This window comes from Brevundimonas sp. TWP2-1 (assembly GCF_049897645.1).
Classification (GTDB): Bacteria; Pseudomonadota; Alphaproteobacteria; order Caulobacterales; family Caulobacteraceae; genus Brevundimonas.
In genome coordinates, this window is sequence record NZ_JAFCWR010000002.1 from 994808 (window position 1) to 1106503 (window position 111696).

108 protein-coding genes and 4 pseudogenes (1 of these 112 running past the window's edge) are annotated in these 111696 nt (G+C 63.4%); 47 read left to right on the top strand and 65 right to left on the bottom strand.

Going from position 1 to position 111696, the window contains the following annotated elements; translation table 11 throughout:
* Together atpA and ACP7BH_RS15280 are read right to left on the bottom strand one after the other, a co-directional pair.
* A protein-coding gene (gene atpA / locus ACP7BH_RS15275; RefSeq protein ID WP_135194047.1) for a F0F1 ATP synthase subunit alpha crosses the window boundary here: on the bottom strand, positions 1–1324 show its 5' portion. 209 nt of this gene lie to the left of the window's left edge; only the first 1324 of its 1533 coding nucleotides appear in the window; it begins with the start codon at positions 1322–1324; the stop codon falls past the left edge of the window.
* A 78-nt stretch (positions 1325–1402) separates the two neighbouring features.
* On the bottom strand, positions 1403–1957 hold the full coding sequence (locus tag ACP7BH_RS15280) for a F0F1 ATP synthase subunit delta (RefSeq protein ID WP_425986608.1): 555 nt from the start codon (positions 1955–1957) through the stop codon (positions 1403–1405).
* Positions 1958–2221: 264 nt separating this feature from the next.
* On the opposite strand from ACP7BH_RS15280, the gene ACP7BH_RS15285 reads away from it, so the two are divergent.
* The 3 genes from ACP7BH_RS15285 (at position 2222) to ACP7BH_RS15295 (ending at position 4851) form a co-directional block, all read left to right on the top strand.
* Positions 2222–3142 (top strand): endonuclease/exonuclease/phosphatase family protein, encoded by a 921-nt coding sequence (locus ACP7BH_RS15285; protein ID WP_425986610.1) that lies wholly within the window; start codon positions 2222–2224, stop codon positions 3140–3142.
* 102 nt (positions 3143–3244) lie between these two features.
* Positions 3245–4072 carry a TerC family protein gene (locus ACP7BH_RS15290; protein WP_425986612.1) on the top strand — a complete coding sequence of 276 codons (828 nt, stop codon included), beginning with the start codon at positions 3245–3247 and terminating at the stop codon, positions 4070–4072.
* Between the two features lie 5 nt (positions 4073–4077).
* Positions 4078–4851: a glutaminyl-peptide cyclotransferase gene (locus ACP7BH_RS15295; RefSeq protein WP_425986615.1), complete on the top strand. Its 774-nt coding sequence runs from the start codon at positions 4078–4080 to the stop codon at positions 4849–4851.
* 67 nt (positions 4852–4918) lie between these two features.
* Here the strand turns inward: ACP7BH_RS15295 and katG are convergent, their stop codons facing one another.
* Complete coding sequence (katG, locus tag ACP7BH_RS15300; RefSeq protein ID WP_425986618.1) at positions 4919–7189, bottom strand: catalase/peroxidase HPI; 2271 nt, start codon at positions 7187–7189, stop codon at positions 4919–4921.
* A 144-nt stretch (positions 7190–7333) separates the two neighbouring features.
* Between katG and ACP7BH_RS15305 the strand changes: the two genes are divergently transcribed.
* From ACP7BH_RS15305 to ACP7BH_RS15315, 3 genes are all read left to right on the top strand, one after another.
* Positions 7334–8233: a hydrogen peroxide-inducible genes activator gene (locus tag ACP7BH_RS15305; protein WP_425986620.1), complete on the top strand. Its 900-nt coding sequence runs from the start codon at positions 7334–7336 to the stop codon at positions 8231–8233.
* A 63-nt stretch (positions 8234–8296) separates the two neighbouring features.
* Positions 8297–8548, top strand: coding sequence for a hypothetical protein (locus ACP7BH_RS15310; protein ID WP_135194053.1), 252 nt, complete (start codon positions 8297–8299; stop codon positions 8546–8548).
* Positions 8549–8645: 97 nt separating this feature from the next.
* On the top strand, positions 8646–10019 hold the full coding sequence (locus ACP7BH_RS15315) for an NAD-dependent succinate-semialdehyde dehydrogenase (RefSeq protein ID WP_425986622.1): 1374 nt from the start codon (positions 8646–8648) through the stop codon (positions 10017–10019).
* Positions 10020–10093: 74 nt separating this feature from the next.
* Here ACP7BH_RS15315 and acnA read toward each other — a convergent pair whose 3' ends face one another.
* Complete coding sequence (gene acnA, locus ACP7BH_RS15320) at positions 10094–12820, bottom strand: aconitate hydratase AcnA (protein WP_425986623.1); 2727 nt, start codon at positions 12818–12820, stop codon at positions 10094–10096.
* A 209-nt stretch (positions 12821–13029) separates the two neighbouring features.
* On the opposite strand from acnA, the gene ccmA reads away from it, so the two are divergent.
* Genes ccmA through ACP7BH_RS15350 form a run of 6 tightly spaced genes read left to right on the top strand, consistent with a single transcriptional unit; the run spans position 13030 to position 16272 of the window.
* Positions 13030–13653 carry a heme ABC exporter ATP-binding protein CcmA gene (gene ccmA, locus ACP7BH_RS15325; protein ID WP_425986625.1) on the top strand — a complete coding sequence of 208 codons (624 nt, stop codon included), beginning with the start codon at positions 13030–13032 and terminating at the stop codon, positions 13651–13653.
* Positions 13650–14360 (top strand): heme exporter protein CcmB, encoded by a 711-nt coding sequence (ccmB, locus tag ACP7BH_RS15330; RefSeq protein ID WP_425986627.1) that lies wholly within the window; start codon positions 13650–13652, stop codon positions 14358–14360. The genes ccmA and ccmB overlap by 4 nt, the downstream gene beginning before the upstream one ends.
* Positions 14361–14399: 39 nt before the next feature.
* The gene (locus ACP7BH_RS15335; RefSeq protein ID WP_425986628.1) at positions 14400–15119 is read left to right on the top strand and encodes a heme ABC transporter permease; all 720 of its coding nucleotides are present in this window, start codon (positions 14400–14402) and stop codon (positions 15117–15119) included.
* Between the two features lie 14 nt (positions 15120–15133).
* A complete protein-coding gene (gene ccmD, locus ACP7BH_RS15340) occupies positions 15134–15385 on the top strand; it encodes a heme exporter protein CcmD (protein ID WP_425986630.1) in 252 nt (83 codons plus the stop codon).
* The gene (locus tag ACP7BH_RS15345; RefSeq protein WP_425986632.1) at positions 15382–15954 is read left to right on the top strand and encodes a DsbE family thiol:disulfide interchange protein; all 573 of its coding nucleotides are present in this window, start codon (positions 15382–15384) and stop codon (positions 15952–15954) included. Before ccmD ends, ACP7BH_RS15345 begins: the two co-directional genes overlap by 4 nt.
* A gap of 54 nt (positions 15955–16008) precedes the next feature.
* Positions 16009–16272: a hypothetical protein gene (locus tag ACP7BH_RS15350; RefSeq protein ID WP_425986634.1), complete on the top strand. Its 264-nt coding sequence runs from the start codon at positions 16009–16011 to the stop codon at positions 16270–16272.
* Between the two features lie 3 nt (positions 16273–16275).
* Here the strand turns inward: ACP7BH_RS15350 and ACP7BH_RS15355 are convergent, their stop codons facing one another.
* Positions 16276–17814, bottom strand: coding sequence for a cryptochrome/photolyase family protein (locus ACP7BH_RS15355; RefSeq protein ID WP_425986636.1), 1539 nt, complete (start codon positions 17812–17814; stop codon positions 16276–16278).
* A 3-nt stretch (positions 17815–17817) separates the two neighbouring features.
* Complete coding sequence (locus ACP7BH_RS15360; protein WP_425986637.1) at positions 17818–18171, bottom strand: thiol-disulfide oxidoreductase DCC family protein; 354 nt, start codon at positions 18169–18171, stop codon at positions 17818–17820.
* A gap of 107 nt (positions 18172–18278) precedes the next feature.
* Between ACP7BH_RS15360 and ACP7BH_RS15365 the strand changes: the two genes are divergently transcribed.
* The 4 genes from ACP7BH_RS15365 (at position 18279) to ACP7BH_RS15380 (ending at position 22196) form a co-directional block, all read left to right on the top strand.
* Positions 18279–18734 (top strand): DUF3429 domain-containing protein, encoded by a 456-nt coding sequence (locus ACP7BH_RS15365; RefSeq protein WP_425986639.1) that lies wholly within the window; start codon positions 18279–18281, stop codon positions 18732–18734.
* A gap of 292 nt (positions 18735–19026) precedes the next feature.
* Positions 19027–20316: a tyrosine-type recombinase/integrase gene (locus ACP7BH_RS15370; protein WP_425986641.1), complete on the top strand. Its 1290-nt coding sequence runs from the start codon at positions 19027–19029 to the stop codon at positions 20314–20316.
* A gap of 139 nt (positions 20317–20455) precedes the next feature.
* A complete protein-coding gene (locus ACP7BH_RS15375; RefSeq protein ID WP_425986643.1) occupies positions 20456–21286 on the top strand; it encodes a type IV toxin-antitoxin system AbiEi family antitoxin domain-containing protein in 831 nt (276 codons plus the stop codon).
* Complete coding sequence (locus tag ACP7BH_RS15380) at positions 21273–22196, top strand: nucleotidyl transferase AbiEii/AbiGii toxin family protein (RefSeq protein WP_425986645.1); 924 nt, start codon at positions 21273–21275, stop codon at positions 22194–22196. The genes ACP7BH_RS15375 and ACP7BH_RS15380 overlap by 14 nt, the downstream gene beginning before the upstream one ends.
* 96 nt (positions 22197–22292) lie before the next feature.
* On the opposite strand, the gene ACP7BH_RS15385 is transcribed toward ACP7BH_RS15380, so the two are convergent.
* The 3 genes from ACP7BH_RS15385 to ACP7BH_RS15395 form a co-directional block, all read right to left on the bottom strand.
* Positions 22293–24182 (bottom strand): UvrD-helicase domain-containing protein, encoded by a 1890-nt coding sequence (locus ACP7BH_RS15385; RefSeq protein WP_425986646.1) that lies wholly within the window; start codon positions 24180–24182, stop codon positions 22293–22295.
* Positions 24179–26170 (bottom strand): ATP-dependent nuclease, encoded by a 1992-nt coding sequence (locus tag ACP7BH_RS15390; RefSeq protein ID WP_425986648.1) that lies wholly within the window; start codon positions 26168–26170, stop codon positions 24179–24181. Before ACP7BH_RS15390 ends, ACP7BH_RS15385 begins: the two co-directional genes overlap by 4 nt.
* Before the next feature lie 235 nt (positions 26171–26405).
* On the bottom strand, positions 26406–27158 hold the full coding sequence (locus ACP7BH_RS15395) for a helix-turn-helix domain-containing protein (protein WP_425986649.1): 753 nt from the start codon (positions 27156–27158) through the stop codon (positions 26406–26408).
* Positions 27159–27373: 215 nt separating this feature from the next.
* On the opposite strand from ACP7BH_RS15395, the gene ACP7BH_RS15400 reads away from it, so the two are divergent.
* Positions 27374–28216 carry a hypothetical protein gene (locus ACP7BH_RS15400; RefSeq protein ID WP_425986651.1) on the top strand — a complete coding sequence of 281 codons (843 nt, stop codon included), beginning with the start codon at positions 27374–27376 and terminating at the stop codon, positions 28214–28216.
* A 59-nt stretch (positions 28217–28275) separates the two neighbouring features.
* Positions 28276–29562, top strand: a complete 1287-nt coding sequence (locus ACP7BH_RS15405; RefSeq protein ID WP_425986653.1) for a hypothetical protein — start codon at positions 28276–28278, stop codon at positions 29560–29562.
* A 46-nt stretch (positions 29563–29608) separates the two neighbouring features.
* Here the strand turns inward: ACP7BH_RS15405 and ACP7BH_RS15410 are convergent, their stop codons facing one another.
* The 8 genes from ACP7BH_RS15410 to ACP7BH_RS15445 all read right to left on the bottom strand — a co-directional run bounded on the left by ACP7BH_RS15410 (position 29609) and on the right by ACP7BH_RS15445 (position 38063).
* On the bottom strand, positions 29609–30409 hold the full coding sequence (locus ACP7BH_RS15410; protein ID WP_425986655.1) for a hypothetical protein: 801 nt from the start codon (positions 30407–30409) through the stop codon (positions 29609–29611).
* Between the two features lie 106 nt (positions 30410–30515).
* On the bottom strand, positions 30516–32036 hold the full coding sequence (locus ACP7BH_RS15415; RefSeq protein WP_425986657.1) for an argonaute/piwi family protein: 1521 nt from the start codon (positions 32034–32036) through the stop codon (positions 30516–30518).
* The gene (locus tag ACP7BH_RS15420; protein WP_425986660.1) at positions 32029–33468 is read right to left on the bottom strand and encodes a toll/interleukin-1 receptor domain-containing protein; all 1440 of its coding nucleotides are present in this window, start codon (positions 33466–33468) and stop codon (positions 32029–32031) included. The genes ACP7BH_RS15415 and ACP7BH_RS15420 overlap by 8 nt, the downstream gene beginning before the upstream one ends.
* Before the next feature lie 95 nt (positions 33469–33563).
* Entirely contained in the window at positions 33564–34262 is a 699-nt protein-coding gene (locus tag ACP7BH_RS15425) for a hypothetical protein (protein WP_425986662.1), read from the bottom strand.
* Between the two features lie 50 nt (positions 34263–34312).
* A complete protein-coding gene (locus ACP7BH_RS15430) occupies positions 34313–35248 on the bottom strand; it encodes a hypothetical protein (protein WP_425986664.1) in 936 nt (311 codons plus the stop codon).
* 190 nt (positions 35249–35438) lie between these two features.
* Positions 35439–36962 carry a hypothetical protein gene (locus ACP7BH_RS15435; RefSeq protein WP_425986666.1) on the bottom strand — a complete coding sequence of 508 codons (1524 nt, stop codon included), beginning with the start codon at positions 36960–36962 and terminating at the stop codon, positions 35439–35441.
* Positions 36963–37073: 111 nt separating this feature from the next.
* Entirely contained in the window at positions 37074–37505 is a 432-nt protein-coding gene (locus tag ACP7BH_RS15440) for a hypothetical protein (protein WP_425986668.1), read from the bottom strand.
* 33 nt (positions 37506–37538) lie between these two features.
* Complete coding sequence (locus tag ACP7BH_RS15445; protein ID WP_425986669.1) at positions 37539–38063, bottom strand: hypothetical protein; 525 nt, start codon at positions 38061–38063, stop codon at positions 37539–37541.
* Between the two features lie 48 nt (positions 38064–38111).
* Here ACP7BH_RS15445 and ACP7BH_RS15450 point away from each other — a divergent pair, with 48 nt between their 5' ends.
* A complete protein-coding gene (locus ACP7BH_RS15450; RefSeq protein ID WP_425986671.1) occupies positions 38112–38378 on the top strand; it encodes a DUF7662 domain-containing protein in 267 nt (88 codons plus the stop codon).
* On the opposite strand, the gene ACP7BH_RS15455 is transcribed toward ACP7BH_RS15450, so the two are convergent.
* The 11 genes from ACP7BH_RS15455 to ACP7BH_RS15505 form a co-directional block, all read right to left on the bottom strand.
* On the bottom strand, positions 38375–38779 hold the full coding sequence (locus ACP7BH_RS15455; RefSeq protein ID WP_425986673.1) for a helix-turn-helix transcriptional regulator: 405 nt from the start codon (positions 38777–38779) through the stop codon (positions 38375–38377). The genes ACP7BH_RS15450 and ACP7BH_RS15455 overlap by 4 nt on opposite strands.
* Complete coding sequence (locus ACP7BH_RS15460) at positions 38767–38973, bottom strand: hypothetical protein (RefSeq protein ID WP_425986675.1); 207 nt, start codon at positions 38971–38973, stop codon at positions 38767–38769. Before ACP7BH_RS15460 ends, ACP7BH_RS15455 begins: the two co-directional genes overlap by 13 nt.
* Positions 38966–39247 carry a hypothetical protein gene (locus ACP7BH_RS15465; RefSeq protein ID WP_425986677.1) on the bottom strand — a complete coding sequence of 94 codons (282 nt, stop codon included), beginning with the start codon at positions 39245–39247 and terminating at the stop codon, positions 38966–38968. Before ACP7BH_RS15465 ends, ACP7BH_RS15460 begins: the two co-directional genes overlap by 8 nt.
* Positions 39244–39834, bottom strand: coding sequence for a lytic transglycosylase domain-containing protein (locus ACP7BH_RS15470; protein ID WP_425986679.1), 591 nt, complete (start codon positions 39832–39834; stop codon positions 39244–39246). The genes ACP7BH_RS15465 and ACP7BH_RS15470 overlap by 4 nt, the downstream gene beginning before the upstream one ends.
* Before the next feature lie 8 nt (positions 39835–39842).
* Positions 39843–40358: a S26 family signal peptidase gene (locus ACP7BH_RS15475; RefSeq protein WP_425986681.1), complete on the bottom strand. Its 516-nt coding sequence runs from the start codon at positions 40356–40358 to the stop codon at positions 39843–39845.
* Complete coding sequence (locus ACP7BH_RS15480) at positions 40355–41572, bottom strand: TrbI/VirB10 family protein (protein ID WP_425986683.1); 1218 nt, start codon at positions 41570–41572, stop codon at positions 40355–40357. The genes ACP7BH_RS15475 and ACP7BH_RS15480 overlap by 4 nt, the downstream gene beginning before the upstream one ends.
* Positions 41569–42057, bottom strand: coding sequence for a hypothetical protein (locus ACP7BH_RS15485; RefSeq protein ID WP_425986685.1), 489 nt, complete (start codon positions 42055–42057; stop codon positions 41569–41571). Before ACP7BH_RS15485 ends, ACP7BH_RS15480 begins: the two co-directional genes overlap by 4 nt.
* A gap of 625 nt (positions 42058–42682) precedes the next feature.
* Complete coding sequence (locus ACP7BH_RS15490) at positions 42683–43003, bottom strand: hypothetical protein (protein ID WP_425986687.1); 321 nt, start codon at positions 43001–43003, stop codon at positions 42683–42685.
* A gap of 592 nt (positions 43004–43595) precedes the next feature.
* Positions 43596–44453 (bottom strand): alpha/beta fold hydrolase, encoded by an 858-nt coding sequence (locus ACP7BH_RS15495; RefSeq protein ID WP_040349824.1) that lies wholly within the window; start codon positions 44451–44453, stop codon positions 43596–43598.
* 118 nt (positions 44454–44571) lie between these two features.
* Complete coding sequence (locus tag ACP7BH_RS15500; RefSeq protein ID WP_425986689.1) at positions 44572–45162, bottom strand: TetR/AcrR family transcriptional regulator; 591 nt, start codon at positions 45160–45162, stop codon at positions 44572–44574.
* A gap of 116 nt (positions 45163–45278) precedes the next feature.
* Entirely contained in the window at positions 45279–46469 is a 1191-nt protein-coding gene (locus tag ACP7BH_RS15505; RefSeq protein WP_425986691.1) for an acyl-CoA dehydrogenase family protein, read from the bottom strand.
* Positions 46470–46565: 96 nt separating this feature from the next.
* Here ACP7BH_RS15505 and ACP7BH_RS15510 point away from each other — a divergent pair, with 96 nt between their 5' ends.
* The gene (locus ACP7BH_RS15510; protein ID WP_425986693.1) at positions 46566–47468 is read left to right on the top strand and encodes a CoA transferase; all 903 of its coding nucleotides are present in this window, start codon (positions 46566–46568) and stop codon (positions 47466–47468) included.
* A 1097-nt stretch (positions 47469–48565) separates the two neighbouring features.
* Here the strand turns inward: ACP7BH_RS15510 and ACP7BH_RS15515 are convergent.
* Positions 48566–49144: a hypothetical protein gene (locus ACP7BH_RS15515; protein ID WP_425986695.1), complete on the bottom strand. Its 579-nt coding sequence runs from the start codon at positions 49142–49144 to the stop codon at positions 48566–48568.
* Between the two features lie 17 nt (positions 49145–49161).
* Positions 49162–50364: a patatin-like phospholipase family protein gene (locus ACP7BH_RS15520; RefSeq protein ID WP_425986698.1), complete on the bottom strand. Its 1203-nt coding sequence runs from the start codon at positions 50362–50364 to the stop codon at positions 49162–49164.
* An 87-nt stretch (positions 50365–50451) separates the two neighbouring features.
* Here ACP7BH_RS15520 and ACP7BH_RS15525 point away from each other — a divergent pair, with 87 nt between their 5' ends.
* The gene (locus ACP7BH_RS15525; protein WP_372691464.1) at positions 50452–51126 is read left to right on the top strand and encodes a TetR/AcrR family transcriptional regulator; all 675 of its coding nucleotides are present in this window, start codon (positions 50452–50454) and stop codon (positions 51124–51126) included.
* Between the two features lie 314 nt (positions 51127–51440).
* Here the strand turns inward: ACP7BH_RS15525 and ACP7BH_RS15530 are convergent, their stop codons facing one another.
* Positions 51441–52106, bottom strand: a complete 666-nt coding sequence (locus tag ACP7BH_RS15530) for a DUF4142 domain-containing protein (protein WP_426043347.1) — start codon at positions 52104–52106, stop codon at positions 51441–51443.
* Between the two features lie 91 nt (positions 52107–52197).
* On the opposite strand from ACP7BH_RS15530, the gene ACP7BH_RS15535 reads away from it, so the two are divergent.
* Positions 52198–52731: a hypothetical protein gene (locus ACP7BH_RS15535; RefSeq protein ID WP_425986702.1), complete on the top strand. Its 534-nt coding sequence runs from the start codon at positions 52198–52200 to the stop codon at positions 52729–52731.
* Between the two features lie 7 nt (positions 52732–52738).
* Here the strand turns inward: ACP7BH_RS15535 and ACP7BH_RS15540 are convergent, their stop codons facing one another.
* From ACP7BH_RS15540 to ACP7BH_RS15565, 6 genes are all read right to left on the bottom strand, one after another.
* Positions 52739–53395, bottom strand: a complete 657-nt coding sequence (locus tag ACP7BH_RS15540; RefSeq protein ID WP_425986704.1) for a TetR/AcrR family transcriptional regulator — start codon at positions 53393–53395, stop codon at positions 52739–52741.
* A gap of 702 nt (positions 53396–54097) precedes the next feature.
* Positions 54098–54346, bottom strand: coding sequence for a hypothetical protein (locus tag ACP7BH_RS15545; protein WP_425986706.1), 249 nt, complete (start codon positions 54344–54346; stop codon positions 54098–54100).
* Between the two features lie 49 nt (positions 54347–54395).
* Positions 54396–54596 carry a hypothetical protein gene (locus ACP7BH_RS15550; RefSeq protein WP_425986708.1) on the bottom strand — a complete coding sequence of 67 codons (201 nt, stop codon included), beginning with the start codon at positions 54594–54596 and terminating at the stop codon, positions 54396–54398.
* Positions 54597–54689: 93 nt separating this feature from the next.
* Entirely contained in the window at positions 54690–56357 is a 1668-nt protein-coding gene (locus ACP7BH_RS15555; protein ID WP_425986711.1) for a DHA2 family efflux MFS transporter permease subunit, read from the bottom strand.
* On the bottom strand, positions 56344–57393 hold the full coding sequence (locus ACP7BH_RS15560) for an HlyD family secretion protein (RefSeq protein ID WP_425986713.1): 1050 nt from the start codon (positions 57391–57393) through the stop codon (positions 56344–56346). Before ACP7BH_RS15560 ends, ACP7BH_RS15555 begins: the two co-directional genes overlap by 14 nt.
* Before the next feature lie 71 nt (positions 57394–57464).
* Positions 57465–57893, bottom strand: a complete 429-nt coding sequence (locus tag ACP7BH_RS15565) for a MarR family transcriptional regulator (protein ID WP_425986715.1) — start codon at positions 57891–57893, stop codon at positions 57465–57467.
* A 51-nt stretch (positions 57894–57944) separates the two neighbouring features.
* On the opposite strand from ACP7BH_RS15565, the gene ACP7BH_RS15570 reads away from it, so the two are divergent.
* The 7 genes from ACP7BH_RS15570 (at position 57945) to spt (ending at position 65390) form a co-directional block, all read left to right on the top strand.
* Positions 57945–58283 carry a helix-turn-helix domain-containing protein gene (locus ACP7BH_RS15570; RefSeq protein WP_425986717.1) on the top strand — a complete coding sequence of 113 codons (339 nt, stop codon included), beginning with the start codon at positions 57945–57947 and terminating at the stop codon, positions 58281–58283.
* A 224-nt stretch (positions 58284–58507) separates the two neighbouring features.
* Complete coding sequence (locus ACP7BH_RS15575) at positions 58508–59269, top strand: DUF3313 domain-containing protein (RefSeq protein WP_425986720.1); 762 nt, start codon at positions 58508–58510, stop codon at positions 59267–59269.
* Between the two features lie 544 nt (positions 59270–59813).
* Complete coding sequence (locus ACP7BH_RS15580; RefSeq protein ID WP_425986722.1) at positions 59814–61163, top strand: lipopolysaccharide biosynthesis protein; 1350 nt, start codon at positions 59814–59816, stop codon at positions 61161–61163.
* Entirely contained in the window at positions 61160–62887 is a 1728-nt protein-coding gene (locus ACP7BH_RS15585) for a fatty acyl-AMP ligase (protein WP_425986724.1), read from the top strand. The genes ACP7BH_RS15580 and ACP7BH_RS15585 overlap by 4 nt, the downstream gene beginning before the upstream one ends.
* Positions 62884–63816, top strand: coding sequence for an NAD-dependent epimerase/dehydratase family protein (locus tag ACP7BH_RS15590; RefSeq protein WP_425986726.1), 933 nt, complete (start codon positions 62884–62886; stop codon positions 63814–63816). The genes ACP7BH_RS15585 and ACP7BH_RS15590 overlap by 4 nt, the downstream gene beginning before the upstream one ends.
* A gap of 68 nt (positions 63817–63884) precedes the next feature.
* Positions 63885–64169, top strand: coding sequence for an acyl carrier protein (locus tag ACP7BH_RS15595; protein WP_425987085.1), 285 nt, complete (start codon positions 63885–63887; stop codon positions 64167–64169).
* A 3-nt stretch (positions 64170–64172) separates the two neighbouring features.
* Positions 64173–65390, top strand: a complete 1218-nt coding sequence (spt, locus tag ACP7BH_RS15600) for a serine palmitoyltransferase (RefSeq protein ID WP_425986728.1) — start codon at positions 64173–64175, stop codon at positions 65388–65390.
* On the opposite strand, the gene ACP7BH_RS15605 is transcribed toward spt, so the two are convergent.
* Genes ACP7BH_RS15605 through ACP7BH_RS15615 form a run of 3 tightly spaced genes read right to left on the bottom strand, consistent with a single transcriptional unit; the run spans position 65372 to position 68315 of the window.
* Positions 65372–66304, bottom strand: coding sequence for a hypothetical protein (locus ACP7BH_RS15605; protein WP_425986730.1), 933 nt, complete (start codon positions 66302–66304; stop codon positions 65372–65374). The two genes, spt and ACP7BH_RS15605, sit on opposite strands and share 19 nt — an antisense overlap.
* Positions 66301–67209: a diacylglycerol/lipid kinase family protein gene (locus ACP7BH_RS15610; RefSeq protein WP_425986732.1), complete on the bottom strand. Its 909-nt coding sequence runs from the start codon at positions 67207–67209 to the stop codon at positions 66301–66303. The genes ACP7BH_RS15605 and ACP7BH_RS15610 overlap by 4 nt, the downstream gene beginning before the upstream one ends.
* Complete coding sequence (locus ACP7BH_RS15615) at positions 67209–68315, bottom strand: CDP-alcohol phosphatidyltransferase family protein (RefSeq protein WP_425986734.1); 1107 nt, start codon at positions 68313–68315, stop codon at positions 67209–67211. The genes ACP7BH_RS15610 and ACP7BH_RS15615 overlap by 1 nt, the downstream gene beginning before the upstream one ends.
* Positions 68316–68402: 87 nt before the next feature.
* Here ACP7BH_RS15615 and ACP7BH_RS15620 point away from each other — a divergent pair, with 87 nt between their 5' ends.
* Complete coding sequence (locus ACP7BH_RS15620) at positions 68403–69299, top strand: metallophosphoesterase family protein (RefSeq protein ID WP_425986736.1); 897 nt, start codon at positions 68403–68405, stop codon at positions 69297–69299.
* 92 nt (positions 69300–69391) lie between these two features.
* Here the strand turns inward: ACP7BH_RS15620 and ACP7BH_RS15625 are convergent, their stop codons facing one another.
* Entirely contained in the window at positions 69392–69868 is a 477-nt protein-coding gene (locus ACP7BH_RS15625) for a DUF2141 domain-containing protein (protein WP_425986738.1), read from the bottom strand.
* 56 nt (positions 69869–69924) lie between these two features.
* Here ACP7BH_RS15625 and ACP7BH_RS15630 point away from each other — a divergent pair, with 56 nt between their 5' ends.
* Genes ACP7BH_RS15630 through ACP7BH_RS15650 form a run of 5 tightly spaced genes read left to right on the top strand, consistent with a single transcriptional unit; the run spans position 69925 to position 74522 of the window.
* On the top strand, positions 69925–70377 hold the full coding sequence (locus tag ACP7BH_RS15630; RefSeq protein ID WP_425987086.1) for an HIT family protein: 453 nt from the start codon (positions 69925–69927) through the stop codon (positions 70375–70377).
* Positions 70374–71564: an LptF/LptG family permease gene (locus ACP7BH_RS15635; protein ID WP_425986740.1), complete on the top strand. Its 1191-nt coding sequence runs from the start codon at positions 70374–70376 to the stop codon at positions 71562–71564. Before ACP7BH_RS15630 ends, ACP7BH_RS15635 begins: the two co-directional genes overlap by 4 nt.
* On the top strand, positions 71561–72625 hold the full coding sequence (locus ACP7BH_RS15640) for an LptF/LptG family permease (protein WP_425986742.1): 1065 nt from the start codon (positions 71561–71563) through the stop codon (positions 72623–72625). Before ACP7BH_RS15635 ends, ACP7BH_RS15640 begins: the two co-directional genes overlap by 4 nt.
* On the top strand, positions 72622–73758 hold the full coding sequence (locus ACP7BH_RS15645) for a dATP pyrophosphohydrolase (protein ID WP_425986744.1): 1137 nt from the start codon (positions 72622–72624) through the stop codon (positions 73756–73758). Before ACP7BH_RS15640 ends, ACP7BH_RS15645 begins: the two co-directional genes overlap by 4 nt.
* Entirely contained in the window at positions 73755–74522 is a 768-nt protein-coding gene (locus ACP7BH_RS15650; RefSeq protein ID WP_425986746.1) for a nucleotidyltransferase family protein, read from the top strand. The genes ACP7BH_RS15645 and ACP7BH_RS15650 overlap by 4 nt, the downstream gene beginning before the upstream one ends.
* On the opposite strand, the gene ACP7BH_RS15655 is transcribed toward ACP7BH_RS15650, so the two are convergent.
* Both ACP7BH_RS15655 and ACP7BH_RS15660 read right to left on the bottom strand, forming a co-directional pair.
* Entirely contained in the window at positions 74501–75241 is a 741-nt protein-coding gene (locus ACP7BH_RS15655) for an NTP transferase domain-containing protein (protein WP_425986748.1), read from the bottom strand. The two genes, ACP7BH_RS15650 and ACP7BH_RS15655, sit on opposite strands and share 22 nt — an antisense overlap.
* The gene (locus ACP7BH_RS15660; protein WP_425986750.1) at positions 75238–76113 is read right to left on the bottom strand and encodes a glycerophosphotransferase; all 876 of its coding nucleotides are present in this window, start codon (positions 76111–76113) and stop codon (positions 75238–75240) included. The genes ACP7BH_RS15655 and ACP7BH_RS15660 overlap by 4 nt, the downstream gene beginning before the upstream one ends.
* 671 nt (positions 76114–76784) lie before the next feature.
* Here ACP7BH_RS15660 and ACP7BH_RS15665 point away from each other — a divergent pair.
* A complete protein-coding gene (locus ACP7BH_RS15665; RefSeq protein ID WP_425986752.1) occupies positions 76785–77630 on the top strand; it encodes a universal stress protein in 846 nt (281 codons plus the stop codon).
* Positions 77631–78446: 816 nt separating this feature from the next.
* Here the strand turns inward: ACP7BH_RS15665 and ACP7BH_RS15670 are convergent.
* Positions 78447–79205 (bottom strand): glutaredoxin family protein, encoded by a 759-nt coding sequence (locus ACP7BH_RS15670; RefSeq protein ID WP_292078826.1) that lies wholly within the window; start codon positions 79203–79205, stop codon positions 78447–78449.
* Positions 79206–79399: 194 nt separating this feature from the next.
* Here ACP7BH_RS15670 and ACP7BH_RS15675 point away from each other — a divergent pair.
* Positions 79400–80498, top strand: a pseudogene (locus ACP7BH_RS15675) (IS3 family transposase).
* 426 nt (positions 80499–80924) lie between these two features.
* Here the strand turns inward: ACP7BH_RS15675 and ACP7BH_RS15680 are convergent.
* The 5 genes from ACP7BH_RS15680 to ACP7BH_RS15700 all read right to left on the bottom strand — a co-directional run bounded on the left by ACP7BH_RS15680 (position 80925) and on the right by ACP7BH_RS15700 (position 85681).
* The gene (locus ACP7BH_RS15680) at positions 80925–82376 is read right to left on the bottom strand and encodes an aldehyde dehydrogenase (RefSeq protein WP_425986754.1); all 1452 of its coding nucleotides are present in this window, start codon (positions 82374–82376) and stop codon (positions 80925–80927) included.
* Between the two features lie 107 nt (positions 82377–82483).
* Complete coding sequence (hcaB, locus tag ACP7BH_RS15685; protein WP_425986756.1) at positions 82484–83323, bottom strand: 3-(cis-5,6-dihydroxycyclohexa-1,3-dien-1-yl)propanoate dehydrogenase; 840 nt, start codon at positions 83321–83323, stop codon at positions 82484–82486.
* 33 nt (positions 83324–83356) lie between these two features.
* Positions 83357–83662 (bottom strand): non-heme iron oxygenase ferredoxin subunit, encoded by a 306-nt coding sequence (locus tag ACP7BH_RS15690; protein ID WP_425986758.1) that lies wholly within the window; start codon positions 83660–83662, stop codon positions 83357–83359.
* Positions 83663–83672: 10 nt separating this feature from the next.
* Positions 83673–84230 carry an aromatic-ring-hydroxylating dioxygenase subunit beta gene (locus ACP7BH_RS15695; protein ID WP_425986760.1) on the bottom strand — a complete coding sequence of 186 codons (558 nt, stop codon included), beginning with the start codon at positions 84228–84230 and terminating at the stop codon, positions 83673–83675.
* An 86-nt stretch (positions 84231–84316) separates the two neighbouring features.
* Complete coding sequence (locus tag ACP7BH_RS15700) at positions 84317–85681, bottom strand: aromatic ring-hydroxylating dioxygenase subunit alpha (protein WP_425986762.1); 1365 nt, start codon at positions 85679–85681, stop codon at positions 84317–84319.
* A 502-nt stretch (positions 85682–86183) separates the two neighbouring features.
* Here ACP7BH_RS15700 and ACP7BH_RS15705 point away from each other — a divergent pair.
* The 3 genes from ACP7BH_RS15705 to ACP7BH_RS15715 all read left to right on the top strand — a co-directional run bounded on the left by ACP7BH_RS15705 (position 86184) and on the right by ACP7BH_RS15715 (position 88960).
* The gene (locus ACP7BH_RS15705) at positions 86184–86825 is read left to right on the top strand and encodes a fumarylacetoacetate hydrolase family protein (RefSeq protein ID WP_426029304.1); all 642 of its coding nucleotides are present in this window, start codon (positions 86184–86186) and stop codon (positions 86823–86825) included.
* Positions 86822–87469 (top strand): maleylacetoacetate isomerase, encoded by a 648-nt coding sequence (gene maiA / locus ACP7BH_RS15710; protein WP_425986766.1) that lies wholly within the window; start codon positions 86822–86824, stop codon positions 87467–87469. Before ACP7BH_RS15705 ends, maiA begins: the two co-directional genes overlap by 4 nt.
* A gap of 301 nt (positions 87470–87770) precedes the next feature.
* A protein-coding gene (locus ACP7BH_RS15715; protein ID WP_425986769.1) for an IS3 family transposase occupies positions 87771–88960 on the top strand; the annotation gives its coding sequence in 2 pieces (ribosomal slippage) (positions 87771–88029 and positions 88029–88960; 1191 coding nt in all).
* A 16-nt stretch (positions 88961–88976) separates the two neighbouring features.
* Here the strand turns inward: ACP7BH_RS15715 and ACP7BH_RS15720 are convergent.
* From ACP7BH_RS15720 to ACP7BH_RS15760, 9 genes and pseudogenes are all read right to left on the bottom strand, one after another.
* Positions 88977–89239 (bottom strand): annotated as a pseudogene (locus tag ACP7BH_RS15720) (transposase); the annotation flags it as partial.
* A gap of 510 nt (positions 89240–89749) precedes the next feature.
* Positions 89750–90349, bottom strand: coding sequence for a glutathione S-transferase C-terminal domain-containing protein (locus tag ACP7BH_RS15725; RefSeq protein WP_425986772.1), 600 nt, complete (start codon positions 90347–90349; stop codon positions 89750–89752).
* A 68-nt stretch (positions 90350–90417) separates the two neighbouring features.
* Positions 90418–91080, bottom strand: a complete 663-nt coding sequence (locus tag ACP7BH_RS15730) for an OmpW/AlkL family protein (protein ID WP_425986775.1) — start codon at positions 91078–91080, stop codon at positions 90418–90420.
* A gap of 72 nt (positions 91081–91152) precedes the next feature.
* Positions 91153–92358 carry an NAD(P)/FAD-dependent oxidoreductase gene (locus ACP7BH_RS15735; protein WP_425986777.1) on the bottom strand — a complete coding sequence of 402 codons (1206 nt, stop codon included), beginning with the start codon at positions 92356–92358 and terminating at the stop codon, positions 91153–91155.
* A gap of 96 nt (positions 92359–92454) precedes the next feature.
* Positions 92455–93360 (bottom strand): VOC family protein, encoded by a 906-nt coding sequence (locus tag ACP7BH_RS15740; RefSeq protein ID WP_425986779.1) that lies wholly within the window; start codon positions 93358–93360, stop codon positions 92455–92457.
* Between the two features lie 39 nt (positions 93361–93399).
* Positions 93400–93990 carry a 2-hydroxychromene-2-carboxylate isomerase gene (locus ACP7BH_RS15745; protein WP_425986781.1) on the bottom strand — a complete coding sequence of 197 codons (591 nt, stop codon included), beginning with the start codon at positions 93988–93990 and terminating at the stop codon, positions 93400–93402.
* A complete protein-coding gene (locus tag ACP7BH_RS15750) occupies positions 93987–94982 on the bottom strand; it encodes a dihydrodipicolinate synthase family protein (RefSeq protein ID WP_425986784.1) in 996 nt (331 codons plus the stop codon). The genes ACP7BH_RS15745 and ACP7BH_RS15750 overlap by 4 nt, the downstream gene beginning before the upstream one ends.
* A 77-nt stretch (positions 94983–95059) precedes the next feature.
* The gene (gene gtdA / locus ACP7BH_RS15755) at positions 95060–96124 is read right to left on the bottom strand and encodes a gentisate 1,2-dioxygenase (RefSeq protein ID WP_425986786.1); all 1065 of its coding nucleotides are present in this window, start codon (positions 96122–96124) and stop codon (positions 95060–95062) included.
* Between the two features lie 44 nt (positions 96125–96168).
* Positions 96169–96492, bottom strand: coding sequence for a 2Fe-2S iron-sulfur cluster-binding protein (locus ACP7BH_RS15760; protein WP_425986788.1), 324 nt, complete (start codon positions 96490–96492; stop codon positions 96169–96171).
* A gap of 967 nt (positions 96493–97459) precedes the next feature.
* Here ACP7BH_RS15760 and ACP7BH_RS15765 point away from each other — a divergent pair.
* From ACP7BH_RS15765 to ACP7BH_RS15785, 5 genes and pseudogenes are all read left to right on the top strand, one after another.
* Positions 97460–98698, top strand: a complete 1239-nt coding sequence (locus ACP7BH_RS15765) for a CaiB/BaiF CoA transferase family protein (protein ID WP_425986790.1) — start codon at positions 97460–97462, stop codon at positions 98696–98698.
* Positions 98695–99609 carry a hydroxymethylglutaryl-CoA lyase gene (locus tag ACP7BH_RS15770; RefSeq protein ID WP_425986792.1) on the top strand — a complete coding sequence of 305 codons (915 nt, stop codon included), beginning with the start codon at positions 98695–98697 and terminating at the stop codon, positions 99607–99609. Before ACP7BH_RS15765 ends, ACP7BH_RS15770 begins: the two co-directional genes overlap by 4 nt.
* 17 nt (positions 99610–99626) lie before the next feature.
* On the top strand, positions 99627–101012 hold the full coding sequence (gene leuC, locus ACP7BH_RS15775; RefSeq protein WP_425986794.1) for a 3-isopropylmalate dehydratase large subunit: 1386 nt from the start codon (positions 99627–99629) through the stop codon (positions 101010–101012).
* Complete coding sequence (leuD, locus tag ACP7BH_RS15780) at positions 101012–101665, top strand: 3-isopropylmalate dehydratase small subunit (RefSeq protein WP_425986796.1); 654 nt, start codon at positions 101012–101014, stop codon at positions 101663–101665. The genes leuC and leuD overlap by 1 nt, the downstream gene beginning before the upstream one ends.
* A gap of 480 nt (positions 101666–102145) precedes the next feature.
* Positions 102146–102924: pseudogene (locus ACP7BH_RS15785) on the top strand (IS110 family transposase).
* 230 nt (positions 102925–103154) lie between these two features.
* Here ACP7BH_RS15785 and ACP7BH_RS15790 read toward each other — a convergent pair.
* Positions 103155–103647: pseudogene (locus tag ACP7BH_RS15790) on the bottom strand (integrase core domain-containing protein); the annotation flags it as partial.
* 15 nt (positions 103648–103662) lie between these two features.
* Between ACP7BH_RS15790 and ACP7BH_RS15795 the strand changes: the two are divergent.
* Together ACP7BH_RS15795 and ACP7BH_RS15800 are read left to right on the top strand one after the other, a co-directional pair.
* On the top strand, positions 103663–103959 hold the full coding sequence (locus tag ACP7BH_RS15795) for an integrase core domain-containing protein (RefSeq protein WP_425986798.1): 297 nt from the start codon (positions 103663–103665) through the stop codon (positions 103957–103959).
* Positions 103960–104505: 546 nt separating this feature from the next.
* Positions 104506–105021, top strand: coding sequence for a MarR family winged helix-turn-helix transcriptional regulator (locus tag ACP7BH_RS15800; protein WP_425986800.1), 516 nt, complete (start codon positions 104506–104508; stop codon positions 105019–105021).
* A 71-nt stretch (positions 105022–105092) separates the two neighbouring features.
* Here ACP7BH_RS15800 and ACP7BH_RS15805 read toward each other — a convergent pair whose 3' ends face one another.
* The 6 genes from ACP7BH_RS15805 to ACP7BH_RS15830 form a co-directional block, all read right to left on the bottom strand.
* Positions 105093–105950: a fumarylacetoacetate hydrolase family protein gene (locus ACP7BH_RS15805; protein WP_425986802.1), complete on the bottom strand. Its 858-nt coding sequence runs from the start codon at positions 105948–105950 to the stop codon at positions 105093–105095.
* Positions 105951–106045: 95 nt separating this feature from the next.
* Positions 106046–107290 (bottom strand): cytochrome P450, encoded by a 1245-nt coding sequence (locus ACP7BH_RS15810; protein ID WP_425986804.1) that lies wholly within the window; start codon positions 107288–107290, stop codon positions 106046–106048.
* A 567-nt stretch (positions 107291–107857) separates the two neighbouring features.
* Positions 107858–108982, bottom strand: a complete 1125-nt coding sequence (locus ACP7BH_RS15815; RefSeq protein ID WP_425986806.1) for an ABC transporter permease — start codon at positions 108980–108982, stop codon at positions 107858–107860.
* Positions 108982–109908 carry an ABC transporter ATP-binding protein gene (locus tag ACP7BH_RS15820; RefSeq protein WP_292078822.1) on the bottom strand — a complete coding sequence of 309 codons (927 nt, stop codon included), beginning with the start codon at positions 109906–109908 and terminating at the stop codon, positions 108982–108984. The genes ACP7BH_RS15815 and ACP7BH_RS15820 overlap by 1 nt, the downstream gene beginning before the upstream one ends.
* Positions 109905–110888, bottom strand: a complete 984-nt coding sequence (locus tag ACP7BH_RS15825; RefSeq protein ID WP_425986809.1) for an HlyD family secretion protein — start codon at positions 110886–110888, stop codon at positions 109905–109907. The genes ACP7BH_RS15820 and ACP7BH_RS15825 overlap by 4 nt, the downstream gene beginning before the upstream one ends.
* The gene (locus ACP7BH_RS15830; RefSeq protein ID WP_425986811.1) at positions 110885–111451 is read right to left on the bottom strand and encodes a TetR/AcrR family transcriptional regulator; all 567 of its coding nucleotides are present in this window, start codon (positions 111449–111451) and stop codon (positions 110885–110887) included. Before ACP7BH_RS15830 ends, ACP7BH_RS15825 begins: the two co-directional genes overlap by 4 nt.
* Positions 111452–111696 lie beyond the last annotated feature (245 nt).

Genomic DNA, 111696 nt, shown 5'->3' on the forward strand with positions numbered 1-111696 from the left:
GCTCTTCCATCGCCAGCGGCGAATATTGCGGCTGCTTCAGCAGTTCGGTCAGGCGGGCGCCGCGCGCCAGCAGCTTCTGGGTCGAGGCGTCCAGGTCCGAGCCGAACTTGGCGAAGGCGGCCATCTCGCGATACTGGGCCAGCTCGCCCTTGATGGTGCCTGCGACCTTCTTCATCGCCTTGGTCTGGGCCGATGAGCCTACGCGCGACACCGAGATGCCGACGTTCACGGCCGGGCGGATGCCTTGGTAGAACAGGTCCGATTCCAGGAAGATCTGGCCGTCGGTGATCGAGATGACGTTGGTCGGGATATAGGCCGAAACGTCGTTGGCTTGGGTTTCGATGATCGGCAGGGCGGTCAGCGAGCCCGAGCCGTAGTCTTCGTTCAGCTTGGCCGAACGCTCCAGCAGGCGCGAGTGCAGATAGAAGACGTCGCCCGGATAGGCTTCGCGGCCCGGCGGGCGGCGCAGCAGCAGGGACATCTGGCGATAGGCCACAGCTTGCTTGGACAGGTCGTCGTAGACGATCAGGGCGTGCATGCCGTTGTCGCGGAAGAACTCGCCCATGGCGGTGCCGGCGAACGGGGCCAGGAACTGCAGCGGGGCCGGCTCCGAGGCCGTGGCGGCGACGACGATGGTGTATTCCAGCGCGCCGGCCTCTTCGAGCGTCTTGACGATCTGGGCGACGGTCGAGCGCTTCTGGCCGATGGCGACGTAGATGCAGTAGAGCTTGGCGCTCTCGTCGTCGGTCTTGTTGACGTTCTTCTGGTTCAGGATGGTGTCGACGGCGACGGCGGTCTTGCCGACCTGACGGTCGCCGATGATCAGCTCGCGCTGGCCACGGCCGACGGGGATCAGGGTGTCGATGGCCTTCAGGCCGGTCTGCATCGGCTCGTGGACCGACTTGCGCGGGATGATGCCCGGCGCCTTGACGTCGACGCGGCGACGCTCGGTGAACTCGATCGGGCCCTTGCCGTCGATCGGCTCGCCCAGCGGGTTGACGACGCGGCCCAGCAGGCCGCGACCGACCGGCACGTCCACGATCTCGCCCAGGCGGCGCACGTCGTCGCCCTCGGCGATCTGGGCGTCCGCGCCGAAGATCACGGCGCCGACGTTGTCGCGCTCCAGGTTCAGGGCCATGCCCTTGACGCCGGCCTTGGTGAACTCGACCATTTCGCCAGCCTGGACATTGTCCAGACCATGGATGCGGGCGATGCCGTCGCCGACCGACAGCACGCTGCCGACGTCGGAAACGTCGGCTTCGACGCCGAAGTTGGCGATCTGCGACTTGAGGATGGCCGAGATTTCAGCGGCGCGGATGTCCATGACGGGCTCTCTGTTCTTCAGTCTTTATGCGGGTGCGCCGATCAGGCGCGCTTCATTCTTGTGTGCGGGCAGCAGGCTTTAAGCCCGCTTGAGGGCGAACTTCATCTGGTCGAGCTTGGTCTTCAGCGAGGCGTCGAACAATTTCGAACCGACCTTGATCTTCAGCCCGCCCAGGATCGACGGATCGACGCGTGCGGTCAGTTCCGGCGCCCTGCCCAGGCTCTTGGACAGGGCGGCGGTGATGGCGGCGACCTGTTTGGCGTCCAGCGGCTGGGCCGAGACGACCTCGGCGGCGACGACGCCGGCGTGTTTGGCGTAACGCGCCTCGAAGCCGGCGATCACGCCCGGCAGATCCTTGGCGCGATGGTTCTGGGCCAGCAGACCCAGGAAGTTGGACGTGGTCTGTTCGAACCTGGCCTTGGCGGCGATGGCGACCAGACCCTTGGCCTGATCGTCGGCGGAGATGACGGGCGAGGCGGCCAGACGACGCAGGTCGGCGCTCTCGATCCAGGCCGCCTTCAGCGACTTCAGATCGGCGCGCACGGCGTCCAGGCGGCCGGTTTCCAGCGCCAGGTCAATCAGCGCCTGTGCGTAGCGATCGCCGACTTCCGTCGTTCTGAAATCATCAGCCACTGATTAGGGTCCGAGGTCGTTGTGTCAGGGTCGCAACCGACTGCGAGGCTCGCAACGGTCAAAAGCTTGAAATGCTTACGGAAAGCACGACAGAGGCCGTATCCGTAAATACGCCCCCTTCAAGCCGGGCGCCTGATAGCACGGGGTTTCGCCGCTCGCAACATTGCGTGAAGGGGTGATGAAGCCGCACCCTGTCGCATCAGGCGTCGCATCCTGGTCATCCCGCCGTGAGAAACCAGGCCAGAGCCTTCGACGAGACCCCAGATGAAACTGTCGCCCCTGCTGATCGCCACCGCCTGCGCCTTACTGGCGCCGTGCGTCGTCGCCCCATCGAGCCTCCAGGCCAGGGCCCTGCCTGAGCGGCAGACGCCCCCTGCGGACACCCCGCGCTCGGTGCGGCTGATGAGCTACAACATTCGCTATGACGCGCCCGACGATACGCCGAACTGGGCGCAGCGCCGCCCGCACATGGCGCGCCAGATCGCCTTCTTCGACCCCGACATCCTGGGGGTCCAGGAGGCGTTGATTCCGATGGTCGCCTATCTGGCCGAACAGGCGCCGGCCTACGATCATTACGGCGTCGGCCGCGACGACGGCGCCCAGACGGGCGAGACGACGACCCTGTTCTGGCGTCGCGACCGATTCGAGGCGATCAGCGCCCAGACTCTGTGGTGCTCGCTTACGCCGGACCGACCGTCCAAGGGCTGGGACGCCGCCCTACCCCGCACCATCACCCGCGTCGTCCTGCGTGACCGGATCGACGGCGGCCTGCTGGATGTCCGCAACGCCCATTTCGACCATGTCGGCGTGATCGCCCGCGAAGAATGCGCCGCACTGGCAGCTGACATGGCGCTGGCCTCGGTCGAGGGCGTCACGGCGGCGGTGGTCCTGATGGGGGATTTCAACACCGGCCCGAACAGCGCACCCTATCGCCGGATCCTGGCCTCGGGCCTGAGCGACGCCCGCGCGGTCAGTCCCGTCGTGTTCGGCCCGGCCGGCACCTACAACGCCTTCGACATCACCAACGACAATGACGGCGTCGCTATCGACCATGTCTTCGTCGGCCCCGGCCTGTCGGTCGAACGCTACGCCGTGCCGACCGATTCCTTCGCCGGCCAGGTGATCTCGGACCATTTCCCGGTGGTGGTCGATATCGCCTCGGAAGGGGCCTTGATCGCCAGATGAAGGCCAGGGGTGCGACCATTGCGCCGCACCCTGTCGCTTGATCGGAACCCGCAGCGGCCCTAGCGCTTTCCGCTCAAGCTTTATTCTCCACCAGGAACCCCAATGCTCGACAGCATCACCCCTCTGCTCTCCGATCCGGCCGCCTGGGCCGCATTGGTGACCCTCATCGTGATGGAGGTCGTGCTTGGTATCGACAACCTGATCTTCATCTCCATCCTCTCGAACAAGCTGCCCGAGCATCAGCGCCAGAAGGTCCGTCGCCTCGGCATCGGCCTGGCCCTGATCATGCGCCTGGCGCTGCTGTCGATCATCGCCTGGTTGGTCGGACTGGTTCAGCCCGTCTTCACCGTCATGGGCAACGAATTCTCGTGGAAGGATCTGATCCTGATCGCGGGCGGTCTGTTCCTGGTCTGGAAGGCGACCAAGGAGATCCACCACACCGTCGATCCCACGCCCAGCCATGACGTGATGGACAAGAAGGACGTGATGATCATGAACGCGGGCGCGGCGATCTTCCAGATCATCCTGCTGGACATCGTCTTCTCGATCGACTCGATCCTGACCGCCGTCGGCATGACCGAGCACCTGCCGATCATGGTCGTCGCCGTTCTGGTCGCCGTGACCGTGATGCTGCTGGCCGCCGATCCCCTGGCTGACTTCATCAACAAGAACCCCAGCGTAGTCATGCTGGCCCTCGGCTTCCTGCTGATGATCGGCATGGTGCTGATCGCCGACGGCTTCGGCTATCACGTGCCCAAGGGCTACATCTACGCGGCCATGGCCTTCTCGGCCGGCGTGGAGGCCCTGAACATGATGGGCCGTCGCGGCGCCACCAAGAAGGAAATGGCCGAACAGGCCCGCAGCGACGCGAACGCCGCCGAGGTCCGCGCCCAGAAGGCCGAGGCCGAAGCCGCCGCCGAGCAGGGCTGAGGCTCATGAACCGCCTGTCGTCTCGTCTCGCCGGTCTGATCGCCGGCCTGCTCCTGGCGACAGGCGTTTGCCTTCCCGTCCGCGCCGAGGTTCCGGTCCAGTCCTGGGAGGTCGTGCGGGCCTATCCGCACGACACCGGGGCCTTCACCGAGGGCCTCTTCTTCCACGACGGCGCCCTTTACGAGAGCACCGGCCTGTATCCGTCCTTCATTCGTCAGGTGCGGCTGGAGACGGGCGAAGTGCTGCGCCAGCGCGACCTGCCGACCATCTATTTCGGCGAGGGCATGACCACGCTGAACGGCAAGCTCTACAGCCTGACCTGGCGCAACCACATCGGCTTCATCTGGAAGCTGGACGACTTCTCGCCCTTGGGCGGCTTCTCCTATCCGGGCGAGGGCTGGGCCCTGACCACCGACGGCCGCCGCCTGATCATGAGCGACGGCACAGACCAACTGCGCTTCCTCGATCCCGAGACGCTCGCCGAGACCGGCCGGGTCTCCGTCACTGCCGACGGCAAGCCGCTGGATCAGATCAACGAGCTGGAATGGATCGACGGCGAGGTCTTCGCCAACCTGTGGCAGGACAACCGCATCGCCCGCATCGATCCCGAGACGGGCGTGGTGAAAGCCTTCATCGACCTGACCGCCCTGGTCCCCCAAGGCATCGGCCTGGATCCCAATGACGACGTCCTGAACGGCATCGCCTGGGACGCCGCCGGCAAGCGGCTGTTCGTCACCGGCAAGCGCTGGCCCCAACTGTTCGAGATCAGGCTGCGCTGATCCAAACAACGAAAGGGCCGGACGCTGCGATGGCGTCCGGCCCTTTGCTTTCAGTCCGGTCTCAGGCTCAACCGTGCAGGTCGAACCGGTCCAGCTCCGTCACCTTGGTCCAGGCCGCCACGAAGTCCGACACGAACTTGGCCTCCGCATCCGCCCCGGCATAGACCTCGGCCAGCGCCCGCAGCACGGCATTGGAGCCGAACACCAGATCGACGCGGGTGCCGGTCCACTTGGCTTCGCCCGTGCGACGGTCGCGGCCTTCGAACACATCCTTGACGTCCGAGGTCGCCGTCCACTTCACATCCATGTCCAGCAGGTTGACGAAGACATCGTTGGACAGCACGCCCGGCCGCTCGGTCAGCACGCCGTGCGTCGCCCCGCCGACATTGATGTTGATCGCCCGCAGGCCCCCGATCAGCACCGTCATCTCCGGCGCCGTCAGCGTCAGCCGCTGCGCCTGGTCGATCAGCAGGGCCTCTGCCGGAACCGCATAGCGGGCCTTCTGGAAGTTGCGGAACCCATCGGCGACCGGCTCCAGATAGGCGAAGGATTCGACATCCGTCTGCACCTGGCTGGCGTCCGTCCGACCGGGCGTGAACGGCACGCTGGCCTCGTGGCCCGCCGCCTTGGCCGCCTGTTCGACGCCCGCATTGCCCGCCAGCACGATCAGGTCGGCCAGGGAGACTTTCTTGCCTCCCGTCTGGCCCTGGTTGAACTCGACCTGGATACGCTCCAGCGTCTTCAGCACCCGGTCCAGTTGCTCCGGCTGGTTGGCGGCCCAGTCCTTTTGCGGCGCCAGACGGATGCGCGCGCCGTTCGCCCCGCCCCGCTTGTCCCCGCCCCGGAAGGTCGAGGCCGAGGCCCAGGCCGTCCCGACCAGTTCGGCGGCGCTCAGGCCCGAATCCAGCACCTTGGCTTTCAGAACCGCCGCATCCGTCGCATTGATCAGCGGGTGATCGACCTCCGGCACGGGATCCTGCCAGATCAGCACTTCGCTCGGGACTTCCGGCCCGACGTAGCGCGAGCGCGGTCCCAGATCGCGGTGGGTCAGCTTGAACCAGGCCCGCGCAAACGCCTCGGCGAAGGCCTGCGGATTGTTCAGGAAGCGGCGCGAGATCTTCTCGTATTCCGGGTCGAACCGCATCGACAGATCGGTCGTCAGCATGGTCGGCCGCTTCTTCTTGGCCGGATCGTGGGCGTCGGGGATGATCTCGCCCGCATCCTTGGCCACCCACTGGTGCGCCCCGGCCGGGGACTTCTCCAGTTCCCATTCGAAGCCGAACAGGTTCTCGAAATAGAAGTTGCTCCACTGGGCTGGCGTCTGGGTCCAGGTGACTTCCAGGCCGCTGGTGATGGCGTCGCCGCCCGAGCCCGTGCCGAAGCTGGAGGTCCAGCCCAACCCTTGCGCCTCCAGGCCCTCGCCTTCCGGCTCTGCGCCGACGTGATCGGCCGGGCCGGCGCCGTGGGTCTTGCCGAAGGTGTGGCCCCCCGCGATCAGGGCGACCGTCTCCTCGTCGTTCATCGCCATCCGCGCGAAGGTGTCGCGGATGTCGCGCGCCGCCGCGATCGGATCGGGATTGCCGTCCGGCCCTTCCGGGTTGACGTAGATCAGGCCCATCTGCACGGCGGCCAGCGGGTTCTCCAGATCGCGCGTATGCTCGTCGCCGTCGGCGCGGTCGTCGCTGACCAGCACGGCCTCGTCGCCGGGCTTCACCACCCCGTGCGAACCGTGGGCATAACGTTCGTCGCCGCCCAGCCAGGTCGTCTCACGACCCCAATAGACGTCCTGATCCGGCTCCCACGTATCCTGGCGGCCGCCGGCGAAGCCGAAGGTGCGGAAGCCCATGGTCTCCAGCGCCACGTTCCCGGTCAGGATCATCAGGTCGGCCCAGGAGATGGCCTGGCCGTACTTCTGCTTGATCGGCCACAACAGGCGCCGCGACTTGTCGATGTTGACGTTGTCGGGCCAGGAGTTCAGCGGCGCGAACCGCTGCTGGCCGCGCCCGCCGCCGCCGCGTCCATCGCCGACGCGATAGGTGCCGGCGCTGTGCCAGGCCATGCGGATGAACTGCGGTCCGTAGTGACCGAAGTCCGCCGGCCACCAGTCCTTGGAATCCGTCATCAGGGCGCGCAGGTCGGCCTTCAGCGCCTCATAGTCCAGCTTGGCGAAGGCCTCGCGATAGCTGAAGGTTTCGCCCAGCGGGTCGGACTTCGACGAATGCTGGTTCAGCAGGTCGGTGCGCAGCTGCCCCGGCCACCAGTCGCGGTTCTGCACCCCGCCGCCCGCGACGGACTCGGTTGTTCGGCCGGAGAAGGGGCATTTGGCTTCGTCGGTCATGGTGGCGTTTCCCTGCTGATTTCGCGCGACTTGAGGGCCGCTCTCTATGGCCCTGTAGATGACGAGGTCATTCGACACGGGTCAAACGGATAAAGCCAATCGATTATCCTTGGCGTCGGCATAGGACAGGCCTATCTCACGCCCATGCTTCCCACCCTGCGTCAGCTTCAATATCTCAAGCTCCTGGCCGAACACGGCAGCTTCTCGCGCGCCGCCGAGGCCGCCCACGTCAGCCAGCCGGCTCTCAGCGCCGGGGTGCAGGAGCTGGAGCGTATCCTCGGCGCGCCCGTGGTGGAGCGGGCGCGGGGCGCCGTCATCATGACCGCCGTCGGGGTCGAGGCCGTGCGCCGGGCCGAGGACGTGCTGGCCCGCACCGAGGATCTGGTCGAGGCGGCCAAGAACGCCGGCCGGCTACTGTCGGGCCGCTTCCGCCTGGGCGTCATCCCCACGGTCGCCCCCTTCCTGCTGCCCGCCAAACTGCCGTCTGTGAAGGCCGCCTATCCCAGCCTGAAGCTCTACATCCGCGAAGATCTGACGCCCCGCCTGATCGCCGCCCTGAAGGCGGGCCAGATCGACGCCGCCGTCATCGCCCTGCCTTACGACGCGCCGGGCATCGAACACGCGCGCATCGGCGACGACGAGATCATGGCCGCCGCCCCCCACGACCATGCCCTGGCCGCCCCTGGCCCGATCCGTCCCGGCTCGTTGCGGGCCGAGGATCTGATCCTGCTGGAAGACGGCCATTGCCTGCGCGACCACGCCCTGGCGGCGCTCGACATCGAGGCGCCGCGCGGCGACGACGTCTTCGCCGCCACCAGCCTGCACACCCTTGTCCAGATGGTCGGCTCGGGCCTGGGCGTCTCCTTCCTGCCCAAGATGGCGGTCCAGGCGGGTCTGGCCGACAACCCTTCCGTCGCCATCCGCGCCTTCGAGAACCAGGCCGACGGCGCGCCGCCCCACCGCGAGATCGTCGTCGCCTGGCGTTCCGGCTCCAGCCGCGCCGCCGAGGCCCGGCTTCTGGCCGAGGCCCTGAAGCTGGATTGAAACTGGACTGAAACGGGACTGGCCCTGTTGACCTGAGCGCCGAACAGGCCGCTTGGGAAGCGCATGGCAACCGAAACCGTCTACATCGTCCAGGCCTATGTCCAGGGCCGGGGCAAGGCCCTCCGCGCCGAACAGCAGGTCGGCTGCAAGGACGCCGAGGAGGCGCGCCGCAAGGCCGAACGCCTGGCGCCTCTACGTCTCGGCGTCGTCGCCTTCGCCGTCTCGGCCGACACCGAAATGGGCGATTACGACGAGGAGCCGACGATCATCTTCAAGTCCGGCCAGCTGCCGCCGCCGTTCAGCGACGCGGACTGAGACTGGAGGGGCAACCGCCCCGGCCGCAAGGCGTTCGTTTCCTTAGACAACGGATCGGCGCCGCCCCGGGCGTCCGACCGAAGCTTCAGGACGCCGCATGGCCTATCGCACCCTCAATCCCTTCACCGAACAGATGGTCGAGGAATACGCCGAACACACTGACGAGGCCGTCGAGGCGGCTCTGGCCAAGGCCGACGCCGTCTTCCGTTCCGACTGGTCCCAAGGCGACATCCAGCCACGCCTCGCCGTGCTGAAGTCCCTGTCGGCCCTGCTGACCGAGAACCGCGACAGCTTGGCCCGCACCATCGCCGAGGAGATGGGCAAGCCCCTGGCCCAGGGTCAGGGCGAGATCGACCTGTGCGCAAGCATCGCCGCCTACTATGCCGAAAAGGCCGCCGACTTCCTCAAACCCCAGAAGATCGACAGCGAACTGGGCGAGGCCTGGGTCGAGTTCCATCCCGTCGGCGTGCTGCTGGCGGTCGAGCCTTGGAACTTCCCCATCTATCAGCTGATCCGCGTGGTCGCCCCCGCCATCGCGGTCGGCAATCCGGTGCTCTACAAGCACGCTGGCATCGTCCCCCGCTGCGCCGCGCGGTTCGCCGAACTGGTGCGTGAGGCCGGCGCGCCCGAGGGCTGCGTCGCCAATCTCTACATCTCTTCAGACAAGGTCGCCGAACTGATCGGCGACGACCGCATCCAGGGCGTGGCCTTGACCGGGTCCGAGGGCGCAGGCGCCAAGGTCTCGGCCCGCGCGTCGGAAATGCTGAAGAAGTCCACGCTCGAACTGGGCGGCAGCGACGTCTTCGTCGTGCTGGACGACGCCGACATCGAAAAGGCGGTCGCGGCAGGCGTCGAGGGGCGGCTGTCCAACGCGGGCCAGGTCTGCACCGGCTCCAAACGCTTCATCGTCCAGAAGTCTGTCGCTGACGCCTTCACCACCGGCTTCGTCGAGGGCATGAAGAGCGCCGTCATGGGCGACCCGCTGGACGAGGCCACCGTCCTGGGTCCGCTGTCGTCCGAGGACGCGCTGAAGACATTGACCAAACAGGTCGAGGAGGCCGTCCAGCACGGCGCTAAGGCGGTGATCGGCGGCAAGCCCGCAGACCGCACCGGCTTCTTCTACGAACCCACCGTCCTGACCGACGTGGCCCGCGACAACCCGGCCTTCTATCAGGAGTTCTTCGGCCCCGTGGCCCAGGTCTTCGTGGTCGAGGACGACGATGCGGTCGTGGCCCTGGCCAATGATTCCCGCTTCGGCCTGGGCGGATCGATCTTCTCGGGCGACACGACCCGCGCCCGCAAGCTGGCGTCGCGGATCGAGACCGGCATGGTCTTCATCAACACCACCACCACCTCCATGCCCGAACTGCCGTTCGGCGGGATCAAGCGCTCGGGCTTCGGCCGCGAGCTGGGTGATGTCGGCATCAAGGAGTTCGTGAACCGCAAGCTGGTGGTCGTCGCCGCAGACTGACGCCCCCCTCGCCAAAGCAAAAGGGCCGGCGGATCGCTCCGCCGGCCCTTTCCTTGTCTTCAGCGAACCGCTGCCTATTCGGCGGCGATCGGCGCTTCGGTTTCCGGGCCGCGCGCCAGGTTGCGCAGCACGTAGGGCATCACGCCGCCGGCCAGCAGATAGTCCAACTCGGTCTGGTTATCGATGCGGCAGCGGACCGGGAAGCGGGCCATCTTGCCGTCCGACGGACGGAACAGCTCGACCCACAGGTCCTGGCGAGGCTTCAGCTTGCCGATGTTGGCGTCCGACAGGCCGCGGATCGTGACGATCTCTTCGCCCGTGAGGCCCAGCTTCAACCAGCCGTCCTGTTTGAACTGCAGCGGCACCACGCCCATGCCGACCAGGTTCGAACGGTGGATGCGCTCGAAGCTTTCGGCGATGACGGCGCGAACGCCCAGCAGACGGGTGCCCTTGGCCGCCCAATCGCGCGACGAGCCGGTACCGTATTCCTTGCCGGCGAAGACGACCAGCGGCCGACCTTCCGACTGGTAACGCATGGCCGCGTCATAGATCGACATCGTGTCGTTCGACGGGAAGTGCTTCGTCACGCCGCCTTCGATCTCGGGCGTGATGCGGTTCTTGATGCGGATGTTGGCGAAGGTGCCGCGCATCATGACTTCGTGGTTGCCGCGACGGGCGCCGTAGCTGTTGAACTCGGCCGCCTCGACGCCGTGGTTGGTCAGATAGACGCCGGCGGGCGAGGTCTTCTTGATCGACCCGGCCGGGGAGATGTGGTCGGTGGTGATCGAGTCGCCGAAGATGGCCAGGACGCGGGCCTCGACGATGTCCTGGACCGGGGTCAGGTCCATCGACAGGCCTTCGAAGTACGGCGGGTTGGCGACATAGGTGGAGGCGTCGTCCCACTCATAGGTCTGGCCGCCCGTGACCTTGATCGCCTGCCAGTGCTTGTCGCCCTTGAAGACGTCCTTGTAGCGTTTGGCGAACATGGCCGGGGTGACCGACTTCTTCTGGATCTCGGCGATCTCCTGCGAGGTCGGCCAGACGTCCTTCAGGAAGACGTCATTGCCCTTCTTGTCCTGGCCGATCGGATCCTTGGTGATGTCGATCCGCATCGAGCCAGCGATGGCGTAGGCCACGACCAGCGGCGGCGAGGCCAGGTAGTTGGCCTGGACGTCGGGGTTCACCCGGCCTTCGAAGTTGCGGTTGCCCGACAGGACCGAGGTCGCGACCAGGGCGTTGTCGTTGATCGCCTTGGAGATCGCCGGATCCAGCGGGCCCGAGTTGCCGATGCAGGTGGTGCAGCCGTAGCCGACCAGGTTGAAGCCCAGGGCGTCCAGGTCCTTCTGCAGGCCGGCGTCGGTCAGATAGTCGGTGACGACCTGCGAACCGGGGGCCAGCGAGGTCTTGACCCAGGGCTTGGCCTTCAGGCCCAGCGCATTGGCCTTGCGCGCCACCAGGCCGGCGGCGATCAGGACCGACGGGTTGGAGGTGTTGGTGCACGAGGTGATGGCCGCGATGACCACGTCGCCGTCGCCGACGGTGAACTTCTGGCCATCGACCGACACGCGCTCGGCGTCGGTCGGGCGGCTGAAGACTTCAGTCAGCGCGGTTTCGAAGGCCGGGGCGGCGGTGGTCAGTTCGACGCGGTCTTGCGGACGCTTCGGACCCGCCAGCGACGGCACGACGGTCGAGATGTCCAGTTCCAGCACATCGGTGAAGACCGGATCTTCGCTCGTCTCGTCGATCCACAGGCCCTGGGCCTTGGCGTAGGCCTCGACCAGGGCGACGCGCGCCTTGTCGCGGCCCGTGGCGGTCAGATAGTCGATGGTCGCGCGGCTGACCGGGAAGAAGCCGCAGGTGGCGCCGTATTCGGGAGCCATGTTGGCGATGGTCGCCTGGTCCTCGATGGTCATGTTCGGCAGGGCCGGACCGAAGAACTCCACGAACTTGCCGACGACGCCCTTCTTGCGCAGCATCTGGGTGACGGTCAGCACCAGGTCGGTCGCCGTCGTGCCCTCGGGCATCGCACCCGACAGCTTGAAGCCGATGACTTCGGGGATCAGCATCGGGATCGGCTGGCCCAGCATGGCCGCCTCGGCCTCGATGCCGCCGACGCCCCAGCCCAGGACGGCCAGGCCGTTGATCATGGTGGTGTGGCTGTCGGTGCCGACGACGGTGTCGGGATAGGCGACGGTCTTCTTGCCTTCATCGATGGTCCAGACGGTCTGGGCCAGATTCTCCAGGTTCACCTGGTGGCAGATGCCGGTGCCGGGGGGCACGACGCGGAAGTTGTTGAAGGCCGACGAGCCCCAGCGCAGGAAGTTGTAGCGCTCGATGTTGCGCTCGTATTCGCGCTCGACGTTCTGGCCAAAGGCCTTGGACGTGCCGAAGTTGTCGACCATCACCGAGTGGTCGATGACCAGATCGACCGGGACCAGCGGGTTGATCTTGGCGGCGTCGGCGCCCAGGGCGCTCATGGCGTCGCGCATGGCGGCCAGGTCGACCACGGCGGGCACGCCGGTGAAGTCCTGCATCAGGACGCGGGCCGGACGGAAGGCGATCTCGTGCTCGACCGAGCCCTTGTTCTCGACCCAGGCGGCGACGGCCTTCAGGTCGGCTTCGGTGACGGACACGCCGTCCTCGTTGCGCAGCAGGTTCTCCAGCAGCACCTTCATCGAGCGCGGCAGACGGGAAATCCCGGTCAGACCGGCTTCCTCGGCGGCGGGAAGGCTGTAATAGGCGTATTTCTTACGCCCGACGGAAAGGTCCTGGCGGGTCTTGAAGCTGTCGTTCGACGGCATGGAGTCTTCCTCTGGTCAGCGCCGCCCGACAATCCGGTTGCGCCTTCGCGCGACAGACGCAGCGGCTCACAGGGCCCCTGCGCGCGCGGCGAAAGCCTGCTGCGGCGACCGTGCCTATAGCTCCACGGGATCGCACCGTCCATGTGTCCACACCCTCGACAGGGACATTGAGAAGGGTTCGCAGATTCTGCGGACCTGGCGGGGCATAGATGATCCACACCCTCACCCTCTCCGACCTGACCGTCTCGCGCGGCGACCGGCGGCTGTTTCACAGTCTCGACCTGACCCTGCGCGCCGGCGAGGTCCTGGCCCTGACGGGCGCGAACGGGGCGGGCAAGACCAGCCTGTTGCGCACCATCGCCGGCCTACTGCGACCCGATGTTGGCACGGTCGGTTTCCAGGACGGCGACGGCAATCCGCTGGACGAGCGGCAGGCGCGCGGGCGAGAGACCCATTTCCTCGGCCATCTCGACGGGCTGAAGGGCGGCCGCACGGCGCGCGAGGAGCTGGGGTTCCAGTGCGACTGGCTGGGGCACACCCAGTATGGCCTCGATCACGCCGTTGAAGCCTTCGGCCTGAAGCCCCTGCTGGATCTGGAGGTCCGCCGCCTTTCGGCCGGTCAGCGTCGCCGCCTGGCCATGGGGCGGCTGGTCGGATCGCCGCGCGCCCTGTGGCTGCTGGACGAGCCGATGGCGCCGCTGGACGCCCGCTGGCGCGAGGCCTTCGCCGAACAGATGCAGCGCCATCTCGAAGCCGACGGCCTGATCGTCGCCGCCGTCCATGACCCCTTGCCCCTGTCGACCCGTGCTCTCGATCTGGGGAGCCTGAAATGAGCCGCCGCGACGCCGATCAGGAACCGCGCCCGCCCGGCCTGCGCGGCGCCACCCGCGTCCTGCTGGAGCGCGAACTGGACCTGGCCTGGGGCGGAGGCGGAGGGCCGCTGCTGGCCTGCGGCTTCTTCGCCTGTCTGACCGCCATCCTGCCGCTGGCGGCCGGCAGCGATCCGCGCACGCTCGGCCCCGTCGCGGGCGGGGTCGCCTGGCTAGCCCTGGCCCTGGCGTCCCTGCTGTCGCTGGAGCGGCTGTTCGAGCGGGACATGGAGGACGGCGGCCTGGACCTGCTGGCGCTGGGCCATCTGTCGCTGGAGCAGGTCGTGCTGATCAAGGCCCTGGCCCAGTGGGTCGCCGTCGGGCTTCCTCTGGCCCTGACCGCCCCGGTCGCCGCCATGGCCTTGGGCCTGCCGCCATCATTGGCGCCGCTGACCGCACTGACCGCGCTGATCGGGGGGGCGGGGTTCGCCTTCACCGGCGCCCTTGGCGCCGCCCTGGCGCTCGGCGCCAAGCGCGGCGGCCTGCTGATCGCGGTGGTGGTCCTGCCGCTGTTCATTCCGCCCGTGGTGTTCGGCGCCGGCGCCCTGGAACGCGCCGGATCGGGCCAGCCGGCCGGGCCAGCCCTGGCGTTGCTCTGCGCCTACGTCCTGTTCGCCGCCGTGATCGCGCCCTTCGCCGGCGCCGCCGCCGTTCGGAACGCGCAAGGGTGAGCTTGCCCGTCGCCCCTTCGCCGCGTAAGCGCTGAACCGATGTTCGGCCTGTCCAATCCGCAGCGCTTCATGGCCTTCACCGGCCCGTTGACGCCCGTTCTGTGGGGCCTCGCCGCCGTGCTGCTGGGCGTCGGCGCCTGGCTCAGCTTCTCGGTTCCGGCCGATTATCAGCAGGGCGACACGGTGCGGATCATGTTCGTCCATGTGCCCGCCGCCGTCTGGGGCCTGGGCGCCTATGCGGCCCTGGGCGTGTCCAGCTTCTTCGCCCTGGTGTTTCGTCATGCCCTGGCCGACGCCGCCGCCCGCGCCGCCGCCCTGCCGGGAGCCGCCTTCACGGCCCTCGCCCTGTTCACCGGGTCGCTTTGGGGCCAACCCATGTGGGGGACGTGGTGGGTGTGGGACGCACGCCTGACCAGCGTGCTGGTGCTGTTTCTCTTCTACCTCGGCTATATGGCGCTGAGGGCCTCGATCGACGACGAGCAGAAGGCCGGGCGCGCCGCCGCCGTCCTGGGTCTGGTCGGCCTGATCAACCTGCCGATCGTCAAATTCTCGGTCGACTGGTGGAACACCCTGCACCAACCAGCCAGCTTCCTGACCCCCGGATCGTCAGGCCTGGACCCGGTCTATCTGCCGCCCTTCCTGACCATGCTGGCGGCCTACGGCGTGCTGTTCGCGGCCCTGTGGCTGACCGCCATCCGCACCGAGATCCGCCGCCGCCGCGTCATGACCCTGCGCGCCCGTTTGGCTCAGGAAGCGTAAGGAGCAAGGCCCAGATGCTCGACCTCGACATGACCCCCTACGCCGCCTTCGTCTGGCCCGCCTGGGGCGTCAGCGCCCTGGTCCTGGCCGCCCTGACCGCCCGCGCCGTCATCGCCTCGCGCAAATGGAAGCGGGAACTGGCGCGGCTGGAGACGGACGCGACATTGGAGGCCGCTGAGTCCAACCGCCCTCAAGTCGCGCGAAGCGCGATAGGGCCAAAAGAGCGTCCTCAAGCAGCGCAAGGCGCTGTAGGACCCCAAGAATGAACCGCTGGCTGGCCCTCATCCCGCTGGTCGTCCTCGCGGCGCTGGCGGCCCTGTTCGTCGGCTGGTCGCTGAAGCGCGATCCTGCGTTCAAACCCGACGCCCTGGTCGGCCAGACGATCCCCGAGACCGTGCTGCCGATGCTGTCCGGCGATCAGACGGGGCCGGGCAATCTGGATCTGAAGACCGCCGGCGTCGGTCGGCCCATGCTGGTCAACGTCTTCGCCTCGTGGTGCGCGCCGTGCCGGATCGAACACCCCAAGCTTCTGGCGCTGAAGGCGCGCGGCATCGCCGTCGTCGGCGTCGCCTACAAGGACGAGCCGGTCGCGACCCGCGCCTTCCTGGACGAGCTGGGCGACCCCTATGCGATGGTTCTGGTGGATCGCGAGGGCCGGGCGGGCCTTGATCTGGGCATCTCCGGCGTGCCCGAGACCTTCGCCGTCGACGCTTTGGGCCGCATCACAGCCAAACAGTCCGGCCCGCTGCTGGACGACGCCGACATCGAACGGCTGGTCGCCTCCATGCAGGCCCCGCCCCGTTCAGCACCCAGCCCGGCGCCTCGCCCTCAGTGATCCTCCTGAACGCGCGTTAACCCTTTTTCGAGGGTTTCCGTTAACCATACTGGCATGAGCGCGATTCGCACCGGCCTGCCGCTGAACCTGCCCCCCCAGGGCCTCGACCTGCCGAGCGCGCGCAACGCCCAGGCGGCCTTTTTCCGCGCCGCCATGGATCAGGCCGCCGCTCCCAAAGCCCCCGCGCCCGCCGCCGCCGTCATGTCCTCGATCCGCACGGCCAACCCGGCACGGCCCGCCGAAGCCCCCGTCATGGCGCCTCAGCGTGAAGAGCCCCGCATCATGCGCCCCGGCTCCTACCTCGACATCCGGGTCTGACGCTCAGTCCAGCGGCGTCGCCCCCAGCAGCGTCCGACACGCCTCGGCTTCCGCCGCCAGGGCCGCACGCTTCGCTTCGCCGAACCCGTCCAGCGTCTTGTAGGGCATGGCCAGCCGCACATTGTTCCTCAGCCGGTGGCGATTGCGCTCCAGAAAACCCCAGTACAGCCGGTTGAACGGGCAGGCCGCATCGCCGCTCTTGCTCTTCAAGTCATAGCGACAGGCCCCGCAGTAGTCGCTCATCCGGTCGATATAGGCCCCCGACGCCGCATAGGGTTTGGACCCCACGATCCCGCCGTCCGCGAACAGGGCCATGCCGCGCGTATTGGGCATCTCCACCCATTCATAGGCGTCGGCGTAGACGCACATATACCAGTCATCGACCGCATCGGGATGCACCCCCAGCAACAGCGCCAGGTTGCCCGTCACCATCAGCCGCTGGATGTGATGGGCATAGGCGTTGTCGCGCGTCGTCTTCACCACATCGGCGACGCAGGCCATGTCGGTCTCGCCGGACCAGTAGAACCCCGGCAGTTTGCGGTCCGCATCCAAGAAGTTGCGCGCCCGATATTCCGGCGCCTTTAGCCAATAGATTCCCCGCACGAACTCCCGCCATCCCAGGATCTGGCGGATGAACCCCTCCACCGCGTTCAGCGGCGCGCGACCTGCACGATAGACCGCCTCGGCCTGGCGACAGACGTCCAGCGGGTCGAGCAGACCCAGGTTGATCGAGGTCGAGATCAACCCGTGCCACATCCACGGCTGGTTCTCGGCCATGGCGTCCTGCCAGTCCCCGAACGACGGCAGGGCGTCGCTCAGGAAGTGCGCCAGCGTCGTTTCCGCCTCGTCCGACGTCGTCGCCCAGCCGAACCCGTCCAGCGATCCGAAATGGTCGCCAAACAGCCGCTCCACATCCGCCATCGCCTCGCGCGCCACGGCGTTGGGCGGGATGCGCATCCGACCCGGCGGCGTCACGCCCTTGGCCAACTTCTTTCGGTTCTCGGCGTCATAGTTCCAGCGCCCGCCCTCCGGCTGGGCGCCGTCCATCAAAATGCCCGTCTCGCGCCGCATCTCGCGATAGAAGAACTCCATCCGCAGCTGCGACTTGCCCGAGGCCCAGCGTCGGAAGCGGTCGTGCGAGCTGATGAACCGCCGATCCTCGCGGATTTCGACCGGCAGGCCCGCACCCTCGGCGAAGGCCGCCAAATGCTCGGCCAGCCGCCACTCGCCGCATTCCGTCAGCACCACCGCCTCATAGGCGCCGTCGTCCAGGGCGCGCGCCAGTTCGCCGGTGATCGATCCGCTGTTGTCGGGATCGTCGATCCGCACATATCGCACCCTGACACCCCGCGCCGTCAGCCGCTCGCCATGGTTTCGCATGGCGGCGAACACCAGGGCGAGCTTCTGCTTGTGATGCCGGACATAGGTCGCCTCGTCCCGAACCTCGGCCATCAGGACCGTGTCGATATCGGGGTCCAGCCCCTCCAGCGCCGACAGGTCGTCGGACAGCTGATCGCCCAGCACCAGCCTAAGCACCGACATGCGTCATCCCCACTTACGGACCAGAGACTGAAGACGCGGACGCACGCGAAGAAAGAGCCGGTACGCGCCTTCCAGCGCCGCAAGAACCACCGGAACACGCGCCGCCAGCCCGATGGGCCGCAGCAGGGGAATGGCCCGCCACATGGCCGCAAAGGCCGCCGCGCCGGACAGCAGCCGCCCATTCTCGCTGGCGTGGAACCGGGCGAGCAGGGCGTCGCGATCGATGGGGCAGGTCGCGTCTCCCTTGTCCACATCGACGAACCGGATCGCGCCCCGGCGATCCAGCCGACGCATCAGAGCGATCTCGCGGCGGCACAGGGGACAGCCTCCGTCATACCAGACAAGCAGTTGGGTCATCGACGTCGAGGGCTTTCGTGGACGGAGTGCGCGGTCGCCATGATATACGGGCGTCCTCTATAATCCGGATCGCACGCAGCCCCGACAGGTGTCCGATGGATGACGAAATGACCGACCGACACAGACTGCCGCCGATCGCCCGTGTCCTGGGTTTCGCGGGCCTCCTGCCCCAGGCGGCGGCGGTCGCGGTCCTGATCGGAGGCGGGCCGGACGTGCGGTTCGCGGCCCTCAGCCTGGCCTATGCCTATGCCGCCCTGATCTTCAGCTTCCTGGGCGGGGTGTGGTGGGGCCTGGCCGCCATGGCGCGAGGGGCAGGGCCGCGCTGGGTCTGGATTGCGGCCGTGCTGCCGTCCCTGCTGGCCCTGGCGACGGCCTGGCCCTGGGCGACCGGCCAAACCTGGCCCGGACCGTCCCTGATCGCCTTGGGCGTCCTTATCGCCGCCAGCCTGCTGGTCGATCTGAGGCTCAAGGCCGCAGGACTGACGCCCGAAGGGTGGCTGGCTCTGCGCGCGCCGTTGTCGCTCGGACTGGGGCTGCTGACCCTGATGGCCGGCCTGATCTGACGGACCGCCAGGATTCAGGGCAAAAAATCGGGGCCTGCCGAGAACGACAGGCCCCTGATTTTATCAGTCTCGACTTGGAGCGGGCGAAGAGATTCGAACTCTCGACCCCAACCTTGGCAATGTTGGGGATCAGCATTTCCGGGCTTTTCAGGACGTTCCAAAAATCAGCTTTGTACGTTGTTTTGCATAGAGTTTCTTGTTTATCCGGTTGCGGAGCTTTTCGGCCGGTTTCACTTGAGTTGGTAGCGGAGTGGTAGCGGTGGCTCGGAAATGAGCGTATGTTTCTATCGCCATGACGAAGCAAAAACTCACCAGGCGCGTGGTTGAGAGCGCGCCAGTTCCGGAGACCGGCGAGGGTCGAATCTGGGACAGCGAGATCGCAGGCTTCTGCCTTCGGATCTATCCGGGGACCGAGACCCGACACGGCCATGCCGCCAAGCCGGTCCGAAGAATCTTCGCCATCAAGTACCGGGTCCGCGGGATCCAACGCTGGCTGACGCTTGGCGAGCATGGCGACGGTCCGGACAAGCTCACCGCGGACCGCGCTCGCAAGGAGGCCGCATCGGTGGTGGTCGACGCACGGCGCGGCATCGATCCCGGCGAAGCCCGCAGGCGCATCGAGGGCCTTACCGTCAAAGGCCTGGTTGAGCTCTATCTGGAGAGGGGGCCGGACGACAAACCGACCAAACGGGATTCGTCATGGGCCATGGACCGGACCAACCTCGAGCGCCACGTCGTACCCCTGCTTGGGAAGTTGGCGCTTGATACGGTCACCCGCGACCACATCACCGGGATGATCCGCTCGATCACGGCCGGGAAGACCGCCAAGGATGTGAAGACCAAACTTCGTGGTCGATCCATCGTCAAGGGCGGGGCAGGCATCGCTGACCGCACCTATTCCACCCTGCGGGCGACCTTCAACTGGGCGATCGACAAGGGCCATTTCGCCGGCCCGAACCCCTGCGCCAAGGTCGAACGAAAGCTCCGACCGGCGGTCGAACGCTTCCTGTCAGAGGCCCAGGCCCAGGACCTGATCGCCGCTCTCGACGCCCTGGAGGCGGATGCGACGATCTCCGAACGGCAGGGCGCAGTCTATCGGCTTCTGCTTCTGACGGGCGCGCGGCGAAACGAAATCGCGGGCCTGCGCTGGACGGAGGTCGACTTCGACCGGCGCCGGCTCGTGCTGCCGCCGAGCCGCACCAAGGCCGGCGGTCGCACGGGGGATCGTCGGATCTCGCTCAACGACATGGCCTTCGGAATCCTGCAGCGTCTCTACAAGACCCGCGGTCGAAGCCAGTTCGTCTTCCCGGCCACCAAGGGCGACAACGGATATGCGACCTCCGAGTCCAAGATCTGGCGCGACAAGGTGCTCCCCAAAGCCAAGCTGGAAGGCGTCCGCATCCACGACCTGCGCCACAGTTTCGCAAGCTTCGCCCTGGCCGACGGGGCCAGCCTCCCGATGATCGGAAAGGCTCTGGGACACGCCAACAGTCGCGCCACGGAACGGTATGCCCATCTGAGCGACGATCCGGTTCGCGCGCTTGCGGAGCGGATCGGTGAGCGTTTCAGTCCCAAGGCCTGAACTCGGGTCCACGCGCTGATATCAACCCTGCGCCATAGTTTGTCTATGATCCTAGTAAGACACTCACGGTGTTCCAATATGCCGAATGGCAAACCAATGTGTTTGACAACCTTCATATTAGGACACTAATAGTGTTCAAATGCAGGGAAAGCTAAACAAGCTCGAACGTATCCTCCCGGAAGGCCTTCTGGTCGATTCCGGCTGGATGAACGAGAACGGCTATCCCAACTCGCTAAGGGCCAAATACGTCGCTTCGGGGCGCCTGGAACGCACGGCGCGCCGCGTTTATCGACGTCCGCGCGGAACCCTCGACTGGCCCGTCGCCGTGCTCTCGCTCCAGGCCCTGCTCGACTATTCCATCGTCGTGGGAGGACGCACCGCGCTCGAACTTCAAGGCTACGCCCACTACCTTCTTGCCACCCGCAAGGAGGTTCATCTCTATGGCGACGAAACCCCGCCGACCTGGCTGGCCGACCTGCCTCTGGATGTCGCGTTCAAATATCATTCGTCCCAGAAGTTGTTCCGCAGCGCCCGATACTTCGAGGTCGCCCGGCTCCGCGAGGACTCCAGCGAAACCGGCCTCCTGGCGGACTGGGCCCGCGCCGCAGTAGTGGACACCCCCCTGGGCCACTGGCAATGGCCCTTGCGCCAGTCGACGCCCGAGCGCGCGATCCTCGAACTTCTGGACGAACTCCCCGATCATGAGAGCTTCGACCAGGCGGACCAGCTGATGGGCGCCCTGGCCACCCTCAGCCCGCGACGTCTCCAGCGTCTGCTCGAGGATTGCGTGAGCGTGAAGGTCAAACGCTTGTTCTTCTATTTCGCTGACCGACATGGTCATGCGTGGCTGAAAGCCCTGGACCGCGACGCCATCGATCTGGGCAGCGGCAACCGCGTGCTCGCCAAGGGCGGTCGACTGGACCCGACCTACAAGATCACCGTGCCGAGGTCGCTCGATGCCGGTCAGTGACGTCTACGCCCGGCAGGTCCGCCTCCTCGTCCGAACCCTTCCCCTCGTGTTCCAGGAACCCTGCTTCGCCCTGAAGGGCGGCACGGCGATCAATCTTTTCGTCCGCGACCTGCCGCGGCTGTCGGTCGATATCGACCTGACCTATCTGCCCGTCGAGGATCGAGACACATCGCTCGCCGCAATCGATGCGGCGCTGAGGCGGATCGCTGACGCCATCGAACACGCCCTGCCGGGGTCGGTCGTCGTGCGAGGCAAGGGTGGAGCCCAGCCCGTGATCGACAAGCTGCTCGTCCGGGCGGACGGCGCGGTGATCAAGGTGGAGGTGACGCCGGTCCTGCGCGGCGTGGTGTTCGAGCCCGAAGTCCGTCCGGTTTCAGCAGCGGTGGAAGAGCGCTTCGGTTATGCGGAGGCGCGGATGGTCTCCCACGCCGATCTCTATGCCGGCAAGATCATGGCCGCGCTGGACCGCCAACATCCTCGCGATCTGTTCGACGTCCGCGATCTGCTGGCCAATGAGGGGATCACGCCGGCACTGCGACAGGCCTTTGTGATCTATCTGGCCAGCCACCACCGGCCCATGGCCGAGGTGCTCCGCGCCAATCCCAAGAATCTGGCCCAGGAGTTCGAACGCGGGTTCGATGGGATGACCGAAGACCCGGTGGACCTCCAGGACCTCATCGCGGCGCGCACAGCCCTGATCACCGCCATCGTCGATGACATGCCCGAGGTCCACCGCGCCTTCCTGATCGGGTTCAAGGCCGGCGCGCCTGACTGGGACCTGATCGGCCTGCCCGACGCCGCCGACCTCCCCGCCGTGCGCTGGAAGCAGTTGAACCTCGACCGTCTGGAGCCCGCCCGGCGCACAGACATGGTCGAACGGCTTCGACAGACTTGGCCGCAATCAGTCTGACAATACCACCAGACAGCAACATGCTCACTGACTCCGGAGGTTCGGACGCTATGAGCAACTGACGCAAACGGTCGCTTCGGTGTCTGCCCGATCGGTCTAGATGGAAATTTCCGGAACGCCAGCCTGCCCTAGGAGCGCGTAGAGTTCGGCTACCTTTGATCGTTGGCCACGTTGCTGGCAGAACGCAAAGATGGCCCGCTGCTTCGCTCGGGAGAGGGCGACGAAAAACGCGGCGAGGCCCTCTTTGTCGCCGGGTTTGTGCGCCCACCAAGCTTGGTCGTCGAGACCCATGAAGACGATCGTGTCGTACTCAAGCCCCTTGCTCTTATGCACGGTCATCAGAGGTATCTGATCGAGACCTTCGAAGGCATCCAAGCACTCGGACCAGGTCGATACCCCGGTCGCCGATGCCATCAGGTGCTGCAGCAGCCCTTCAACGACGATCTCGAGAAGATTGCTTGCTCCATATTCAACATAGGTTCTTTGAACGGCCGCGGGATCGAGGAAGGTCAACACGGCCTCTGCGATGTTAACCGCCGCCTCCGCCGAGGGCGCGGTTTCAGTCATGTCTTTCCTAAGCCCGGCCAGAAAACGGGACAGAGTGGCTTCAGCCCGGGCGTCCGCAGCATCGTCGCCGGGCGGGATCGCTCTCAGCGCCGAGACAGCGGCGGATAGATACTGCCAGGCTGCAGGCGAACGCTGGACAGATCCGAGCCTGAGCGCAGCGACGACGAGCCGGCAGAGGCTGTCGGACAGCAGGTCCTGAAGCGGGACTTTGCCGACCAGCGCGCTTTCGTTGCGAATACGCAAGCCGCTCGCGGCCATCGGCGCGCGGAGTTCGGTGTCCACCGCCTCCGCCTTCTGCTTGACGAGGATCGCATAGTCGCGTGGGCGACGTCCTCTCCGCTTCATGTCGCTGGCCAACCACGTCGCGAGATGGCGCGTTTCTTGAGCGCATGTCGGGCTGTTCCAAATCTGGGCCACGTCGCCATCGATAAGTTTGCCTGTCTTGGCCAAGACCTGTGGCGACGATGGGTCGAGGGCGCGTGCGACGACATGCTGGATGGCGACGAGATCCGGTGAAGAACGAAAGTTGAAGAGCAGGGGCACCCGCAGAGCGTGGAAGTCTGCTTCCAATCGGGCGAAGGCGTCTGGTCTCGCGCCGGCCCAGCCCATGATCCTTTGTTTGTCGTCTCCGACGCCGGTGATTACGGCGCTGCTGCCTCTGAAGACCGAATAGAGGAAATCATACTGAGCGAAGGTGGTGTCCTGAAACTCGTCGACGAAGATGAAAGGATAGGTGGCGCGGAGTGCGTTCGCGATCTGAGGATTTGATCTCAGAAGCAACTCGGCCATGCGGTTCAACGTGACGAAGGTCAGGTTGGATGGATTTCCCGCACCCCGTTGCTCTGACCACCACCGTGTGGTCGCAAACTCAGCCCCGGATCGCGGTTCCGGGTGAGGAACGAGCATGCGTCTGGCCCCCACCGTACGACCCTCGAAACTCGAGGGACCGATCTCCTCGATCTCGGCCTTCCATGGACCTGGCGCCGCAAGCCGTGCTTGAGTGAGCCAATAGTTGGTCGACTTGTAATCCCAAAAGGCAATCTCATAGGGCTTCGTCGGACGCCACTCGGCGGGAATTGCAGTGTAGAATCTGTCCACCAGGTTTTTGGTGAAGGCGTCGAACGTGATCGAAGTGAACCGATCCGAAAACTCCGCAGGGCATCGCTGTTTGACGCGGTCCGCCAGATTTCCGGCGGCATCGCCCTTGAAGGAAATGGCCAGGATCTGGAAAGGCGGGCGGCACAGGCCTGTTTCCAGCAGATAGGTCGCCTTCTGCGCCAGGAACTCTGTCTTGCCCGCCCCAGGGCCTGCGACTACTGAGGTCGATCCCGGGTGGCGGAGCGCGGTCCACGCGGCGGGTTCGAGGGCATCGATCCCGCGCGGCCTCCAGTCGTCTGGCGCGGTGAACCGTAACGTCATGATGTTGGCGATACGGTCAGAGCCCCGGGCGCAGCCGGCGGCGGGGGATCGAGCTGGGCCGCGACGGAGCCGAGCAAGGCCTTCAGTTCCTCGGGAGCCGCCGAAGCGAGGGCCGGACTGTCGAGACCGCTCAAAACCCGCACATGCGTGCTTGGCTTGCCTCGCCCCAGAAACAGATAACGATACCAGCGCAGCAGGCTGTCCTGGCTGGAGTCGTAGAGGGCGTGAATGCCGCCGTCGCCCAACACGGCGTCTCGCGGCTCCCCGGCCGGGGACGGTCCGGAACGTCCGGGCTCTGGCGCCGAATAGGCGGCCTGCAATGCCATCAGCATCGAGTAATCCAAATCCAGCGGCTCACAGAAGAAGACGTTGAACCTTCGAAGAGATCGCGCCCACGTCTGAATGTTTGTCCAGTTGGCGGCGGCGAAGGTGTCGAAGGCCGCCAGGTCGGCCGAAGGGCCCGCCGGGCTTGGGGTTTGGAAAAGTTGGTCAGGCCGAACGCCATTTTCCATCAGCTGCGCGCAGGCGGTCTTGATGCGCCCCCAGCCGCCGCCCGCACGACCGTAATCCAGATCCAGAAGAGTCGCGTGCGGAATGTCCAGATCGACAAGCAGCCGCCACAGGTGATTGACGTGGCGGCCCCCAAGGGGAACCACCGCCACGAAAGACCGATCGATGTCCAGGCCAAGGGCCTCGGCGAGGCGCGGGAGCACCACCTCTTCGGAGGCGCCTTCGCCGAGGATCACGAAACGGGCAAAATAGAGTTCGGGGTAGGTTCGCACAGCCTCGCGAACGAACTTCGAAGCCTCGTCCGCGATCGGAGGCAATCGGATCCCTCTCACGCGGCAGGCGCGGGTCTTCGGGTCGAGGCGGAAATGACGGACTTGCTCCGGCTTCACCCGCGCCAGAATGCTTGGCGAATGGCTCGATAGCATAGCTTGAGCCCGTGACCCTGCGGTCAGTTCCTGGATCTGTCGGACGATACGGGAGAGGTAGAACGGCGCGAGGTTGTTTTCTGGCTCTTCGACGGCGATCAGGGTCAAGGCGGGAATGCTGATGCCGCCGGGCTGAAATCCATCAGGGCGGGGATCCGTCGCCAGGTTCGATTCTACGTCGAGCGTCGCCGCGGTCATGGCGAGGTGGAACAGAGATCGCTGGCCGTCACTCAACTCATCGAGACCACGTTCGCGCCCTGCCTCGTCGGGGCGGAACAATACCTCAGCCTTGCGGATGAACTGTTCGAACCGGAGATCGATAGGCCGAAACACCGGCGTGGAGTCCGTGCCTGCGGTGTGGACCTGCTGCCATCGCCTGGTGACTGCTGCGACCACGGCGTCTACCGCCGGCTCGCCGGAGAACGCGTTGTTCAGGGCAGAGCCCGCCGAAGCGAACGTCGTCCGCGTGCCTTCCGACCAGTTGATCGCCCGCCACAAGCGTCCACGCAAAAAGGCCGTCACCTGCGAGATGCCGTCCCGCGAGGCCGGTACATAGATGAGCTGGATTCTGGCTCTATCTTTGGGTTTCAGGTCCGAACACTCAGCGTCCGTGTATGCCCCCATCGTCCGAACGGCGCGATAGGTGTGTTCGATCGCCCCATCGATGGAGCCGTCATCCGTCCAGACCGCCTCCATCCGCAAGCGGCATTTCATCCTTCCGCTGTCGTCCGTCGCCATCTGAGAGAAGAACTCAGGAACGGCAGACGCGTCCGCAAGCGGATCGTCGAGTTCCGGAAAGGCCAAAACCGCCTCTATGGTGAACCGGCGCTCATTAGGCGGATTCACTTCCACAGCCGGGATATGGAAGTCTTGTCGCCGAAGCCGCCGCTGGTCCGGCGTAACGCCGAAGAGCCGCTGAAGCGCAAGCATAACAGCGGTCTTTCCCGCACCATTTACACCGACGAAGGCGGTCAAGCCTTGATCGAGAAGGATCGGGATAGGGTTTGGTCCGAAGCATCGGAAGCCGGAAATTTCAAGTCGTTCGATGTGCAAGACGCCACTCCCCTTGACGCGACACGCTGAGATGCCGCAACCTTTGCTTGCAGCCCGTTCTGACGGCCCTTGTAAGGCTCGACAAGGGGCAACCGTGAACCATTAGCTTGGGCTTTCGGCTCTCGCGCGTCAGCTTCTGATCAACGTCGGCGGCGGATCGCCCAGACGAGTTTGGCCAGCGCCGATGCCAAGGCGGCCGCCGCCAACAAAGCGGCCGGCTCTAACAGCTGAGCCATCACGAGGCCTGCGATCCTTGATCGTCGGCGCCGCTAAAATGACGGCGATCCAGGATCAGAATCTTCCGGGCCCGAACAGCCGGATCGGCGTCCCGGTGTGCGATGCCAACAATCCCGACGCGTCGCGGCGCCTTAGAAGAGGTGTCGGGTTCAACTCCGAAGACGACACCCAAGCCTTCGCGGCGCATCTCATCGAGATGGCTGAAGATCAGATGGTAGAGTTCCCGTAGCCCGCCTACGCTCGATCTCGTCAGCAACGGTCCTGCGGCAAGCCGGAAGGCGAGAACTTCGATCAGCTCGAACAGGCCGCTGACCAGCGATGAAGGCTCCGGATCTCCGCCGAGCGGCGCATGAACGACCAGGTCGCATCCGGCCAAGGATCGGAGCTTGGCCTGGTTGTCGAGCGGCGACACCTTCACGATTGCGATGTGGGGATAGGGGTTGTTTTCCGGCTCTGCCAGCTCATCAGGCGTCAGCGGGCGCCGGGTCGCCGTGTAGTATCCTGGCTCAAAACCGAACGCCGCGCCTATCCGGTCGAGCGCCTCGGGCTGAACCTTCTCCCCGCGTTCGATGCGTTCGAGGGTGGAGAGAGAAATGCCGGCCATATCCGCGAGCGTGGACTGTTTCCACGACCGAAGTCTTCGTGTCACCGACACATTGAACGCGATGATTTCAGGCGGGACCGGAGCATCGATGCTGGGGTCTGGGGCTGGCAGGGCCACAAGGCGGTCGTAGAGGGAGGGGGTCGGCATAATGGTATCCTTTCGCCCCCTTTTCTGGGACCTCGCGTGCCGCGAAAGTAGCCCCATCCGTCCTTCACCACCCGCCGCAAATGGCTGACGCTCGCCGTTCGCATTCGCCATCGGGGTGGGCGGGGCTCATCGGCATAGTAGGGCTAATTGAGATTGCGCTGTCTCGTGCGAATCTCCTGCGTGGTTCGCCAAGTTGGAAATGATGGACTGGAACCATGACCGAGCGGAAAGAGGCAGACCCTCGTGAGGCGATTGTAGATGATGGCCTGCTGTCGCCACAGGTCGAGACGTGGCGACATATCTACATCGACAACTACCGTGACTGGTTCGAGCTCGCGCGCGAGCTGAACCGGTATGCCGTGAGCCTATTCCAGGATCATCAGGACGCCGGCGACGGCGGGCCTGCAAATGCGGCCGCGCCGACCGCCGTTCGCGTCTACGGCCGTGCACTTAACGCCTACACGGCAAGCATCATGCTTGCCGAGCGCGCCATGACGATAGAGGCCGTGGGCGCGGTGCGCCCCATCCACGAAGCCGGGTTCTGGCTCAGTCTTCTGGCGACCAATCCGGAGAAGGCGCTCGAGGAGCTGGACATCGATCACCACAAGCACGCGGTCGATCGTGAACAGCTCCTCCGGGCGGCCTACCCAGGAAACGCCGAGCTCCATTCCGCGTCGGTGCAAAGAGAAGCGGCTCATGCCGCGCTGCTGGGCAAACGCCGGCCGATCTCCATGAAGGCGTTGGCGGCGAGCCTGCCCGGAGATCCCGGCTACCTCCAGTATCGTCTCGCGAGCGGCTTCTACGGGCATCTCTCGCGAAATAGTCTGGACGCCCTGAAGCTGCGGACAGGAGACAAGGGCGTCCGGCCGATACTGGGACCGTTTGAAACCGAGATTCCCAAGGCGCTTTTCTTCGCGATCGACGCCATGGCGCGCACGACGCGCTATTTTGCGGCGCTGGTGAAGGTGCGTGACGCGAACGACATCCTTTCGGCGCTGCGAACGACGCTTACTGATCTCGGCAAGGCCGACGCCGAGGCCGGGCCCCAAGGCGGCTGACGGCCCCGCGACGTTCCGACAAAACGGTTGCCGAAGCGAATCGGCTGCTACGATCCGTCATGGGCAAGAAGATCTCAGACAACCCGACAGCAGCCGAGATGATGCAGGCGGCTGAGGCGGCGCGTCTCATCGCGAGCCTCGGGATCGTGCCGCCGGATGGCCCATTGGCAGACGCCGCCAAAGCGCTGGCGGACGTCGTCGACAAGGCCGGCGTCCTGACCCTGCCCGACCGCTTCAACACCGCCTTCTCGGGCGTGGGTTGGGTCACTTGCGGAAGCATGCCCACAGAGGCGATGGAATCCGCGATCGCACTCAAGACCGCAGGCAGGGCGGTCGATGCGGAGCAGTTGCTGGCCGACATCTTCGATGAGCCGACGCTGAGGTTCCTGATCATGCGCTCCCATCGCTTCCACAAGGTGTACGAGCGCAAGCCCCAGCTTGAAGAGGCCAAGGCGCTGTTCCTTGAGGGCCGCTATCTCGCCGCCACGCCACTCCTGCTTATGGCCTCTGACGGGCTGGCCTACGACGTCGGCGGCTTCAGCGTCTTCTCCGAGCACGCCGATCTCACGGCCTTTGATTCCATCGTCGGTCACCCGACCGGCTTGCCCGCCCTGATCGGTCTCATCAGGGCGCCACGCACCAAAACGACGGGGGACCCGATTTCAATCCCCTACCGGCACGGCATCCTGCATGGTCGTGATAGCGGCTACGGGAACCGGATCGCCTGCGCCAAGGCCTGGCACCTGTTCCAGGCCTTGGTCGATTGGGCTCAAGAGAAGGCCGCCGAGCCGGACCGGATCGCGGTCCAGAAGCGCAAGGCCTCACAGTCATTTGGCGATATTATCGACGAGGCCGTATCAAGCGCGGCGCGTCGAGACGCGGAGAAAAAGGCGCTCGACGCCTGGACGGCCCGAGACCTCCCCGGCCTGCCAGATAGTCTCGAACCCGGCTCGCCAGAGGAAGCGCTTCACGACTATCTAGTCGGCTGGAGCACTAGCAACTTCATGCTGATGGGGAGCCGATCGATCAATGTCGTCGGCAAGAGCGCCGGAAAGCTCGCCTACGAAGCCCGTCGCGACGCGCGCGGGCTTAGGCTGACGGATTTCCGTATCCAACGGTTCGAGGACACGACCCCAAGCAGCTCGCGTGCGGAAACAATGCTTACGTTCGAAACCTCAACGGGGCGAAGGGAGATGCAGCTCTCGATCGGGGTCATGCTCGACCTCGGCAAGGACGGCATTCACCTGCGCGGCCCCATGGCGCGGTGGCAAGTCATGGGCCACGCCTTGCAAGAGGCCCGCAGGCGTTTGGGTGAAGCTGGCGACCAAGAATCAGTGATGCCATGACGTGAGATGCCTGGCGCAGCGAAAGACATCTGGGCGTCGGGCGCGATCAGCCCATGCTGATGCTGGCCCGCTGATCCTGGAGGCGATCGAACGCGTTGCGGATCGCCAGGGAGAGATTGATGCGCAGGCGCGTCACCGCATTGTCGCGGCCATCGAGATAGTCTCGTTCAAGGCGGCGTAACTGGTCGGCGGCCCGCGCATCGCTGAAGACGTCGAGACTGTCGAGTTCCTCGTGAACCGCGACGATCTGCGCGGTCGAGCCCCGGCCGACGATGCGGAAGTCGGGGCTCGCGGGCAGTCCGCCGGAGACGGGCGAGAACACCTTGATCGTTTCCCGCCCCTTGTTCTCCGTGGTGACGAAACTGTGGTCCGCGATGTCGATGATGAAATCGCCGGTCAGCGCGGTCGCAGGCTGATACAGGCCCGACCGGTTCCGGAGCCTTTCATGGAGCCAGTAGTCCTGATCAGTATCGATCGGCGCTTCGCCCGGCTCGTCGTCCCACGGCCTGTAGCCCGACCGCGGATTGAGCGGCGCGTGGATATAGGCCCCAAGGTTTGACGGGAGCTTGCCGTAGCTCACGTCGAACTGGTCCGCGAAGGCGGCGGCCAGCCGGCCGGCGACCAGGAGCTCGAGACCGCTGAGGTGGAGCGCTCCGATCAGCGCGGCGTGCGCCAGCCCGACGCCGTCGTAGACTCGCGCGCCCGCCTTGCCCGAAACGCTGGCCCGCGCTCTGGGCGCGAGTCCCTGATCGTGGAGTAGCGCGAAATTGCGCGGCGTAATATCCGCCGCCAACGCCACTTCGCGCGAGGTCAGTAAGTCCTGTGTCGATCTCGAAGGGCGGCCCATGTAAACTCTCACTCTCTGGAAGTTTTAACTTCCACGAAGTGGGTGTTTAGTCAAGGGCTTGCTTCAACACACGGTGGGACGCCGGAGCCGCGGCTGTTCGTGGCCTTCAGATGTAGTGCTTGAAGGGCAAGGGCGGCAGGTTGGCGATTGGCGCGGCGGTCAGGATTTCGCCGACGTCGTCTGCAAACCTCAAGGTCACCGGCGTGCCATCCCCGTAGATGCAGGCATTGAAGTTCAACTTGGTGAGACCTAGGACGTCCTGCATGACCTGGGTCAGATCCGCGTCGCCCTTGGTCACCTCGATGGACAGTGGGTTGGGCGCTTCGCGACCTGGATAGGTCTGGAGATCGGGCACGAATCCGACGGTCCAGAGATAGCCCTTGCGCGGGCTGACGGTAAGGGCCGTTCCACGCAGAACAGGGCTCCGTCCCTGACGGAAGAGTTTGATCTCGCGCGTCGTCTGGATCCGCACGCCGACAAGCCGTGTGTCAGGTCCCACGGCGCTGGAGAAGCCTCGCCATTCCGCCTCGTTGAAATGCTGCTTGGCGTGGATGAAAAGTTCCTTGGGCGGGCGGCCGTGCTTGGCGATATAGGCCTCGACCACCAGGCCGGCGATCTCCTTCGCCTTCGCCTCATCAAGGTGGAACTCGGACGTCGTCAGCGAATACCAGGGGCCCACTGCGCCCTTGAACACGACGCCGTCTCCGGATCCGAGAAACATCTGGGCGCCGCAACAGGCGTTCCCTGGCGATCCGGCGGTATCGGTCTTCTTGAAGACGAGACCGATGTAGCAGACGTCCTCTCTGACACCCGCTAAAGCCCAAGGACGCCCCCCGGCCTTGAAGAAGGCGGTCGTCGACAAGTTCCAGGCGATATTGGCGGGATCCTGTAGCATCCGCGGCTTGCCGCCGAGCGCATTGACGCCCTCCGGATCGATCGTCGATTCCCGGACGATCTGAAGAACCACTTTCTGATCGAGCAGCCGCGCCTTGAGCTGGTTGTGGAAATCGACCTCGTACCGGTAGGGCTCGGCGGCGGCGTTGTCCTCTGCGAACATCGACGGCACCTGTACGAAGTTCCGCGCCGTACGGGCGGAGAACCGCTGGCTGGTTCGGGTCCGTTCGGGCAAGGGAACGATCGACTTCGGCCGACAGAACCGGTGTACATCATCCGGAATAACGACAAACCAGACCGCCGGCACGCTGTCCTCCTCGCGGAGGAACTTTCGGATAGCCTGGTCGAAGAGATCGACGGTCTTGTACACGCGCTCGTGGCCGTCCGGGATCCGGACTGTGCTCGACAAGGCCGCCGCTGAAATCGAGATGGTCGCGACGGGGTTGGCGGGCCATTTGGTCTTGAAGGCCGCCTCAAAGCCCGGGAAAGCCAGATGGTGCTGCTCCGCCTTGGCGGCCGGAATATATCCCGTGATCTGGGATACCCACTTCTTGTACCGCGCTATTCCCTCGTCCGTGCCGATGACGCCGACCCTCATTTCAGCGGGTTTGCCCTCGTCGATCATGGGGCCGAAAAGGAACAGACCATCCTTCGGATCGGGCAGCATCTGGCCGTGTCCGAACTGGAGTAGCGGCTCCGGCAGGATCTGCAGGCTCTGGAGCGGTTCAGTCATCTGCGGGCTCCGCCATGTCCGCGATCTCGAAGGCCTCGTCCGGCTCCACCGGCGCTTCCGGAGGCGTCTCGTCCTCATCATCCAGGACCACGGCCCGGGATTTCACGGCGGGATCGGCGCAAGAGATCGGCGATTCGAATAGGACTGGCCGCGCATCCACGACGACCTCTGCAAAATCGCCCATCGGCAACCTCAGGCGGCCGTCGTCGTCACCGATCCAGGCCACGTAGGCCAACATCAGATCGCGCCACTGCCCGTTCCACCAGTTCCGGCAGAAGCCGCGCCGGAGCTTGTGCATCTTCTCCACGCTATCGAGCGGCGTCTTGCCGTCGTGCGAGAAGATGACGGCCGCCTTCATGACGAAATGGGGGGTGTCCGTCATGACGGGTTTGGCGATGAAGCCGAGGTGCCAGTAAACTCCCCGCTTCTCGCTCCGGCCCACCATGGCCTTGCGCCTGCGTTTGCCGGTGTGATCGACAAAATAGGCGGTGTCCTTTTCGATCAGGTCCTTGGTGAAGAACCATGCGACCGAATTGTCGGCCATCTCGAACGCGGACAATCCCTTGGCCGCCATGGCGTTGTTCCAGGATTGCCGCAGGAGGTTGACCACCATGCGCCGCGCGTCCGCGCGTTTTACACCGGGCATCGCCGCCGGCATTCCGGCCAACATGTCTTCCAGCGGCAAGGTGTAGCGATGCTCGATGACCTGTTCCGGAAGAGCGAGCTTCAGATCCACCTCCGTGCCGAACGTCCCCACCAGCCTGAAGTATTTGAACCAGGGGAGACGGGTCTCGGCCATGACGCTCGTGACCGCCGTCTCGGCGACGCCGAGCGAGAAGAGGGACACTTGGGGAGGTAGCGAGGCGATTGGGAGCCAGTTCGAGTAGAGCTGCTCGGGCTCAATCCGGGGCATCTGATCGGCGTCGGACCGCCGGAGACACCAGGCTGCGACATCAGCCAGGGCGATTGCACCTTTCGGCACGCCGTCACGCTCAAGAACCTGAAACACTCTGGCCAGGGCGGGAGCCCACCCGGCCTTGAAGTCGATGACATTCTTGCGGGCGATATTGGCTTTGAAGTCCGAAAAGGGGACATCGTCGACCCTGACCGGCAAGAGGAAATTGGCGATCTTGTCGCTGCGCTCCACCGTGACGGCGAGGTGGATTTCGTCTTTCACGCCCTCCTTGTTCAGGGCTGCGGCTGAGACGACCAGGATGAATTTCGCCGTGTGATGGCGAATGGCGTCTTCGATGTCGTCCCAGAACAGCTCCCCGCCGATCAGCTTGGTGACATCCGACCAGACTTCATAGCCGGCGCTGGCGAGTTGAACGCCGAGCCATCGGACGAAATCGTTCTCCTCAGGATTGGCATGGCTGATGAAGACGAGGCGACGGCCGGGTCCGGAGGCCGTTTGAGGCGATGGCGAGGTCACGGATGATGGAATCACTCAGGAACCATAGCGTGATTTCCAAAACTCTTCCTGTTTTGTTCCGCCGCGCTGTCGCACGCTTCGCCGGCGCGATCTCGCTAGAGGTTGTAGACGGCCTTGAGCCGCGCGACGAGTTGCCCCGCGTCAGGCGGCGAGAGTTTCAGCGCCTTCGGATCAAAGGTTTTGTCCGCCTCGACCGCTTCGACAAAGGCCCGCAGATCGGCGGCAATCCCGTCCGGGACCGCCATGGTCATCGTCGGCCCTAACAGCTGAAGGAGCTTGAACACATCGTTGCGATGCTTGGTGACATTCCGGCTATCGACCTGCTGGCCGTCCGCCCGGTCGCGCGCCAGGTTGTTGTAGGCGAACGCCTTGAAGGGAATGAGGGTCTGGACGTCGATGACGGGGACGCCGTCCATCTCTGTCGTTCCGTCCTTGAGCAACGCGTAATAGGCGTCGTCGAGCAGCATGGCTGACAGGCTCTCGACCGTCCCGTCCAGCGGTATGGGCGTGAGGCGCGCGCCCTCCGGCACAGTGATGACATCGGGCAGCCGCGAGAACAGCTCGATCATCGCCGGATAGGTTTTGTCAGAGGGATGGGTGAACCGGAAGAAATTCCTCGCGCCATCGCTGCGTTCGCGGGTCTGGTAGCCGCCGGCGTCGATGAAGGCCCAGAAGGATCGGACGAACTCCGACTTCAGGGCCTCGAGACAGAGGACCAAGTCGAGGTCCTTGGTCGGTCGGAACGGCAGACCGGCGCCGGTCATGTGGATCTCGGCCGCCGCCCCGCCGATCAATGTGTACTGGTCCTCGAAGCCCGCGAAAGCCGCCTTGAACACATCAATACCTACGACCATCCGAAGGGCTCCATGAGGGTGTCGACGGCCTGATCGAGGCGTTCGTCATGACGGTCCTCCAGGCTCAGATACAGGGAGAGGCGATCCACGACGGGTCCGTGATGGCAAATCAGACGGGGATCGTAAGACCAGGTTTCGATGCGGATGGCTTCCGGGTCCCGATCGTCGGCCGGCTGAAGGTCGTGCTGGTAGACCAGCCCCTTCCACTGACGGGCGGATACTGCCCGGGTTTCATGAACGGGAGGACCGAGGAGGGTGTAATCCGACAAAGCGGATTCCCCGGCCAGCGGCAGCGCTTGGACCTCGGGAAACGGCCTGACCAGACGACGGGCACGGACGGGCGACTGAAGCAAATCACGGACCGCCCGCCAGAGGTCGTCGCCCTCCTGCTTGAAAGCGATGCGACGCGCCCGGCCGCGAACATCGATGCTGAGAATGCCGTGCCGCTGCAGTTCATCAACCACCCGCCCGGTGCTCATGGCGGAATATTGAAACCGCTCGGCCAGGGACTTGGGCGTCTGGCCATCGAGGTCCTCACGAAGTAACGAGGCCAGGACCACGACCTGGGCGGCCGGCGTCAACTGTTCCAAGGCCGGCCGGACCTCTGACCGGAAATATTCGCGCAGATCGGCGCCGAGCTCGGGTAGGAACAGCTGATTGCCGGGGACGATGAAGTTGACGCCCTGCTGGATAAGACGCTGGCGATTGGCCGAGCTCAGGGCGTCGGTCAGGAAGACAACCACGAACGCGTCCGATGTCGAGCGGGCGGTCTCGATATGTTTGGCGATTGTCGCCGGGGTTTCCGCGTCCTGGCCGGGCGTGGCGAGAATGAGCAGCTTTCGTCCGAACAGGCTCGTTTCGGCGAGACGATAGCGATCCGTCAGGAAAAACGGCAGGAGGCCGACGTCGGCGTCTTTGAACGTCAATCGGATGTCGAACAGCTGCGTGACGTAGGCCGCCGCATCGTCGAAAAGACGGCCCAGGCTCCCAAAAAATGTCGCGTTCGATAACATTGGACTGCACGATAACATTGGCAATGTTACCATTCAATCTAATGTTATTATTGTTGTCGTGGCGGCGTTTCAGCTACCGGCCCGCGCCTCCAATTCGCCAACGTCAGACTAGGGGCTCCATTGGAAGAAGGTCCGCATCACGTTCGAGGTCTTCGCGCCTGAGCCGACGCCCCTCCAGGAGCAGCCAGTCGAGTCGTTCCCGGAGTTGATCGTCAGAAAAGCCGGGAGCCCAGGCGAGCGGCGTCAGTTCGATGAGCGCCTCCTCCAGGCCCATCCGGAACTCACCCGTCAGGGTGGTTAGTTCGATGGTCAGGCTGATGCTCTGGGACCGATGCCGGTTGTAGTCTTCGATCAGCCCCAGATACTCATAGTTCTCATCTGCGCGCGCTCGCGCGGCAGGGATGTCGACGTCGTGTTTTCGGTTGGGCGCGATATCGGTCACGAGATCACGAAGATCGGAGATGCTCAGCGCATTCTCCGAATACGAGGCGTCGATCGATCGCAGGTCCGTCACGACCTGGCGGCAGTCCTGACAGATGTACACGACCCGATAGGATCGGAACGCCCCCATCCAGCTCTCATCCCCGACGCGCCAGAACAAGGCCTGGGGATCGCGCTCGGCCGTGAAAACCATGTGACGATGCAGGCGTCCCGTCCATTTGCCCTTTCCCGAAAGTCGGAGCGCCTCGCTCCGATCGCGCCGGCAGACCTCGCACCGCCAGTCCGGGACGACCCGCCGCCAGGGTGTCTCGACGCCTTGGGAGGTCCTGAAGGCCGCGAGGTCTTCGAGGCTCGGTCTTCGCGCGGCGGTCCGCTTGAGACGGGGCGAAATTCCAAAGCCGTCGTGACGAACCGAGCGCTCCGAAACGATGCCGGGTATCCGATAAAGGCTTTCTGCGTCTTGGCCCTGCTGCGATGCGAGGCGGGGCACGATCGACGTCAGGACGTGTGGGCTCCAGAACTGCGGTGGATTGCCCTGGATGCGATGGCCTCCCGCTTTCAGACGCCCCGCAAGGATGTCGAGAAAGGCGAGCCGGTCCGCAACGTCGCTCTCGACCTCGTTCCAGACGTCACGGACCGCCTCATCGTCGATCCCATGCATCCGGTTGGGCTTCACCTGGATGAAGCGCATGATCTCGCGGGGCGAGAAGCTGAAATAGCTGGGGATCAGGTCGCCGAGCCGGCCCTTGGCCTTCCCCTCGGCCGTATTGCAGTCGTTGCAGATCAGGGTGGTGAAGAACCGCATGGTGAGGTCTTTGCAGGCGTCGACGCCGCGCCGAAGGTCCCGGGCTTCCGGGGTCCGGTCCTCAATGTTCACGAGCGGGCGAAGCCTCTGTTTGGCGTGATCGCGCAGGTGGTCGTGATGCCATTCCAGCTGGCACAGAAGGACACCGTTATCGCTGACCCGCGCGATATCGGGCTTGCGGCGCTGACAGGCCTCACAGACCCAGTCACGCCGGACCTCGGCCCAGTTGCTGTTCAGATTGAGCTTCTGCGCGCCCAGGCTGAGCATCAGGGCCTTGGATTGCCGGCTCCAGGCGCCGTCTGCCTGGGGCAGCAGGGACTCAAGGTCCTCGTCGGAAACCGCTCTGAGGTCGGGCATGATGAGAGAGAAGGATGCGGTCATCGAGGAATCCGGATGTTCAAGACGAACTGCCTCGAGTGTGCGCCAGATTCGGACGTCCGCTCGCCTTCAACTCTGAGGTCACCAGTTCCGAAGCTCGCGGGTCTGGGGTCGTCAGGCGCGGCCGGCCGGCGCGCCGCCCGACTCCGCCAAGGGCAGGTCCATCGCGTAGCACCAGTAGATCAACAGGGCCGCGGTTAGCGCCTTGTCATCCAGTCCCGACGGAAAGGGTGTTCCTGCGCGCTCACCGGCCATTTCATTGATTTGGATCACTGAAAGCGCCTGCGTCAGGCGAGAGCCCAGCACCCGGCCCGCCTCCGGCGAAACCCGTTTCCAGCGCTTGAGGCGGACGCGATCCTGAATCGCCGCGTCAGCTGCGGGTTCCGATGCCGGGGCATAGGCGACGTCGCGCCACGGAGCGAAATACTGCGCTTCCGGCCAGAGCAGCCGAGACTGGTCGCCCCAAGGGATGACGACCGGCCTGCTTTGTTCCGGTCGCGAGATCCCGCTTTCGCAGAACGTCCTCAGAAGCTCGAACTTGTCCATACCGGTCTCACCAGGCCCTGAAGGACGACGCCGTCATCGCTGTCTGAGGTTCGGCGCCGGAAGGTCGTTGAGCTCACAAATCAGGGCCCGACAGCGATCGAATATGATCGCCGCGAGGTTCGGCGGATAGACGTGCTCGCTTCCGTGGGCGATCTCGTTGCGAATATGGACGAGCAACTGGTGATCGTCGCCCCACTGACTTTTCTGCGGCGGCGATAAAATGTTCCGATCAACCGCATAGCCCAGACGCCTTGCGAGGCCGGGCATCTTCTTGGCGTCAGCGCCCAGCCGAGTCTTCAGGGCGAACTCGAGACTGGCCAGGGCCTGACCGGCGGCGACCACCATCAGTTCGTAGTCGAGCCAGCCATAGATCAAGGCGTTCAGGGCGCGCGCATAAATCCTGGCCACGACGTCCGGTGCACCGGCAGGCAGATCCAGATCGGCGACCATGTCGTAGTGGTCGCGGAAGCTCAACGGGCGCAGGCCGTCGACCGGGTCGTCCGTCATCACGATCCGATATCGGGCGTCGGGCTCCAGGGCCTCTGCGTAGGTTTTCATTTGCGTCTGTCCCTTGGCAACGACGCCGCTGTCCGGCTTTGTAGGTCAATGGGCAAGTATGATCCGCTTCGGGACTATCTCCGCAAACTGAAGACCGATGAACTCGAACTCTCCTTCGCCGAGATGGAGCGAAAGATCGGCTATATGCTACCCAAGAGCGCGGGCCTGCCGCAGTGGTGGGCGAACACAACCGACCCGGCCACAACACACGTTCAACGCAAGGCCTGGGGTGCCGCCGGCTTCGACGCCTTCCTGATCGCCGGCGCCGACCGCGTCCGTTTCAAGCGGGTCCAATCGACCCGGTCCGCCTCCTAGCCTCCGAAGTCGAACGCAGCCTGGTTTTCGGAAACACCAGATTTCCGTTTCCGACGGCTCTTGACGGGCTGATCCGAGCCGCTCTCAGCCTCAGGCGCCGCTGACCTCGGCGGCTCTTCCAGGGTTCTCCTGACTGGCGGTCTAACCGGCGCCGGCCTCTCCACTATGGCCCGGGGCTCCGGCAGGCGCCTCGGCGTCCTCGCCCGTCGCCACGCCAGCAGCTCGCTCTGCCACCACCCGACCCGGTTTTGCGAGACCTGGACGCAGGCCGGGAAATCTCCGGTCTTCTGCATACGCCAGACCGTCGTCCGGCTCAGACCGCAGATCACCTTCACCTGCGACCAGGGGAGAATCCGGTCTTCCAACGCGTCGAACGGAGGCGGCTCGCTCACACTGTCCATGACACCGCCTCGTCCGCCCGGCGCTCCAGAACCTCGGCCAGCAAGCGGGCGTCCCGCGCCGCATCGACCGGATCTCGAACCTCCCAGGTGCGAAGAACGTCCTTCAAAGCGAAGCTGACCGCCGGGTCGACCAGCAGGTCCGCCACGCTGGGCGCCCACTCCGTTCTGAACCCTTCCAATCCCGCCTCAGGCATGACGCCGACCCCTGGCCGCGGGCGGGGCAGACGCGCGAAGGTCGCTGACCTGGTTCAAGGCCCAGGCGCGCAGCACGCCACGCGGATAGTAGGGTCTGTGCCGCACATGCAGACAGGGAGGCCCATTGCCTCCGGTGGACCACAGCCGGGCGAGCGTCTCCGGCTTCATGCGGATGCCGAATTGGATCAGGAAGGCGGACGCTTCCTTTCGGGTCAGCAGATCCTCATCGGCGGCGTCAGTCACCGCCGCCACCGGTTCTGTCGCGGGGATCATCGGCTGGGCTCCGGGGTCCGGCACTCCCGGGAATTGCGGGCGCCCCTCCCGGCCGAGAGCGCGAGGTAACAGTCAACGGCCGCGGCCACATAGGCTTGCGTCTCCGCTATGTTCGGTATGCGCCCGAGCCGGGCGACGCGATCCGGTCCCGAATTATATGCCGCGAACGCCAGCCGGACGTCGCCGAAGCGGAGCAGCTGCCGGGCCAGATAGTCCGCCCCGCCGTTGAGGTTCTCGATCGGATCGAAACGGTCTCTGACCGCGAGATCCGCCGCCGTTCCCGGCATCAACTGCGTCAGGCCGCCGGCCCCGACCGGAGACACGGCATCGACCCGGTATGCGGATTCCACGATCACCAGCGCATGAAGCATCTTGGGGTCAATCCCGTGGCGCTCGGCGGCGACGGCGATCGCGTCCATGAACGGCTGTGAAAGGGTCGGAAGTCGGGGCGTGAGGTCATCGACGCCCGCCACGTCCGACACAGGCTGCGCGGCGGGACGGCCGAACAGATCGCCGCCGGCGTTGCGCCAGTCGACCGTTTGAGCGGATGCGTTGCCCGCTGCGAGCGCCAGGGCCAGAGCGGCCAAAAAGGATCTCACCATGTCAAGGTCTCCCGAAACACCCCCTCCAGGTCTCGGGTCCGGACGGGGCCAAAATAGCGACTGTCGAAACTTCCCGGCGTGTCGCCGAGCAAGAAGAGCTCGTCCGGCGCGAGCCGACGGCAGCCGGTCCAGCCGGGCAGAGCCGCGCCGCGCCGATCACGATCTAGAACGTGAGCCACGCGGCCAGGCATTCGAACCGCAGTTCCCTGCCGGCAGACGGGATCGCCACCGACGGCCGCGACCCGTTTGATCAGAAGCACTTCCGCCGGCATCCCGAGTGCGCCCAGATAACGCCGGGCGATGGGGGGTTGGGGCAGAGCAACCATCGCCCCCCTCTCCGCCGCGCCGCCAGGCTGTCGCAGATAGAGGCCACGCGGGACGCTGGGGCTCTCGTTGACGAGGGCCAGGGCCGGCGTCTGATCGACGATCAGGGCGCCCACGGCCAGGAAGAAGGTGGTGACGCCGAGCACGGCCCAGCGATTTCCAGTATCGAGAGGTGTCCAGGTCATGGGCGGTACGGCTCCAGGATCAGGTCGCGGGTGATCATCACGCGAACCGGCGCGCCGGCGCGTAGACGGATCGACGGCCGGACCTCCAGCTCCCGGTCCACCAACCGGCCCCCGACCTGGGAGCCCTCGATCGCGGCGGCGTCGCCAGCGTCGCCGAGCAGGCCGCCCGATCCCTCGCCTTCGCCGTCACGGGCGACCTGGCCCAGGGTTGTGATGGCCCCGGCGAACAGGGTGCCAACCAGGAGCGGGAACAGCCGTCGATCGACCTGGCCTCGCACGCCGACCGCGCCCTGCGCGTCCACACCGGGCTCGCCGGTGAGGACGAGACTTTTGCCGTTGGGCAGGATCAGCCGGTCCCAGGTCAGGAAGGCGCGTCGGTCGCCATAGGCGCTCTCGCCCTCATGGCGGCCGATAAGCCGGGTCCCCTGGGGCAGGACGAGATGGCGGCCGCTGACGGTGTCATAGACATTCTGCGAGACCGTCGCGACGACCGGCCCGGCGCGCGCGGTGTCCACCCCGGTCAACAGGACCGCAGGAATTATCGCGCCAGCCTTCAGCTCATAGGGTGACAGCGGTGCCGTGAGTGTATGGCCATTATAGGTGGCGCCGATGTCCGCAGCGTCCGCACGAGCGCCGGCCGTCGCTGGACCCGCCCTGGCATGCGCGGCAGGACCAGCCCCGGTTGACGACCCCTCGAAGAACAAGCCCGATCGCGCCGCCTGTGCGCCCGGACTGGGCCCGGTCGCCCGGGTCGTCCGCGATGGCGCATAACCGGCGCTATACCGGGCCGGCGCGGGCGGTGGCGGCGGGACACCCGGCTCAGCCGTCTCGGGCTCGGCCCCATGGCGCGGCTCGGGCAGCCGGTCATAGGTCGCCGGCTGGTCGGTGACCGCTTCGGAGGGCCGAACGGAGCCCCGGGCCTGGTCCTCCCGGCCTTCGACGGCGCGGAGCCGGGCGCTGTCGCGCAATTCCGGCTGGACGACGAAGGCCCAGGCCAGGGAGCCGGAGACGAGTATCACGCCGCCGATCACAATCGTCTGGACGACAGACTTGCGCAGCCGGGTGACCGGCGGACGCCGCGCCCGCATTGACAGGCCAGGCGGCGGCGCCTTGGCCTTGCTGGCCAGGTCGGGTCTGACCTCAGGGTCGACGCCGGACCCTGCCGAAGAAGCAACATCGTCGGGATCGTGGGGGGTATCCTGGAAAGCGGTCATCGGGCGGCTCCCTGGAGACGGCGGATACGAACGATCTGGGGGCGTCGATCGCCGAGCCTGAGCTCGGCGCGATCGAAGACGCGATCGACGATGAACAGACCTAACTGCTCTCTCGGGAGATGGGCCATGGCGGTCCGAACATAGGCCAGGAGAGCGGTCCAGGACGCGATGGCCGGCCGACGACCGGCCTCGATCCGGGTCAGCCGGACGGCCAGCTCGCGCAGAATCTTCAGCTCCCCGAAAACGGCGGGCCCGGCATGAACCGTCCGAATTAGTTCCGACAGGTCCGCTGCGAGAACGGCGCCCAGACTGCCGAAGTGGGTGAGCAGGTCACACGCCAGGCGGTCCGGATCGTCGGCTGACCGGCCCAGCATCAGGCTCAGCAGGGCGCGATCGTCCAGGGTCTCACAAGCGAGCATCGGGTTCGGCGGGGTCGGGCGCGCAGCGTCGCAACGGTCGCGAGCCGGGCTGGGATTCAGGGTCATGGCGGTGTCCTTTGCCGCTCCACCACGGAGCGCCCGCCACCGGCCTTCCTTTCCCCTCCGCCGGGGTTGTCGCCGCCGTGGCGAGACGGCATGGCTGGACCGTTGAAATGGCTTATGATCGCCTCAGCCCTGCTGCTGTACCCGGCGCTTGCACACGCCGATCCGTGCTAAGGTCGGCTGCCCGATCGCGCGGGACAGACCTTCTCCGGCGTCGTCCGCTATGTCGGCGACGGCGACAGCCTGTGTGTGGGTCCCGGCACCGATCCGGCGACCTGGATCGAGGTCAGGCTCTCGGACTTCGATGCGCCAGAACTGCACAGTCCGACGGGCCGTGCCGCTCGCGTGCGTCTGTCAAGTCTCGCCCGAGGTCGCGTTCTGAGTTGCGTTGCTGTGCGCGGGAGGAGCGGCCGGGTCATCGTCCATGATCGGGTCATCGGAGCGTTTCACCTGGAAGGTCTTAGCGTTGGCGACCTCCTGCGTATGGCGGGAGGCCGCGAGGGTGGGAACTAGCCGCCTCGTGCCTGACCCTTCGAGAAGGGGCTTTGTTTCGGGGCAACAGGTGCCCGCGGTCGTCCCCGGATGCGTACGATCGCGAGATCGTCGAGATTGTTCATCGTTGATCGTCTCAGTTATGAACCATGATCCGCTGACAAGAGCCTCCGGCCTGGCTGGACGGCAAATCCCGAGCAAGCAACCAGATCAGCGTTTCAGCAATTGCGTTTACGAGCAGCTCATCCTCGTCCGCGGTCAACAGGCGCCCGCCGACTTCGTTGAACAGTGCGGCATCTGCGGCCAGGGCGCGGATCAGTTTCTGTCGAAGACCAGGCTGTTCTCCAGGATCGTGCGAGGCGGCGCTTGAATCGCTTTCGATCAGCCCGGCCTGGGATTTCAACGACGTATTGAGCTCAACGCCCGCCTCCAGGACTTTGATGGCGGCTAGGGCCAAGCCGTGGTCCTGGAGCGATCTCAGGGTGCGCCTGACGTCGGTCGTGAGACGAGCGTACGTCTTGACGCCAGTCCGAACGGCCGACTCGTGTTCCGCGTTCAGGAAAATGTTCGATGGTTGCGCCAACCAATCGTCCTCCAGCTCTAGGTTGCCATCGCCACCCCAGCAGTCAATTCGTCTAACCAATCTATTTTGGAGTCGGCAGCTAAGGTCAAATGATAGGACAAGCAGCTAGAGAGCGATAAGCTTCGAAAGCGCGACCCGCGCAGCGCGAGCTCGATCGGCCCCTGAACTTGGATTCCGAACCTGCCCCCCGCTGACGCAGCGATCTGGTGCAAGGATGGGTGACCGTCGCCCCTCCGGCAGCTCGACCGTTAAGGCTCAGGTGTCGGCGACGCAGAGGGGGACCCCGTCGCTCAAATTCTACGGTCCCTATGTTCGCGGCATGCTGTGCGAGGCGAGCATATCTTGTAGGCGCGGGGAGGGGCCGTTGCGGCGCGTCCCCGGTCACAAACGCCGCCCGCTCGGTTTGATCGTGGAGAGAGACGTCAGCACGACGAACCCCAGCATGGCATCAGGCATTTGCGTCGGATTACTGAGGGTCTATGCGCTCCAGGAATTCAACCACAGCACTGAGAAAGGCGTCGTTGCGATCACCCGCCACCATGTGTGAAGCCCCGGCGACATCGGTGAACTGTGCGTTCGGAAGCTGGTCGACGAAGGATTCCGCCGCTTCTAAGGATACCAGCTCACTGAGGCGACCGCGGATAAGATGGACCGGCAGTTTCAACCCAGGCAGCCGAGCCCGGAATGCCTCCGCGTCATGCAAGGACTTCCCGCTCTGCATACCGGCGACGACGCCGGGATCCCAATGCCAGCGGTATCGGCCGTCGGCGCCCTTCCTGAGGTTCTTGGCCAACCCGGATTGATCTGAAGGTCTCGGGCGGTGGGGCAGATAGGCAGCAATAATGTCGGCCGCTTCGTCAAGGCTTCCGAAACCTTCCGTTACATTGGCGCTCATGAACTCGATCACCCTGGCGGCTCCGTCCAGGTCCATGCCGGGAACGATATCCACCAATGTGATCGAGTTGAAACTTCCAGGCGCGAGTTCCGCCTCCGCGTACAGTCCGGCGAGACCGCCCAGCGACGCCCCGATCAAGGCCGGACGGTCACCCATCGTCTTCGCAACCTCCACAAGGTCGGCCGCGAACCGCTCGATCGCGTAGCTGCCCGTCGTCGACCAAGCACTGTCGCCGTGGCCGCGAAGATCGAGCGCCACCACTTGCCAACCTCGATCCGCAAGCACCGTCGCCGTCTTGGCCCAGGAATGTCGGGTCTGGCCCCCGCCGTGCGCCATCAGGATCGATCCGCGTCCGGGCCGACCATAGCGGTCGGCCGCCAAATCTAGACCGTCGGTGGTCCTGAACGCTGCTCTGGCCGGTTCTTTCATTCGGAAGTCTCAATCTTTGGTTCGGAGTTTCGCTTCGTTTCTGAACCGGCCGCAGGATCAGCCCAGGCGTTGGAAACCGGCGGAACTTTGCACCACCCCCTCGAATCGCCGGTTTCGATCACGCCCCTGGCCCATCCCCTAGGGGGGAAACCTTGGGTTCCAAGGCATTCACCCACTGGTTCAAATAGGCTTCGAACAACGCTTTCGACGCTCCCAAATGAACGTCAGCGTGCATGCCTCGCATCAACCATTGGCTCAACATGAATGTCCGACCGACAGACAACTCACCGGCGGGGCCGCCAAACCCGGCGGAATCAGCGGGATGAAAATCCTGCACCATCCGATAGAAGCCTGTCCAAAGACGGGTGAGGATTTCCGCGAGTTCCGGAGCCCTGCGGCTGGCGTGGCTGAGTTCCGCCAAAACAACGCCTTCGCGCGCGAGGAAGATGTCTTTCCAGAGCGCCAGTGAAAACTGCCTGATCGGATCAGGGTCTCTCTGAACTCGCTTCCAGATCTCAAGCATCTTCTGGGACACGTCAGCGACGAGAGACGCCGTCGCAGCCTCGACCAGGGCGGCTTTCGATGTGAAGTGATGCAAGGGAGCCCCGCGCGAGACCCCTGCCACGGCCACGACCCGGCCGATCGTTAGTTCGCCATAGCCATGCTCGTGAAGCGTCTCGAGCGTCGCCTCGATCAGCCGCCGTTTCATCGCGGCGGATCGCTCGGTCTGGGTTCGGGGGTGAGGTCGACCGTCATGTGCGAGATGTGTCATGGCCTCTCACGTTTCGGCTGGATTGCACAAGGAACCAAAGGTCACGGGCCAGACTAGAGTGCCCGGGAGATCAGCTCTCGCATGATGTCATTGGTGCCCCCGTAGATCTGGTGGGCGCGGTTGTCGACGAACGCCCGCGACACAGGATACTCCCACATGAACCCGTAACCGCCATGCATCTGAACACACTGGTCTATGACGCGGCTACACATCTCTGACACCCACATCTTGGCCGCCGCAGCCGCCATCGGCGTCAGGGTCCCGGCGATCTCCGCCTTAAGACATTCGTCTACGAAGGTGCGGCCGACGCCGAGTTCGGTCTGCATGTCCGCCATTCGGTGGCGCATGGTCTGGAAGGCGGCGACCGGACGCCCAAAGGCGGTACGGGACTTCACATAGTCGCGAGCGATGTCGAAGGCGGCTTCTGCGCTCGCCTGCGCCTGGATTGCGATCATCAGGCGCTCCCAGGCGAGTTGCTGCATCAGCATCAGGAAGCCGGCGCCTTCGCTGCCCAGCAGGTTCTCCTTGGGAACCCGGACATCCTCGAAGAAAAGTTCAGCCGTGTCCTGGGCTCGCATACCCATCTTTTTGAGCGGTTTTCCCTTGGTGAACCCAGGCGTACCCGCTTCCACGAGCATCAAACTGGTGTCCGCGCTCCCCTTGCCGGTTTCTCCGGTCTTGGCGACGACGATCACGAGGTCAGCGAGAAATCCGTTGGTGATGAAGATCTTTGATCCATTGAGGACGTAGTGGTCGCCGGCGTCGCGGGCTCGGGTCCGAATATTTTGGAGGTCCGATCCCGTTCCGGGTTCGGTCATGGCAATCGCGCCGATGAGCTCTCCAGACGCCATTCTGGGCAGATACCTCTCCTTTTGGGCCTGGCTGCCATAGTGCATAAGGTACGGCGCGACGATTTCGGAGTGGAGCGAAAAGCCTGGCCCGCTGGCGCCCACGCGCGCCTGCTCCTCCATAACTATAGTCGCGAAAAGGCGGTCCGCGCCGAGCCCTCCGAAGGCCTCAGGCATCGTCACACACAGCATCCCGGCCGCACCCGCCTTGTTCCATAGGTCTCGGTCGACATGCCCCTGAGCCTCCCAGGCTTCCCAGTGCGGGTAGACCTCAGCCTCGAAAAAGTTTCGCACGCCCCGGCGGTAGTCGTCGTGTTCCGACCCGAAGACGGTGCGATTGAGCAGGGGAGTGGTCTCCGGCGGAGCCATGAAGATCGGCCTAGCGTCCTTGGACATCGTCATCGCTCCGCATACCAAGCGTCACGTGCCTGGGAAAAGTTACATGTTGGACGTACAGTATGTTGTCTGGCATGATCAGCCTGTCAAGGTGAGATGACGGTCTTCGACCGCAGCGGTTTCGATAACGATTTGGAGTCCAGCCCGATGAATCCGGCTTCGACCTATGACAGGCATCGCCCATTGGCAGGATTCAACGTCATCTCCCTGGCGCAGAATCTGCCCGGGCCGGTCGCGTTGTCGATGCTCGTCGCGGACGGCGTGACTGCGACGAAGATAGAACCGCCTTCGGGCGATCTGCTTCACCTTGCATGCCCTCCCTGGTACGAAGACCTGCATAGGGGAGTCGAGGTCTACGCCCTGGATTTGCGTGAACCGTCACAAATGGCCTCGCTCCGCACCATACTGGCGCAGTCAGACCTGCTCATCACCAGCCAGAGACCCTCTGCCCTGTCGCGCCTGGGAATTACAGCGCCGTCGCTGATGGAGATCAACAGCCGGCTTTGCTGGGTCGAGATTGTGGGCGACACCCGGGCGCCGGAAGTGCCGGGTCATGATCTGACCTACCAGATGGACGCAGGCCTGGTCGCTCCCCCGTCGATGCCTCTTACCCTTGTCGCTGATCTCGGGGGGGCAGCGGAAGCGGCGCGCGCTGGGTTGGCGCTGCTGCTCGGTCGGGAACGTGGATCGCAGGGTCGCCATCGCACCGTCGGCCTGAAGCAGGCCGCACTCGCGTTCGCAGCGCCGGTCGGCTATGGCCTGACCCGGAGCGGGGGAGCCTTATCGGGTGCGTTTCCGGGCTACGGAATCCACCCATTGAAAAATGGCTGGGCGGCGGTTGCAGCGATCGAGCCCAAATTCGCCGCTCGCTTGATGGAGATCACCGCGGGGGATCCGGAAGGATTTTTATCAGATCTGTCGGTGTCCGAAGTCGATGAGATAGCCAAGATCAACGACCTGCCGATCAGCACAGTGTTCGGTTCTGAAGAGACTTCCTAGCTCGGGATTGACGGGCATAAGAGTATGAGGCCGGCTCGAAAATGACGGGCGGCCCGCACAAACTCACCACAGAAACGATCGAGCATTACAGCACTGAGGCCCGTTTCGGCAAAGGCGTTCAATAGTCCCCTTGCCGTCACATCGCGCTCTGCGATGTTGGACCACATCGCCTCGCGGCCTCCCGAGGTCCGGCCATCCATCACTCGCCCGTCGACGTCGTGGACACGCCCTGGGTCCAGCAGGCTGGTCGGAATGGAGAGACGCGATGTGTCGCGCGACGACCTCGGCTTGGCCAGCTGTGCGAAAGGATAATGGCTTCAAACGCACGGATACCAAAACCTTCCCACGTCCGCCTTCCGGCGTTGATGAGTTTGTCGACGAGATCCACGCCCGTGGGGACAGTCCTAGGCTCCGGTCCTGTCGCTCGGACCTGCCCTGAAGCAGTCAGCCGCGGGATGGTTCGCTTGGGCGTCGCGCCTGTCTGTGATTGACCCGCTCTCGGTCGCTCTTCCCTAGCTACAGGACCCGCGGCTGCAGACCGGCTTGACGACTATCGCGGCGATCAAATCCCGATTTCGCCTACAGCTCGGTCATCTGAGTGACGATCCGGCGTGAACTCGTGGGGATTTGGAGGCCATCAGGCGCCCAGGCTCGTAATATACGGTCGAAGCCTAGCGAATAATGGAACGCTTTGGTACCAGCGACGTTTTCAGGACGTTCAGAAGTGGACATCCTTCCTTCCAAGCCGGCACGGTCTATGACCGTGCCGGTCCTTCCCGGCGATGACAGACGAGCACAGGGCTCCAGACACTTAAGCCATGTTCGCTGCGGCCGGAATCTTGAAGAAGGCCGTCAGTTGCTCGGCACCACGGTCGTTATTCAATCGATGTGGCCGGTTAGCATCGTCGCTACCAGAACGTCCGACTAGGAAGCCCAGGAAGTTCAGAGCCCGGCGCTGCGACTTGCATTATGAAGTCGCCGGATTGCCCCACGCTTTGGGACAGCACTCTTCGGCCGCTGCCTTGCTGCACGATCATCCGAGGCTTGAGCAGGCTGGGGTTCTTTCCTTTGGGGGCCGAGCCGACCGGGATCGCGCTCTAAGGAAATCGGTACGTCATGACCAGACCTGCGGTATCGATACCCTGGTTGCGCCCGTCGCCCAGGATTTGTCCGTGCGAAAGATGGACCCACTGGAGACCGATCCTCGTGTCTTCCGAGGCCTTCCAATCAAGGCTGAGGGCGGATCGGAAGAGATCCCGTGAGCCCAGCAGAAGCCGTGATTGCGCCTCGACAGGATTGATCGTGTCCACGACCCCGTCATGCAACGCATAACCGAACTGGATCTCGCCGCTGAACCGCTCGGACAGGTCGCGACGCCACGCCAGGCCGACCGCCGCGAAATTCGTGTCGCCGTCGCTGTTCACCGAGCCGCTCACATAGACCCTTGGACGGCCGACAGTCGCCAGGGCCGCGATGGGCCGGCTCAACAGCGCCACTTCGAGGTTGAGGCCGCTTTCGCGATCGCCCGCGCCCAGATGGAGGACGTCGTGCTGCATGACGGCGACGCGGATCTGCCGACCGTCGTCTTGGGCATTGGCGACGCCGGCAAGGGACTGAAAAGACAGGCCGATGGCCGCCGCTGAGATCAGCGGACGGAGATTTTTACTAGAGGGCATCGAATGTCTCGTTGGCGTCAGGGGTTCTGAGGACCGGGTTGCCCGCCGGATCCGCCACCCGGTGGGGAGGGAGGCTCCACCAGGCCGACATTCAATGGCGCCCAGCCATCGCCGGCCGCTGCGCGACGACGGCCCTCCTCGAAGAGCGCCGTCATCGAATCCTGGTCGAAATCGAGCACGGAAGCGTCGACCTCTGGCGGAATCGCCGCCACGTTCACGCGCATTCCGTTGCGGCGAGCGAACGCGCCCTGGGCCGCAAGACTAGTTCGCAGAAGAGACTGGGTCATGCTCTGGTAAGACCGGACGAAGACGGACGGCAGACTGCCCTTGGTCTGACGATAGTCCTGCCCGAGCTTTCCGTTTATGATGACGTAGAGTTCGCTGCCGCTCCAGCCGGGAAGGGCTTCGCCACTCAGGATCATCCCTTCCGGAACGCCGAGAAACGGGGTGTTGACCCCGCCATCGACATGCATCTCCTGCCGAACGGTCCCGGCCTCGGTCACTCCGGCGATCAAGACCGGGGGGAAGACGCCCGGAATACTGGCCGATGCGAGAAGCACCTGACGGAACAACCGCAGGGCGTTTTCATCGCCGCCCTCGGCCAGAAGGCCCATGTCCCAGATAACCGTCTCGCCGGAATCGAGGTTCGTCGTGGCGACAAAGAGCCTCCTCCCCTTTTTGTTTTCCAGGGCGATTTGCGCCAGCAAAGCCGGCGTTACGTGCTCTTCGACAAGCGCTTCAAGCGTTCGCGGACTGAAGAGACCTGGCGACAGAAAAGCAGCGAAGCTGCGCCAGCTTAAGAGACCCTCGGTCTGTCCTTCGGAATAGGCTGCCGCGAGTTCATCGTCCCAGTCAGGACCGAGGAAGGCGTAGGGCGCTGCCAGGGCTCCTGTGCTCACGCCTGTGACGATATCGAAGTCCGGGCGATCGCCGTGCTGAGTCCACCCGGCCACGATGCCGGCCCCATAGGCACCGTTTGCCCCCCCTCCAGACAAGGCGAGAATCGACCGGCGGCGGTCACTGCCGGCGAGCCGATTGCGAAAATCCTCTGCAATCCGCTCCAGCCGGCCTTGATCGCTCGGTGCGATCCTGGGGTCCTGGGTCGCGACGAGGCCCCGCTCCAACTCGTGGAGCGACATCTCGGGCGCGCGATCCACCGTCGCACACGCACTGAAGGCCAGGCCGCAGGCTGCGATCAGCGCGATACGAACTCTTTGCATAAGTACTTTCTAGCGATGAGGGTAATACGCCGTAGCGTTACCCCGCAGGAACTCGCCCGTGCGTGTTGAGTTCCCTACAGTGTGCGAATGACCTCTGATCTCTCACATTTTGACGAGCCGACGGAGCGTGATCCGAAAATTGGTCGTCCGAGCCTTCGAGAAGCCGACATCATCGACGTCGATCTGCTGGCCACCACCTGGCGACTCTTTGTAGATCAAGGTTATTCGAGAACCACAATCGAGGCGGTCGCGCGCCACGCGCGCATGAGCAAGCGCACGATCTATCAAAGATACAGTTCCAAGGATCAGCTCGTGGAAGCGGCGATCCGCGATGCTCTGGAGCGCTGGAGAAGCCACGTCCGGGCATCTCTGACGAATACGACGTCCCGCTCCGAGGACTGGCTGGGAGAGTTCGTTCGCCGCTGCCTTGAGATCCTGGTCTCGCCGGAAGGAAGCGCCCTCATGGGCTTTCTGCTCACGGAAGACGAGACCTTCCGCACCATCAGAGAAACTGTGTCGGCTTCAGTTCGCCAAAGCGTCGATGTTTTCTCGGTGCTTCTGGCGCAGCGGACGCCGGGCCTATCCGAGAAAATGGCCGAGGACCTCTCTCTGGCGGTTCTCGACCTGCTGATCGGTTTCGCGACCCGTCTCAACGCTCTGCAGCCTCATGAAGCCATGGATGAAATTCGCACGCGAGGGTCGCGCTTCACGGCGGTTATTCGCACCCTGGTGGATAGGCAATGCGCACAAACCCCAGCTTAAAGCGACGGTCGACCGACGACGTCGGCATGCCGAGCGTCACGGAGTCTCCGACAGTCCGCGTCCGCAAGACTTGCTCAAGCGCGAACCCGGCTTCGGCTCCACGCCGGCATCACGCGCTTTCGACGGGGTTAAAGCGCCTCGTGGAAAATCAAGATCGGGGCCCGGGCGCCGATAAAGACAATCGCTGTGCCGGAAGACCGTTGCGGTACAGTCGCAGCCCAAGGTTAACCGGCTTTATGGCGACCAAAACACCAATGACAGATGGAGACGTCCGGACCGTGCGTCGGGCCCTTTCCGCCCGATCTTTGAGGTCTTCAGGAGTCCAGGGGCGGCAGCTTGTCACCCCCGAGCCGGCGGACTTCATCCAGATGGTTCTGGGCCGACAGGCTGGCGGCCTGGGCATGAGCCTTTAGGCGTGGATCGTCGGTGTGAAGAGAAAAGGTGGTATGCAGCAGAGAAGAGTCGAGCAGTACGGTGATCTGCTGCGCCAACCACAGGCGATCCCGCTCCTGCGGAGCGGCGGCTTCGAGATCGGCGACATAGGCGGCATGTCTGGCCGAGAGGCGGGTGGGGGCCGCTGTCCCGCCGACATCCGCGAGCAGGTTTGACTGGGTCGCCAGCAGCTGGACATGTTGCGCCTCCAGGCTGTTGGCCAAAGCCTTCATCTCGGGGTCCGCGGATCGGGCCTTGATCGCCCTTGCCGCTGCGACAAGATACAGGTCGTCATAGCAGGCGGCGACAAGGTATCCCTCAGGCGTATTGACGTCGTTGATCTCCGGGGCTCCGCTGGCCGCCATTGGCGTCTCAAGCGCAACAGCGTCGACCGGTTCCGGATCCTCACTTTGTGGTCCGCAGGCCGCGACGGCCAGCATCGCGCAAGCCATCAGGATCGTGATTTTCCACACAGGGAAACTCCCACAAAGCGCCTTCAAGACAAAGGCCAAAATGGAACGACCGGGTACCCTAAAGAGTTTCGTCAATGCCCCCGTTTGGGCGTCCTTCCAATTCGCAGCGCGGTCTTTGGCCGCGCTGCGTCGTTCTTCCGCTCAAGCCGTCTGATTTAGGATCGTCATGCTGCGAAAATACACAGCGCTCCTCCTGCTCGTCGCCCCGCTGGCCGCATGCAATGCAGGCATGTCCATTGACAGGGGGACACAGACGTTCAAGGCGGGGGTCGGCGACGCCGCAGCGACCCCGCTCGAAGATCTGAATGTGCGCCGCGACGCGATTCCCGCCGTTCTGACCGAAGCAGTCGCCCATCCCTATGAGCTTGCAGGCCTCAGCGGGTGCAGACTGATATCGGCCGAGGTCTCACGCCTGGACGAGGCGCTGGGACCCGATCTTGACGATCCTGAACGGGAGAGCGTCGAACGAACGGAAGACATCGCCGCCGGCGCCGCGCTGGACGTCGTTCGAGACACGGTGACGGACTTCATTCCCATGCGCAGCTGGGTCCGCCGTCTGTCCGGCGCGGAACAGCACAGCCGCCGGGTTCAGCAATCAATTCAGGCGGGGTTGGTGCGCCGATCGTTCCTCAAGGGCGTCGGCTTGCAAAGAAGCTGCCGTCCGCCCGCCGCGCCGCTAGGCGTTCGCCCCCTGCGCTAGGTTCGTGTCAACCCGCCAGTCGTTTGGGGGGCCTGGCCGAAGGCGGTGCTGTTTCCTCTGGTCCGCATCCATACAGTTCCAGAAATCGGTCGGCCGCGGTGCGGGCCTCTTTCGACGCGTCGCAAGTCTCGGCGGCGTCGAACAATCCGGCGAGCATTCGCACTTGGGTCCCCGCCACTGTCAGGGCGCGGAACTCGGCGGCGGCCTCGTCCGGATCCGGGCATTTCAGGCGCCCTGCTTTCATCTCGCGCACGAGAAAGTCTCTGAGGCTCGACGAGCACTCTTGCGAGATTTCAGCGCAGATCGCATTCGCCCGAGTGATCTCTTCAGGCAAAACCCGTTCCATGGCTCGAAGCGCACGATGGTACCGAACGGTGCGCATTTGCCTCAAGGCGGATTCTGCATAGGCTGCCAAGGCGGTTCGAGTGTCCGGTTGGCCCGGGACCTGCTCAAACGGTTCCAGAAGCGCCGCCCGGCACGAGTCGAGAACCGCAAGCTTCAGGCCCTGCGCCCCACCGAACTGATTGTACACGGTCTGGCGCGATACGCCGGCCCTGCTGGCGATCGCGGCCAGGGACGGCCTCGCGCTACCCGCAACATCAATCGCCGCCTCAAGAATGGCGTTCTGCTTGTCCCGGTCGATCGCTCCGCGGTGTCGACTCATCTTCCATCCCGTCGATCAGCCGACCTCGCGAGGGCCCAGGCGCTCCAAGAGATCGCGCTCGCATGCCAAGGGCGTGGACACACCCGAGCACCAAGTTGACGCTCCGCGTCCGCCTTCGTCAACTCAAGCTTTTGAATGTCTTGAACGCCAGCGAGCCGCCGAGGGAGGGCCATGTATGCCGGTCAGTCCTCCCGTCCTTCGTCGGAGCGGTGGCAGGCGCGGTCAGCAGTGACGTACTGCTTAGAGGGTTGACCGCGGAACGACAGGTCACCTTCTCCTGCCCTGCCCTGCCCTGCCCTGCCTTGCCTTGCCTTAGCCGCGATCGGCAGCGGCTTTAGTCTTATTGTGCGCTTGACCCAGCTGCTTCTGGCAGCAGCAGGCGTGGTCTGGGCGCTCCACTTTTCGCCTTTCAACGACACGGGGCAGCTGAGATCGCCTCAGTGGGTCGTCGACCGGCCTTGGCCATGCAGATGCCGGCGTTCGGCGGAATGGCCACCGATGCGTGGCCCTGGGTCCTCGTTGCTGAGGCCGAGGGCCTATGGGCCGCGCACTGCGAGGCAGCGGCAGTGCTGCTGATCTGCCCGCTGCGGTGGGCGGCTTACACCGTTGCCCGAAACCAACTCCCTGCACCAAGGCGAAACTGGAAGTTGGGAGCCCCCGGCCACTCGTTCGAGAGCGAGCCGCGCTCCAACTTGGTGGTCGTCACCATCGGAGCCGGATCGTTGGCAGCGTAGCCACATGGTGGAGCCGCTTAAACATCACGCGAATTTCCGTCGGCGACAGCGACCAGCTCCCTGGAACAAATGTCGCGATCGAGGCGGGGCCGACATCGTCGGCGGGATTGGCGAACTTCTCGCCGTGCGAGATCGCAAACCTGTAGATCTGCTTGAGGATGTCGCGGACATGGAGCGCCGCGATCGACGATCTTACGAGAGTAAGCGCGCAGGTCATCCGGCGTGATTTCCGTCAGCAGCCGATTCGTCCAGACTGGCAGACGCTCTCATTCGAAGATCGAACGCCACATAGCGCGGGTGCTGTCCGCCATCGGCGCCTTCACCACCCAGCGCTCACCAAACTCACAGACTCTCTCGGCCTCCTTGATCCGGCAGTTGTCACGTTGGGGCATGAAGCCGATTTTCTCATAGTGACGGATCATGCGTCGGCAGACGCCGCTGGCGTCCGACGTCGCGCCGATATTCATCGCTTCACCGCATTGAGCCGCGGTGTGTCTAGAACGACGGTGAACGACGAGAGCGCCATCGGGCGGCTATATTTCCAAGGCCGACCGAAACCGTCAGGCGGCGCCCCTCTTGCGCTGCGGGCCTACATCGTCCGGCAGAACCGGTTCGAGCGCGAAACCGGCCTCGATATCCCCTTCGGCTTCCATGGCGGTCGGAGGCGCCGCGGAAGCCTTGCGGTTCGATTGCAGAGCGCGGTGCAGGATGAAGGTCGGCAGGAGTGCTCCGGCGAAAACGATTGCTGTGATCAGAAAACCGTCACGATAGGCGGCTGCGGCCGCCTGATAGACGACGGTCTGCCCTAGAAGCCAGCCGGAAGCCGCCGCCTGATCAATCGGCGCAACGCCGAGTTCGCTCATGGCCCGGACGGCACCCTGAACATAGGCAGTCGTCGCGACATTGTCCGGCGTCTGCGTCGCGGCGATGAGATCACCATGAAAGGCGCTGCGGCGTTCCACGATCACCGCCAAAATCCCCGTGCCGAGTGCGCCGCCGAGCTGCCGCGTAAAATTCATCGCCCCTGAACCCTGGCTCAGAAGTCGTGGCGGAAGCACCGTCAGAGAACCCGCGCTGAGCGACGGAAACACGAAGCCCAGACCGACACGGCTTATCACCGTCCACCACGCCAGCGTCCAGAAGGCCGTATCGACATTGACGTGCGAGAGGAGCCACGATGCGTAGGCGAAGATGGCCATGCCAAGACCGATGAGCACGCCCGGGGGCGCCACGTCGCTGAGTTTTCCGGCAAGGGGGAACACGAAAACGAGCGCGAACCCCGCCGGCATGAGAAGCAGTCCGGCCTGCGTCGCCGTAAGGTTCTGAATCTGCTGGACGAAAATGGGCAGTAGATAGGTCGAGCCGAACAGGCCCGCCCCCAGCACGAAACTGACGACACAGGCTGCGGCGAACGGCCCGTTGGAGAACAGTCGCAAATCGAGCATCGGATGAGGGGTCCGGTGTTCATGCCAGAGGAAGGCTCCACCGGCTGCGAGGGCCAGAGCGATCTCAACGATCACGATGTTGGAGTTCCATCCCAGGCGCTGGCCACTCGAAATCGCCTGAAGCACCGACAGGAGGAACACGGAAAGATACAGGATCGCCGGCCAGTCGAGCCTTTGCCGCTCGAGGTCCGGATTCCTGGTCGGCAGGAACAGATTGGCGAGAACGATGCCGACCACGCCGAACGGGATGCCCAGATAGAAGAGGAAGCGCCAATCGAAATTGTCCATCAGGACGCCCCCGACCCACGGCCCGAGCGCTGGCGCCAGAACCACGCCGATGCCGAAAATGCCCATCGCCGCCCCTCGCTGCTGCGGCGGGAAGACCTGGAACATCACCACCATCGCCAGCGGCTGGACGATCCCCGCGGCCAAACCCTGGAGGATGCGGGAAACGACCAGCACCGTCTGGTCCGGCGCGACGCCACCGACGATAGAGCCAAACAGGAACAGCGCCAGAGCGCCGATCATCGTAAACCGCTGTCCGAACGCGCGTTCGCACCAGGCCGTCATCAGCATGGTCACCGTCATGGCCGCCAGGAAGCCGGTCGACAGCCATTGGGCCTGCACGGAGTCAATGCCGAACTGGCCCATGATCGCGGGTATGGCGACATTGACGATCGTCGAGGACAACACGACCGCAACGGCGGCCACCATCGCCGTCAGGGTGGCCAGCCAGCGATACCCGGGACCGAAGCGAACGAAAAAGGCGTCAGTCGACGACATCGATCGTCGCCTCGACCATCATGCCGGGGCGCAATGGGATGTGTTGCTGGACGATCTCGAGGCGAACCGGGATACGCTGGGTGACCTTGGTGAAATTCCCGCTGGGATTGGGGTTTGGAAGAAGGGCGAACTGACTGGTCGCGGCTCCGCCCACCTCGGAAACCCGAGCATCGAACACCTGGCCGGGATAGGCGTCGATCTTCACTCGCGCAGGGGCTCCCACGGTGATCTTGCGGACATCGGTCTCCTTGATGTTGACGTCTATCCAGATCTCCGACGGGTTGTGGTACATCAACAGTCGTGTGCCGGCGGTGACGAACTCGCCCGGATCAATGAAGGTCTGGTCGATCACGCCATCGAATGCGGCGCGAATTTCCCGACGGCCGAGATCCAGGGTCTGCTGACCGCGCTGAGCCCGCAACCCTTCCTTCTGAGCGTCGAGCGCGGCGACTTGCGCTTCCAGCACCTCGACCTCACTCGTACCCTCGCGGGTGACGCCGACCTGGGCCCGCGACCCCGCGATCTGAGCCTGGGCGCGCGCAGCATTTTGTTCGGCCGCGCGAAGACGGGCCTGGTCTTCGTCAAATCGGCTCTGGGCGACCAACCCGCGCTCGAACAGGGTCTTGGACCGATCGAAGGCGCTACGCGCCGCCGCGACTTCCGCCTGCCGGGCCAGAGCATCCGCCTGGGCCGCCGAAACGCCGGCCGCCGACACGCCCATCTGCTCTCCGACCCGTCTGACGACCGCGGACTGTTGCGCCCTGAGCTGGGCCTGCTGGGCCTCGATGCGCGCGATCTCCGCATCGATCCGTTCGAGCGCCAAGCGGGAATCAGCCGGATCGATGCTCGCCAGGAGCTGCCCGGCGCGGACCCGCTGGCCCGCCCGGACCTGGAGGTCAACGACCCGCCCAGAAACTTCGCTGCTGACCGCGATCACATGGGCGGCGATCCGTGCGTCGGTGCTGTTCACCTTTCCGGCGCGCAGGGTGAACCAGCCGAATATCACCGCCAAGCCAATCAGCAGCACGGCGATCATCATAACTAGCCTTCGTCGACCGGGTCTGGCCTTGCGGGCTTCGGCGGCGCGAGGGGGCAAGGCGTCGGCGCTCATAGGTCTTCCAACCGTCTGTTGATATGCTCGATCACCCGCGAGGCCGTGGCCAGGTCCTCCTCGGACAAGCCCTCGGTGATTTCGCGCCGGACCTGCTGGGCGATTTTCAGAATTTCGGCCAACACGGGTGTGGCGGCCTTCGTCAGGTGCACCGCATTGACCCGCCGGTCTCCGGCGATCGCCTCGCGACGTATCAAGCCGCGGCGCTCCAAGTCGTCCAGTTGACGAACAAGCGTCGGGGGTTCGATGCCGATCCGCGACGCCAGCTCTTTCTGGCTCAGCCCATCTCCGGCTTTCTCTAACTCGAGAAGTGCGTGCCAGCGGGCCTGCGTCAGATCGGCATGCTTCAGGCGCTCGTCGAGGCGGTTGCGCCATCGACGACCTGCAAGCGCGATGGCGCGGCCGAGAGTGAATTCAGAAGGCATCGCCCTGGTGAATAGCTTGCAAAGCATTAGCATGCAAAGCATATTGCTTTGATGCAATCCCGCTTGTCTGTCGGCGTCCAATGGGCCGCGAACGACCTTAAATTCATGGTCTGGTTCGGCCTTTCCAGTGGCCGCGCGAAACTGCTGTCCGCACTTTGGGAGGCCCAGGGTGACCTTGTGGAAAGCCGGTCCTTGGGGCTCAGTCGGCACACTGTGTACGTCTATGTCTGCGATCTGCGGACGGCGTTGTATCCGGGGGCGATCCACACACGGTCGAAGTTTGGCTACGCCTTGACGATCAGCGGGCTGGCCGAATGCGAGGCTGCGTTGGAAGCGATGTCCAGGGACGCGTTGGCGGCTGGCTGCGCCGCAAGACGAATTGCCGCCTGATCGCGTACCCAGGTTGCTTTCCTGCGTTCCCGGCCGTGGGTCTTTCGGTATCGAGAGCCGGCTTCAACCACGACGACGACGGCGTCCGAGGCCGCCCCTTAGGCCGAGCGTTGGCCACCAAAAGATAGGGTAGATTCGCCATAGGCACGTCTACGTGAGATGGATTGACGCGCACCTGTGTTGGAGGAAGATCTTTGCGAAGCTCCCTAGTTTTTACTGTTTTGATGTCCGGCCTGGCGGCATGCCAGACAGCGCCAAAAGTCCAGTCCGGCTTCCTTTCGTCCTATGACGGATTGACGGAGCGTTCGGACACAATTCGCGCTTCAGTTCGCGAAAGGCGCGACGACGCTGCAGCCGAGGCGATTGATCAGCTGTTCATAGAGCCGAGCGTTCTTCAGCCCGGTGCCGCGGACGGCCTTTCCGACGCCGAGACGGCCTTGGTGTTGGCGGAGGCCGATCGTCAGATCTGCTATGAGCTCAGCGAGCGGTTCACTGTGCTGTCGGGACAGGACTCGTCCGCCGCCCGGGTTCGGACGGCCGTCACCGGTGTGCGTCCAACCGGCCAAGCTGCCTCTGCGGCGTCAGCCTTGGCCGGGTTCTTCATTCCCGGTCCGATCGGAGTGCGCGCACCGGGTTCAACGGGGGGTTTGGCCGTGGAAAGTGAGTTGATCACGACGGATGGTCGGCAGGCGGCCGCCTTGGTCTGGGCGCGCGATGCGAACGTGATTGGTACGGATTCTCCATCACTCTCGCGGGTCGGAGATGCCCTTCAACTCGCCGAGCCCATGGGGGACGCCGTCGGCGATGCGTTTGCGCCGAGAGACCGGAAACCTCGCAAGATTGCCGATCCGGATCCGTGTCGCCGGTTTGGCGCACGCGTGCAGCCCGCCGGCTTTCTGGCAGGCATGGCCACGGGTCTGTACTTGCCTGAACTCAGCGGCGCGGGCGCAAGGCCAGGAGAGCTGACCGAGCCCCCAGAACATTAGGGTCTGACGGGCCCTTGGCTGGCCGGCGACCTCTCTGGTCGCCAACCCGTGCTGATTTCTTTACTTTCGACAGAATGACGGGCGGGCGCGCCTCCCAGTACTGACAGCGCTCGCAATCGGCGGCTAGAACCGCACTGCCACGTTTGATGGTCTGGATCTTCCTGTGGCTTCCTGCCGCGTCCTGATTGCTTGCGACGCGGGTTTCGTGGATTTTCTCGGCTAGGCCGCAGGGTGTGGTCTATGACGATGGGCATGCTTGTCCCGCATGGTTTGATCGCCCTCCTCCGGGACACTGACGCCATCGTTTCGGGGGGCGATTCGGGACGCGCTTTCATAACAGCAACGTGATAATGAAATCGCCGCTGTGCGACTCCAGCCGGATCAGGTCAGGACGTCTGGAAAGGTTCATTGGGGTTACGGAGTTCAGACCCGGTCCAAGCCAAAGCCGCCGCCAGGGCGTTCATGCTGCACCAGCGGTCATCCGCCATGAAACGGGCCTCAAACTTATCATACGGCATCTCGGGGAGGAGGGACGATCGGCCCGTTGAAATTGTTTTACAACATCGATCCAGTCCTCGGTCGTGTCCTCTCCAATGCGGCTGTTTTGCTGGGGGGACGGGTCGCAAATGCGGTCATGGGTCTGGCGGCGATCGCCCTGACGGCGCGCACGCTGGGGCTGACCGGCTTTGGGGTGCTGATCCTGATCCACGCCTTCGCCCAGTTCCTGGGCGAGACGGTGAAATTCCAGTCCTGGCAAACGGTGCTGCACTACGGCGCCCGCCCGCTGGCCGAGGGGCGGTCGGCGGATTTCGGCAAGGTGCTGCGCTTCACCCTGGCCCTGGACGCGATCGGGGCCATCGTCGGCGTCGCGGTCGGGCTGATCGCCACCCTGGCGTTCGGGGATTGGCTGGGCCTGTCGCCCGAGCATCGCCCGGCGGCGGCCCTGTATGTCCTGTCGGTGGCCTTGATGGTGTCGGCGACGCCGATGGGATTGCTCAGATTGCTGGACCGGTTCGATGTCCTGGCCCGACAGACCGCGCTGGTCGCCCTGGTCCGGCTGGTCGGGTGCGGGATCGGATTTGTGACGGCGGCGTCGATGCCGGTGTTCCTGGTCTTCTGGGCGGGGGGCGTGGTCACCGGGTTCGTCTATATCGCCTGGGCCGCCTGGTCGGAGCTTAAGGCGCGCGGCCTGCTATCCGGCCTGACCTGGCGCGGCGGCCCTCTGACCGAAGGCATGCCGGGGGCCTGGCAATTTGCCTGGTCGACCAACCTCAGCGCCACGGTCGATGTGGCCTTCACGCATGTGATCACCCTGGCCATCGGGGCCCTGGTCGGACCGGCCCAGGCGGCGCTGTGGCGGATCGGGCGTCAGGTCGCCGACGCCATCGCCAAGCCCGCCCGGCTGCTGACCGCCTCCCTCTACCCCGAACTGGCCCGGCTGCATGCGGGCGAAGGCGGACAGACCGGGATGTGGCGGCTAGCGCGGGTGATCGGTCTGCTGGCCGGGGCGCTGGGCGTCGTCCTGATGGGGCTGACGCTGGGCGGTGGCGAATGGCTGTTGCGGATTACGATGGGGCCGCAGTTCACCCAGGCCGCGACCCTGATGACCTGGCAGGTCGGGGCCGCCGTCATCGGTCTGGTCGCCCTGCCTTTCGAACCGATGCTGGTGTCGCTGGGGCGGGCGGGGACCGCCCTGTGGGTCCGGCTGGTGGTCTGCATGGCCTATCTGGCTGTGCTGGGACCGGTGGTGACGCATCACGGAGCCCTGGGCGCGGCGGTGGCGCTGGTGATCGCCTCGGCGCTGATGGCTCTGGGTATGTTCGTGTGCGTGTTCCATAATCGGCGGAATCACCCGCAGGACCGGGGAGAAGACGCACAGAAGGCCCGGCCTTGACCACCCCCACGCCCACCGCGCCGGATCGTATCGTCCGCCATGCCGACTTCCCGACCCTGACCCAGGCGCTGGATTTCGCGGCGATGGGAGAGACGGGCCTCACCCTGTATGGCGGGCGCGGGGAGTGCCTGCGGGCGATGACCTATGCCGAACTGCGGACCGAGGCCCTGGCCCTGGCAGGCCGTCTGCTGGCCGGCGGCCTGAACCCCGGTGACCGGGTCGGATTGGCCGCGGAGACCGACGCCGACTTCATCCGCGCCTTCTTTGCCTGCCAGTATGCCGGTCTGATGCCCGCCCCCCTGCCCCTGCCCGCGCCCTTGGGCGGCCGCGCGGCCTATGTCGAGCAGATCGCCCGGATGCTGGGCGCGGCCGAGGCCTCGGCCGTGTTCGGGCCCGCCTCCTACGCCGAATGGCTGCGCGAGGCGGCGGATCAGGCGGGCGGCATCGCGATCGGGCCGTCGCTGAACGAACTGCCTGAGGCCGTGGATGTGACCCTGCCCGACATCGGCCCCGACGACCTCGCCTATGTCCAGTTTTCGTCCGGCAGCACGCGGTTCCCGACCGGGGTGATGGTCACCCACCGTTCCCTGATGGCCAACGCGGTGGCGATCACCCGCGACGGGCTTCAGGTCGTGGCCCAGGACCGCGCCGTGTCTTGGTTGCCGCTCTATCACGACATGGGGCTGATCGGATTCCTGCTGGCCCCGCTGTGTTGCCAGATGACGGTCGATCTGTTGCCGACCAGCGCCTTCGTGCGGCGGCCCCTGCTGTGGCTGGACCTGATGTCGCGCCACGGCGGCACCGTCTCCTACAGCCCGACCTTCGGCTATGAGCTCTGCGCCCGACGGGCCGAGACGGGCTCGTCCGCTACGTTCGACTTGTCCCGCTGGCGGATCGCGGGCGTCGGCGGCGACATGGTCCGGGTCCGCCCCCTGACCGAGTTCGCCGAGCGGTTCGGCGGGTCGGGGTTCGATGCCAAGGCCTATGTCGCCAGCTATGGCATGGCCGAGGCCACCCTGGCCGTGGCAATGGCTCCGCTGGGCCGCGGTCTGCAGGTTGAGACCCTCAGTCTGCGGGACCTGGAGGGTGACGGCGACGTCACGCGTGCAGCCATCGACGCGCGGTCGCGTGGGTTCGTCCGCTGTGGCCCGGCCCTGCCGGCGCACCGGGTCGAGGTCCGCGATGCCGATGGTCGTCCCATCCCGGACGGCCACGTCGGGCGTATCTTCATCCAGGGGCCCAGCCTGATGCAGGGCTATTTCGGCAATCCCGATGCGACCGCTGACGTCCTGTCCGGTGACGGCTGGCTGGAGACCGGCGACCTGGGCCTGATCGTGGAGGGCGAGATCGTGCCGACAGGACGGGCCAAGGACTTGATCCTGATCAACGGCCGCAACCTGTGGCCCCAGGATCTGGAATGGAGCGTCGAGGCCGAACTGGACAGGGTCCGCAGCGGCGACGTCGCGGCCTTCCACATCACAGACGGCGACGCCGAACGGGTGGTCGTGCTGGTCCAGTCCCGGTCCGGCGATGCAGAGGCCCGCGAGACTCTGACCAGCGAGGTCGCGGCCCTGCTGCGGGCCCGGCACGGGGTCGAGACGGCGGTGCATCTGGTCGGGCCGCACGACCTGCCCAAGACGACCTCGGGCAAGCTGAGCCGGACGCGTGCACGGGCGCTGTTCCTGGCCGGAACGTTCGACGGCCTGCAGGCCGGACGACCGTGAGGCGGCGCGTCTCCATCACCGGAGCGACTGGTTTTCTAGGCCAGCATCTGGTCAGGGCCTTTGCCGACGCTGGCTGGACCGTGCGTGTGCTGGCACGGCGCGATCCCGTCGCTGCGGTTGGCGATATCGCGGGGCTTGAGGTGACGCCCGGCGATCTTGAGGACAAGGGTGCGTTGCGGGCCCTGTGTCACGGGGCCGACGTCGTGATCCATGCCGCCGGCTTGGTGAAGGCCCGGCGCGATGAGGATTTCCACCACGTCAACGCCGAAGGAGCAGACCGGCTGGCCAGGGCAGCACAGGCGGTCGCTCCCAATACCCATGTCATCCTGGTATCCTCCCTGGCCGCGCGGGAGCCCCAGCTGTCCCCTTATGCGGCCAGCAAACGGGCGGGAGAGGTCATGATGGCGGCCCGGTTGGGCGACCGGCTGACCATCGTCCGGCCCACCGCCATCTACGGCCCCGGCGACCGAGAAACCTTCGCCCTGTTCGCGGCCACCGCGCTAGGATGGCCCCAGCCTGTGTTGCATCCCAAGGCCTGCATCACCCTGGTCCATGTCGCGGACGTCGCGCAGGCCCTGCTCGCACTGGCCGAGCGCTCACCCCGTTCTGCGTCGGTCGCGATCTGCGACGATCGCCCGGAAGGTTACAGTTGGGCCGAACTGACCGTTGCGGCGGCCCGGGCCGTGGGGCGCGAACCCACCACATTTCGCATCCCCGAAAGCGCCCTCAAACTCGCAGGCGTAGTGTCCGGACTGTCCCGGCTTTCCGGTCGCTCTTCAGTCCTAACGCCCGGAAAGGCCCGCGAAATCCTGCACCGCGACTGGAGCGTTTCACCCGAGGAACGCGGGCCGGCACCCGCTGTCGTCTTCCCCCTTGTCCATGGATTCACCGACACCGTAGCTTGGGCGAGACGCGCGGGCTGGCTCTAATCGGACAAACGAGCATCAGACGTGTGACAGTTCTCTGGCAATTTGTCAGAGAGCCGATTAGGCAGTGGATGTTGGAGTCCCATGGGTGGGCGCGCGTGAGTCAATCGGCAGTGACGGACCTGACGGTTCATAAGATTCAGCAGGCCGTCGAGCTTGTCCTCGGGCGCGCGGTCACGATCGACCGAGACACCGACATCGCGCGCGATCTCGCCGTCGATTCCCTGGCGCTGATGAACATCGTCATGGAGCTGGAGGACGCGTTCGACGTCTCCATGCCGCTGGACCGACTGGCGACGGTCCAGACCATCGGCGACCTCGCCGATATCATTTCCTCCCTGCGTCAGGCGGCCTGAAGAATGGCTCTGTTCGATCGATATCTCCCTCAGGTCGAGGCCTATCAGTCCATACGCGCCTTCGGGGCCGACCCGTTCAGCATGCGGTTCGACGCCATCCTGTCGCCGACAGAGGCCGAGTATGGCGGACGGCGTGTCATCCTGCTGGGCACCAACAACTACCTCGGCCTGACGTTCGATCCAGCCTGTATCGACGCCTCGGTCGAGGCGACGCGGACCTGGGGCACGGGCACCACCGGCTCGCGGATCGCCAACGGCAGTTTCGACGGCCACTTGGCGATGGAGACGGCCCTGGCCGCCTTCTATGGCCGGAAACACGCCATGGTCTTCACGACGGGGTACCAGGCCAATCTGGGTGTTCTGTCATCGCTGGTCGGGCGCGGCGATCACCTGATCCTGGACGCCGACAGCCATGCCAGCATCTATGACGGGGCGCGGCTGGGCCATGCCGAGGTCATCCGCTTCCGTCACAACGACCCCGAGGATCTGGCCAAGCGTCTGCGCCGTCTGGGCGATGCACCCGGCAACCGGATGATCGTGGTCGAGGGCATCTATTCGATGATGGGCGACGTGGCCCCCCTTCGCGAGATCGCCGCCATAAAGCGCGAGACCGGTGCCTATCTGATGGTCGACGAGGCTCATTCGCTGGGCGTGCTGGGCGCGACCGGGCGGGGTCTCGCCGAGGCGGCTGGCGTCGAGGACGACGTCGATTTCATCGTCGGCACCTTCTCCAAGAGCCTGGGCGGGATCGGCGGATACCTGGTGTCTGACATCGCCGACTTCGACGTGCTCCGGGTCGTCAGCCGCCCCTATATGTTCACCGCCTCCCTGCCGCCCGCCGTGGTCGCTTCGACCTTGAAGGCACTGGAGCGGATGCAGTCCGAGCCGGGGTTGCGATCGAAACTGGCCGCCAATTCGCAACGGCTGTTCGACGGCCTGAACGCCTTGGGCTTCACCACCGGGGCCACGGCCTCGCCGATCGTGGCGGTGGCGATGTCGGACACGGCCGAGGCCCTGGCCTTCTGGAACGGCCTCCTGACCCAAGGCGTCTATCTGAACCTCGCCCTGCCGCCCGCGACGCCGGACAGCCGCCCGCTGCTGCGCTCCAGCGTCAGCGCCGCCCACAGTTTCGAACAGATCGACGCCGTTCTGGCCGCCTTCGCCACCGTCGGCCGGTCGATGAACCTGGTGGCTCCGGCCGCTCAGCGCGCGTCGCGCTGAGCCCGGCGCTTTCGCCGCCATAGCCTGTACAGCACCCCCGGCGAGGCCAGCACCGGATGGCGGATACGCCACGGCGTCAGCGGGACGATCAGCCCGGTGTGACGCTCGATCTTCCAGGCCGCGTACTGGGTCGCGCCGGTGAAGGTGAAGGCGGCCTTGATCAGCCGGGCGATGTTCAAGGGCTTACCCAACCGCCGCCGACGTCGCCATTCGCTCAGGATTCTGTGGCGCTCTGTCGAGTTCAGAGACGGGCTCAGAAGCGCGCCGTCCCGCCGAAACGCGATCCCGCCCGCCGCCCAGGCCAGCGGCAGGATGGCAGCATAACGATCCGGGTCGAAACCGACGATCTGGTCCTCGCGCCCGGCACGCTCCACCCGAAACTCGGCGCGATAGGTCTGGGCGAACAGGGCCCGCCACCAGACCAGTGGTTCTCCGCTGCCGGGCCCCAGAACGGCGGCATAGCGGGCGGCGGTGACGGCTGCGTCGGCGACGGCGCGCGTCACCGCATGGCGGTCCGCTTCGCCCCTGGTCCAAACGAGGGCGGAGGGCTGGACGAACCGAGTCCAGATGGTGGTGTCCAGTCGTTGGCCCGCCGCCGCCTCGGCGAACGTTTTCAGCGGCAGGACCGCGACCTTGGCCCGCAGCACCGCGTCGCCGCGGGTCCATTCGCGGAAATCGACCTCGGGCCACAGCTTCCTCTCGCGCCAGCCGCGCAGGCCGGTCCGGTGCGGCCCGTCGGTCAGGATGTAGAAGTCCAGCACGCCGTCCAGATCGCCCGTCCGCAGGACGGACCCGTAGAACAGCACCGCCGCCGTATTCTGCTCCGCCGCCAGAGCTTGGGCGAAGGTGCGCACGAGCTCCGGAACCGGCATGGACATGTCGCGCGCGACCAGATCGATCAGAAGCTCGGTCATGCGGTCACGAAGGTGACAGTGGGCCCCTGACGCACCGTGACGTGCCCGCCCGGATAGACTTCGCCATCGAGCACGAAGGCCTCCAGACCGTGGAGCGAAACCGTCTGCGGGCTGTGCCGCCGATAGCCCGCCCGTTCTAGCCAGATCGGTTCACCCGCGGCCAGTATGGCAACCAGGGCCGGAATCAGCCGACGCGGCGGGGCATCGACGTCGAGCAGCTTCAGACCTGGACGCGGTCGTCCGAACGGTCGGAATTTCAACGGGAACCGTTCCAGGGTGCTGGCTAGGACAAGGAACCGCTGTCGGGCCTCGCTCGCGCTTCCGTCAAGGGCCAGTGCCAGCCGCTCGCCCGCGCCGAACCCCTGCGCGCCGCCGAAAGCCGTACTGAAGACGGCTCCGATCAGGGCGGCCCCGACCGCCAGGCTGTCAATAACCCCGATCCGGTGCGCGCCGGTCGCCATCCGCGTGGCCCCGGCATAGGCCCCGGTGCCGAAGACGAAGCCGCGGAGCGCGGGTGAGGCCTCGCCGTCGCGGGAGACCTCCAGCATGGCCCGGGTCGCGCGGCGCTCGGGCGAACGCGCCGCCGCGATCGCCGCCTCGACCGACCAGCGCGAGGGGACACCCAGGTCGCGCGCCAGCACATTGGTCTTGCCGTGCGGCACGACGGCCAGCAGCGGCAACCGGCCCGCGAAGGCTGGCCAGGCCCGTGTCAGCACGTCTCGCAACGTCCCGTCCCCGCCATCGACGATCAGCAGATCGACCCCGGCCTCCGCCATCCCGGTCAGGGCCAGCGCCAGGGCCTCGGCCGTATCGGGGGCGGCATGGATCACGTCCGGCGACACAGGCCGAGGCGACCGGGCGCGGTTCCTGTGGCTGCGTGGATTGTGGATCACCCCGACCCGCATCACACCTCCAGCCAGGACACCAGCGGACGCCGCGCGCCCAGCCCTTGAACGATCTGGACCGCGTGGACGACCAGGCACAGGGCCGTCCAGACGCCGACGGCGATGAGGCCGATGTTGGGCCGACCGACCAGGGTCGCCGCGCTCAGCAGCAGCAGATTGGGGTTCCGCCGCGCTGTGACCAGCCGGAAGAAGCTGTCGAACCGCCGCCAGGCGTGCATATGCATGCCGAACAGCCGGATGAAGATTCCCTCCTCGATCCGCTGCGCGACATAGCCGCCGACGATGACGGCCAGCAGCAGTTCCGGATGCGGCAGGTCGAACCCTGACGCCTGTACTCCCACGAACCAGGCCCACCACCAGAACGGCGGATGGATCAGGTCGATGCCATGGTCGAACACATTGCCCCAGGGCGACGACCGCAGCGTGACCCGCGCCAGCTTGCCGTCGACCGTATCGAGAAAGGTCATGACCCAGGCCGCGACCAGCCCCCAGCCGAACTCGCCGTCCCAAAACAGATACATCGCCACCAGCACCAGGATCAGGCTGGCGAAGGTGACCTGGTTCGGGCTGATCCCGGTCAGGGCACACCAGCGGGTCACGAGCCGCGCTGGAACCGGCCAGACGTATTTGGTCACCAGATCGGTGATGCCCTTGTACGATCCCTGGAACAGCCGGGCCTCGACCGCGCGGGCATTGCCGGCGTCCAGCCGCTCCAGCACCGGGGCCTCGCGTTTCCTCAGTGCGCTGTTGTAGGTCAGGTCGGCGGGGTCGAGCCGGGTCAGGTCACGCAGGGCACCGGATACATCGTCCCCGGTCAGCAGGGCCTCGACGGCGGCATCGGCGTCCGCGTCCCGAACATGGGCGGCGACCGGCAGGCCTTCGGCGTCGGTCATCACGCTCTCGGGACGAGCGATGACGGCCTTGATCAGCGATTCGTCGAACACCCGGTCGGCCAGCACCAGGACCACCGTGCCCGAACCCGCTATTTCGCCCTGCGAAACGCTCGCCCGCTCGAAGATCCGACCCAGCCGTTCCGCCGAACTCATGCCCCAGATCCGCGCCGAGCCCTCGCCCAGCACCCGCGCGCGAGGCGTGGCATCCGTCATCTGTTATACGCCCCGTTGTCGGCCCGCTCGCGGAGCCCGAATCTTCATAAAACAACTGCGGCCCGCCGTGGCCAGAAACTGATCCGATTGCCCCGTTTTCGTCTCGCCCACCTGTCGGACCCGCATCTGCCGCCGCCTCCGATGCGGCTGGACGAGGTGCGGCTGAAGCGGCTGGTCAGCGGTCTGGCCTGGCGTCGCAAGGGCCATCTTCACCGCCCCGATGTGCTGACGACCCTGATGGCCGACATCGCAGCGACCCGACCGCACCACATCGCGGTCACCGGCGACCTGACCAATTTCTCGACCGAGGCCGAATACGCTGCTGCGTCAGATTGGCTAGGCACGCTGGGCCCCACCGCCGATGTCACGGTCTCGCCCGGCAATCACGACGCCCTTGTCGGACCCGCGGACCCTGCACGATTCGCCGCCTGGCGGGCCTGGCTCGGTGATGAAGGCGACGGCTTTCCCTTCGTCCGGCGACGCGGCCCGGTGGCCATCCTGAACCTGTGTTCGGCCATCCCGACGCCGTTGCATCTGGCCCAGGGGCAGCTTGGGGCCGATCAGATCGCGCGGCTGGAGGCCGAGCTGACGGCGACGCAGCAGGCGGGTCTTTGCCGGATCGTCCTGATCCATCACCCGGTCGCGGACGGGGTCGTGGCGGATCGCAAGGCGTTGACCGACCGGCCCGCGCTTCAGGCCATGCTGGCGCGCGCGGGGGCGGAACTGATCCTGCACGGCCATGCCCACCGATCGACCGTGTCCTCGGTGGCGGGACCGGACGGGCCGATCCCGGCGCTGGGGGTGCCGTCCGCCTCGCTGTCGCCCGCTGAAGGCGAGGCGGCGCGCTGGCACGAGATCGCGATCACGCCCTGCGAGACGGGCTTCGATATCGACATCGCCGCACGCGGTATTCAGGCGGACGGCACCATGAACAGGCTGGGTGGCTACCAGCTGGCGACCCGCACAAGAGGCAAAATCGGCTGACCTGACGTCGGCCCGGCCAGAATGGCGTGACTGGCAGAAGTAGGGAGACTAGCGATCCCGAAATGGCGCTATTCAAACAGGCCCGTGCACACTCAGGGATAGCGGGTCTGGATCCGGATCGTGTTGTCGCCGGGCGTCACCGCAAACCGCACGGAGCGGAACGACGGCAGGCCCAGCCGCGCCGGGGCGTCGTTGGAAAAGCCGAACCCTTCCGTCGGGCGACCGATGGCGCTGCGGTCGAAATCGCTGTCGCCGTCGGCGTCGTGATAGATGACCACCGCATAGGTGCCCGCCTCCGGCAGGTTGAAACAGGCCCGCGTCGTCGGCGCCAACGCCCGCGTCCGCACCCGCAGCAGCTTGCCACCGGGAGCCAGGAACCGCCGCGCATTGTCGGGATAGATCGTCACTGCGATCTGGCCCTCGGCCGCCCGCACGCCGTTGACGATGACGTTCAGCCGCGTCCCGCCATCCGCCGCGCCCTCGCAGGTCTGGGCCTGGACGGCCCCCGCCGAGGCGATCAACGCCGCACCGGACACCAGGGCCGCGATCAGGAAAGGTCTGGCTTTCACGATTTGTCTCTGTTTCCTATAGGCCGCGCCGGTCCGGACCGGTTATCTTGGCCATCATGACCAATCCGACCGCAACGGCCTTTGGATATCCGCACACGCTTGTCGCGGAAACAACTCACTGGCTTGTTCTGGTCCGGCCCAAACAGCCCACATGGGGATCGCTGGCCCTGGTGTGCAAGGAGCCGGTCCAGGCCTTCGCCGACCTCAGCGCCGAGGCCTTCGCCGATCTGAAGGTCGCGACCACCGGCATCGAGGTCATACTGGGTCGCTTGGTGGCCTATGAGCGGATCAACTATCTGATGCTGATGATGGTCGATCGCGACGTGCATTTCCACGTCATCCCCCGCTACGACGGCGCACGCGAGGACGCCGGTCTGACGTTCACCGACGCCGGCTGGCCCGGCCCACCCGCGCTTGGCCAGAGCATCGATCTGGACGCCGATCAGGCCGCCAGCCTGGCCCGGCGGCTTGGTGAAGCCTGGCCCCGGACGGAGGTGGCGGCGCAGTGATCCGTCTGCGCATCCTCGACCGCTATTCGCTCCGGCTGACGCTCTGGCCGATGGTCGGGGCGATCGTCGTGACGCTGGTGGCGCTGTTGCTGGAGCGGGTGCTGCGGCTGCTGGACGCCCTGTCCCAGAGCGACGGACGGTTCGGTTCCGTGCTGGAGCTGACGGCCAATCTCGTTCCGCATTATCTGGGCCTGACCCTGCCTGCTGCCTTCTTCGTGGCCCTTTTCATCGTGGTGTCGCGACTGAACGACGGGTCCGAGATCGACGCCATGCTGGCCAGCGGCCATTCCCTGACCCGGATCGCGGCTCCGTTTGTCGGGCTGGGCGTCGCCCTGATGGTCCTCAGCTTCATCCTGTTCGGCTTCGTCCAGCCCTACAGCCGATATGCCTACCGCTCGGTCCTGCACAGCGCCCAAAGCGCGGGCTGGAGCGGGGCGGTTCCGGAACGGGCGGTGATATCCACTGACGACGGCCTGCTGATCACCGCCAACACCACCGATGCCTCAGGCCGGTCGTTGAAGGGCGTCTTCATCCGCCAGCTCAATCCGAACGGCGCTGAGCTGATCACTACCGCCGACCGAGCCGATGTCTCGATAAATCCTGAGAGCGGCACCGCCACCGTCACCCTGCACCAGGGTCGCCAGATCCGGATCGGTCGCGACGGCAGGCCCAAAGTCTTCGTCTTCAGCGGCTTCTTCGCCGACATCCCCCTGACCGGGGCGACGAAGCTGCTGCGGGATCGCGGCGGGGATGCGCGCGAGCTGACGCAGGTCGAGCTCGTGACCGGAGGAGGTCGGACCATTCCGCTGCAGGAACGGATGGCCGAGTTCTATGGCCGACTGGCGCGAGCCCTCGCTCTCCCGCTGCTGCCGCTGCTTGCGCTGCCGCTGGGTCTGGCGGCCAAGCGGGGCGGGCGGGCGCCCGGCGTCATCCTGGCCGGGGTCATCCTGATCGCGTTCCAGAACCTGCTCCAGCTCGGACAGGGGCTGGCGACCAGCGGGCGGGCCGACGCCATCGTCGCCGTGGGCCTGCCTTTCGCGGGGTTCGCGGGCCTGTGCGTCTGGATCTTCATGGGTAGCCGCCGACGCCCCGGCGACACCCCTATCGCCCGGCTGACGCAGCGCCTGGGGGCGGTAACGAGGCGTGTCATCCGGCTGATCCCCGCACGGCGGCCCGCCCGCGCATGATCCTGGCCCGTTTCATCCTCAAGGTCGTGGGGTTCCGCATTCTGGCGGCGCTTGCCGTGCTTTTCGCTGTGCTTCAGGTGCTCGACCTGCTGGACGCGACGACCGACGTGCTGGACCGCGGGCTGGGTGTCAGCGGCGTGATGACATATGCCGCGCTGCGCGCGCCAGGCCTGCTGATCCAGGCCCTGCCCATCGCGGTCCTGGCCGGCAGCCTGCTGGCCTTCAACCAGCTGGGTCGGGAGAGCGCGATCATCGCCATGCGGGCCAGCGGCATCTCTACGTTTCGCCTCATCGGCCTGTCGCTACCCGCGGCCCTGGTCGTCGTCGCGGCCCATCTGGTGATCGGCCAGGCGATCGCCCCGCGCACCGATTCCGCGCTGGAACGCTGGTGGCGGGTCACCGAACCGGTGGATGATCGGAAGCCGCCGGAAAGCCGCAGCTTCCGCATCGGAGCCGACATCGTCACCGCCACCGCAAATCCCGACCGCGACACCAGCCTGATCGACGTCCGCATCTATCGCCGGACGCCGACGGGCTTGTTGGTGACCCGGACCACGGCGTCTACGGCCCGTTTCGACAACGGCGCCTGGACCCTGAGCGACGCAAGGACCGTGACGATCGCACAAGGGGGCGAGGGTGTTCGCGATGTCGTGTGCATGACCTGGCCGACCACCCTCCGTCCCGTCGATATCCAGACCGTGTTTGGCGACACGGCCGCGACCACCTCGGCGGAAGCCCGCCGCGCGCTGCGTGAGGGCGCGGCCCTGCGGTCCCCCGCCTTCTACCAGATGACCCTGCATCGGGCCTGGTCGACGCCATTCGCGTCGCTTGTCATGCTTCTGCTGGCGATCCCGGTGGGCTTGGTCAGCTATCGCGGCGCCCAGGCTCCCGTTGTGCTGGCGCTTTGCCTCGGGGCCGGGTTGCTGTTCCTGGTCGTCGACGGGCTAATGGCGGCCGTGGGCGAAAGTGGGGTCTTGCCGGTGCTGCTGGCCGCCTGGGGCGGGCCGATCGTATTCGCCGCCGCCGCCATGATGGTCCTGTTGCGGGAGGAAGGCGCATGATGCCGTTGCAGATCGTCCCGGTCGTCACCCCGGCGGAGCTGGACCGGTTCATCGCGCTGTCCGACCGGATCAACGCGGGGGATCCGAACTATGTGCCGCCGCTGCGGATGGAGCGACGCGATGCCCTGTCGCCCAAGAAGAACCCCTTCTTCGCCCATGCCGATGTCCAGCTGTGGATGGCGATCCGCGACGGGCGCGACGTCGGCCGGATCAGCGCCCAGATCGACCACTTGGCCCCACCCCGCGCGGACGGTCCCGATGGCCATTTCGGCCTGATCTGCGCCGAGGACGACGCCGCCGTATTCGCCGCCCTGTTCGAGACCGCCGAGTCCTGGTTAAAAGCGCGGGGCTGTCGCCGGGCTCTGGGTCCGTTCAACCTGTCGATCAACGAGGAGGTCGGCCTGCTGATCGACGGCTTCGACACCCCGCCGATGGTGATGATGGGCCACGACCCGGCCTATGCAGCTTCCCGGATCGAGGCCCTGGGTTATGCCAAGGCCAAGGACGTCTTCGCCTATACCTCGTCCTTCGACCACGACCTGCCCGCGCCGGTCACGCGGCGGGTAAAACGCGGGCCGCCGCCGGGCCTCGTGCTCCGCCCGCTCGACATGCGCCGTTACGATGCCGAGGTCGATGCCTTGACGGACATCCTAAACGACGCCTGGTCCGACAATTGGGGGTTCACGCCCGTCACGGAGGCGGAGACCCGTCAACTGGCAATTGCGCTGAAGCCAGTGATTGATCCGCGCCTGACCTGGTTCGCCGAGATCGACGGCGACGTAGCCGGTTTTGTCGTCTTCCTTCCCAACGTCAACGCGGCGATCGCGGACCTGAAGGGGCGGTTGCTGCCTTTCGGTTGGGCCCAACTGCTGTGGCGGCTGAAGGTGCGGCGCGTCAAATCGATCCGCGTTCCCCTGATGGGGGTCAAGCGTCGCCATGCCAGGACACAGAAGGGGATCATGGCGCCGTTTCATCTGGTGCATATCGCCCGCAGCCAAGCCCGCGCACTGGGCTATCGGCACTGCGAGATGTCGTGGATCCTCGAGGACAACACGGCCATGCGAGGGATCCTCGAATCGCTCGGGGCCCGCATCTACAAGACCTATAGAATCTATCTGAAGACGCTCGTTTGACCGGCTTCACGGCCCTGATCCTGGCCGGCTCGCGCGGCGGCCCGGAGCCCGTGGCCAACTACGCCGGCGTGGCGCACAAGGCCCTGATCCCGGTCGACGGGACGCCGATGATCCTGCGCGTGGTCGCCGCCCTGGGTGAGGCCGGAGCCAGCCGAATCGCCGTCTCGACCGACGAGACCGAGGTCATGGCGTTGTTGGCCGGGTATGGGGTCGAATGCATGCCTCCAAGCGCCCAGCCCAGCCTCAGCGTCCGATCGGCCTTCGAAGCCCTGGGGGCGCCGCTTCTGGTGACGACGGCGGACCACGCCCTGCTGCGTCCAGAATGGATCACCCAGTTCCTCGCCGACATGCCGCCCGAGTGTGACCTGGCCCTGCTGCTGGCCGAACGGCGAGTGGTGGAAGCGGATGCTCCACGGACGAGGCGGACCTGGTACCGGTTCGGGCGACGGGCCTGGTCCGGCTGCAACCTGTTCTATCTGGCTACGCCCAAGGCCGGGGACGCCCTGGCGTTGTGGCGGACGGTCGAGGTCCATCGCAAACAGCCGTGGCGCGTGGCGCGCCTGATCGGCCTGACCGGCCTGGCGCGTTATCTCGGCGGGCGCCTGACGATCCACGAGGCCGTCGCCCGTCTCGGAGACTCGATCGGCGTCCGGGCCGCTGTCGTGCCAAGCCGCTTCGGCCTCGCCGCCGTGGATGTGGACAAGCCCGAAGACCTCGAACTGGTCCGTTGGATCGTCGAGGATCAGCGCGCCAGCCAACCCTGAACCAGGGCCTCGTTGGTTGCCACATCGGCCAGGAAATCCATCTCCCCCCAGCCCAACCCCTCGATCGAACAGACGCTGACGCCCCCGCCTTGGCGTGCCAGCTCGTGGATGATGCTTAGATACCACCGGCGCAGGTTGTCCGGATCGCGCAGCGCCGCCTCCATCGCAGACCGGAAACGGGCAGCGCCCCGGTCCGAGAACCGCAGGAAGCCGATCGATTCGGCGTCATAGGTCTGGATTGTCTTGCCGATGGCGAACAGATCGTCGCCACGCGTCTCGACCTTCATGTCGTCGGCGTCATAGGTAGGCTTGCGATCGACGGTCACGACGATGTCGGTCATTGGGGCCGCGATCAGTCTGTCTGCAATAGCGGGCTCGAACAGGGTGTCCCCGTTCAACAGCAGCACGCCCGCCTCGAACCGATCGCGTACAATCCAGCAGGAGGCCAGGTTGTCGGCAACCCCGTAAAAGGGGTTGTAGACGGTCGAGACCGCCATGGCCCCCAGTTTCAGTCTGCCGATCTCGTCCTCGACCAGCGAGGCCCCGAAACCGGTGACCACGACAACCTCTTCCACGCCCGCCGCCTGAAGATGCGTGAGTTGCCAGGCCAGCAGGCTGCGCCCGCCCAGTTCCACCAGGCATTTCGGCCTTGCCTCTGTCAGGGGCAACAGCCTCTTGCCCTGGCCCGCGCTCAGGATGATGGCCCGTTTTGTCGTCACCCGGATTGTCCCTGCATGAAGTCCATGATGGCTCGCGCCGCCCGCTCGGAGGCCGGTTGGGGGCCGGTCGAGAAGGTCTCGGCGAAGCCCGCGGTCTGGGCAGCCAAGAAATGCCGGTGATTCCGCCGTGCCGCATCGATGGCCTCGACCAGATCGATCGTGGTCTCCCGAACCGGCCCGAACCGCCAATGGCCATAGTTCTCGTCGCCCTGCCAGTCGACGCCCCCGGCGTTCAGGAAGACACAGGGTTTGGGCGTGCGCAGGAACTCGTAGGCCTGGCTGCTCACGTCGCCAAGGTAGACGTCAGCCAATGTGGTCCAGGTCATGTCGATCGACCGGTCACTGCCGCGATCGATGTAGATGTGAGGCCGGCCCTCATAGTCGTCCAGCAGCCCCGCCCAGCGCGCCCTCGCGGCCCTGCCGTCCAGCAGTCGGACGTGAGGCGCCACGACCAGGTTGTAGCGATCCTGATCGGCGAAGGCGCTGAGCACATCCGCGCCGAACCGTTCCCACGAGCCAAGATTGGAGAAATGAGGATTGTAGAGCACCACGGGCCTGTCATTAGCGAACGGTCGAAAGCTCGGATCTCGGATAGCATCCGCCGCCTCGAACTTGGGGTAGCCGATGACGGCGTGATGACCCTCACGGATCAGGCCCTCGCGCTGCATCCGCGCCCGGTGCTTCTCGCCCGCCATCAGGACGAAGTCGAAATCCGCGATCCGCCGATCAAATCCGGCCGCCCGGTCCCCCGCCCCATGGTCCAGATGAATGAAGCGAGGCCGGGTAACCCCCAGCCGCTTCAAAAATATAGACGTCCGCTCCGGCACGGCGATGGCGTCCGATTCGTTCAACCAGCCCGCTGCGGTCACCATTGTCAGAAGTTTCGGCGGGTTCCTGCCGCCCGAGATCGTCTGGGCGATAGAAAGAAGCGACGAACTTATATTGTAATACTCGATTGCTGCGTCGCCCAGTCGAGAGGCTGCGAACCGAGCGTATTCGAGCTGCCAAGCGCCAGGCGACGCAATAACGACGCGCGCTTCGGATTTAGCAGCCAAGCGCACTGCTGTCGGCAATCCATGCAGCAGTTGATGATTTTGCGCATTGAATAGAAAGACTATCTTCACCCCGGTATTGGCGTCCCAAAGAGTCTTAAATAAATAGAATTAATAATCCACGTAATGATACAGCGCCACCTTGGCGTTGCGCATATAGAACATGATGTCCAGCCACGTCGCCAATATAGAAAATACCAGGGATTCTGATCCAACGCCGTCACCGACCGCTGCGCCTATAACCCGTCCGCGTCGTCGGGGGACGCTCATCTCAGCGGCATCGATCAGGGTCCTAACCGTAGCCATATATGAAGGCCTTTCAAGCCGCCCAGCTTAGACCGACGCCTATGAATGCCGGCTCTCGTGTTGGATCGTAACGGAGTGGGCACAGGTCGCCGTTGGCGGAGCATCGACCGAAGGTCGTCGGACTCCGGGTCCTCGACGTTAACCGCCAATCGATGTAGGTTGCCGGTTAACAGAGTAGGTGGCCGATGTTTTCAGCGTGGCGAGATATTGCAGTCTTCGTCGATGAGACCGGGGCCGGAGATCGGATCGCTCGTCAGGCGGCAATCCTTGCGAAACGTCACAACGCGCATCTGGTCGGAATATTCGGGATGGCGCGCGAACCATCCCATCCGTCGGACGACTTCGCGAGGGGCAGGCAAGGTATACAGCACGTCATAGCCAAACGCCGCGAAGAGGAGGCCGGCAAAGCACTCGCCGCTGGGAAACAGTTCAGCGACCTTCTGAGAGACTACGACGTCGGAACTGAGTTTCGAGTCGTCTGGCGCGGCGACGCTGCTGATGATATTGTCCTGAATGGACTGAACTGCGATTTGATCATCGCAAGCCATCCAAAGCTCGATAATCTTCCAGATAACTGGTCAGGCGAACACCTTTTGCTTGTGACGAGCGCCCCTGTGTTGAGAATCTCCACCGGCTGGGAAGATCGATCTGTGGGTAAGAATGTCCTGATTGCCTGGAATGGCAGCCGGGAAGTTCGCCGAGCGGTCAACGACGGCATGCCTCTTCTTGGCTCTGCCGATTCGGTTACAGTGCTGACTGTAGATCATGATCGCATACCTGGGGGTATCGGATCGACGGCCGACGATGCTGTCCGCCATCTTCTAAGGCATGACATAGACGCCAACCTCTCCTCGATTGAGTCCGGGGGGCGCCCGGTTGCAGACGTCATTCTAGACTACGCAGCTTCTATCAGCGCCGATTTGCTTGTTATAGGCGCCTACAGTCATCCCCGAACGATCGAGCGTCTGTTCGGCGGCATCACCCGTTCGTTGCTGGCCGATGCCGAGATGCCCCTGCTCATGTCTCGCTGAAGCGTCAGGGTCAGTCGAGGGCAAGTCACTGGACCGGCGCCGCGGCGTTGCAGGACGGCTTTCGAAACCAGGAGAATGCTGAGGAGAAATCAAGCAGGCTTGTTCCAGCAGCTAGAACGCGATTTCGAGAAGGGTCGGGTCCAAAGTGACCTTGACCCGGATGTCGGAACGGACAGTGCCGGATCGGGCCCCTCGTCGCCGATCGCACCTTAAGGTCGTTATTCGTTATAGGCTCTACCCCCAAGTCTCGCATTCTGGGGGGCCTCGTCGAGGGACAGGCATCCGACCGCCTGACGCACCATCATGGCCGCCGGGCCTCGCTGAACTCGATCGCTTCATCTTCTCTCCATGTTCAGAGCCCAAGCGCAGAACAAGAAACCAGATCAGATCGCTCCAAAGCTTCAGGGGCAGGTCAGAGCGTCACCGCCATCAGGCGTCAGTCGCTGGCTCAATACCGTCAAGCCCGAGGCGCCGGCCGGCAAGGCCATCTTCGACAACTCCGCTGCCCACAGACACCCCTGGGTGATCGACGGGCTGAAGCGCCGCCCACAATGGAGGCTCCATTTCACGCCGACCTCGGCGCCGGGCCCAACGCCGTCAAGGGCGTTGTCCCCATCCTTTCCAAGCGTCGTCTCGCCCGTTGCGACTTCAACGCGTCGTCGCTCTCCCGGCCGCCGTCAACCGCTTCGTCGGACGACATTCAGCAGCCCAAGCCCTTCTTCCGGACCGCCGAGCCAGACAGAATGATCGCCGCAGCCAACCGGCGCCCAGACGCAGGGATTTAATCCATAGAGGGCGGTTGTGGGCGATGATCTATTAGACTGCCCTCGGGCCGACGCCGAGTGACATCACCGCCATCCAGACCGCCATGGCGATCATCATCAGGTTCTCGGTGAGCGATAGGAAACCCAGAGGCACATTGCTGTCGCCGCCGACGCAGGCGCATTTCAGTTCCCTCTTGTCGATATAGACGGCCTTGAACACAGAGATCGCGCCGATGCCTCCGATGACCAGGGCGACGGGCGCCGACAGCCAGGTCAGCACGCCCGCGACCATCAGTGCGCCCGCTCCAAACTCCGCGAAGGGGTAGATCTTGCCATATGGGACCCAGCGCTTGGCCAAGAGGTCGTAATTCAGGAACATGGACGAGAAACTCTCGATGTTCTGGAGTTTCAGCATCCCCAGCACCATCATAGACAGCGCAATGAACCACTCGCCCGCCCGCCCGGTCAGCGGGGTTCCGTAGATGACAAGGCTAAGCATTGAGGCCATGACGGCGGTCGTCAGGAAAACGACCAGCACCGGCGTATAGGTCGTCGCCTTGGGGTCGCGGACCTTGAGGCCCAGGTTGCGACGCAGGTCGTCGTGACCGCCTATCCGCTGTCCGTCGATGAAGACCTGGGGTGTCGTGTTCACGCCGTACTGGGCCTTGAAGGCGTCGGTCTGCTCGCGGGTCGTCAGCCAGTGGTCCTCGACCCGATAGCCCCGGCTTTTCAGCAGGTGACGGGCTTTGAGCCCCCAGGGGCAGGTGTGGTCGGGCATCACCATGCGATAGATGATGGCGGTCTTGGTCATTGCAGCCTCCGTGACATTGAAACCGGAGGCCCGCCCCCAAGTTCCGTAGCACGACGGAGTCAAGCGTGAGTGTGCGGACTATCGCAGCCCTGACGCGAGAGGAGGATGTGGCTTTTGATCTGTTCCGGGAAACTGGATCACTGGACGTTAGAGTTTTCTGCTGAGATTTCCCTGCTGGGAATCAGCGGAAGACCATGAAGGCATCAGCATTTTCGGACGCCCAGAAGGCGTTCATTCTGAAGCAGGGCGCGGACGGCGTGCCGGTGGCGGAGATCTGCCGGCGGGCCCTGGATCAGGCAGGCGACGTACTTCAACTGGAAGAAGAAGTACGACGGCCTGCTGCCGACGGAGATGAAGCGGCTGAAGCAGCTCGAGGACGAAAACGGGCGGCTGAGGAAGTTGGTGGCGGACCTGTCGCTGGACCGGGAGATGCTACAGGACGTGATCCGCCGAAAGCTCCGAGGCCTGGTCGCAGCGCGAGCTGGTGGAGGGTGATCGGGGTGATTGGGGCGTCGATCCGGCGGGCGTGCCGGGTTCTGGAGAGAGGCACGTGGAGCTATCACTACCGATCCCGTCGCCCCGACCAGGCCGGCTTCGAAGCCCGGATCAAAGCGATCAGCGAGACGCGCGTACGCTACGGCTATCGCCGGGTGCACGTGCTACTGGAACGCGAAGGCTGGCGGATCAACATTAAAAAAATCCACCGGATTTACAATGTATTGGGCCATCAGCTGCGCAACAGGACGCCCAAGCGGCGGTTGAAGGCCAAGCTGCGCGAGGATCGCTGTGAGGCAACTCAGCCCAACGAAACATGGGCCATGGACTTTCTCCACGACCAGCTGGCGACGAGTAGCAAGATCCGGGGCTTGAGGGTTGTGGACAGCTTCAGTCGCTTTTCGCCGGTGATCGATCCCCGGTTCACATACCGGTCATAAAACGTGGTCGAGGCGCTGGACCGCGCCTGTGCCGAGCTGGGCTATCCGAATGCGATCCGGGTCGATCAGGGGACCGAGTTCGTCTCCCGGAACCTAGACCTGTGGGCCTATGCCCGCGGCGTCACCCTGGACTTCTCCAGGCCGGCAAGCCCACGGACAATGCCTTCATCGAAGCCTTCAACGGCCGCTTACGGGCCGAGTGTCTGAACGCCCACTGCTTCCTGACGCTTGCGGATGCGGCCGAAAAGTTCGAGGCTTGGCGCAGAGACTACACGAGGTCCGGGCCCATGGGGCCATCGGCAACAAGCCGCCGATCGCGTTGATGAATCCGGGTGACACAGCCCGCCTGTCACCCTGACTTGGGCCGGGAAACTCCAGCTCCGGGTGCTCCAGAGAATGGAGGCGGATCACCCCCAATGTAATAGTCATCATAGACCGCCAGCACCCGCACTAAAGGGTGAGGCCGAACAGCGCTTACCTTGACGCTGGGATGGTTGACGCCCGATCCTACGTCGAACCGCTACTCGGACCAACCGGCCGGCCTATTGCCATCTACATCAACCCCGGCCCAGATCACCCCGGCACTCTCGTTAAGGCGTACTGAGAAACGGCAGTCAGGTCCAGCAACACCAATCACACAGCAACAGCTCGGCCGCAATCCGCCGCATTATCACCACATTCTAGATCATCAACTGATCAAAACATCAGGAATGTCATCGAACAGACCCCCGTGACCGATGCTGGTCAATCTGCACGATGTCATCCGCCCGGTCTTGACCCTCTTTTACAGCGGGTAGGGTTGCAAAGGCTGCTCGATCGAAATCCACTTCAGCTCGGTGAATTCATCAATCACGGCCGTACTGTCAAACCGCCCCCAACCACTGCCTTTGGTTCCGCCATAGGGTGCCTGAGCTTCATTGGAAACGGTTGAGCCGTTGATGTGGACGGCACCCGTCTGGATGCGCATCGCGACGTCGAGCGCGCGGGTCATGTCGGTGCCGAAGACGCCTGCAGACAGCCCGTACTCGGTGTCGTTGGCGACCCGCACAGCTTCATCTGCGCCATTGACCCGGATCACCTGCAAAATCGGTCCGAAGGCTTCTTCTGAATAGATGCGCATCTCAGCGGTCACTCGGTCAAGTACGGTCGGTGCCATAAGTGTACTGTCCGCGCGGCCACCAGAGCGAATTTCTGCTCCCTTTTGAACTGCATCGGCCATCAACTCGTTCAGCCTGTCAACGGCGCCCTGGCTGATGATCGGGCCAAGGGCGCACGATGCCTGGGTGCGAGGGTCACCCGCCTCGAGTTTCGCAGCCCGCGCCGCCAGCTTTTGGACGAAGTTATCAGCGACGGACTCATCCACAATGGCGCGCTCAGTCGTCATGCAGATCTGTCCCTGATAAAGAAACGCTCCGAAGATGGTCGCGTTGACCGCGCTATCGATATCCGCATCCTCCAGGACCACTACGGGCGACTTATCGCCCAACTCCATCAGGCTGCGCTTCAGATGGCGGCCGCATGCAGCAGCAATTATCCGCCCCACATGCGTTGATCCAGTGAAGTTGACACGCCGCACAGCTGGATGCGCGATCATCGCCTCAACCACTTCTGGAGCGTCCTTGGGATCATTCATCACAAAATTGAGCGTTCCGGCCGGAAACCCTGCCGCATGAACAGCTTCAGCAACGAGCACATGGGTCTTGGGCGAGGTTTCCGACGCGCGAAAAACGACCGTGTTGCCGCACATCAATGGATAGGCGATCGCCCGAGCGGCCAGAACGACTGGTCCGTTCCAGGGAACGATTGACAGGATCACGCCCACCGGTTGGCGCAGCGTCATCGACAGCGTCCCAGGCTTATCCGAGGGTATCGTATTGCCCTGAATTTGGGTCGTCATAGCGGCGGCCTCTCGGAATACGTTTGCCGCGAGCATGACGTTGAAGCGCGCCCAAAGATCACCTGCTCCGATCTCCGCCTTCATGGCGCGCACGAAATCTTCCGTACGCTTCTCGATTTCTTCAGCGGCTTTCATGAGCAGGGCTCGCCGCAGGCCAGGGCCCGTCTGAGACCACGAGGCAAACGCCCGCTCGGCAGATTCAATCGCCGCCACGGCATCATGGGCCTTTGCCGCAGATCCCTGCGCCACGACCTCGCCAGTTACCGGAGAGCGGCGCTCGAATGTGGCATTGTCTACTGCGTTCCGGGGCTCGTTGTCGATGTACAGCTGAACGTTCATTCCATGTCCCTTTTTGATTGTATCCTCGGCCCGAGGCCACGAGTGGCTCAAACAGGGCTAAGGAACATTCCATTATGAAGCTTAGGCGACGCTGAAGGAGTTATTGCTTACGGCTCGATTGGGTCGAACTTCTCAGAGAGTTGCACGCCCATGTTCGGAGATGCGAAGCCGCGCATACCGATACCGCCGTCGAAGTTTAGCACTCCACCCGTGCCCGGCGTGTTGTCACGGCGGTTTGCAAGGAACACATAGGCACCGGCATATTCGTGGGCTTTGAATGCGCGCTCGAGCGGCAGCATCTGTTTCATCAAATCATCCAGCGGAATGTCGGAAAATTTGACGCCCTGTTGCGCTAGGGCGCTGGATCCAGAGAGGTTGCTCCCGCCAATGCCGCCCGGGGCGACCCCGTTCACCCGCACGTATGGTGCGAACTCGTGAGCCATCTGCTTAATCATTCCGACAACCGCATGTTTCGTTGCCGTATAGAGTACGCCACCGCCGCCGGGATAAAACGAGGCGTTTGAGGCGGTAAAGATCATGTGCCCCTTGGTTTTGTAGAGAGCAGGTAGCGCCGCTTTGGCACCCAAGACATAGCCTTTGACATTGATGCCAAACATCTCATCGAAAGCGGATGAAAGATCTCTATCGTCGGTGGAAATCAAAGATTTTGAATAGTCCCAGATGCCCGCATTACCGACGAAGGTATCCAGTTTCTCGAAGGACTTTAGACACTCGTCAACCGCGCGATGATTGTCATCTATATCACGAACATCACCGGCGATTCCGACGACCCTGTCGCCAAATTGTCGAGTGACCTCCTCGATACGCTCCTGCGACCGGTCGAAGACTGCGACGCGCGCGCCTTCCTCGACGAATCTCTCGACGATGGCTAGTCCAAGGCCGGACCCCCCACCCGTCACGAGAGCCACCTGATCTTTTAGTTGCATTAGTAATTCCTCCCCAACTTTGTTATTCGACTTTCAGCAGTCGATATAAATGTAATCCCGTTCGACCTTTGCAGGGTAGACCTTGAGTGCCTTGCAGGCAGGCAAAGCCAGCACTTTTCCGGTCCTCACGCAGAACTTCGCGAAGTGAAGGCTGCACTCCACTACTCCGTCCTCGATGAAACCATCGGCAAGTGACCAAGTATCATGGGTGCACGTATCTTGCACGCCATGTACTTCTCCATTGACACGACAAACTAGGATCGGCTCAGGACCGCCATCAAAAAGTCTCATCTCTCCCTCTGGTACATCGGCCGAAGGGAATGCCTTAGTCCACGCCATACCTATCCCTTCAAAAGAAAAAGCTCAGGTTGTTTGAAAGGATCGTGCTTTGATCTATCAGGATCGTGCGTCGCGAGATCTCGAAGCCAGCCCCTCCTTCAACGCGACGCAGAACGTCACGGCGTTCGCAAGCGAACACGTCTTGTTGTCGCTCTTGCCGCGTCCGATAGACAATCGAGGCAGAGATAACGTTGATCGTTTCGTCGCTCTCTGGAACCACCATGACGTTGCCAATCACATAACGCACGCGCGAAGCAGGGTTTTCCGACCAGCCGACATCCGATAAAATTTTTCGGATTCGACCCTTCATCGTTCCCCAGTTATCATCAAAGTGAGCGAAACCCTGTTCGTCCGTATACTCTTGCGCCACCTCGCGCATGATTTTCGTGGAACGAATCGGCATCCAGTAATGAATGTCCTGAGCCAGCAGGCTGAACCACTCCTTGTAGCGGCGATCCGTTAGAAGCTTGGCCTCCCAGTACAGAAACTGTTGAATTTCCTGCTGAAGTTCCAGAGTAACGGCCTTGGGCTTATGTTCGAAGGCCGTCTTGAAATTGTCGTTGAGCATTCTCTCGTCCCTCATTGCACAAGTATCTGCGGACACTCGCCAGCAGACGTTTGATAACTAAGCGGAGTTCAACCGCTGGGTCGAACCTACTCTGCGGCGAGCGGGCGTTGCTGGATCCGGTTTATCGACGGCCAATCCGGTGCCGTCATGATCTGCGTCCAATAGCGATAGAGGCCGCGCGCCGATTCCTCGCTGTAGGTGTAGGCGAAACTCAGCCCAGGAAATCCTTCTGAGTTTTCCGTCGAGACCGTATGGGAACCCATCTCGATGTTGAACTTTTGACGCTGAGCAATATGACCGCGCAAGACCTGCTGAATGTCACACCAGTTCTCGCCATCGTCCTGCTCAAACACGCCGCCTGCAGAAAACGTACGAGACACGTTGCGGCGCCATTCGTCCTTGATTTCCTGCGGCGCCGTTTTGTCCACGACCGTGAAGGTCCAGACCTCGATCTCGTTGGGACCCCGAGGTTGCCACATGCGGACTGTATTGATGCCTGCAAGAAAGGAAAGGTTCGGGAAAACATTGCAATGGCAAAGGTTCACGTCCGCTCGGCCCTGTCCCAACCGACTCACAGTCTCCTCATAGGCCGGCCCCCTCGTCAGGTACTCGGTGACCTTTGGGCCAAGAATGGTCATGTAAAACATCGGGTTGCGCAGAAAAAGGCCGCAGCCGTGACCATTTTCGAGTTGGACGTTCATGCCCTCCGTGGGCGGGGCGACCTGTGTAATATCAACGTCCTCAGGAACACCCGCCATGATACCAGACAAGTGTGAGGTTGTTCCAGCATGGTAGGAGTCCGAGGCGAACTGCTCTGCCGCGAACTTCCAGTTGCAGGGAATGACCCATTTTTGGATGCCGGGCAGCGCCTCTGTTCCGGCCTCACAGCGGTCGAGCATGATGTCCATGTAGAATTTGACATCTCCGAGGTACTCATCAAGGCTGGGCGCTTCGGTGTCCCAGTTGGCGAAAATGAGCCCCTTGTAGGTTTCGACTCGTGCCTGCTTCGGCCCCCATTCAGCCTTGTTCAGGCAGCCACCGAAGGCTTCCTTCTCCATTGGCACGCTGACGAGATCGCCGCCCTGATTGTACGCCCAGCCGTGGTAGGTGCAGGTGAACGATTTAGCATTCCCTGAATCCGCGCGGCAAATCCGCATGCCGCGGTGCTGGCATTGGTTCAAGAACACCCGGATACTGCTGTCTTTCTGCCGAACAACGACGACGGGATCCTCGCCGATATAAGCTGTTGTGAAGTCACCCGGACTCGCGATTTGGGACTCGTGTCCCATACAAACCCAAGTGCGCGCGAAGATGCGCTCCAGCTCCAGGCGGTAAAGGGATTCATCGACGTAAATCTTAGGGTCGTACCGGCCCTGTTCCTCGTCGACCATCGCCAGAATATCGGCATTTGAGTATGCGCCGGCAACGCTCGAATTTGTCGTATCTCGCATCTTGGTTCCTCCCTTTGGCTTCTGTGGCCGCCTTGTCTCGAAGGCGACAGGCGAGGTCATTTTAGCAGCCCACGAATCCCCAGGCAACAAAAGAAGCATGCTTTACAATAAATGCCTTTCTGGCGCAGGATGTTGTCGGCGGATCAGATCTTCTGAAGGGAATCAACGGGATGCGGACGGGTTCTGCGCGCGGTCTGTCGTCGCCAACCAGCGCCGCGTTATCCGCGCTGTCGAATGACGGACGGATATGGCCAACTCGAGGATTTAGACAGCCCTCGATCGATCCGATGCGGTTCAGTCGTAGGTGGCGGAACTTGCGCCTCGATCCTTCTCGGCTCTTCGTCGCTCCGACTGAGGTCGGACGTTGCGGGGTGGATTCGGTTCAATGCATCCACGCTGACACGCCATCATCACGAGAGAAACGGTAGCATCGATGAAATACTCTTTCCCGTTACCCCCTGTGGTCAGTCTGCCAGTCGCCGGACGGGCTGAACGTTTCCCCGTGCGTCGGATCTTCTGCGTGGGGCGAAACTACGCCGCCCACGCCAAAGAGATGGGCAAGGATCCAGATCGGGACCCGCCGTTTTTTTTCACCAAGCCCGCCGATGCCATTGTCGAGGATGGACGGATCGTCGCCTATCCGCCAGAGACGCAGGATTTTCACTACGAGGCGGAGCTGGTCGTCGCCATCGGTAAGTCCGGCACCAATATTCAAGAGGATCGGTCGCGCGACCACATCTTCGGCTATGGGATCGGCAATGACTTGACCCGGCGGGATTTGCAGCTTGCTGCTCGCGAAGCAGGACGTCCGTGGGACTGGGGCAAGGCTTTTGACCGCTCGGCGGTAATCGGCGCCATCCATCCCGGCACGCCGGTCGGCACGCCGGAGCGCGGATCAATCCGGTTAATGCTGAATGGCGTCGTCAAGCAAAGCGCCGATCTCTTGGACCTTATCTGGTCGGTCCCCGAGATCGTCTCGATTCTGTCGCGTTCGATTGAAATCCGGCCCGGTGATCTGGTGATGACGGGCACACCGGCTGGGGTCGGCGCGATGGACGTGGGCGATGTCTGCGTAATCTCGATCGATGGCTTGGGAGAGATCACAACTACCATTGGGCCCCGCTCACCCGGATTTACCCGATGAACTTTCGGCTCCACAATTTTTTCCGCTCCTCCGCATCGACGCGACTTCGCGCCGCACTCAACCTCAAGGGCATCGCTTATGACTATGTCTCCTATGCGCTAAGAAACCGGGAAACTCGTACGGCAGAGTTTCTATCCTTGAACCCAGCAGGCCTCGTGCCAGTTCTCGAGCGCGACGATGGAGAACCATTGATGCAGTCGCTTGCAATCATCGAATGGTTGGAAGAAACCCAACCTGGGCCCAGGCTGTTACCAGAGGACGCAGACGGACGCGCTCGTGTGCGAGCGCTCTCCTACATGATCGGCTGCGAGATCCACCCCCTTAACAACCTGCGAGTTCTGACTCGCCTAGGCGAGCAATTCGGAGCCGACGACGGCGCTCAGAAAGAATGGTTCACTTACTGGGTCGAAACCACGTTCGACCCGCTCGAGAAGATGCTGGCGCAAGATAGTCGCACCGGGAGTTTCTGCCACGGCGACACGCCCGGTCTCGCCGATTGCTGCGTCTACGCCCAAGTCTTGAATAACCGACGGTTCGTAATCGAGATGGGACGTTGGCCCACAATAGCACGCATATTCGACGCAGCGGATGCGCTCCCCGCGTTCCGAAATGCAGCACCCTTACAGCAACCGGACGCAGTTTGATTCAGGGAACAGTGACTTCGTCGCCTCCGTCCGCTATCTATTCTCGGCGAGCGGGCTCCTGCCTTTTACGATCGAACCGGCCGAGGGGGCCTGTGCCCGGCCAAGCACACGACAACGGCTATAGGCTAACGTCGATCTTGCACGGCTGTAACAGGCGCTCAAGTGAGGTAATCCAACCGTTGTCGAGCATGAAATGCGACCGGAGCGTGTTCGTGGCGAATGGCGGGCCCGGTCAGTTTGACGTGCCCCCCTGAAACTCCTCCAGGAATAGCTAGAGTCCGCCCCTCGAAAGTACGGACAGATGAAGCGATCACGGTTCACGGAAGAGCAGATCATCGGGATCCTGCGTGAGCAGGAAGCCGGCGTTGCGACGGCGGAGGTCTGCCGGCGTCACGGCGTCAGCTCGGCAACTTTCTACAATAGGAAAGCCAAGTTCGGCGGCATGGACGTGTCGGAGGCCCGGCGTCTGAAGGCGCTGGAGGACGAGAACACCAAGCTGAAGCGGATGCTGGCGGACGCGATGCTGGACAACGTCGCGCTGAAGGACCTCTTGGGAAAAAAGTGGTGACGCCCACTGCGCATCGAGAAGCGGCGGCGCACCTGCAGTCGGTCTACGAGATGAGCGAGCGGCGGGCGTGCCGGGTGCTGGGCACCGATCGGGCGAGCGTTCGCTATCGGGCCACAAGGCCGGACGACGGTGCCCTGCGCGACCGGTTGAAGGCCCTGGCCCAGGAGCGCCGGAGGTTCGGCTATCGACGCCTGCACGTGATGCTCCGGCGTGAGGGCCATGCGGTCAACAGGAAGCGGGTCCAGCGGATCTATCGGGAGGAGAGGCTGACGGTGCGCAGGCGCGGCGGCCGAAAGCGGGCCATGGGCACTCGACGTCCGCTGGAGACACCGCTGGTCGCCAATCAGCGCTGGTCGCTGGACTTCGTGTCCGACCAGCTCACCGATGGCCGCCGCTTCCGCATTCTGACCGTGATCGACAACTGCACCCGCGAGTGTCTGGCGCTGGTGGCCGATACGTCGCTGTCGGGGGGCCGGGTCGCGCGCGAGTTGAACGTCATCATCCAGCAGCGCGGGCGTCCGGAGACCATCGTCAGCGACAACGGCACTGAGTTGACCTCGAACGCCATCCTGGCCTGGGCTGACGATGCGGCCGTCGGCTGGCACTACATCGCGCCGGGCAAGCCTCAGCAGAACGGCTTCAACGAGAGCTTCAACGGCCGCCTTCGCGACGAGCTGCTGAACGAGACACTGTTCCGCTCCCTGCCGCACGCCCGGGTCGTGCTCGAAGCCTGGCGGCGCGATTACAACCAAGCCCGGCCGCACTCGAAGCTGGGATGGCTGACCCACGAGGCCTACGCAAAGGCACTCATCGGAGACATCGGCCGGCCTGCTGCCCGACTTGAAAGCTGCGCAGACCGGCCTATTGCCAACCCCACCAACCCCAGCTCAGATCGCCCAAGGACTCTCGTTATCGCTGGATGAGAAACGGGGGTCACGTCAAGTTTTTTCCCAGGAGATCCTTCAACGCCGACACGTCCAGCATCGACTCCGCCAGAAGCTTCTTCAGCCGTCGGTTCTCGTCCTCCAGCGCCTTCAGTTTCTGGGCGTCCGAGACGCTCATCCCGCTGTATTTGGCCTTCCACCGATAGAAGGTCTGCTCGCTGATCCGTGCCGCCGGCGGACCTCCGCCGTCGCACCGCCCGCCTCCTGTTCGCGCAGCACCCCTATGATCTGCGCCTCGGTGAACCTGCTCTTCTTTATGTCCGTCTCCTTGAGGTTGACGGGCTCTCACTCAAACCGAGGGATCAGGAAGCGGGCAGGTCGCCACCTCGACCGCCATCCTGGCTAAGTCAGCCTGGCTAAGTCAGCCTGGCTAAGTCAGCCTGGCGGTCGCGTGCCAGTGCAACACGCCAGGCAAGCCCAAACGGAACTGCTTCGTGGAAGCGTTCTCCGGCAGGATGTGCCACTAAATGTCGAACGAGACAGCGTTATTCGACCTGTCGCCCGCACGGCAGAAGCTGACGGCTTTAGCGAACGACTAGATCGCAGGCACCCGCGCTTGTTGATGGGCTACATTATTCCTCAGGCTTATGCTGAGAGCCTGACCGCGACAGGCCAGCCCACTGCGCGATCGGAAAGAGGCACGGCCTACTGCTCAAAATGAGCTGAGAGGCCTAACAAACGCTGAGTATCAGGCCGCCGCTTGGTCTTGGCTGACATGGCTCCAAGATATTGATGGTGGAATCCCTACAAGCCCGCCGCGGTACCATTCTATACCAACCCTTCCTCCTTGAGTGCCTGCCGGACGGAAGGGCGATCGCCGATCCGTTTGGCGTATTCCTCAAGCTTTGGCCAAGGTGACATGTCGAACTTGAGGAAGGTACACCAGCCGAGGAGGGTGAAGAGGTAGGCATCGGCGACAGTGAAGCTGTCCCCGACGAGGTATCCTGCCCGACCGATAAGGTTCTGTGTATCGCTCATTCGGCCCATTGCAAAATTTATGAAGAAGGAGCGGGCTTCAACCGGAAGATCTGGACGGAACAGCGGGGCTAGCGACTTATGGACTTCGGTAGCCAGAAAGTTCAAAGTTTCAAGCAGCTTCCAGCGATCATCCCCTGTTACCTTGCCAAGCTTTCCATTGGCCTTGTCTGCGATATACTGCAGCACGATAGCGCTTTCAGTAAGCGTCATGTCGCCATCAACGATGGTGGGCACCAAACCAAGCGGATTGATATTGGTAAAATCCTCACCTTCGACCTTGCTCCCTGTCGGCCCCCTCGTAACTAAATGGCATGCTGTGGGAATTCCGGCCTCCAGGCAGCTAATGTGGGCAGCTAGAGAGCAGGCAGCCGGAATATAATAGAGGTCCATTGTCACAATCTATGACCTTTCGAGAACGAGCTTGACCGATTAGCGAACATAATGGTGGAACGAGTGTTTCAGAAACGCCAGACCACCCCGGCACCGACTAGGAGCGGATCCAGCGTCGCCTTTCCAGACGCCGGCGGGCCACCGACGCCCAATGTGCCCCTGACATCTGACTCCAGCCAGATCTTTTTCACGTCAAAATAGACCCCCATTCGATCGGTGACCATGCTTTCGAAACCAGTCTGAAGAACGGTGCCCCAAGCGTTATCCACTTCGAAGTCGGCAACATCCTGACCTTCCTCATCGAGAATGATTGTATAGTTGATGCCGACCCCGACATAAGGCTCAAACTTAGTCGTCTGAGTCGGGAAGCGATACTGCAACGCCAGGATAGCGGGGGCATAGGTCACGTCTCCTAGATACGCTCCGGCCAGGCTTCCATCCCCACGAATCTCTGCGGTGGGCGGGACGCCGAAAGTGAAGCTGGCGGACAATTCGTCGGTAATCCGGTATCCGACATCGAAGCTGACGGAATAGTTGTCTTCTACCGATACGTCGGCACCCGGTAACGGAGCACCCGCGACATCCAGTTCGGCGCCAGGGCTGAAGTATATCCCCACGGGCCCTCCCCGTAGGTACCAGTCTTTGTGATCGGCATCCTGTGCCTGAGCCATACCGCTCTGAGCGAAAGCTAGACCGGCGCCGACCACGGCTAAGTAAGAAATCTGACGCATAGTTTTCCTCCCTGATTTTTATCTATTTACGTAATCTGCAGCGATGCCGCACGGCTACGCTTACCGGAGTCCTCAAAGTAGTTCGCGAAGGTCTCGCACGGTGGTCAAAGCGTCGTCTGTCACGCTGTAACCCTTTGAGATAAGGCGGCGGATGACTGCCATTTCGCGCGGCCTGTCAAAGCAGATCGCGCCTGCCAGTCGTTCGTCGACGACCGAAAAGCGAGTGAAAGACCGGCCTTCATCCTTCCTTAAGAGCATGGCTCCTTCCTCTGCCGGATTGACCCCGATCATCTGGATATTGAGGTCGTACTGGTCGGACCAGAACCAGGTGTTGATCGAATAGAGCTTGTCGTGCCCCAGCATGTTGCGGGCCGCCGCCGCCGCCTGGTCCTGCGCATTGGCCCAGGACTCCCTGCGCACGGGTCTGCCGCCATCAACACGCTGCGCCGCCACGTCACCTGCAGCAAAAATCAGCGGATCGGTCGTCCTTAGAAATTGGTCCACGACAATGCCATTATCGGTTTCCAGTCCGGCCTCCTCGGCGAGGGAATCATTGGCTACCGCCCCGATCCCGATAACCACAATATCGACCGCCAGCGTTTCGCCGTTAGAAAGCGTCACGCTTTCAACCCGACCTTCTCCACCCACCGCCCTGATCGAGGTGTTCAGGTAGACTTCGGTACCGTTGATACGGTGGACATCCCCCAGAGCCATGCCGACCTCCATTGGCAAACTTCGGCCGCAGAGCATCTGGGCCAACTCTACGACCACAGCCTTCATCCCACCTTTTCGGGCGGTCGCTGCGACCTCTAGCCCGATCCAACCGGCGCCTATCGACAAAAGACACCGTCCCGGCACCATCTGCGCGCGTAGGCGCTCCGCATCAGCAATGGTGCGGAGATAAAAGACATTCGCCTTCCCGGCGAATGGCCCGTCGAGGATTCGAGCCCGGCTACCGGTGGCAATCAGCAGGCGATCATAGGATAGGGAGTCTCCCGTTGAAAGCCGGACCATCTGCGCGACGCGATCAATTGTCTCGGCGCGCGAGTTGATACGAAGCTCGATCTCAAGTTTCTGCCTCGCCTCTTCGGTGAGCAGACAGATACTCTGGGAATCAGCGGCACCTTGGAGAACCGCCTTTGAAAGCGGTGGACGATCGTATGGTAGACAAGGCTCTTCCGACACCATAGTCAAAGCGCCCTCAAAGCCCTCTGTACGCAACGTTTTCGCGGCGGATACCGCAGCCAATCCGCCGCCTATGATGACAACGCGTTCCATGTATGCCTCTCCAGCCATGATTTCGGACGGCGATGTCTCTGCCCCTGTACATCCGCAGATTGTCCCTCTGCGCGATTGGCGCAGCGCTGTCCTTGATTAGGAACCCACTTTAAAGCTCTCTGGGAAAGGCGCGCCCCACGAACTGAAAATGCCGGGTTGGTCAGCTTGCCAAATATACGGACCTGCCTTTCGGTCTACGCAGCGGGGCATTTCTCCCGACAACTCATAGCGATTGCCATCGGGGGTGAAGAAGTAGGAATACAGGTTTGAACCCACACCGTGGCGGCCCGGACCTGCCTCTGTCTGGATTCCACCTCGAGCCACCTGGTCGAGCATGAGCTTCATGTACTCGATGTTAGGAATGGTCCATGCTAGATGGTCGAGCGTTTCGTGTGGTGCCCCGGCAAACATTGCGACGTCATGATGGTAGTCCCCGACATGCATCCAAGCCGCAAGACGCCCTTGACCGCCGGGGAACTCAACGATGTCCGAAGCGTAAAAATCAATGTGGTCGCGGAGAAAATCGATTGTCGCCGTTGCATCTGGTCCGACGCGCAGCGTGATGTGGTCGAGGTCAAGCGGCGCCAGACCGCTCAGATGGTTGGCGTTTCGAGAAGCTGGATTGTAATAATGCTTTCGCGCTTCGGAGCGTAGCAAGGCAATCTGCATTTTCTGGCCCTGCGGCGGCAGGTCGAATTCGATAATCTTTTCAACGCCTGGATCGCAATCGCTCATTTCGCGAACCGGCACTCCAGCATCGGACACGCGCTTGCTGTAGTGCTTGAGGTCCTCCTCATCATCTGCCGCGATAGCAAAACTGATCACCCCGGAACCGCCTTCGGTTACCGCAACATCGAAAGTTCCATCGGTGCCGCATGTAAGGTAAACTGTACCATCCTTTTCGTCGATCTTCTCCAGACCCAGAACATCCGAGTGAAATCTTATCGATTCCTCGAGGTTCTTGACCTTCAAGTGCGCGTGCGAAAGCTTTTGAAGCGCCAATTTATGTCTCCTTCTAGATGAATAACGTTAATGTCTAAACTAGTGCTGTAGGGATGTTTCCATAAACGTGAGGCGATCATTGCCCCACCACATCTGTTCTCCCACGATCATGGTAGGCGTGCCGAATACGCCCGCATCATGGGCAGCCTGCGTACTGGCGCCGTAGGCGTCAGTAGCGTCATCTGATAAGACCCAGGCTGAAAGTGCCTCCGCGCTCCAGCCAAAGCGGCCGGCAAGCTCGTCCAACAGCGCTGGATCTGCAGGATCGGCACCTTGTCCCCAAACCCGGTCCCAGGCCGCACGGATGAAAGCTTCGCCCTCGCTTTTACCCGATGCATACAGGAAGCCCTTGTTCAGTTTTTCTGACGCAAGAGACATAGGGAATATTAGCGGCACGCCATATTCCTCGGCCCAGCGGCTCAGATCCTTGGTCAGATAGCGGATCTTCAAAGGAAGTGTGACGTTTGGGGGCGACGTATTGCCCGCCATGAGTTTCAACTGGGGCAGATTCACAACATGTGGACGAAACTCCAGACCATACTGCCTGCAGAGCGCCGGCACCTTGTGAAAGGCCAAGTATGCGAACGGACTCATGAAGTCGAAATAGAAATCAAGCTGCCTGCCAGTCACTTGGAGGTTCCCGCCTCAAGTTCTTTGGCGAGCTTTGCCCATTGCCGCCCGGATTCCCGCCCTCCCTCCAGGATCGCCTCGGGAACCAGATGATAAGGAGGGCGACAAGGTCCTGCCACCATCCACCCGGCCGCATCCATTCGGGCCTTCTCAATACCGATGTTATAGACCGAGAACTCCTTGAATGAACCGTTTGGAAAGAGCGTTCGATAGGTTTGGCCAATTCTATCGGTCAGTGCCTTCGAACGGGTCCAATCGCCGGTTTTCACCGCCTCGGCCACGAGGTCACGGAGCTGGATGACGGGGGTCGGCCCGCAAACCGCACCACTCGTCCAGAACGCTGTACAGTTTTCGGGATCGAGGCGGGCGGCGGCGTAGTAGTCCACATCGAGCGGCATGAGACGTATGCGTCGCCTGGTCAGGTTCAGGTCGGCATAAAGCGCGGCCGTGTTGATGTATTTTGCACAAACCACCTGTGAAATTTCAGACACCTGCGCCCAGAACGCACGCGGAAAATCGAACTTGAACGCCTCAGGATTGGCGTAGGCACAGATGGCCATATCCGGGCAGGCTTCGGCCACATCTCTGTAAAACTGTACCGCTGTCGACACGTCGGGCTGCACCCACATGGGAAGCCCCAGCATCACCCCGTCAAGCCCGATCTCGCGGGCGGTCTTTGTCATGGTGATGGAGTCACGGGTATTGAGCGCGGTTGCACCGCCGAATATAGGAACGCGGCCCCGTCCCGCCTCGACCAACGTTTGCATGAACCCGCGCTTCTCCTCCCAGGTTGTGGTTGCGCCTTCGCCGAGTGTGCCAAGCGAAAGAATACCATCTACACCCGAGGTGATGAGGGCTTCGACCGCACGTGCGGTTTCGTCCAGATCAACAGTGTTCTCTGCCCGGGGGTCCGAGGCGTTGGACTTGGAAGGCGTGGGCATTATTGCCCAGCATCCCTTTACGTCATCGACCGTGAGCAGTTCATGTTTCATGGCTTGATCTCCAATTTGTGGGTAGGATCTACAAGTATCGGCAGGCGCATCCAGCGCCTTCCGGACCGGCCCGCTGACTATGCGTTGAGCGGCGCCTCGTTCCCGCGGTCCTCACGCCAAAGCCCGAGCTTCTCTTGGCAGACGCGATCTGAGTATGAGAACATGACCGCCTCGCCGTCTGCCTCATGTGTGACCGTGTGCCAGCTCGGCACGACGAACAAATCCCTTGGACCCCATTCATACGTCTCGCCATTAATCACGCTACGGCCACTGCCCTCGGTGATTACGAAGATTGTCGCATCCGTCGAGCGGTAGGATTGCGTCTTGAACCCTTTTGGAAGGAGTTGAAGACACGGCGAAATCGTCGGCATGGCCCAGCCGCCGTCCACCGGATTGATGTAGCGCATTTTGAACCCATGGCGGGGGTCGATCTCTCCCTGTCTCAACAGGTGATCAAGGGCTTCCCGCGACCGCGCGTATGGGTAGTTGAAGATCGGCGACGTTGCTTTGGTTGACTTGTAACCGACCGGCAGCATATTGGCACCGTAACGCCAGGCGCTGTCCCCAACGTGGCGCGTGATGCGCTGCCGATCCTCAAGATGCTCTTCGGCGAATGACGCGTCAAAGACCGACACAATCGGGATGTCGAGACCGTCCAGCCAGATCATCGGCTCATCACTGTCATTGCCGTGGTCATGCCAGGCGGCGTGCGGGGTGATGACGAAATCCCCAAACTGCATCACTGTTCGCTCACCATCGACCGAGGTATGTGCGCCGCTGCCTTCCAGCACGAAGCGAAGGGCCGACTGACTGTGACGGTGCGCGGGGGCCACTTCCCCCGGCATAACAATCTGCAGGCCCGCATAAAGGGAGGTCGTGATCCTTGACTGGCCGCGCAGTCCCGGATTCTCGAGAACAAGTACACGCCGCTCAGCTTCTCGCGCTGTGATCAGCCCGCCTGCTTCCAGCAAGTAGGATCTTGCCTCATCGAAGCGCCAAAGATGTGGGACGCAGCCACTCTTCGGCTCGGGCGTGATTATATTAGAAAGCACAGTCCAAAGCGCAGTATAGGAACCGCGGTCGATCTTTTCATAAAAGACCTTTCGATCTGCGGTTTCCGTGGGTTTTTCGGTAAGAGACATGTTGCTATCCGGTTCGCGCCTCAAACAGGAAGCGCTTATTTCAATCAAAATTGGAATTGTGGAGTAGTCACTGTCAGGCCGTCAAGTTTTGGCGTAAGCCGGATTTGGCAGGCAAGGCGACTGTTATCCTGCCGGTTAGCGGCAAACTCGAGCATGCTCGTTTCGCCCTCGGTGGCCGCCGGAATTCGCGTGAGCCAATCGGAATCCACATAAACCTGGCACGTGGCGCACGCACACGCACCGCCGCAATCCGCATCGATTCCCGGCACGCCCGCCAATGTCGCCGCCTCCATCAGAGACTGGCCGTCGCTGGACGAGACCTCGCGTTGCTCGCCCGCCGAATCGATGAACACCACTTGGATCGTCATCGGCACCTCCCTTTAGCATCACCAATCAACAAGAAGGCATGTTCGGATGCCGTCTCCCGAGCGCCTGTTCGCGCATCGTAAAGACGTAATTATTCCTCACCCGCCTTTTTTTATTCGTTATGTCTGCGCGCTCATTAAGCATGCATACTATATTTTTTGCACCGCTGCGATGGCCAGTCAAGCGGATTGACGTGATGATTGGACGACCTTGACCGAAGAAGATTTTCAGGGTGTGTTGATCATTGCGGATTTCACGTCTGGGGAGCAAGTATCCGAACCATCGCTGTTTTCTGGCTCGCTCTGGCGTAGCTCTTTTTCAATTTCCTCGTGATCGTTGGACCGCGATTGCGGTGGGGCCAGTCGTTTAGTTCTTGACGCCGGTCCGTCCCCGCCTTGTCTCTTCTGAGGCACTCGCCACGGCTCATAACTGAGCTCGTGAGCGGATCGCGGCCTGCCAAGAAGTGAGGCTGATGCCGCAAGCGTAAACGAAGGCCTCAGTGATGCGCGGGTAAACTGACACTATCCACGCTGTGGCGATCGCCGAGCCTGTCACTTGGCCGACGATGCAACTCTCGGGAGGAAGTATAAGTTCCGCAGGCGGAGTCGATCTCGCAGGAGCTGCGCGGTCTTTTTGCTTGATAGCGAATGATGCGGATTAATACCTTGCTAAGCCGCCTTGGTCGGGAGGCATCCTCGCAACACAAAGACCACGCCGGGGCGGTGGCAGTCTGAAGGTATTAAGTAAAACGATTAGGTTGTTCCGGAGCAGAACGCGCCCTGCTCGAAAAGCGGCGCGAACTCGGCTTGGACAACCATATCGATTCTAACGTTGCGTTCTTAGTTGTCATGGACTGGGTACAGGAGGCAACGACTGACGACCATCCCAAGCAGCGCGCTTGATACTCTCAGTATAGCATTGCATACGCCCTGCGCCTATTATCCGGCTTTCGCCAATGGAACTTCCGACATGCCCGATCCACTCGCCCTGGCCCCGGCCGCTCCGGTTCTGACGGGGCTCAGGGTGCTCGAACTGGGGCATTTCGTTGCCGCCCCCTTCTGCACGCGCCTGTTGGGCGATCTCGGTGCGGACGTCATCAAAATCGAGCCTCCCTCAGGCGATCCCGTGCGCCAGTGGGGTGAGCAGGTAGATGGTCATTCACTGTGGTGGTCGGTTCACGGTAGAAATAAGCGCAGCATCGCCTTGGATCTTAAATCCGAAGCGGCGAAAGCCGTAGTGCTTGACCTAGTCGCGAAATGTGATGTGCTGGTTGAGAATTTCCGACCGGGACAACTGGAGAAGCTGGGTCTGGGGGCGGATGTATTGCGGGCCCATCGCCCGGACCTGATCATTGCCCACATTTCTGGCTATGGGCAGACCGGTCCTTATCGACACCGCGCGGCGTTTGGCGTGATTGGCGAGGCTATGGGGGGATTGCGCCACCTCACAAATCACCCGCCGGGCACTTACGATTTGCCGCCTGTACGCGTGGGAGTGAGCATCGGGGACTCAATAGCTGGCCTCTATGCGGCCTTCGGCGTCATGACGGCCCTTTGGCAGCGGGACCGCGAAGGCGGGGACGGGGTGCCTAGAAGCTTGGACGTCGCCCTTACTGAAAGCGTCTTTAGCATGATGGAGGCCATGCTTCCTGAATACGGTCGATTGGGCAAGATCAAGCAACCCACCGGTGGTGGGATCGTGACCGCGGCCCCCACCAATGCATACCCTACCCGTGACAATTCATGGATCTTGATCGCAGCCAACTCCGAGCCCCTGTTCAAAAAGCTCGCCGCCGCAATGAGGCAGCCCGGTCTGGCCGAAGATACCCGGTTCAAGGGCAATGCGGCGCGGGTGTCGCACATGACTGTCCTGGACGCCATAATAGCGGAGTGGACGCGCGAATACGACTCAATCGCGCTCGTCGACCTCCTTTATGCTGCTGATATTCCGTGTTCGAAGGTCTACACCGCCGCCGACATCGCTGCAGATCCTCAGTATCGGTTTCGCAACATGGTTCAGGAGATTGAAGATCCCCGCCTGGGCCGTGTGCTGCATGCTGGCGTGGTGCCTCATGTGCCAGAAAGCCCCGGCAGCATACGCTGGACCGGACCGAATATCGGCGAGCATGGTCCGGAAATCCTAGCCGAGTTGCTCGATTACAGCGCGGAACAGATCGCCGACCTTCGTGCAGCAGGAGCCATGCCATGAATCAACGAGCCCTGGAAATTGTCGAGGTCGGCCCCCGTGATGGTTTTCAGTCGATCACAGATGTGATCCCGACCCCCGTGAAACTCGATCTGGTTGAGAAGCTTTATGCCGCAGGCGTAAGGCGGATGGAGGCCACCGCGTTCGTCAGCGCTACGGCTGTGCCGCAGTTGGCCGACGCGGGTGAGGTCATGCGGCGAGCGCAGGCCCTGCCGGGTCTCGACGTGCAGGTACTGGTTCCTAATCTCCGCAACGCCGGCAAGGCCCTCGAGGCCGGAGCCACCCACCTGGCCTTCGTTCTTTCGGTATCGCAACGCCATAATGAGAACAATGTCCGGCGCACGCCCTTGGAATCGGTCGAGGACTATCGGTCAGTCGCAGCAATGATGCCGGACGGCGCGCAGATGCGGTTGAATGTCGCCACGGCTTTCGACTGTCCCTGGGATGGGAGGATGAACTCCACCCACACCTTGGCATTGCTCGATCGGCTGGTGGACATCCTTCCGCAGGCCGAAATCTGTCTGTGCGACACCACGGGCAGGGTCACGCCCGACCGGGTCTCGTCATTGTTCGCCGCCGCCCGGTCTCGGTTTCCGCAGGTCGGAGGGTGGGCCTATCACGGTCACGACACGTATGGATTGGGCGTCGCCAATGTCGTGGCTGCCTGGGACGCCGGTGTCGACGTGGTGGACGCCTCCTTCGCGGGACTGGGAGGTTGTCCATTTGCGCCAGGCGCAACCGGCAATGTGGCCACGGAGGACGTGGTCTGGACGTTCGAACAGATGGGCGTCCCGACTGGCTTAGACCTCAAGCGCCTCGTGGGCGTGGCCTTGGAGGGAGCTCAGCTTCCCGGTGCCATGATGGGCGGCCGTGTGCGCGACGCCCTGGCGTCGGGTCTGGGGCTTAAATCGTGACGGCTGAGCCTAGAACGATGTTCCAGAAGATCTGGGACGCCCATGTCGTGGGTAACGCGATCGGCGGAGGCGTCCTCCTCTATATTGACCGCCATTTGGTGAATGAGGTCACTAGCCCGCAAGCGTTCGAAGGGTTGCGGCTGGCTGGGCGCTCCGTGCACCGGCCGGGTGCCACCATCGCGGTCGCAGACCACAATGTCCCGACCGAACACCGGGACCGCCCGATTTCCGATTCCGCCAGTCGCAACCAAGTCGAGACTCTGGAGCGGAACGTTGCTGAGTTCGGCTTACCGTACGTCCCACTGCGCAGCCGCCTCCAGGGAATTGTACATGTCATCGGCCCGGAGATGGGCATGACCCTACCGGGCATGACAATCGTGTGCGGTGACAGCCATACGTCGACACATGGCGCCTTTGGAGCCCTGGCCTTCGGCATTGGAACGTCCGAGGTCGAACATGTCCTTGCCACTCAGACCCTGATCCAGAAGCCGGCCAAGACCCTCCTCCTGAACGTGAAGGGAAAGCTAGGGGCCGGTGTCACAAGTAAAGATCTCATTCTGGCCATAATCGGGCAGCTGGGTACGGCTGGCGCAACGGGCTATGTCATCGAGTATGCAGGCGAAGCAATCCGCGCACTCAACATGGCGGGGCGCATGACTGTTTGCAACATGTCGATCGAAGCCGGCGCGCGCGCCGGTTTGATCGCTCCAGACGACAAGACATTCGCCTGGATCCGCGGTCGGCCCCTTGCACCACAGGGAGATGCATTCGAAGCCTCGAAAACCGTGTGGACCGCCTTCGCAACGGATCCCGGCGCGACATACGATCGGACGGTGGAGATTAACGCCGAGGAGATCGAGCCCATGGTCACCTGGGGTACCAGCCCGGAAGCTGTGGTGTCGGTGAATGGCCGGACTCCTTCGGTCGATCAGATGCCCGTGGAACGAGCTTCCGAAATCCAGCACATGCTCGAGTATATGGGGCTGGGACCCGACCAGCCTGTGCTTGGCCTGAAGATTGACGTGGTTTTCATCGGCAGTTGCACCAACAGCCGTATCGAGGACCTCCGCGCCGCGGCTGGCTTGGTCGGCGACCGGAAGGTGGCCCCTGGCGTTCGTGCTCTTGTCGTTCCTGGATCGGGGACCGTAAAGGCCCAGGCGGAGGCAGAGGGACTGGCTTCAACATTCCTTGCGGCGGGTTTCGAATGGCGCGAGGCGGGATGTTCGATGTGTCTGGGCATGAACCCAGACCAGCTGGAACCGGGACAACGCTGCGCCTCGACCTCGAACCGCAACTTCGAGGGCCGCCAAGGTCAAGGCGGTCGCACGCACCTGATGTCACCAGTCATGGCGGCCGCAGCGGCAATCGCCGGAGAGATCGTGGATTCCCGGAGTTTCGACTGATGCAACCCTTCGTGCGCCTCACCGGGGTTGCTGCCTCTTTGCCGATTGCGAACATCGACACGGACAAGATCCTAGCCGGACGCTTTCTGAAGACGACCAGCCGGGCGGGGTTGGGCATCCACCTTTTCCACACGCTCCGCTACGACGCGACCGGCGGTGACCGGAAAGAATTCATCCTAAACCGAGAGCCTTGGCGGCGTGCGTCAATCCTAATCTCGGGTGCCAATTTCGGCTGCGGGTCGAGCCGGGAGCATGCGCCTTGGGCCATTTTGGATTTCGGCATTCGTTGCATCGTCGCCCCGAGTTTTGCGGATATTTTTTACAACAATTGCTTCAAGAACGGAATTTTGCCAGTCGCCCTGCCCGATGCCACCGTCGCCCGATTGACGACATATGCCAACGACGCCGATCGGGCGACAATGACCGTCGATCTTCAATCTCAGACCATCACTCTATCAGGCGGGAGCGTTTTCGCTTTTGATGTCGATCGAGACCGCAAGCGGGCGCTGCTCGAAGGCCACGACGAAATCGAGCAATCGCTGGGTGCCCTCGATGAGATCCGGGCTTGGGAGGATGCCTCCGGGGATCGCTTTGGGCGGGACATTGTGGTGGGCGACCTGATGGACGTGATTAAACCACTATGGGTGGCTTGATCCGGACCTAGAAGCCTGTGGCAGACGAGCGGAGCAGCGCCCCGCTGTCGAACCAGGTCAGGTTTTCCGGCCCCTGCGTGTGGTCTTGCTGAACTATCGTGACATGATGACCGCCACGGGCGCTAGGTCCAGGGACCAGCGCGAATCGGCATTCGGATTTTCCAAAGCATGGATACGGCATGGACCAGGGGAGGCAGCGCCAAGCCATCTGATTGAAGCGGTTGGCGGAGTGGTTCAAGTGCTTGAGATTGTTGAAGCAGCGCTCCACGTGATTTCGCAGGTTGTCGATCTTGGCATTGTCCGGCATTGGGGGCTTGCGCGAATGGGTAGAGAAAAAGTGGGCCTTGGGCCGACCTCAGCCCGATCTCACATAGGTACTCACAGCAAGTTGTTGGCGTCTGACGTGATGGTGGACGACCACCACCTGACCAGCTTTTCAGGGTTGTCGTCAGCAATGACGTCACGTCTAGGAGCGGTGTCATGCAGACCATCGCTGTGGTCGGGTTCAATCTGGCGAAGACTGTTTTCCAAGTTCACGGTATCGCCGCAGACGGCACGGTCGTCGTCAAGCGGCAGCTGCGGCGTGGCCAGATACTGGCCTTCTTGCAGTCGATTGGGCCCGGCCTCGTCGGCATGGAAGCGTGCGCTTCTGCCCATCATTAGGGGCGGGAGCCCATGGCGATCGGCCACGAGGTGCGGCTCATGCCACCGGCGTACGTGAAGGCCTATGCGAAGCGCGGCAAGACCGACGCCGCTGACGCCGAGGCGATCGCTGAGGCCGTCATCGGGCCGACCACGCGGTTTGTGGCCGTGAAGTACAAAGCGCAGCAGGCGGTGTTGATGCTGCACAAGACCCGGGATCTCCTCGTTCACCAGAGAACGATGCTGATCAACGCATTGTGGGGCGACCTCGGAGAGTTCGGCATCGTCGCTCCTCAAGGTCCAACTGGAGTGCAGGCAGCCCTGAAGACTCTGCGTGGAGAGGATCAGGACTTGCCGGATCTGGCGCGTGCCGCGCTGGGAGGCCTGGCGGGCGGCATCAGCAAGATCGGGGGACAGCTACCTTCGACGCCTTCTGGTCGTTGGGGCGACGGCTGTCCTGCGAATGGACCGCCAGCGAGAACGCGAGGGCTGGATGGGCAATCGGCTCGAACGCAAAAAAGCCCAAGGTCGCCGCCGTGGCCTTGGCCAACAAGACCGTCCGCATCGCCTGGACCCTGATGGCGCGACAGGAGGACTGCAGGCCCAGGACGGCATAGAGATCGGCGCAGTCTCCACCAGGGACCGACGCCGTAGATGAAGAGTGGTGAGATGTCATGACGAACCGGCCGCAGCCGGGGACAGGTGAAACCCAAGAGGGGGGTGAGCGACTGCAGCGCGTAGACGTGATTAGGGAGCCCGTCCGCGGACTTCATCAAGGCCAGCGGCGCACACAGCTGCATCAACAGCCGAACACATGACTGTACTCGACCACGCACCAACGTCGTTTTCAATCTTGCGTCTGGGAGATCGTCCAGACATGACCCTCCGTTGTCATCCGGCCAAGAATGAGGGTCCTTCGGTGATCTGAGTTTGGGTTGGTCGGGTTGGCAAGAGGCCGGTCTGCGCAGCCCACAACTCGTGCATCAGGCCGGCTGATCTGGCCGGTGAGCGCCTGGGCGTTGGCCTGCGGGGTCAGCCAGCCAAGCTTCGATTGAGGTCGGCTTTCGTTGTAGTCGCGCCGCCAGGCGTCCAGCACGAGCCGGGCGTGTGAAAGGGACCGGAATAGCATCTCGTTCAACAGCTCGTCGCGAAGTCGACCGTTGAAGCTCTCGTTGAAGCCGTTCTGCTGGGGCTTGCCCGGTGCGATGTAATGCCAGCCGACCCCGGTCTCGTCGGACCAGGCCAGGATGGCGTTCGAGGTAAGCCCCATGCCGCCGTCGCTGGCGATCGTCGTCGGTCGACCCCCGACGCGCGATGATGGCGTCGAGCTTACGCGCTAGGCCCTGGCGCTAGTGGTGGAGACGGCTATCGGAGGAAGGCGCATTGTACACGAGCTGGACACGCTGATCGCCCGGCGAGGCAAGCTTTCGCGGATCGCCAGCGAGAACGGCACGGAGATGACATCGCGGGCGATGCTGAATTGGGTCAACCGGAACGGCGTCGCCTGCCACTACATAGATCGCGTCAAACTCCAGCAGAACAGCTTCTTCGAGACCCTCAACGGCAAGTTCCGGCACGGGGGCCTGAATGAGGAGGTGTTCACGACCCTGGCGGAAGCCCAGGCCATGATCGACCGGTGGCAGCATGACTAAAGCTACGTCTGACCGACCTCCGCGCAGTGCGCCTCGAGCCGGAGAACGTGCGGCTGAACCAGGCGGCCGGACGGCTGCGCGACGTAAACAGCGGCGTCGCCCGGCCGCTCCCACCGGAGCTTAAGCCATGAAGCCTGCGGACTCCCCTTCTGACCGAGAGACAAGACGGGGGGCAGGTCACGGTACCGAGCCGTCGGTCAAGCGCACCGGAGAATTCCAAACAATGTACTCGCCGATGCCTTCAATGGCGGTATAAGACGAGGCCAATCCTCCGCACTTCCCGCAGCGACGCTGCGATGCCGTCTGTTCTGATGGCTTGGGTGCATCGATTGATTAAAAACCCAACGGTTGCTCGGGTATATCGGACAATCCAGCCTTCGAGGCGGATGAATGGTCAAGCTAGCGGGTAGATGTAACCTCTGTCACAGCGCAATCTTTAATCAGACACGGGCAAGCCGACGGTATTCATTTCATAATTCATAGATGGTAACTCATTATGCGGCAAATTCGCCGCTATCTTGACGCGTAACATAAAGAATAAATAGAATGAGAGATCACGTTGAGCCTCAGTATATGGAATCAGGGTGTGACCAAGCCGAATTCCGGATATTGGTAGAGCACCCAGCGCACCTGATCCGACGGAGCTATCAAGTCTTTCTGTACGCGTTCGACGAGGCCATGGCGGGCCTTGATCTGTCGCCCGTAAGTTGGATAATCATCGCAACAACCCACAATTTTCCGGGCCTTTCTGTTACGGAAGTTGCACGTCGTGCGGCGGTTGACAAAGCCAGTACCGGACGCACTGCTAGTGCCCTTGAGAGACGCGGGCTTATTTTCATAAGTAAGAGCCACACAGATGGGAGGCAGAAACTCCTTCAGCTCACCCCTTCTGGAGAGGAGCTTTATGCTAAGGCATTCGGCCGTGTCGAAAAATTGAGGTCACTTCTAATCGATGATCTTAACGCCGAAGATCAGCGTCATTTACTGACGGCGCTGGCTGCCTTTGTTCGAGCGACAGGCAAGAACACTCGTCCATCAGTTCCAACAGCTTGGGAATCCTAGACAACTGAAAAAGGTTCATTTAATCTTCATTATCCATTGCCGCGACACACGGATGCTTAAGGCTTCAGGCTTCAGGCCACATTGATTTCCATAGCGCCGATCCGGTCGATCCAGGCGTGGATCTTGTTTCCGGGCTTGACCTGTGCTACGCCCTCGGGCGTTCCCGTAAAAATCACGTCTCCAGCCTCAAGGGTGTAGAATCGGCTGGCCATTTCGATCAACTCCGGCACGCTCAGCACAAGGTCGTGCGTATTTGCCTTCTGCCGGGAGACTCCGTCCACTTTCAGTTCGAAATCGAGCTCTGAGGGATCGGGAATCTCATCAGCGGTTACGAGCCACGGACCCAAGACAGAGTAGCTGTCGATCGATTTGCGCATGCTGCGTTCCTCGGCTCCGCGCACGGTCATGTCGAGCCCGATCGCATACCCCGCGACATATTCCAGTGCTCGCTCGGCGGGCACGCGGTCTGCACGTTTGCCGATTATCGCTGCCAGTTCGATTTCGTGATCGCTGCGCCGGTCGGGGAACCGCAGCGTCACGGGTTCTGATGGGCCTATCATACTGCTGGTCGCCTTAAGAAACAAACCTGTTTCGTGAATTACCCTCACCTGGGCAGCGTTGCCCTGGTGCAGATCTTCCTGGGCGCGCGCCTCCTCGAGGTGCTTCACGTAGTTTACGGGCGCGGCTATCAGCTTCCCTGGATTTGCTATGGGAGAATCGAAATTGACCTCGCAAGCGGGACGACGCTCTCCGGTCTCCGCGGCTTCGAGGAATGCCTCCATGAGTTGATCAAGATGAGCGATCAGCGGATCATATCGCGGCAGCGGGTATCGCATCAGGGGCAAAAGTTCGAGGGCCGATGTAACATCGACAACCTGATCGTCCTGAATAATGCCGATACGGTTTCTTTGAAAACGACAGATCTTCATTATTTCCTCCTTCTAATCCAGCTGAACCGCGAACCTGCATTCCAATGTAGATTTCGCTCGCTTTCTGGCATCGCAATGCGTGGGGTCGGCGTTAATCAGGCCAGCTTAACGGGGAAAAGCTCCAGACCTCTGAACCGCGTATTGCGATGAAAACACACTTCACCGTTTCTAACCAAAGTCGGCAGTTCCTTCAGCACGGCCGCGAGGGCGATCGGAGCCTCCATCCGAGCAAGCGGCCGGCCGAGACACACGTGGATCCCAGCACCAAACGCTACGTGATTGTTCGGACGCCGCGCCAGATTAAGACGGTCGGGGTCCTCGAATATGCGTTCGTCCCGGTTCGCCGATGCTTGGCACAGAACCACCTCAGTGCCAGCTGGGATGGTCCCATTGCCGCTGGCAAGCTCAACATCGGTCGCCGTCCGCCGCCCCTGAAGCTGAAGCGGCGTAATAAAGCGAAGCAGTTCCTCGAGTGCGGAGGGCAAAGTAACTTCGCCATCGGCAAGCTGGCGCTTGCTCTGGGGGTCTTCCATCAGAAAATGCAACGACTGGGAAATCAGGTTGGTTGTAGTCTCGTGACCCCCGTTGAGGGTCACAATGCACATGTGAAGGATTTCGGAGTCGCTGACTTCGACCCCCTCACGCTGGGCCGAGGCCATGGCGCACATGATGCTCTCAGTTGGGTCTATGGTGGGGCGTGCCTTGATCTCGTCGAGAAAGGCACTGAGGTAGCCCAAGAACTCCGTCGTCGCATCATGGCCCTGCTCGATCGCTTCCGCCGAGACCTTGGGGTTGAGTGGAAAAAGGACTTTTCGCCCAATGCCCTGTATGTAGTCGGCATCCTCAACCGGAATGCCGATCACTCTGCAGATGAGTGACACCGGGATGCGGAATGCGAAATCCCGCACGAAATCGAACTCGCCCATTTTCTTAACTCTGGTGATCTCACGGTCGATTACGCTCTGGGTAAAATCTGTCAGGGACTTGATCGAGGCCTGCGAGAAGAAGGGGTTGACGATACTGCGCAAGCGATCGTGGTCCGGGTTGTCGCGGAACAGCATCGTGGACGTATGATGCTCGAGCAGAGGACCCTGACCAAACTTCTTCTCAAAAAACTCCCCCTTGTAGACAAGGCCCGACAGGTCTCGCCATACTTGGCGTACGTCATCATAGCGGGTCAGGAGGACTGTTCCATCTTCCTGTTGGTGAACAGGATCGCAATTCCGCAAAAGGCGAAAATACGTGCTGGGATCATCGAAATAGTCATCCGGCGGAGCCAGCAGATTGAAAGCTTTTGCCTTTTCCGAAACTGCGTGATCGAATTTATCAAATGCAGTCATTTTGTACTCCAAGAGCCCGAAAATCGCCGACAGCCGCAAAATGTATTAGGTGATAAGCATGCTGTCAATTTACAGCCTTAACTCAGGTTCGCTTTTTGAAGTGGTCCGTAGCAGCTTGCATTAGTCCAGCAGGCTCTTGAAGACATCGACCAGCGTCGAGCGATAAATGTTATTTCGTGGTCGTTGTGGAAGTTCCCGTGGAGCGATCCATTGGCCTGGAGTTTGACCGACCCGTCTCCATAGCCCTAGTCCATCTCGTCATTGCCGTCTCAGGTGAAGACGACCGTGTCGGGCTTCGCACCCAGGATCAGCTATAAGGCCTGCGGACTCCCATTATGACCGCGGGACCAGAGGGGGGCAGGTCACATCTGCTCCCGCCAACGCTGGCTCCTCAGCCGGCGTCAACGCACGCCGATTCCGAACATGTTTACCGCCCTCCTCGCTGCTGAGGCGGAAAGACCCGAAGCCTCATCACCTTAGCAGCCGATGGACGAGGCCCGCGTCCAGGCTCAAGAGGATGCGTGAAATGACCAGCACCGTCCGATGCGGCGGGACGCCGCTCAAGACTCAATCCAGCGTCGTCCGGTATCGAAGGATGGCGAGCGCCGTGATGACCACCACGAAGGCGGCCAGGGCCATCACGCTTGGCCACGCGTCGGCGAGACCGACGCCCTTCAACAAGGCGCCGCGGACAATCCTCAGAAAATGGGTGACAGGAATTAATGACCCGAGGGCCTGGGCCCAGTCAGGCATGCCCCGGAAAGGGAAGAGAAAGCCGGAGAGCAGCATGGACGGCAAAATGTAGAAGATGGACATCTGCATGGCCTGCATCTGGGTTTGGGCGAGGGTCGACAGGAAGAACCCAAGCGCCAGAGATCCCACGATGAACAGCATGACCCCGACGATGAGGGCGTCCCAGCCCCCGACCATGGGGACGTCGAACAGCAGCCGAGCCATCACCAGGAACAGGGTCACCTGAACAATCCCCACCCCGACATAGGGGGCGAGCTTACCGATCATGACTTCGAGCGGCCGCACAGGCGTCGCCAGCAGGCTTTCCAACGTACCGCGCTCCCGCTCGCGCGCCATGGCCAGCGACGTCATCATGACCAGGGTCATCGACAGGATGACCCCCAGAAGGCCGGGAACGATGTTGAAAGCGGTTATCCCTTCCGGGTTATAGCGCCTGTGAACGATCACCTCGAACGGGGCGCCCTGGGTGGACCGGACCAGCGGGCCGGTCAGGTCGCGAGCCAACGCCTGTGCCGGAAGGCCTGCGAGCGCGGCGAGGGCGCCGCCCGTCGCCGAGGGATCGGCGGCGTCGGCCTCGATCAGAATCGCCGGATTCTCGCCCCGCACGACCCTGCGCGTGAAATCCTGGGGGATCACCACCGCGAACTGGACCTCGCCCCGCGCCAAGGCCTGGTCGAGTTCGGCCTGGCTGTTGGCCGACTGGGTGATGAGAAAATAGCCGCTGTTCGTCAGGGCGCTCAAAAATGAGCGCGAAAAGCTCCCATGATCCTGAACATAGACCGCGGTCGGCAGATTTCGGGGATCGTCGTTGATGGCATAGCCGAACAAGACCAGCTGCAGGATCGGCATGATCAGGATCATGGCGTAGGCGAGGTGGTCGCGCGTGAGCTGTATGAACTCCTTGGCCATGACGGCCCAGATTCGTGTCGCCGAAAGCATCAGCTCGATTCTCGCTGAAGGTCAGCCGTCAATTGTATGAACACGTCCTCAAGGGTCGGCCGGGTTTCCGTCCACACGATCGGCGCCTCACTCAACGGTGCGATCGCCTTTTCCAGTGCGGCGCGATCTCGGCCGGAGACGTGCAGCGTCGTTCCGAACACCGTCGCCATTTCAACGCCGACCTGGTCTCTGAGGCGTGGAACGAGCCGGCCTACATGAGGCCCCTCCGCCAAGAAGGTGGTCAATCCGGACTCATCGATGACCTGGTCGGCCGTGCCCCGAGCCAGCGTTCGACCTCCGGCGATATAGGCGATCTCGTGACACCGTTCGGCCTCGTCCATGTAGTGGGTGGACACAAGAACGGTCATGCCTTCGTCAGACAGCGCGTGGATTTCGTCCCAGAAGGTTCGCCGCGCTTCCGGATCGACGCCGGCGGTCGGCTCGTCGAGCAGGAGCAACTCGGGTTCGTGCAGGGTCGCGGCGGCCAGCGCCAGCCGTTGTTTCCATCCGCCGGAGAGCGTGCCGGCGAGCTGTCTTCGTCGCTTGACCAGTCCCAGACGCTCCAGTGCCGCCTCGACCCGAGCGGCGCGACGGTCCAGTTCGTGAACCCTGCTTGTGAACACCAGGTTCTGCTCGATGGACAGGTCGTCATAGAGCGAGAATTTCTGCGTCATATAGCCGACCCGACGTTTGATCAGCTCCGACTGGCTCATGACGTCGTAGCCAAGGACCTCGCCCTCTCCGCTGTCGGGCGTCAGCAGACCACACAGAAGACGAAGCGTGGTCGTTTTGCCCGCTCCGTTCGGGCCAAGAAATCCGCATATTCTGCCGCGTTCGACGGTGATGCCGAAGTCCTGCACGGCATGCAGCGCGCCGAACGACTTGTTGAGGCCCCGAACGTCGATCACCGGCTCTGCATGTTTCATTGTGCGCCCCGCAACCGCTCGACATCGACAGGCAAACCGGGCTGGAGCGAGCGGGGATTTTCGGGCGTCGCTTCGATCATGAAGACCAGACGATCCCGGCTGCCCTGGCTGTAAAGGATTGGCGGAGTGAACTCAGGTCGCGGGCTGATCCAGCTAATCCGGGCCCGGCGCGCCGCGCCGCAGCCATCGCAGCTGAAGCTCACCACGCCGCCGGGCCGATAGTTAATCAATTCTCGCTCGGGAACGAAGAAACGGACCTTGACCTCGGCGTCGGGCAGCAGCGCGAGGACCGGTTGATTGGCGGGGACGAATTCACCCTGGCGAAAGAATATCTCCTCGACACGCGCGTCCACAGGCGCTCGCGGCGCCAAGGTGCTCAGCCGCACTTCGGCCTCGCCCAGTCCCCCTTCGGCCTGGTATATTTGTTGTTCAGCCGCCCGCAGGGCGCCTTCCCGCGCGCCCAGCGTCGCCACCTCGCGCCGACGCCGTACGGCCGCGACCTGGGCCCTGGCCGTGTCTCTTTGCGCTCTCTCCTGATCGAGCCTGGCTGGTGCGTAAATGCCCTGACGCACCAGGGGTTCGATCCGCGCATAGCTGGCTTCCGCTTCCCGCAGCTGCGCCTGGGCGGACGCGAGTTCGGTATCGAACACGTCGAGTTCCTGCTCTCTTTGTCCCGTCCGGAGATCGTCGGCACGCGCGCGCGCCGCCTCGACCGACGCGGCCGCACCGCTCGCCTGTGCCTTCTGCACGCCCGCGTCGATCTGGAACGTCGCAGCACCAGTCCGGACGCGGTCGCCTTCGCGCACATAGAGGGTTTCGAGCGCGCCCGATGCGGGCGCAGCGAGATAAACCGGCTCGCCCTCCACATAGCCTGAAAGAGGGCGGTCTATCGTGTCTGTCCGGAGAAACCCCCAGATCAACCCGCCGATCGCGACCAGGCCAACACCGGCGGCGATCTGATAGAGCGTCCGGCGCCTCACGCCTTCATCCCCTTGAGGACGGTGTCCAGATGTTGGGCCGCCAGCGCCTCGAGCGGCAGAGGTTTGGCCCCGATGGGCTCGAAGGTTTCTCTCCAAAGCAGACCGAGCACCAAGGGGCCCAACAGGCCCATGGCGAAGAGTTCAGGATCGCCCCTTCGGACCTCGCCCGAATTCTGCCCTCGACGGACCAGACTGGCGATCAGCGCCAGAAGCGGTGTGATGACGGACTGGTGCCAGATCAGCGCCAGTTCGGGCAGATTGCGGCTTTCCGAAATGATCAGCTTGACCACGCCGCCGATACGAGGATTGGCTTGCAGCGCGCTAACAAGGACCCCGACGCCCAATCGCGCCGCTTCATCGAATGGTAAATCGCCCTCGACGCCGGTCCTGATCTTGAGCAAGCGCGGCTCTATGGCGTCCTGCACCACCGCCCTGAAGAGATCCTGCTTCGTTTCGAAATAGAGATAGAGCGCGCCCTTCGACACCCCGGCGGCCTTGGCGATGTCGTCGAGCCGGGCGCGCGCGAAACCATGCTCGGAGAACACCTCGAGCGCAGCCGCCACGATCTCTGCCGGCCGATGGGCTGCTCGGCGTCGCCATTTTGGTTGTCCCGGCGGAAGCATGACGACCCTTATTAACTGAACGGAAAGTTATTAAGGGACTTATTCGGACGGTTCAAGGACTGTTCCACCACAAAGCGTGTTCTGCCGCCCGGGCGGTGTTCTGCTGCGGCCGGAGCGAGTGCGGTCCGCGTAAGCATTGCTTTCGAGACCAGGTGAGATCCGCAGCGACCAGCGTCAGGCTGGAT

Bases quoted from the DNA above. Each gene is read 5' to 3' on its own strand.
- ACP7BH_RS15285 (WP_425986610.1), top strand. From the start codon at position 2,222: ATGAAACTGTCGCCCCTGCTGATCGCCACCGCCTGCGCCTTACTGGCG.
- ACP7BH_RS15290 (WP_425986612.1), top strand. From the start codon at position 3,245: ATGCTCGACAGCATCACCCCTCTGCTCTCCGATCCGGCCGCCTGGGCC.
- ACP7BH_RS15295 (WP_425986615.1), top strand. From the start codon at position 4,078: ATGAACCGCCTGTCGTCTCGTCTCGCCGGTCTGATCGCCGGCCTGCTC.
- katG (WP_425986618.1), bottom strand. From the start codon at position 7,189: ATGACCGACGAAGCCAAATGCCCCTTCTCCGGCCGAACAACCGAGTCC.
- ACP7BH_RS15305 (WP_425986620.1), top strand. From the start codon at position 7,334: ATGCTTCCCACCCTGCGTCAGCTTCAATATCTCAAGCTCCTGGCCGAA.
- ACP7BH_RS15310 (WP_135194053.1), top strand. From the start codon at position 8,297: ATGGCAACCGAAACCGTCTACATCGTCCAGGCCTATGTCCAGGGCCGG.
- ACP7BH_RS15315 (WP_425986622.1), top strand. From the start codon at position 8,646: ATGGCCTATCGCACCCTCAATCCCTTCACCGAACAGATGGTCGAGGAA.
- acnA (WP_425986623.1), bottom strand. From the start codon at position 12,820: ATGCCGTCGAACGACAGCTTCAAGACCCGCCAGGACCTTTCCGTCGGG.
- ccmA (WP_425986625.1), top strand. From the start codon at position 13,030: ATGATCCACACCCTCACCCTCTCCGACCTGACCGTCTCGCGCGGCGAC.
- ccmB (WP_425986627.1), top strand. From the start codon at position 13,650: ATGAGCCGCCGCGACGCCGATCAGGAACCGCGCCCGCCCGGCCTGCGC.
- ACP7BH_RS15335 (WP_425986628.1), top strand. From the start codon at position 14,400: ATGTTCGGCCTGTCCAATCCGCAGCGCTTCATGGCCTTCACCGGCCCG.
- ccmD (WP_425986630.1), top strand. From the start codon at position 15,134: ATGCTCGACCTCGACATGACCCCCTACGCCGCCTTCGTCTGGCCCGCC.
- ACP7BH_RS15345 (WP_425986632.1), top strand. From the start codon at position 15,382: ATGAACCGCTGGCTGGCCCTCATCCCGCTGGTCGTCCTCGCGGCGCTG.
- ACP7BH_RS15350 (WP_425986634.1), top strand. From the start codon at position 16,009: ATGAGCGCGATTCGCACCGGCCTGCCGCTGAACCTGCCCCCCCAGGGC.
- ACP7BH_RS15355 (WP_425986636.1), bottom strand. From the start codon at position 17,814: ATGTCGGTGCTTAGGCTGGTGCTGGGCGATCAGCTGTCCGACGACCTG.
- ACP7BH_RS15360 (WP_425986637.1), bottom strand. From the start codon at position 18,171: ATGACCCAACTGCTTGTCTGGTATGACGGAGGCTGTCCCCTGTGCCGC.
- ACP7BH_RS15365 (WP_425986639.1), top strand. From the start codon at position 18,279: ATGACCGACCGACACAGACTGCCGCCGATCGCCCGTGTCCTGGGTTTC.
- ACP7BH_RS15370 (WP_425986641.1), top strand. From the start codon at position 19,027: ATGACGAAGCAAAAACTCACCAGGCGCGTGGTTGAGAGCGCGCCAGTT.
- ACP7BH_RS15375 (WP_425986643.1), top strand. From the start codon at position 20,456: ATGCAGGGAAAGCTAAACAAGCTCGAACGTATCCTCCCGGAAGGCCTT.
- ACP7BH_RS15380 (WP_425986645.1), top strand. From the start codon at position 21,273: ATGCCGGTCAGTGACGTCTACGCCCGGCAGGTCCGCCTCCTCGTCCGA.
- ACP7BH_RS15385 (WP_425986646.1), bottom strand. From the start codon at position 24,182: ATGACGTTACGGTTCACCGCGCCAGACGACTGGAGGCCGCGCGGGATC.
- ACP7BH_RS15395 (WP_425986649.1), bottom strand. From the start codon at position 27,158: ATGCCGACCCCCTCCCTCTACGACCGCCTTGTGGCCCTGCCAGCCCCA.
- ACP7BH_RS15400 (WP_425986651.1), top strand. From the start codon at position 27,374: ATGACCGAGCGGAAAGAGGCAGACCCTCGTGAGGCGATTGTAGATGAT.
- ACP7BH_RS15405 (WP_425986653.1), top strand. From the start codon at position 28,276: ATGGGCAAGAAGATCTCAGACAACCCGACAGCAGCCGAGATGATGCAG.
- ACP7BH_RS15410 (WP_425986655.1), bottom strand. From the start codon at position 30,409: ATGGGCCGCCCTTCGAGATCGACACAGGACTTACTGACCTCGCGCGAA.
- ACP7BH_RS15415 (WP_425986657.1), bottom strand. From the start codon at position 32,036: ATGACTGAACCGCTCCAGAGCCTGCAGATCCTGCCGGAGCCGCTACTC.
- ACP7BH_RS15435 (WP_425986666.1), bottom strand. From the start codon at position 36,962: ATGACCGCATCCTTCTCTCTCATCATGCCCGACCTCAGAGCGGTTTCC.
- ACP7BH_RS15440 (WP_425986668.1), bottom strand. From the start codon at position 37,505: ATGGACAAGTTCGAGCTTCTGAGGACGTTCTGCGAAAGCGGGATCTCG.
- ACP7BH_RS15445 (WP_425986669.1), bottom strand. From the start codon at position 38,063: ATGAAAACCTACGCAGAGGCCCTGGAGCCCGACGCCCGATATCGGATC.
- ACP7BH_RS15450 (WP_425986671.1), top strand. From the start codon at position 38,112: ATGGGCAAGTATGATCCGCTTCGGGACTATCTCCGCAAACTGAAGACC.
- ACP7BH_RS15455 (WP_425986673.1), bottom strand. From the start codon at position 38,779: ATGGACAGTGTGAGCGAGCCGCCTCCGTTCGACGCGTTGGAAGACCGG.
- ACP7BH_RS15460 (WP_425986675.1), bottom strand. From the start codon at position 38,973: ATGCCTGAGGCGGGATTGGAAGGGTTCAGAACGGAGTGGGCGCCCAGC.
- ACP7BH_RS15465 (WP_425986677.1), bottom strand. From the start codon at position 39,247: ATGATCCCCGCGACAGAACCGGTGGCGGCGGTGACTGACGCCGCCGAT.
- ACP7BH_RS15475 (WP_425986681.1), bottom strand. From the start codon at position 40,358: ATGACCTGGACACCTCTCGATACTGGAAATCGCTGGGCCGTGCTCGGC.
- ACP7BH_RS15480 (WP_425986683.1), bottom strand. From the start codon at position 41,572: ATGACCGCTTTCCAGGATACCCCCCACGATCCCGACGATGTTGCTTCT.
- ACP7BH_RS15485 (WP_425986685.1), bottom strand. From the start codon at position 42,057: ATGACCCTGAATCCCAGCCCGGCTCGCGACCGTTGCGACGCTGCGCGC.
- ACP7BH_RS15495 (WP_040349824.1), bottom strand. From the start codon at position 44,453: ATGAAAGAACCGGCCAGAGCAGCGTTCAGGACCACCGACGGTCTAGAT.
- ACP7BH_RS15500 (WP_425986689.1), bottom strand. From the start codon at position 45,162: ATGAAACGGCGGCTGATCGAGGCGACGCTCGAGACGCTTCACGAGCAT.
- ACP7BH_RS15505 (WP_425986691.1), bottom strand. From the start codon at position 46,469: ATGTCCAAGGACGCTAGGCCGATCTTCATGGCTCCGCCGGAGACCACT.
- ACP7BH_RS15510 (WP_425986693.1), top strand. From the start codon at position 46,566: ATGACGGTCTTCGACCGCAGCGGTTTCGATAACGATTTGGAGTCCAGC.
- ACP7BH_RS15515 (WP_425986695.1), bottom strand. From the start codon at position 49,144: ATGCCCTCTAGTAAAAATCTCCGTCCGCTGATCTCAGCGGCGGCCATC.
- ACP7BH_RS15520 (WP_425986698.1), bottom strand. From the start codon at position 50,364: ATGCAAAGAGTTCGTATCGCGCTGATCGCAGCCTGCGGCCTGGCCTTC.
- ACP7BH_RS15525 (WP_372691464.1), top strand. From the start codon at position 50,452: ATGACCTCTGATCTCTCACATTTTGACGAGCCGACGGAGCGTGATCCG.
- ACP7BH_RS15535 (WP_425986702.1), top strand. From the start codon at position 52,198: ATGCTGCGAAAATACACAGCGCTCCTCCTGCTCGTCGCCCCGCTGGCC.
- ACP7BH_RS15540 (WP_425986704.1), bottom strand. From the start codon at position 53,395: ATGAGTCGACACCGCGGAGCGATCGACCGGGACAAGCAGAACGCCATT.
- ACP7BH_RS15545 (WP_425986706.1), bottom strand. From the start codon at position 54,346: ATGACCTGCGCGCTTACTCTCGTAAGATCGTCGATCGCGGCGCTCCAT.
- ACP7BH_RS15550 (WP_425986708.1), bottom strand. From the start codon at position 54,596: ATGAATATCGGCGCGACGTCGGACGCCAGCGGCGTCTGCCGACGCATG.
- ACP7BH_RS15555 (WP_425986711.1), bottom strand. From the start codon at position 56,357: ATGTCGTCGACTGACGCCTTTTTCGTTCGCTTCGGTCCCGGGTATCGC.
- ACP7BH_RS15560 (WP_425986713.1), bottom strand. From the start codon at position 57,393: ATGATCGCCGTGCTGCTGATTGGCTTGGCGGTGATATTCGGCTGGTTC.
- ACP7BH_RS15565 (WP_425986715.1), bottom strand. From the start codon at position 57,893: ATGCCTTCTGAATTCACTCTCGGCCGCGCCATCGCGCTTGCAGGTCGT.
- ACP7BH_RS15570 (WP_425986717.1), top strand. From the start codon at position 57,945: ATGCAATCCCGCTTGTCTGTCGGCGTCCAATGGGCCGCGAACGACCTT.
- ACP7BH_RS15575 (WP_425986720.1), top strand. From the start codon at position 58,508: ATGTCCGGCCTGGCGGCATGCCAGACAGCGCCAAAAGTCCAGTCCGGC.
- ACP7BH_RS15595 (WP_425987085.1), top strand. From the start codon at position 63,885: ATGTTGGAGTCCCATGGGTGGGCGCGCGTGAGTCAATCGGCAGTGACG.
- spt (WP_425986728.1), top strand. From the start codon at position 64,173: ATGGCTCTGTTCGATCGATATCTCCCTCAGGTCGAGGCCTATCAGTCC.
- ACP7BH_RS15605 (WP_425986730.1), bottom strand. From the start codon at position 66,304: ATGACCGAGCTTCTGATCGATCTGGTCGCGCGCGACATGTCCATGCCG.
- ACP7BH_RS15610 (WP_425986732.1), bottom strand. From the start codon at position 67,209: ATGCGGGTCGGGGTGATCCACAATCCACGCAGCCACAGGAACCGCGCC.
- ACP7BH_RS15615 (WP_425986734.1), bottom strand. From the start codon at position 68,315: ATGACGGATGCCACGCCTCGCGCGCGGGTGCTGGGCGAGGGCTCGGCG.
- ACP7BH_RS15630 (WP_425987086.1), top strand. From the start codon at position 69,925: ATGACCAATCCGACCGCAACGGCCTTTGGATATCCGCACACGCTTGTC.
- ACP7BH_RS15640 (WP_425986742.1), top strand. From the start codon at position 71,561: ATGATCCTGGCCCGTTTCATCCTCAAGGTCGTGGGGTTCCGCATTCTG.
- ACP7BH_RS15645 (WP_425986744.1), top strand. From the start codon at position 72,622: ATGATGCCGTTGCAGATCGTCCCGGTCGTCACCCCGGCGGAGCTGGAC.
- ACP7BH_RS15660 (WP_425986750.1), bottom strand. From the start codon at position 76,113: ATGGTGACCGCAGCGGGCTGGTTGAACGAATCGGACGCCATCGCCGTG.
- ACP7BH_RS15665 (WP_425986752.1), top strand. From the start codon at position 76,785: ATGTTTTCAGCGTGGCGAGATATTGCAGTCTTCGTCGATGAGACCGGG.
- ACP7BH_RS15670 (WP_292078826.1), bottom strand. From the start codon at position 79,205: ATGACCAAGACCGCCATCATCTATCGCATGGTGATGCCCGACCACACC.
- ACP7BH_RS15680 (WP_425986754.1), bottom strand. From the start codon at position 82,376: ATGAACGTTCAGCTGTACATCGACAACGAGCCCCGGAACGCAGTAGAC.
- hcaB (WP_425986756.1), bottom strand. From the start codon at position 83,323: ATGCAACTAAAAGATCAGGTGGCTCTCGTGACGGGTGGGGGGTCCGGC.
- ACP7BH_RS15690 (WP_425986758.1), bottom strand. From the start codon at position 83,662: ATGGCGTGGACTAAGGCATTCCCTTCGGCCGATGTACCAGAGGGAGAG.
- ACP7BH_RS15695 (WP_425986760.1), bottom strand. From the start codon at position 84,230: ATGCTCAACGACAATTTCAAGACGGCCTTCGAACATAAGCCCAAGGCC.
- ACP7BH_RS15700 (WP_425986762.1), bottom strand. From the start codon at position 85,681: ATGCGAGATACGACAAATTCGAGCGTTGCCGGCGCATACTCAAATGCC.
- maiA (WP_425986766.1), top strand. From the start codon at position 86,822: ATGAACTTTCGGCTCCACAATTTTTTCCGCTCCTCCGCATCGACGCGA.
- ACP7BH_RS15725 (WP_425986772.1), bottom strand. From the start codon at position 90,349: ATGGACCTCTATTATATTCCGGCTGCCTGCTCTCTAGCTGCCCACATT.
- ACP7BH_RS15730 (WP_425986775.1), bottom strand. From the start codon at position 91,080: ATGCGTCAGATTTCTTACTTAGCCGTGGTCGGCGCCGGTCTAGCTTTC.
- ACP7BH_RS15735 (WP_425986777.1), bottom strand. From the start codon at position 92,358: ATGGAACGCGTTGTCATCATAGGCGGCGGATTGGCTGCGGTATCCGCC.
- ACP7BH_RS15750 (WP_425986784.1), bottom strand. From the start codon at position 94,982: ATGAAACATGAACTGCTCACGGTCGATGACGTAAAGGGATGCTGGGCA.
- gtdA (WP_425986786.1), bottom strand. From the start codon at position 96,124: ATGTCTCTTACCGAAAAACCCACGGAAACCGCAGATCGAAAGGTCTTT.
- ACP7BH_RS15760 (WP_425986788.1), bottom strand. From the start codon at position 96,492: ATGACGATCCAAGTGGTGTTCATCGATTCGGCGGGCGAGCAACGCGAG.
- ACP7BH_RS15765 (WP_425986790.1), top strand. From the start codon at position 97,460: ATGCCCGATCCACTCGCCCTGGCCCCGGCCGCTCCGGTTCTGACGGGG.
- ACP7BH_RS15770 (WP_425986792.1), top strand. From the start codon at position 98,695: ATGAATCAACGAGCCCTGGAAATTGTCGAGGTCGGCCCCCGTGATGGT.
- leuC (WP_425986794.1), top strand. From the start codon at position 99,627: ATGTTCCAGAAGATCTGGGACGCCCATGTCGTGGGTAACGCGATCGGC.
- leuD (WP_425986796.1), top strand. From the start codon at position 101,012: ATGCAACCCTTCGTGCGCCTCACCGGGGTTGCTGCCTCTTTGCCGATT.
- ACP7BH_RS15800 (WP_425986800.1), top strand. From the start codon at position 104,506: ATGAGAGATCACGTTGAGCCTCAGTATATGGAATCAGGGTGTGACCAA.
- ACP7BH_RS15805 (WP_425986802.1), bottom strand. From the start codon at position 105,950: ATGAAGATCTGTCGTTTTCAAAGAAACCGTATCGGCATTATTCAGGAC.
- ACP7BH_RS15810 (WP_425986804.1), bottom strand. From the start codon at position 107,290: ATGACTGCATTTGATAAATTCGATCACGCAGTTTCGGAAAAGGCAAAA.
- ACP7BH_RS15815 (WP_425986806.1), bottom strand. From the start codon at position 108,982: ATGCTTTCGGCGACACGAATCTGGGCCGTCATGGCCAAGGAGTTCATA.
- ACP7BH_RS15820 (WP_292078822.1), bottom strand. From the start codon at position 109,908: ATGAAACATGCAGAGCCGGTGATCGACGTTCGGGGCCTCAACAAGTCG.